Source organism: Pedobacter flavus, from assembly GCF_036324285.1.
GTDB lineage: Bacteria > Bacteroidota > Bacteroidia > Sphingobacteriales > Sphingobacteriaceae > Pedobacter > Pedobacter flavus.
Genome location: NZ_JAZDQU010000001.1, coordinates 540,906 through 656,248, shown reverse-complemented (window position 1 = coordinate 656,248; position 115,343 = coordinate 540,906). Strand labels below are relative to the sequence as shown.

Genomic DNA, 115,343 nt, shown 5'->3' with positions numbered 1-115,343 from the left:
AGAAATTTTTATATATCGCAGCGGTTTCACTTGTTTTAGGTGCTTCTGGCTGTGACAAATTTGGAGAATTTGGTGATACTAACGTGAATCCAGATGCGATTAATACTCCAGTTCCTGCATCATTATTAGCAGGTGGATTAAACTCTGCAAGAGGATACGCTTACCAAATAACTCCGGGATATTATGCTCAGTATTTCTCTGAGACACAATATCCAAGTGCTTCAGTTTATGCTGATGCAAGAGCTGGTTTTGCTGGTACTTATAGCGGTGCTTTGTATGATTTTCAAAATATACAGACTTTAAGTACTTCTACAAATAACCAAAAACAAGTAGCTACTATTGCGCAGCAATATATTATCTGGAATTTAACCGACGTTTTAGGTGATATGCCATATAGCGAAGCAATGAAAGGTGTTGATTTCACTTCTCCTAAATATGATACTCAAGAAGAGATCTATAAAGGTATGTTAGCGAAATTGACTGCTGCTGCTGCTGCTTTTGATAATTCACAAATCATTGGTGATATTATGTATAATGGAAGTGCTGCTAAATGGAGAAAATTAAACAACTCATTAAGAATGTTAATGTCTTTACAGTTGTCTAAAAAATATCCAGGAGCTTCAGATTATGCAGCTACGCAATTTAAAGCTGCTTTAGCTGATGCTGGTGGTAGCATTGAAGTAAACGCTGATAACTGGCAAGTTACTCCTCCAGACAACTACAATAACCCATATTGGTCTCAATATGATGGTCGTAGAGATAATGCAGTTTCAGATACATATGTAAACATGATGTTAAGTTTGAATGACGATCGTTTAAAAGCTCACGCTGGAAACGCTGCGAATCCAAATTCAAACCAGACTTCAACAAAAGGTGTTCCTTATGGAAGAGACAGAGCTTTCGTTACTAACTGGACTGATTTAAACCCTGATTGGGCTTATATTATCAGAGGCGATTTGAGAGAGCAAAGAGATGTTCATTTCTTATTAACAGCTGGTCAAATCTTGTTAGCAAGAGCTGAAGCTGCTCAATTAGGATGGACTACAGAAAGTGCTACTTCTTTATATGCTAGAGGTATCGAGCAATCTTTCTTACAATGGGGTCGTACTTCAGCTGAAGCTACTGCTTATGTAGCTCAAGCAAGTGTAGCTCTAGGTACTGACAACGTTAGAAAAATTGCAACTCAAAGATATTTTGCACATTTCCCTGATGGTTTACGTGCTTGGAATATCTGGAGAAAAACTGGTTTCCCTGTTTTAACTCCTGCTCAAGATTACTTAAGTGCAACAAGAGTTATTCCTCAGAGATATATGTATGAAACAGCTGAATCAACTTCTAATCCTGCTGGTTTAAAAGGTGCTGTTGATAGATTCCCTGATAAAAAGGATAGTCAATTACACAAAGTATGGTGGGCTCAATAAGCTAACCGTATCATAAAAAAAATGCCCCGAGCTAATTCGGGGCATTTTTTTTATACAAGAATTTTTACCTCTTAGTTATATCTATCTATATACTAATTAATTAGTAACGATTTTTTTTCATTAATTATTTTTTTTTTAATTTTTTAAGTATATTAGATTTAATATAAATAAAGATGATATGAAAAAAATTAAATATATCGCGCTGGCAATTATAGGTATTGCGAGTATAGAAATTGCAAATGCACAAGGTAATGCTCCTATGTTAGGCGGTGGAGTTCAAGGGTATGTGCCTAGAATTTCTTTTGATGGAGGTAAAACAATTCGGAATATTGGGGGTGTGCAAAGGGAAGTAGAAGGATCGCCATTTATTAATGAAAAATGGACTAAGGGTATTGTTTATTTTGTGAATGGCCAATCTGGTGAAGCAGAAAAATTAAATTATGATGCTATAGATAAAGTATTGGTAACACAAAGAGATGGACAAGAAATGTTGTATAGTCAGCCAATTAAAGAGTTCATTTTAAAAGACGGAACAAAAGATCGTAAATTTAGAAAAGTGAATGATAATTTCTATGAAGTATTATATGATGGAAATACTAAACTTTTAAAACTACATACCAAAGCGATTATTGAGACTGCATCGTATGGTTCTGCACAACCTATTAATAAAATAGGTGATGAGGCTATTTTCTATGTGGCAGGTCCAAATAATACATTTGAACAAGTAAAGAATGATAAAGCTTTATTAGCTGCAGTTAGCGCTAAACAAGAGGCTGTAAAGAAATATGTTAAAGATTCTTCTTTAAACCTTAAAAAAGAATCTGATATGGTTAAACTTCTAACTTATTTTGACTCACTTTAAGTGTTAAACTGACTAATATAAAATAAGCGCTTGTTATTTTAACAGGCGCTTATTTTTTGTCTATACTATATTTACCAGGTCCAATAATAAATAAACTCAAGCAAACGATTCCTAATTCTATTGCATGTGAAGCACCAGCAAATCCCTCATTTTTGCTTAAATGAACACTTGCAGCAACAACCATTGTAAACATTAAAGAAAGGGCAGAAATCCTCGTAAATAAGCCTAATACTAGTAATAATCCCCCAATAAATTCACTGGCTGCACCTAAAAAGCCCCAAACAACTGGCATTACCGTTATTCCAAATATTTGCATACTTCCGCCTAATCCTTCCCAACCTTCTAATCCGCCAGTAATTTTAGGGTAACCATGTATCATAAAACAGATACCAAGTCCAATCCTAAGTAATAATAAACCTTCGTCTTTTTTGTTGTGTAATGATTTAAATAATGCCATTTTTAAAAATTTTGAATTAAAGATACTTTTTCTTTAGTGATGTTTAGTTTTGCTATACCACCAACTTTTATAGCCATGTTATTTTCTATATGACCTATTGGAAAATCAAAACAAACTGGATAGTTATATTCTTCAACAATTTCTTTTATAATCTCATTGGGGTTTTGTCCGAAATAAATAGATTCTTCTCCAAGTTCGTTAAAACAACCAACAATTAAAGCCTTTAAATTTTTTAATTTTCCAGCTCTTTTTAACATACGCATCATTCTATCTATTGCGTATTCATGTTCTCCCACATCTTCTAAGAACAGAATTTTATCATCAAAATTCATTTCAGATGCCGAGCCTTCTATATTAATTAATAAGGCTAAATTGCCCCCTATAATTTCTCCTTCTACCGATCCAATTTTATTGAACTGGTGTGAGTCGGTATTTATTTCTAACAACTCACCGAATAATATTTTTCGTAAACTTTCTAACGATGCGGGTGTTGCTTCATCAAAAGTCATCGGCATTTGCCCATGAATGGTAGGAATTTGAAAATTAGCGTAGATATGAGAAAGAAGGATGGTAATGTCTGAAAAACCTACAATCCATTTTGGATTGTTCTTAAAATTTGTGAAATCTAGTTCATCAATTATTCTAATCGTTCCATATCCGCCTCTTGCGGCAATTATTGCTTTAATTTCGTTATCGTCTAAATATTGTTGAATATCTCGAGTTCTCAAGACATCGTCGCCCGCAAATTGATGATGACTAGCATTTACTGTTTCGCCTAAAATCACTTTCAATCCCCAGCTTTCTATGACTTTTATGCCGAATTCAATAGATTTTGGCAACTTTTTAGCTGGACAAACTATCGCGATTTTATCGTTTTTTTTTAAATAATCAGGTAACATATACATGCTTAAAAACACTTATCTTTGTCAAACCTAATAAAATTTAAGTTTATGCTTCAATTTTATTGATAATTAACCCAATATTGGTGCTTAAAGTTCAGCGTTTTGAATCCAGAAGAAATAAAAAGATATACCGTAACCGCAGCCTTACCCTATACTAATGGACCGGTTCATATTGGCCATTTGGCCGGAGTTTATTTACCCGCAGATGCTTATGTAAGGTACTTACGCTCGAATAATAAAGATGTGATTTTTATTTGTGGCTCAGATGAAAATGGGGTTCCAATTACTTTGAGAGCAAAAAAAGAAGGCATTACTCCTCAGCAATTGGTAGATAAATACCATAAAATAATTGGTGATTCATTTAGAGATTTTGGGATTTCTTTTGATATATATCACAGAACTTCTTCTGCTACACATCATGAAACAGCTGAAGGTTTTTTTGCTCATCTTTTAGAAAAGGGAGTATTTACTGAGGAAATAACAGAGCAATATTATGATGAATCTGCCAACCAATTTTTGGCAGACAGATATATTACAGGAACTTGTCCGAAATGCGGTAATGAAAATGCTTATGGCGACCAATGTGAAGCTTGTGGCAGTACATTGAATGCAACAGATTTAATAAATCCTAAATCAACTTTTTCCGGAAATAAACCCGTATTAAAGGAAACTAAAAACTGGTTTCTTCCATTGGATAAGTATGAAGCGCAGTTAAAAGAATATATAGAATCGCACAAAGAATGGAAATCTAATGTTTATGGTCAATGTATGAGTTGGCTAAACGCTGGATTACATCCTAGAGCGATGACCAGAGATTTAGATTGGGGAGTAAAAGTTCCAGTAAAAGGTGCAGATGGTAAGGTGCTATATGTTTGGTTTGATGCTCCAATTGGATATATTTCTGCTACTAAGGAGTTGTTTAAATATTCGAATAGTGGAAGTACGCATCCAAAGGCCGAAGAGTATTATATGAATCAGCGAGTTAAAGCTGAAGGAAACTGGGAAACTTATTGGAAAGATAAAGCATCTAAATTGGTTCATTTTATTGGGAAAGATAACATTGTATTTCATTGTATTATTTTCCCAGCGATGTTAAAAGCACATGGTGATTATATTTTGGCTGACAATGTTCCTGCAAATGAGTTTTTGAACCTTGAGGGAGATAAAATATCTACCAGTAAAAACTGGGCTGTTTGGCTAAATGAATATTTGAAAGAATTTCCTGATAAGCAGGATGTTTTACGTTATGTGTTAACAGCAACAGCTCCAGAAACTAAAGACAACGATTTTACTTGGAAAGATTTTCAAGCTAGAAATAATAATGAGTTGGTTGCCATATTAGGTAACTTCGTTAATAGAGTTGTGGTATTAACCCATAAATATTATGGAGGAAAAGTTCCAGCTTTAGGCAATTTAACAGAACAAGATAAAGCCGTGATTGATGAGATGGCATCAGCTCCTGCAAAAATTTCTTCATCAATAGAACAATATCGCTTTAGAGAAGCACTAGGAGAGGTAATGAACTTTGCTAGATTAGGAAATAAATATTTAGCAGAAACTGAACCCTGGAAGTTGATAAAAACAGATGAAGAGCGTGTTAAAACGATACTTCATATCAGCATTCAAATAGTTGCCAATTTAAAGGTGTTAATTGAGCCTTTCTTACCATTCAGTGCGTTAAAACTATCGAGAATGATTAATTATGGTTCACATAATTGGTTAGATGCGGGTAAAATTGATCTTATTCCGAGTGGACATCAATTAAATGATGCTGAGTTATTGTTTATTAAAATTGAAGATGCGGAGATTGATGCTCAAATTGAAAAATTAAATCAGACCAAATTAAATAATATTCAACCCAAAACTGTAGAGCCAGCAAAGGCAAATATCCAATTCGATGAATTTAATGCGATGGATATTAGAGTGGGGACTATTTTAAGTGCAGAAAAGGTAGAAAAGACCAAAAAATTATTGAAATTAAAGGTCGATACCGGAATAGACCAACGTACAGTAGTTTCGGGAATTGCAGAACATTTTGATCCAAGTACTTTAACTGGTCAACAAGTGAGTATTTTGGTGAATCTGGCTCCGAGGGAAATAAAAGGAATTCAATCGGAGGGTATGATTTTGATGGCGGAGGACGAAAACGGAAAATTGGTATTTGTATCCCCTTCTTCTTTAACCAGTCCAGGTTCTATTATTAAATAAAAAATATAAAATGTTTAAAAAGCCACCTTCTGGGTGGTTTTTTTGTGCCTGTATTTTTAGGAACGACATCTTGAAATCTAAATAGGTTTCTTGAAAGTTGTACGATTCTCTCAATTTCTTAAAACTTGCCGATAAACCTTCTGTTTTTTTTAAGAAGACTTTAAAATTAAATTATATGAAAAATAATAATGGTAAAAATGAGGAAATGCCAAATGCAGCACTCCATGAGTTGTTTGTAGAACAATTAAGAGATGTTCTTGGTGCTGAGCGACAATTATTAAAGGGGTTGAAAAAAATGTCGGCAGCAGCCGTTAATCCTGAACTAATAGAAGCATTTAAAAGCCATCATGATCAAACTGAAGGTCAGATAGAAAACCTCAAGCAGGTTTTTGATTCAATTGGGTTAACAGCACGAGGAAAAAAATGCAAAGCTATGCAAGGATTATTAGATGAGGCTGAAGAAATTATAGAGGAATTTGAAGACAACGAAGCTTTGGATGCAGCTTTAATTGGTGCGGCTCAAAAAGTTGAGCATTATGAAATTGCTACTTATGGATGTTTGGTAACCTATGCAAAACTGATGGGTCATACTGAATCAGAAAACTTATTACAAGAAATTTTAGATCAGGAAAAAGAAACCGATATACTGTTAACTGAAATAGCTATGTCTGGTGTAAATGCAGTGGGTTCTTAAGTAGATTGAACCAAGTTAATGAGCCCCAATCATAAAAATGGTTGGGGCTTTTTTTAAATGGTAGCCATTAAAATTTAATTAATGAAGTTTTTAACTTGCTTTTGGAGTAAAAAACATCGTTTTATTTATAAATTTTAATAGACAGCTTAACCGTTTATATATAAATCATAAATTCGATTAATCAACCCAAATACAATTAATTACATTAACTATATTTGTAACATAAATTTTGGTCCCATAGTTCAACGGATAGAATAGAAGTTTCCTAAACTTTAGATGTGAGTTCGATTCTCTCGGTCAAAATCACTCGTCAATGCATTTAAATGTTTCAATTTCAAGGAATTACACCCGTAAAATTTCTTGTTGCTTTTTTAATAAATATAAGTAAAAATGTCAAATAATTGGCGCAATTTGGCGCATCTGTTGGCGCACGATTTCATCACAGCAAACCGTTATCTGCAAAACTGTAATAGCCATTATCAGTTACTATTAAGTGGTCAAAGACTGTAATCTCTAGCAACTTCGCTGCGTTACTTATTTTGGAAGTCAACTTTATATCTTCTTCACTAGGTGTTAATGCTCCCGATGGGTGATTATGTGCAAGAATCAAATTGCATGCGTTAGCTTTCAAAGCGCATACGAAGATCAATCTAGGGTCAACTACTGTCCCTGTAATTCCTCCTACAGATAAATTCACAATCCCTAATACTCTATTACTCCTGTTTAATAAGAGTAGTTTAAATTCTTCATACAATGAGATAGTTTCCAAGTTCCATCCATTTAATAAAACAGAGTAAGCGTCCTGTGATTTACTAATCTTAGGTCGTTCAGAGATTTTAAAGTGTTGTTTGTAGCTTATTTTCACTTCAGCTACTTTGAATAAGTTTTGTTCCATATGATTTTAAATTAATTATGGAACATGAGCAAGCTTTCTAGCCAACTAAATAAAGGAGGAACGGAATAAATGGAAGGTGCGTGGACATAGGAAGCGTTTATGCCGGAAATTCCTTGTAATGTGTTGGAGAGACAAGCTTAACTTGGTTCATTACATTAATGTATTTTTTTTGGATAATTATTTCCTTTTGAATTGTAATAAATCTTATTCTATAGGAATTATTATTTTTCTAAAAAAAAAGTCAAATTCTATTAATTCTACCCCTTTGGCTTCCAAGTTTTTAATGGTTATTTGATTTGTAATTGAAATGATAGAAACATATATTAGAGATTAAAATAATTTAAAATTTTTGGATATGTTAAAAGTGCCTATAAGAATATTATTAGTATTTATTTGTGTTAGCACCTTGGGATGTGACACGAATGATCGGAACAATCAAACAGTAAATGAATTCAAAATGGAATCTGCGGCTGATGGATATCACTTGCTTCATGTTGCTTTTCAAAATGAACCTGAGGCTGAATCGATAAAGAAGTTTGTAGACCCAATTCTCAAGCGTCATGGCCATGATATAGATTTTGACAATATTAACAGGTTAGGCTCAATGATGATTGGCATCAGAAAAAGGAGTGCTGTGGGTGTAACGGAAATGGACGTTTTAAAACATATGTATCAAAATGGTAGCAGTAATAACACATTAATTGAACAAGCTGCGATATCTGCATTTTATTTAGAAAAAACGATGTAATAATAGGAATTGATTTAGCATCTTAAATTCTGAATAAGTATCCTAATAATTGCCTATATAATCTTATTAAGGAAAGGAGTTTAAAATCTGGATATTAATAGAATTTATTAAAATGATATTTGCTGCTCTCGTTTAGTTTATATCTACACAATTAATGGATAATTCACATCTAACCTATGTTATTTTGAAAATTATTTTTACTTGATCGTTTTACCAATAGGTATATATACCCCCTTTAGTAAAATGGGAAAAGATGGAGGTTGGGGAATTTTGTAGGTTATGTTTTAAAAGCTGAAATTTGCTTTATTAGCTTATAAAAAAATATGTGACTACTTTGATTCAAAGCTGCTGTCCAGCTATGCGCTAAGAAATTATCTGCAAGTGGAAAATTATCCGAAATAGCTTCCGCTATTAGTTGCTTCTGACAAGAAAACGTGAGCGTTTATGGCGGAATTTCTCTAAGCGTGTTGGGGAGAAAGGGTAATTTGGAGATATAATTATTTTAAATAGATAGTTTTTAATAGTTCCAATAGAAGAATAAAATTCTCGTAAATTCATCTTAGTATCAGCGTTGACGTGAACAAAACCAATAACATAAAAACTGTTTTAATGCATAGCCGTTTTGTTTTAAAAAGCCTGCCAAAAGAAATAAGCCAAGTAAATGATTTTTATAGCTTGGAAGAACATAAGAGTAAACTCGCTTCCAGTTATACTGCAGATTAAACTTTCTTTGTCACTTTTATCCATTCCTTATCTACCACTCCCAAAGTTTTTAACACCTCTTCTTTATCTAACAAGTTAGGTTGTTTGATATTAATAACTAAACTCATTTCAGGGATGTCTTCGACTATAGTAAATTGTGATCCATGAGGCTGCCATGTAAATTTATGCTTAAATGTAGACTTCTCATATCCTTCTAAATTATTTCCCTTATTCCATTTCCAAGTAAATAATTCTGGATCATATCTTATAGTGTCTAATTCGAATACCACTACTTCGGTTAAATCATCAGACTTTACAAGAACAACAGTTCTAATATTTGCAAATCTCTCTCTTACCGAAGAAACCCTCTCATTCCAAATATTTAATACAGAAGGACCCACAACATTTGGGTCTGCTGATGTATCAATAGTATCCCCATAAGAGTATACAGGGGAGTTTCGTCCAGAAATGAGTCTAACTTTAGTTGCTTTTGATGGTGTTTTGGCTTTAACACTTTTTGCACCCCAAGCGGTATTACCCAGCACCACATCGTCTAACCCGATGTTTGATGGCTTCCATTGAGCTCCAATTGCGATTGCAAACATGGCTTCCCATTCATTGCCTTCTAATATTGGTTTTCCTTTAGAGGCTAAAAGATAAATTAATTCTCTACCTAATTTAACGGCAAATTCAGATGGGAAGTGGTTTAAAGGGAACGGTGGAAAAGTTTTATCCACCGAGCGTAATTTGGGTGATTTATAATTCATCATAAATTAACTTCGTATTCCTGAATAACCTCAGACATATCAACCGATTTAGCGACATATGGAAGAAGTTTTTTGATTACAGCTCTTACCATGTTAACAGGGACTGCATTCCCAGCTTGTTTTTTAGCTTGACTATCGCTTTTTGTAATCTTATATGTTTCGGGAAAGCCTTGCAGTCTAAACATCTCTCTAGGAGTTAATCGTCTTTCTCCGTTAACTAGTAGATAGCTGTGAGAGGCACCCGATCTCAGGGCACATGAATACGGATAAGAACTTATATTGCCAGACTTGTTCTCATGCCATATGGAGATTTTATATGAAGACTGATGTGCTTGCTTTCGCTTTTCTCTAATGTAATCAGAAGCAAAATATTTTTTGTCTACATTTTTTTCTAATATTTCCACAAGGGGTTTGAAAGGCCTTATTGGAGATGGGTAACTAAATAAAATAGGATCTTTATGTCCTACAATTATTATACGTTCACGTTTTTGAGGAAGCCCATAATCAAGGGCATTCAAAACGGAATACTTTGCTGAATAACCTAGATCTTTAAGTGTTTTCATGATAACTTTCAAAGTATTTCCACTATCGTGACCTACAAGTTGTTTAACATTCTCTAATATAAATGATTTTGGTTTTTTAACCTTAATAATATTAGCAATATGAAAAAAAAGTGTCCCTCTCGTGTCTTCAAAGCCTTTCATCTGTCCTATTATACTAAAAGGCTGACATGGGAATCCAGCGAAAAGTATATCATGATCAGGTATATCTTTAGGATCAATAGTAGTGATGTCTCCATATGGGCGTAGTTTGAAGTTATCTTCATAACTGTTTTGACAGTGTATGTCAATATCCGAAGCAAAAACACAATTTGCTTCAAGATTTAAGTCCTCACACGCTTCATTCATTGCTATGTGAAACCCTCCTATTCCACAGAATAAATCAATGAATTTTATATTTTCCATATTTTTTCAAATTTAAAATTAGTTTCTATTTTACAAACATTAAAAAGCAAATAATTTATCTTTCAGAAGGGGGGTAAATATACTAAAATATTTAGTATTTGTCTCGTGTTGTTTTGCATGAATTATTTTATTAAAATAAGATTTTAAATGATTAAATGAAATTTTTTACTCTGGCCGCTGTCTATCAAGTTCACCTTAAATGGAATTTCCATTTGTAAACATCAAATGAACCCTTCCGAGATTCTTAACCTCAACAACTGTCCAATTAATATCATAATATCTTCCTTCTGCTATATGGCATACTTTCACTCTTGCTTCTTTAACAAGCTTTTCAGCATAGCTTCCAAATATGGACATAATTCTAAAAGCGATGCTTTGGAAAAGTGTATTAAATATTACTTTATAATTTTATTTAAAAAATTTACAATTGATCTACAAGATTCGTTGGCTTGAATCTTGGCGGTTTCTAAGTAATCTGTTTGCTTAATACAAACTGTATTACTCATTCCAGATTTCTGGAGTTGACCAACTGTAGCCACAAGGGACTTTTTATAATCGTATTTTACATTGTTTATTTTCTTAATAATACCATTTTCATAACGTTCGACCTTTCCCTTAAACAAATTGGTTTGCTCATGAATGCCTAAAAATTCCTCAGCTTTTGAAAAAATATCATCGTTATCTAGTTTCATTAAAGGTATAAGGATGTCTTCTAACCTCCCTGTTTGTGATCCGATTTCAGTGATGACAAACACTCCGATTTCCAAGTCTCCGATAATTTGCACAGTACCGTTTTCCTTAAAGACATCAACTTTAATATCAGGGAAAAATGACATGAGTTCTTCAGATATCGAATTCAAGCGTTCCTCTACCCCATCGTTATCAGCATCCACCAAATACGCTATAACGTATTTATGATCCTCAGAAAAATCTGCTGCACCATCATCTCCTAGAACAACCACATCATCAATTGACTTTATTATTTTCTCTCTTAAAGCGGCGTTTTGAACGCCCATCAACGGATATAAAAGAATGCAATTTGCTTCGTTTTCATCAATTAATACATCGAAAGGATAGATACGTCTATTTGCCATATCATATGTCATTTCTGATACAGTTAAGTCACTATGATGTTTCGGATTTGTAAGAAATCCGAAAATTGGCCCTGGTAACGCCTTAATTGGCTTCCTAAATTCAGAGTACCCGTTTGTTTTTAAAATCTTATAAAGAAAGGCTGCATCATGAGGACCTTCCAATAGGCAAACAATAACATTCATAGTTAACTATCTTATATCTAGATTTAAATTTTCCACTAAACGCTCTAATCTTTTCCCCTCTACGTGCTTGCAGTTAATTTCCCCATCTCTGTCACTTAATATATAGGCAGTTAAATCTTCATTGTCGCAGGTATTTTCGATAAAAGCATCAATACATTCCTTACTATGTGTGGTCATGAATACCTGTACATTAAAACGTTTGCTAATTGTTTGTACAAACTCAGTAAAATCAATAAGTAAAGATTTGTGAATTCCACTATCGATCTCGTCAATACAAATTATTCCATTTTGACTGTAACCTATTAATAGAGCTATTTCAAAAATTCTCTGTAAACCTTCGCCATATTTAGTTATATCTATAACGTTGTCATGTTTTAATGAGGACACTTGAAATCTACTATCGCCTTCTATGTTGACCATTTCAACTTTCTCGATATTTGGATCTAGGAAAGATCTTATAAAATCCATTATATCTTGGAAATATTTTTCTCGAATTGCTTTTGCATGTGCATTTTTAACCAGTTTCGGATTATGCCTAAATGGACTAGTAAATGTCGCATAGCATAATGAATGACTTTTTGAATAATACAACTCGGGTTCCCTATTTGTATACAGATTAACAATACTGTTAAAGGATTCATCACCTACTTCAGCATCAAATGATATTGATGAAATATAATTCAATTTATCAATGTCCTCATCTTCTGAGACACTTCTAGATATGGATAAACTTGTATTAGCAGAATTAAAATCACCTTGGATTGATATAGGAGTAAAATTTCTGTCAATCCACCTTGAGTGAAAGTCATTATAAAATTTCCCGCGATATTGCTCAACCTCTATAAAACCATTTATATTATTCATCTGGCTTAGGAGGTAAATTGCTTCTATAAAAGAAGTCTTCCCATAATTATTACTACCTACGAAGATATTGATCTTTGATAGTTTTTCAATTGTGATGTTCTCTAGCCGACGATAATTATATATCTCAATTTTGCTAAAATGACTATTTATTTGATCAAAATAGTTTTGAGAAAGTCTCTCCGTGTTTGAAATCAAACTTCGACTGCTTGGCAGTAACTTGTCCAGCTTGTCCCGAAGAGTAGCGATTGTAATAAAATCACGCTCAATCATATACTCACTAAATTGGAAAGCTACTTGCGTCTCTTTTCTAATTATATCAATAGCATTGTGCAATCTAGTCTCTCCAATGGCATCACTAAAAGTAAAACCCGCAGTAATATTACGGCTACGCTCCATGTGGTCTATGGCTTTTTTATCCGTGATAATTTTTGACAGATCTCTTATTTCATGGCTTTTGGTAATTATCGGCTCCTTAATAATTATTTGCTGGTTTTCTTCACCTTCATCGTCAACAAATTCTTCTCTAGAAATCCACGAGAAGAGCTTTTCTTCATTTTCTAAAATAGTAGGTTCTAATTTGTTATCGTCCCAACCCAACCAAGATTTTATTTCCGTTTTTTTGATAATCTCTTCGAAAAGAGAATACATGTTTGGCTCGAATTGATCTCCAAAGTCACTATTTTTATAGCGTTCTATTAACGCTAAGACTCTTATATTTCTTCGTAAATTATGTTTTGAAATTGAAAGGGAATTACAAATATCTTCTTCCTGCATTCCATGGATGTATTTAAGGTCTTTGATCAACTGTGCTTGATTTACTGGTGACCATTTACGTTTTCCACTAATATGGTGCAGTCCCATAGTGATCAAATGTTGTATTGGATTATCACCAGAGATTGAAACTACCTCAATACTTTTGAAAGATTCCAAAGTGAGTTTGCCGACATTATTCCCTTTTTTAAATTCTGAGTAAAGAAATTTTAAAGCAGCTGTCCTTCTATTTCCCTCAATAACTAAGAAATTATCATCTAATGTTTTAACTTGAATTGGATCTAATTTAAGTATACCATTAGCTTTGAAACTCGTAATTAGATCAGAAACATTATCGTTGTTCTTCCCTACTAACAGGTTAAAAGTTTTTTGCTGAATTCTTGGATCGCTAATATCAACTTCGTCAACTTTGTGATATTCCTTACTATCTATAAATCTATAGTTATTTGGATCTAGAAATAATCTATCAATATGTCTTGAAATAACTTTTGTTTCCATGTTGAAATAAAAAATTAAATATAACTAAAATAGATTAAATCAATATTCGACTTACTTTAGTACAACATCAGCTAAAACACAAATAAAGACTTACACATAAATAGACCTATTAAAATACTCTCCTAATCAGAGTTTTCTAAATCTAATGCATTACTACTCCGTAAGACCGACAAAATAAGCTGCTATTAAGCAGGCTCACCATCAGCGAACTGAGTGAAGGTCTCTGAAGGGAGAGTACAAAGTACGACTTCAGAGACATGTTGCAAACACAAGTAACTCTAAGTTTTCAAAATACTCCCCGCGAGGTTGTTTTAGTTACGCAGCCTGAACGATACGCAGGTGAGCAAAATAATCAAGCAACGGTGATTTTATAAAAGCTTACACAACGTGTTTAGCTTATAAAAGATGAGAGTTGCGAATGACGACTGACCTCTCTATCCGCAAATAAAATGACAAAGAGATTTATTCCCAATTATTTCTATCCTCTATTTGGCATAAATATTTGCAAGATTGGGAATGGAGGAATACCGATCTTCCTGATTAATTTTAATCCTAGCTGGAGAAAAAGTAAATTAATGCGAGTCGCGCTAAAAGGATTAAAAATAGAAAAACCCCCACTGTGCTAATCCAATAGTCTAATTTTTTCTTATCCTTGTCAATCCAATTTTTTAGCTCCTCTAAAGTACATACCTCTAAACCCTTTCCATTGTGATTTTCTCCTATTGGAATTGAAGGATTGGGATTGTAGACTAACAAAATTACTGTGGAGGAAAGGGGATAATAAGCTCTTATGTGTTGAGGGAGGCTAGCTGGAACGCCACGCATGGCGATTGGTTCCCCTCCAACTGATATAATTTCGGGATGCGTATTGTCACTTAAAAGATCTTTGAATTTTTTTTGTTTACAGTAACGCTTCAAAATCTTATATATACTGCTGAAACGCACTTTATCTTTTTTAGCATAAAACCAGTTGGTAGGGTAGCCATACGGTTTACTAAGATACTCATAGGCCTTCAATAAATGCTTTCTTCCTGTCAATATATCTATCACTCCTAAATGTTCAAGTGTTTTGTACAAAAAGGTAATTAGCAAAGGAATTAAAAGTGTAAGTAATTCTTTCGCATTCATAAAATTTGAGTTGCTAAAAATAGTAAATTATAGTTTTGACTTTATTCAAACATACAGCTTAATAATTACTTCTTCAATAGATACCATTTGTATTTAATTCAAAAAAAGAGCCAAATCACTGCAGCTCTTTTTCTATGGTGATAGTTAAAGCATCTAGTCGCTGTTCTTCCTCTCTTTCTCTCATGATAAGTATGTATGCGTAGTTTAACAATTCTTCAGTAGGCTCATCAATTGCCATCAATTTCATTGCATTGTCATTGGCCTTTAATGCTTTCGGTGTTTCTATTAAACCTTCTATTGACCACCATCCGTAGATGGAATTTGTATCTTCAGCTTCCTGCTTGATATTATAAACGCAATTGTAGCAACCTAAAATAGGTTGATTAGTGATTTTTGTGGTGAAAACCTTACCGATAATCGTTGTTATCGTGACATAATTGAGCTTATATTCTTCACTTCCACAGATTGGGCAAGGAAGGTCGCGTAAATTTTCTGCAGTTCTATGAACCAATTGTATAAAGTGGTTTCGATCTTCAATAAGATCATCTATTTGAAACCAAAGAGGAAGTTCCCTTTTCAGAACTTCCTCTCGCAACGCTTGTAATCCTTCAGGTGTCAGTTTGAAGACATCGTTCTCCGCAATTCTATGCAGTTGCTCTTCAGACATCTTCGAGTAGTTCTTTCTTAGCTCATCAATATGGGATTTCATGTTGTAGGTTAGTTTAACTGAGTATTGGTATTATAGCATTTTATTAAAATAGATCAATGTTGCCATTCTTACTGGCTAATGAGTACTTTGGCGAAACCTTGGTAGACATATGTATTACCATCCATTTTGATCACTATCAAGAAACGCCCCTGTTTACCTTCTTTAGCTAAATCTATTGTTACTGGCAATTTTCGCTTCAAACCTTTACGATCAATCGAATCCCAAATGTAATATTCCTCAGAGTTACCTGAACTCTTCTCCTGCACCCAATTTAAGCTACCGTCCATCAATATTCTCGTGCCAGAAAAATATGTTAGCTGGGGCTTGCCTTCTCTCATAGAATCAAAAGCAAATGATAAAGTCCCACTTTTACTTTCTTGGATTAGAGTGGGCTTCCCATTAAGTGTAGCAGAGTTAACAGGAAAGTCGAGGATTGCTCCTTGTGAAAATGTACCGATACTAAATAGCATCAGTGCCATCGTCATGATGATTGCTTTCTGCTCCATGAGGTTATGAATAGCAGGTAAATATTGAAAGCAAAAGTAAAGTTTGTTTCATCGATTTCTATTTTTATTGATTAGCAAAATTGCGATACCGATCACAATAATGATCACTGTAGTCACCATTTCAATATTTGTCATTTGATTTTGTTTTTAAAGACCAAGCCTAATACCCATACAATGATTATTATAAATAGTAGGCCTTTGAAGACATTTAGTATCTCGTCCATAATTATTGGCTTACAGTATCATCAATGGTTCCGTCAGCATATCGAATCCTTAGAATTTGAACGAGCGGTGTCTCTTTAGACCCACCTGGGAGTTGAGGGACTCTAAATTTATCGGTTGAAGCGTATCCAGGCTTTAGATTAATAGTTCGGACAACAGTAGTTGATGAGCTTGCCTTAAGTGCACGGCTAACAGATGTATCTTCCCAGCCTGAAAAATCACCAAACTGGAAAACGTATACGACTTGTGCAACTTGCTTTTTAAGCTTGTTTTCAAGCTTAACTGTTACATAGGGATTGAACTGCTCATCGTATGTAAAATTAAAGCTCTTCGCAAGTTTTTGAGCAAAACTGGAAAATCCCATAAAGCAAGAGAAAAAAAGAATAGTTAGAGAGACTTTAAAATAACTCATTGAGTATAATAGATTTGATTAGCTGATGCCCCTCAATCAGCGTTTAAAAACATAACAAGCGCAGGGACAATAACCATTTTCTGTAAAGAGAGGTACCTAGGAGAACCTACACAAACAGATAGGTTACGCCCTGCGCTTATTGCGCAGGGCGTAACTCTAACTATCCTTGTTTGTGTATACGAAAATTTCCTAGGTTTTCTCTCTTACAAGAACTTTAGCTAACGCTTATATTTTAATTAATTTACTTTCTTATAGTTTTGTTTTTTTCGCTAATGTATAGATAAAGATTGGACAAAACAAAGGTGCTGTCAGCACCTTTGTTTTCTAAGCAGATTTTTTGTCTTCAATTATAATGCTTACGTTTTCTATTTCCCCGTCCATTACTCGTTTGTAGTAGTAATTTCTAATCTCAGTAGGAGTACTTGCAATTCGTATTGAATCTTCAATATTTAGGTGAGTTGCATCAGCCATAGAATATTTGAAAATGGCTCGTAGCATTTGAGTGTGTAGTCTGTTTCCAAATTTCTCGATAGCTTCACTGTCATAAGCGACATAGATCACGTATGCGCCAACCTTATTTTTAGATAAAGTGAAGTTCCAGTAAAAGCTTAAGAACTCACTTATAAGGGTTTCACTTCTTCCAATTTTTGCATGGTTTACTAAAACTGTAGTACGATATTTCTGACTGTCAAAAATAGTTAGCATCTCTCTAGCTGTTGTAACTATCTTTTCAAATAGATCTTCAACTGCTTTGTTCTTCTTGTCTTCGATGGTCTGTTCTTTTTTGGGGATTTTCATAATAACTGAATAAAAAGGCCTAAATTTCCATATATGGATGCCTCTGCTATCAAATCATAGACGTCACTTTTAGTTATCTTTTCAATCATTTGTTTTATACGTAGAAATGTTACCTAAAGTAGATTTTATCAGGAAGATAGCGAAATAGCCATTTTGTAACTTCACACAACCAAACCTTTTGATTTATTTCTTGTCCATTATAAAACTTTAACAGATAATCACCTCCTCCTCCTTCACCATTGGTTCTAGCATATTGAAGCTCTAATACTTCCGCTCCATCAAATGATTCATCAGATATTTTTAAAAAGCACTCTCGTGTATTATTACTAATAATATCAAGCATGGTATCTGCTCCTTCAACCATTTCTAATTGAGCTATACTACCTTCCCATTCTGGCAAATCGATAAACCATTCATTTTTTTGGTCTTTATAAAATCTAAAAGTTTCAGTCATAATTTAAAGATAATAATTTAACATATAGGTGTTTACATTTAAATTGAAGCAGTTTCTATTTCATAAAAGTGATATATACATTTGATGTGTGAATAAAAACAGTCTAAATCTATATGAATGTAAGCTTATACATTGGGCGGAAACTACTTAATATTCGGTAGCTTTCTAATCAATGAAGTTGCCACTTGCGATGTATTAACAAGCTCCATAATGCCAGTACATTTTAATAGTACACGTCTGTAAATATCAGATCTAGAATCATAAATATAAATAGACTTTGATCGTGTCCCTTGATCAGTATAGTAGCTTGGCTCACCTACCACTTTTGATTTCAATAAAATTTCTAAATCAGATTGTGAAAGTGAGATTCCACCAAATATTTTATTTAGTATAGAACCTCTTTTGCACAATCTGATGTTATGGAATAAATCGTCCGTTTGAATTTCTCCGTTCGTTTCATAACCCCATACTTTAGACAATGGCGCATGCTCTTCGTAAGGCTGAACACTATAGAATTTCCAATCCTCTGGCTGTTTATAATGATATCGATTGCCATTTGGCATAATAAAACAGCCATTATGTTCCCAACCCCATGCTATGCTGTGAAATTCATTTTGTAGTATGTACGGTTGAGGTTCGACATCCAACTTTGATCGTCTAGGGATGAGATTAAACATTGTAATAATATTTAGAAAATAAGAGAATCACTGACTCTATGACTCTCTTAACTGCGGATAAGTGGTTTTTCCCTATTTTATGCCTCTGGCCTGAGTGATAAATCTTTTCATAAAATATTATTGTGAAAATGAAGAATCTACTGTGCGAATCACTACAAGCTCAAGATTAATATGATTTACAGGAAAATGAACTCATAGATGCGAGGCTCTGAGTATAGAATCACTATAAATGATATTTTAACTCTATATCAACTTTTCAGAAAAGCCAAGAAAATATTTTTACAGTAATCCATAATCCAAGAATAGCCAATACTATTTGTAGAATAATATACCCACAACCAATACCTCCTGCTAAAGCACCTCCTACAGCATCTTCTTTTTTACCAGAATTAACATAACCGATAATTCCTCCAATAATAGCGCAAATTATAATTGCAATTAACCAATTCATTTTTTCCAAATACTATAAGTGATACATCCTAGACAACTGATATTATATACAACTACGAGGCCTAGAGAATAAGGCATATAAATCGCTGCAGATGTAATAAAAACCATTATTGCCCCAATAAACACACTGGAGCTATCAAAAACTAAATAATTAACAAAACAAACTAGACCACACGAGCTTCCTGCAATTACCCACTCCGCAGAGACTATATCTTCAACGGTTGTAGAAGAATCCACTGTTGATAAATAAATATATCTTGAGACCCAATACAGCAGGTAAAAGGAAGGGTAACTTAATATCGTAGCTAAAATTTTCATATTGACTATAAAAACATATTAATAATTATCCCACCAATTCTGCCTGAATAGACATTTTCTCACCTTTCTCGAGATCTCCTCATCTATAAAGAGCTTTCGATACTTGAAACCTTCTCAAATGTTGGCTGAAAATATAAACTATTACACACAATATTTTACGGTTTCCCGTAACGTTATGGAAAAAGGAAAATAAAAGTGCTGTCACCACCTTTATTTTACTATGCAGCTTTCTTATCCTCAATTAGAATGCTTACGTTTTCTGTTTCTCCATCCATTACTCTTTTGTAATAGTAATTTCTGATTTCTGTCGGTTCACTTGCAAGTCTAATTGAATCTTCAATGTTTAAATTGGTAGCATCAGCCATAGAGTATTTGAAAATAGCTCTTAGCATTTGAGTGTGCAATCTGTTTCCAAATTTCTCAATTGCTTCACGGTCATAGGCGACATAGATCACATATGCGCCCACTTTATTTTTACTCAATGTGAAATTCCAATAGAAACTTAAGAATTCAGTAATAAGGGTTTCACTTCTACCCATTTTAGCATGGTTTACTAAAACTGAGGTGCGATACTTTTGGCTATCAAAAATAGTTAGAAAGTCTCTAGCTGTTGTAACTATCTTTTCAAATAGATCTTCAACTGCTTTGTTCTTCTTGTCTTCGATGGTCTGTTCTTTTCTAGTTGTTTTCATAATAATTGATTTTAAATTGTAATTGAACTTTTTTAGCTTTTAAAGAATGAGAAAACTTGGATTTTGGAATGACGAATTATTACGGTCAAAATAGAGTTCCAGTCTGATTCTTTATAAGCTTAGATTTGTAAATGAAAATTGTGAGTACATCCCTGGTAAAACTTTACCAAGGATGTTTGCTTTTAAAGTAGATGAATAAACTTCTCAGGTTGTACCCTCAATACTTCTTTGAAATAAGCATTGTAATCCGCTATATTCATTCTTTGAGAACTGAAAGGATTGATGCAACACTTCTTCATTAGAGTCTTTATTTCGCTTTCAAATGGGCAATTATGGAAGTGGTATTCTATCTTGTAATTACCGAGAATGTCAGCTTCCAAATGGAATAAGAAATGAGGTGTTAACAAGCAATGCATGTCCACCACATTTAATGGATGAGCCTTCAAGTTTAACTCGACAATAACTCTATCAGATTTGTTAGGTAACGTTGAGTACAAGATTTTAACTTTGTTCAATATAACATGGTACATACTTTCCACTACTTTGTTATTTCTTTTTATTGTAGTTGTACCTTTTATCTCTGCTCTTTGATGATTTTTAAATCTTTTGACTTTACTTGCCCATTGATTTTCGTTGACTTGAACCTGATCTGAACGCTTGTTTTGTTCTTCTGAATGCTTTTGATAATCCATTTTTTGAATTTTGAAGGGTTAATAAATCGGAAAACATTTTCATAAAAAAAGACTCCTATATCGCTATAGAAGTCTTGAATTCAGTTGCTTTCAACTCGAGAGCTAGTAGGGGGATTAAGTCAAACTATGGGGGCTTAAAAAACATATACTATTTTTTTTCATCTAGGAACTAATGTTAATGGATTATCAATCCTGTTTAATCAAATTTTGATTTTTGGGAATTTAATACGCTGTAAAGAGCAGATGAGTGCAAAATACACGAAATAATATTAGAACCTTTTCAAACCTTCAATTGATAGTTTTCAACAGATTCAATATGAGTTCCCTCTTGCAAACCCTAACTATACGTTATAATAAGTATTATTAGTTACAGTGTGTGTGGAGGCACTTTTTGTTGCTTTTTTTGTTGCTTTTTTTGGTTAATTTTTAGTATCTTTAAGTAACATCTCAACTTCTTAGAGATGAATCACAGCCTTCTTTTTTCAGAAGTGTAAGGGCTATTTACATGTCAATATTTTATGAATTATGTTAAAGAGCAATTTGTTGCTCTCCCGAGATTGCTAGACTTAAATAAACTTAGGATTAAGCATACAGATACACTTATATATATATCAATAAGATCTTATCAGCATTATTCCGGCGATTGTTTTCCGTCTTACGAAACTATTGCGAATCGGGCTAAATGTTCAAGGAGCTTCGTTTTAGGAGCTATAAAAAGACTGGAGAAAGCGAATTTAATAACTGTTAAAAGGTCTAAAAAAAGAGATTACTCGAATCGATATTCTTTTAGCGACTTTGAGATGTTTGAACGCATCCCCTACCAAATATTTTTTGAGAATTTAACTTTGGAAGAAAAATCAATTCTATTGTTAACTCGTCAATTTTTGAATAGATCAGGAATTGGCTCGACACATTTAAACATTAAAGAAATTGCTAAGCAGTTAGGGTTGTCTTATAAACAATTGTATAATCCCTGGAGAAAATTGATGCACAAAGGTTATATTGAAAAATGTACAGGAAAAACTATTTCTAAATATAAGTTTACAGATAAAATTGATTGGAATTGGTACGCCGCTTTAAAGGCTTTAAAAGTCGAGCAAGCAACCCCATCTAAACTTTTAGTGGGGTAGGGAGTTTTTCAATTATTCCTTAAATAATAAGCTTATATAGCATATAAAATTCCCTACACAATTTGCAACGCTACGACGTCTTCTGAAAGTTTATATTTTGGTCGAGTAAGACGGTAGTAGCTTTTATATCCGTGTATGGGGTGCTTCCTCTTACCATTATTATAAGTACCTTCAAAATATTTTAATATGTGTGTTGCGGAGGCATTTTCAGGCACACAGTATTCAGGATCATCATAGTATTTGTTGTATATCGCATTTAGAGTGTCTTTTATGTAATCTGAGTTTAAACGTGTGTTTAATTTGAATGTAAACAGTATCTCATCAATCATATTAGAGTCTTTGAACTGACGCTCTGAGAGTTTAAGAGCAAAAAAGGTCTTTCTCATCTTGGTTCTCTGATAATGGATTTTTTCAAAGAAGTCAGCTCCATAATTGCAGAAAAGAGCAAATAATATCGGTTCTTTTCCAATCATTAAGTTGAATGCGTGCACATCCTCTTCTTGCATGGGTTCACCAGATAATAACCGCTGTTCAATATCTTCCAGTTTCTTAACGATCATCTGATACTTCTTTTTATTTTTTAAAGTATCAATACTCAGAAGATCTCTATCAGTAAACATATGTGTGACATTTATATGCTCTATTTTAAAATGGCTTGTGGAATTATAAGCTTTAATTAGATTTTCAGCAGTTACGTAATCATTGCTAACAAGTTCTTGGTTGATAAATGCATCTTTAATATAAGTTTCAATTTTGCCATTGCCATTATATATATTCTTCGCAAACTCTTTTCCTATCAGTTCGTCGACAATTCGTTGAACGCTACTATTCATGAAACTAAGTGATGATCTTTTCAGCTTTTCAATAAAAGATAGCGAAAAATCAATATCACGGATGATCTCTTCGTGGCTTTTACTAACCCTACTGCGTAAAAGCGTTGTGATATGCGTAACGGAGGAAATACCTTTTCTGCAACGTCCTTTAATCTGAATAGCCGTTGTATTAGGATTGATAATAGAGTGTTTAATAGACGGCAAATTTGTCAACATTAAGATGTGCGGTTTATCAGATCCGTTGTAAAACATGTCAACTGCATAAAAAAAGCGCGAAGTAAAAAGATTGAATTTGGCGTACTTCTGTTGTTTTACGGAATGTTCAATATTTTCGACGTTTTCATACTTAAAGTAATTTTCATTTAGTTGCTCTGCGCAAAATACTTTGTAATCCTCCTTTACACCATCGAGTCGGGTGATAAAAAGAATAGTTTCTTTACAATTCGTAAAAATAAAAACTGGTTTGTCATCGTTTAAAAGCGAAAGATAATTCCTGATCGAAGTTCTGATATTATCAGTAGTAATGAGTTTGAGGGGGGTCGAATAATCCCAAGTAGGTTTAAATACTAAATGCTTAAACTGTTGCTCTCTTAACCGGGGGTCAGACGGGATAATGGGTGTGGCTGAGATGAATGCTTTTTTGGTAAATTGAAAAAACTCACTAAGTGGAGCTAACAACTTTTCTCTGAATAAACAATCTTCAATAAGTCGATCGCTTTCATCATAAAGAAGGAAATATTTAGACCTGTAGTGTATTTCAATACGATTAAGGACGCTAATTAATCTAATAAAACCTTCTGGAGTAGTCATTATCTTTTTGAAGGCTATAGATTTATCGTTGATGTAATCTTCAATGTTTTTATTGTGGATACCGTTCATCACTATACAAAGGGCTGTTTTATACTTCTCTTTTTTAACCCTTTCAACATCAACAAATGGAACTATGATAATGGAATTTCTATCACTTTCGAGCTCAGAAGTTGTACCACCTATACCACTTCTGACTTTGTCTATAAATGTATTTGAAGGTATTAGCCCATCAAATCCATATTCGAATAAGAGCTCTTTAAAATCAAAATCCCTATGGTTTTCATGTATGTTAATTATAACTTTTTCCATCATGTAACTTATTAAAGGACTTGGTTTCCCAAGCCCTTGTTAATTTCAATTATCCAGTTATATCCTTCGGAAAGGCTACGATGTGCCAATCAGCTTTTAAGCTTTTTTTCATCAAAGAGTTATATTCATAATCGAATACCTCAACTTTTGTTACCTCTATAATTCCTCCTATGAGGCCATTAAAACTAACTTCTTTCGGTCCTGTTGATTGCTTTACGAATAAACCATTCAAGGAGATATTCAATGGATAAAAAATACCTTCAAATGTTTTATCAGTAGGATGCCATAATGCATAAACTCGTAGGTTCATATAGCCTTTATTAACGCTAAAATCTATAACATCCTGAATTTTGTAGAATCCTTCGCAAACTGCATTGAAGTGGTTAAGTTCTTTTACGCGCTCACTGTAAAGCGCCATTAATTCTAGACTATTCTTCATAGTATCTTATTTTTTTGTTTAAATAAAAAGCTTGGCCAAGCCTACAGAGATTCTCTCTGACATTACAAAGGTCAGAATACACTCCATGTGATGAGGAAACCCTGGGATTACAAAAAACAAAAATTTATATTGCCTTATTAATCACCTAGTTACGTTTGTTTTTCGTTTGCTTATTTAAATTTTTTGAATAAATCGAGCGCGGAATTTGGTTGAAGGGGATCAATTGTTTGTATTAACAGCACTTACGAGTGCTAAAAAAAAGAGACTGATCATTTTATCAATGATACAGCCTCTTTTTTATTTCCGCTTTTCTGATTTGACTTTGGAAAGTAAAATCACTACAAATCACATCATTTCCTTTAAAGCCTTAAAAGTCATAGCCATTATAATCGACATCGAGTATATCAAGCTCATAGTTATCTAGTAAATCTGCACCATAATTCAAAAGATCTCTGCCAGATTCTGTTTTTAGCATTGAACTCAAATCGGTAAGTGACACTTTCTTAACTGAAATGAAATCCCAGTTAAGCTCGAAAACTTTAGACTTTGTGTTATAAGCCGCATCGAAGACATGGAATTCCTTTCCCTGTCCTGTTAATGAAGAGTTTAAAAACTTCCGCTGCTCAAAAGTAGATTGAAATCTTAATGACTCCAGTTGTACCAGCACTTTAAATGCTGGATTGTATTCATCGTGAGCATTCAATTTCCAATGTGCTAGTGCAACCAAGGCAGGTTTGTTAAGACAAGAACTTTCGCTTGCTGAAATAATTTTGTAACAACCCTTTCTAGGGCAGTAGGGACTTCTTCCAAGTACAATGTTTGCTTCATACAAGGATTTCATTTTTAAAATATTTTGCATTTTTAATATGGTTCATTTGAGAACCTGTTGCAAAAATGAAACAAGACTAAGTAGTCAGAGGCAATAGAATTTTTAAAATATAAAGAAGCTTTATAGTTTAATACGATAACCCCTTAATATTGTTTTTGAACATTGCATAAATGTAATCTTTAGGATCTGATTCTATCCTTAACCTATCTAAATATCCCATTGTTTCCAAAATATCGAAAAAGAAATTTGCCTGTCTGTCAGTTAAAAATTTCCCCTCGGGAACGGGAATAATCTTGTGCTCATTCAAATATTGTTGAATATACAGGCAAAGTTCCACGTATAATTTCTTAACTCTTACAGTAGGCTTACGAGGTTTTAGTCCGGCAGTTTTCTTTAATCGTTCAATTGAGATTTCTGTCGTAGAATTCCAGCCTTCACCAAATAGGTCAAAAATTATCTTTTCACCAAAAACCCCTAATGGAAAATCTTTATTTTCAATTTTTTCATAGATCGTTTCACACATCCATCGTGCAATTCTAGGATCTTTCACCGCAACACTTCCTGTAATTGGCTTTGCAACAAGTTGAAATAACTGCTTGTGATTTGATGATTTATAAGCTAATAAGAATGAAGCAACTTCTTTAGAGGTCAGGTCGTCATAGTAGTTCTGCCAGTAAACATTGTGTCTGTTTCCGATCTCTTCATTTTTTTTAACGATTAAAAAAACTAGATTTTGGATGTGTTCTGTTAATCGAAGTTTTGTGAATTTTGAGGTCACTAATTTAACTAGCGATTCAAATTGAGAGGGATCTAAATATTCCAAATAAATTGGGATGTACCCCTTTTCTTCCTGAGCTAAAAGTTGAGTTTCTGTTAACTCAACAAAGCGGGTAAGAAACCGGAAATTAGGGGATAATGTTGATTCAACCATAATTTTATAGCTGAAATTAAAAAAAAGATATGAAACCTTGAAATTTTAAAATCGCTATCCTGTATTATTAATTTATTTATAGGTCAGGCATTACACTCCTCAATTCATCATTAGTAGAAACACCTAACCCCCTCAAATACTTTAGAGTAACTATCATATCAGAGTGACCCAGTAATTGCTGCAAAATATGAAGGTCTTTGGTTTTTCGGTAAATATCTAATGCAGCAGTATGTCGAAATGAATATATCGTTTGATTATCCCTGAGCAATTTGTTTTTCTTCATCATTGGTTTGGCTTTATTCCATAACACATTGAAATATCCTGGATTATATGCGTTTGTACTCATTGTAAAGATATTTGCATTACTGTCGTTCGCTCTAGAAATGCGTTCTCTCAGTATATTTTGTATAAAAGCAGGAATTGGAACTATTCTATTTTTCTTACTTTTATTTTCACTTCCAGAAAGTTGTATTTGACTTACATTATTTACAATATTCTTAGATTTTAACAATCTAATCTCATGGTGAGGTCTTAAAAGGCATCCATATGTGAGTAAGCAACATAAATATAAGTTATCAGAATAAGATTCTAGAAAGCTCAAAATATTCTTCAATTCATCTCTAGTGTATGGGACATGAAGAGAAGCTTTTGCTTTAGCAGATTTTGTTGATTTTACTAAATTTTTCGAAGCATATCCTTTACGAACAATCTCGTTAAATAATGTACCTAAGCATCTACGCCTATTTATATAATTTCTTTCACTGCTTTGAAATTGATTTAAAAAAGTTTCAATTGACCTTAAAGACAAGTGGTCGGTAATACCTTTTAGTTCATCTGAAGTGAGATGGTTTATAAACATTTTATGTACAGACTTCAAATTCCTTTTGTATAACACAGTTAAATTTGAATTTAATTTCTCCTCGATTACTTCTTGTAATGCATTCTTAAGACTAGGTATTTTATCTCTAGATGTGGGGTTCCAACCTGCCTTCAGTGCTTTTGTAAATTCATATAGTAAGACATTTAAAAGCCGCTTTTTATCTTTCAGTACATTTGTTTGATTAGGATTTATTGAAATATTAAGTCTATTTCCATTATATTCGCGGTATCGTTTGCCATTGTAGTAGAATTCTATATAGACTCTATCGTTGGCAGATTTAGGTAAATGAATTTTCGGTTGTGTAAACATGAATTGGCGCATTTAGTGGCGCAATTCTTTGAAAAATTTCATAACTGCCTGATGGTCCCATAGTTCAACGGATAGAATAGAAGTTTCCTAAACTTTAGATGTGAGTTCGATTCTCGCTGGGACCACTCTTTTATACCTTCAATTAATTTCTTTAATGGGATTTTAAATCTCAACGAGAATGAGTGAAATTTATATAGTATATGCCATTCAAAGTTTAAGAGATGCTAGGATATATGTTGGATTTTAAAAAAACGTAAATATTAGAGTTAGCCAAGATAACGCTAGGAAAACCCTAACCAACTTTCTAGAGTGTTTTCGATTTTGCCACAAGGAGGCGAGGAATTAATAAATCGTTTTGAGGCGCACATTTGTCGAAATCGTTCCCAAAAATCTTATTATTTGGGCAAATACTTCAATTCTCCCAGTGGAACCAAATTGATTTCAGAGTTTCCTAAATTTTAGACCAGAGTTCTCTACCCGCCATTAGATAGGGATTTTAGTTGATAATTCTTTAAATAGTGCTTTTTCGGTGTTTCTATTTTACGCCTTTTTTAGTCGACTTTCTACCGCTTTCGCTTCTTCTCCTTGTGGGCTAATATTATACATCGTTATGATTAATTCTTCATCACGAAGTGTTATTTCTGTTCTCCAGCCCCAAATTTCTGTGTATTCAGAACTTCCATAACTTCCTAGTGCGCTAAATCCATCGTCCGTAGCAGCACCCACAGAATGCAAAATGCCAGTCCCCATGTGAAAAGAATCTACCCAGCTGCATTCTGCTCTAGAGTTAGACAGGTCGTATCCCCAGTTCATTACTCCTTCCAAGGCTTTATTTTGTAAGCTACTTTGATACGTAAAACGTATAAATTTATTGCCTAAAATGGATTCTATTTCGCCGGAAATGGCGGACTCATCTGCTAATATATCTTTTTCGAACCATGTTTTAGTTGTGCCTATCCATTGCCCAACATAAGATTGAAGTTTTGCATGCGGCCCATTTGATATTGATTCTTCAAATTTTGTCTTTTCCATTGTTCTAAATGTTTTTATGAATATACGAAACATGTTTTTATTTACCTTTGAAACATGTCATCACATCATATTGTTAAAGCAAAACAGGAGCCTGCTTTACTCATACTTTCTTTACAAAAATTTGATTTGGAATATTTAGGGCAGTTATTAGAATGGAGCCCTACAATTTTAGTGTCTGCCAATGTTTATGAAGAAGTGGAGTCATTAGGCATTAAAATTGACGTAGTTTTAGGCTCGATAGAGGCTGCGCAGTGCGATGCAGTGCAATTGGCTATTCAGGCCGACTATCCTTCAACAGGGCTTAGCTATTTGATTAAAGAGGAGTATCCTGCGGTGAATATTATTGCTGATGAACAATTGTCAATACCTTTAAGTTATTACGACGATATAAATATTGTTTGGTTTTGTGGAACTTCTAAGATTTACAAGGTGAAATCTGGCTTTAGTGTTTGGAAAGCGGCAGGGACTCTATTTAAATTAAACGGTGATGTACAAACTACAAATTTAATTCCAACTCCAACGGGTTTGTATGAAGTATCAAAAGATGGCTTTGTTACTTTTAACGGGCCATTAGAATCATTATTTATTGAAGAATTCTTATGATAAGTTTTAGAATAGCAACAGAACCAGATTTAGAAATTGTACGACAAATTGCTTACGAAACCTGGCCGAATACTTATAATGAAGTAATTGGCGAGGCACAAGTGAAATTTATGTTGGATAAAATGTATAATAAAGAGGAGTTGTTAAGTCAGTTGTTAGCAGGTTGTATTTTTATTATTGCCCAAAGAGATGGAAAAGATGTTGGCTTCATGTCTTATGAATTAACTAATCATTCTGATGGTATTTACAAATTGCATAAACTCTATTTATTACCTGAGGCACATGGAGGTGGGTTTGGGAAAATAATGATAAATGTAGTTTTTAAACAAATTAAAAGCCTTGGTGGGAAGAAATTACAGCTGAATGTAAATAAGAAAAATAAAGCTTTGTTTTTTTACGAAAGAATGGGCTTTAAAATAAAAGAAGCCGTTGTCCTTGATATAGGAAACGGCTTCGTAATGGATGACTATGTGATGGAGATTGATCTCCAATCAGCCTAGTTAGTTTTGTAATTTAGGTACTCTAGAAGGGGTATCTATACCTTTAATAATACTGATAGCACTTTTCGCAATGCCTTTTATAGTAGAATAAATATTATCTGTATCTAAGCTGCTATATTCGTCTTTAACTGTATGGTAAAGCTTATCAGCATCTATTTGAACAGTACTAATAGTATGTGCTGGTACGCCTAATGCAGCAAGTGTAGCGTTATCACTTCTGTAAAATAAATTTTGTGAAGGATATGGATCCGGATGGAATTTAAACTCTGTTCCTTCTAAATTTTTCTGTAATATCTGGCCAAAATTAGATTTTTCAAATCCAGTTATATAAGCTGTATTTACTCCAAATTTAGAGTCTTTACCAATCATTTCGATATTAAACATCGCGATGATTTCTTCAGGATTTAATTGTTGTGAAAAATATTTTGAACCATAACCTCCAGATTCTTCTGCTGTAAATCCTACGAAGATTAAAGTACGTTCGTTATTATTTAAAGCTTTATAATATTTTGCCAAAGCAATCATAGCGGTAGTTCCAGAAGCATCATCGTCTGCACCATTAAAAATACTATCTTGCTCAACTGCTTTACCAATACCTAAATGGTCGTAATGTGCGCTGAATAATACATATTCTTTAGGTTTAGATTTTCCAGGAATCATACCAGCAACGTTAAATAAATCGCCCATTTTAGAAGCGGTATTTACCGAGCTTACCTCATAAGAAGTAGCTTCTTTTTCGTCTGTTAGAATAAAAAATGTTCCAACTGGGTTTTCCATATCTTTTTCGAAGAAACTTCCAGAGCGATAAGGGGTAGATTTTAATCTTTTAAAGTCTTCAGTAAATTTTGTTGGAACAAGTACTAATTGTTTTTTACCGCCTCTAGCATACGATCTATATTGATTCATGAAAGGTTTTTCAGGATCAAAAACAACAACCGGACTTCCACTTGCTAAATTAAAATTTACTTTTTCTGCATTTAAGCCTAAGGAAAGAATATGCTCATTTTCAATATTTTTACCATTAAGGGTTACTTTTGCAGAAACGGGTTTTATTTGAACTAAGTTAAATGTTTGTCTAAAGTTTTTTTCTCCCGCCAATGGTTTAAGTCCGATGGTTTTGAACTCATTTTCGATGAATTTTGCCGCTTTATCAATGCCTGGCGTATAGGGTTTACGTCCTTGCATATCATCGCTAGCTAATGTTTTTATTAAATTATCTACATAGGACTTAGGAACAATTTTGTCCATATCCTGCGCAAATCCAACTTGGAAAGTAAAGCAGGCCGCTGCTACTAAAAATATTCTTTTCATTGTTATTGTTTGATTTTTGAATTTAGCCAATTATCTCTAAACGACTTTATTTCTGGGGTTAATGTTCTGTTTGCTTTTTCGAAAGTTATTAATTCTAAAGTTGGATCTTCACTCAAAATTAATGTGGTTTCATAAGGTAAACCTCTTTGAGTAAAGTTAATTTTTAGTTGATCACCTGGTTTAGAAGCATCCATAATTTTGTTTAGGTCTGCTTGTGATTTTATATCTTGATCATTTATTTTTAATAATACATTACCAATATTTAATCCTGCTTTATATGCTGGAGAAGTACTTTGAGTTGCGCCTAAAACAGCTTTTCCGTTTGAAAAATTAATTCTTCCAAATCCCGAAAATGCTTTGCCTGGTCTAGCTTTTTGAAGTATAAATCCTGCTTTTTCTAATAATGATTTATAATCTTCTTTTGCTGTTCCGTGAATATATTTGGTGAAAAAATCTTCTGCAAACTTGGTGTTTTTTGTTAAGTTACCTAAAGTTTTTTGCAAGGCTTCCATAGTAAAAGGAATTTCAGGTTTCCCGTATTCTTTCCATAATGCACGCATATAATCGTCTAAAGTTAGGTTAAAATCTGCGCGTAATCTTAAGTCTAAAGCCAAAGCAACACCAGCGCCATATATATAATATGAAGTAAACATATTGCCTTTATTGGTTTGGTCTACCGCAACTCCCGCATCTGCAAAAACAGCATATTGACTAGACTCAATTGGAGAGTAATTTAATGCGCCTGGCGATAATAGAACCGTATTGAGAATAGATTGGTTGGTTCTAGTTATTTCATCAAGCGTTCTTAAACCTGCTCTTTTTAGTAAAAGTTGACCGTAATATTGAGTAAATCCTTCAGATATCCATAATCCATCGCTCATATTTGCATGGCTAAAATCAAACGGTTCTAAAGTTTTCGGGCGTAATCTTTCTACGTTCCAAGCATGAAAAAACTCGTGCGAGAAGGTGCTTAACATATCCGATTCATTTCCTTCAATTTTATCATCTCTTTCTACAATTACAGTAGAATTTCTATGTTCCATTCCGTCACCAGCATTTTCTGGGTTTACATTTTGCATGAAATAAAAGTTTCCATAATCAAATGTTGGGAGTTCACCAAAAACTGCAATTTGCTCGTCCACCATTTTCTTAAGTAGATTACCGAAATTGTCAACAATAGGTTGTTCGTCTTTAGTATTGGTATGGAATTGGATGGTTTGTTGTTTCCCATCTGGATTAGTAATATTCCATTTCGTAGATTTAAATGCTCCAATATTTACTGGACTATCCATGAAATATTGAAAATCTTTAGCGAAATATTTTCCTTTTCCTAAATCTTGTAATTGTGTTACAACTTTCCAATTAGGTTTATCAGCGTAGTTTAATTGTAATGTACGCGGACGATTATCTAATCCGATTGGATACATAAATGTTGCTGCCATATTCATATGCGCAAAATCTCTGTCAAATGCCGCATAAGTTCCATCAACCCAGTTACCAAATAAGGTATAAGAAATGGTTACCGATTTTCCTGGTGAATTTATTTGATAAACATCTCCTTCAATTTTCGAAATTTTAATTGGATTTCCTTCTGCATTTTTGGCTTTAACATTGTAAACATTTTTTCCAAACTCATGCGTAGCGTATCTTCCTGTAGAAGATCTGGCCATTCTAACATTTAATGATCCAGAAGGAGGATTAGGAATTGTAAACGAAATCTCTGCTTCATGATGCATCGCATTTTTAAAACTAACAGAATAGGCTATTTCATTCTGGGCCTTTGCGCTTACAGTAAATCCAAGAAAAAACAATAGGATTAAAGAAGGAATAATTTTAAATAATCGATTTTTCAAGTTTAAATCTATTTAGGTAAATAATAAGGCGGTAATTTAACCTTTTAGTCTTTAATTATTTAATTGTTTAAAAATTATTACAGGGAAGATTAATCCACTATTTCTTGTTCAGTTTTTTTTCGGATTTTATGATTTTTAACTTTTATATCTTCTTGAATTCGAAAATCATGTGTGTTATCAATCACTGAAATGCCAGCATCTAAATCTTTATCTGATGAATATACAGCAAGTGTCTCTTGGTTTAGAATACTATGATCGTAGGGTCCTTTTTTGCTCATTAGCTTTACAAAAACAGGTAAACACTCGAAAAATATAAATAAGAATCCAATAAATAAGATGGCATTAGAAGTACTACTGTCCTCTTTTCCATCTATACCATATTTCAATTGATTAAGCGCCCAGTTTCTATCTGCAAAACCTGCCACATTCGCTAAACTATCTAATTGTTTACTCGTTAAAATTTTCTCAGACATAAGTCCATCGAAATTTTTTCTATCAGCGAAAAATGAATCACCTCGATTTATTTGAGCGTTTAAAGTGTCTAATTGAACCTTTAATTGTGCAATTTCTTGTTCTTTGCGTTTTGCATATGGTCCATAACCCTGAACTCCGGATGTTTCGTTGGTTTTATTTCCAAAAATTTCGAAGTTTAATTTTTGCTCATCGCTTTTTATTTTAGCGGCTAAAGAATCACGTTGAGTTTTTATGTATTGAAGATTGTTATTTTCTATCTTATACTTATTATCAAAAGCAGCATTTAATGTGTCTATTTTGGCTCTTTGCGCGTTTAAATAACTTAAAGCTAATCGATCTTTAATTTCTTTGTCAAATATTTTAAGTTCTAAAGGTCTTGAGATCACGATACCAATCATTATAGCTAATAAAATTCTTGGTGTAGCTTGTAAAAATTGTTTCGTAGTAGAGCCATTTTTATCGATCGATGAAACAATATATCGATCCATATTAAAGATGGCTAATCCCCAAATTAGGCCAAAGAAAATAGAGAAGAAAATAGCTAAATCATCTCCTTTAAAAACAAAATACATGGCATAACCACCAGAAAGGGCAGCAAAAAGTCCGGTGAAAAATATGGTAGCTCCAATACCTAGATATTTGATTTGTTCGGTAGGTTGGTTCGCCAACGTTTCGCGGTGAACACCAGCACAATACCAGAAAAAATTATTTAATGCGTTCAAAATGTGAAGTTTAAATTTAGATGCAATTTAGACTATTTTATTACAAAGTTTATGTTTCTAAATTTAATTATTGGAAGGTTGAACTAAGTGCTAGGCTCAATTTTAGTGAATTGAAATTATTATCTTTGATAAAATTACAAGCCATGAAAGAAATTACAGTAGAACAACTGAAACAAAAAATGGACAATAATGAGCCATTTCAAATTATTGATGTTAGAGAAGATTTTGAATATGAAATGTCTAATTTAAATGGGGTTAATATTCCGCTTGCAGGAATTCTATTGGAAGCTGAAAAAATATCAAAAGATATTCCTGTAGTAGTTCAATGCAGAAGTGGAAAAAGAAGTGCAATGGCAATTATGCAATTAGAACACCATTTTGGGTTAGAAAATTTATATAATCTACAAGGAGGAATTATGGCTTGGAAAGAAGCATATGATCCAAGTATGCAAGTTTATTAATATGTGGAAGAAAGTTTTATTAAATGTTTTTTATAATGTTGCGGTAATAATCTCAGTAATGGGAATTTATTATGGGATTACCAATAACCAATATCTTTATTGTGTTATTTTTCTCGCAACTGGTGCATTTTTCGTTTATCAAAAAATTAAATTACTTAAGGCCGTAAAAGCGGAAATAAGAAATAAAAAATAAAAAAAAATCCCCTGAAATTATTCAGGGGATTTTTTTATTTAAACTTTAATCCTAAACCACTATCATTAGAAAGTTGCCACTTTCCATCTTTAAAGTCTGGATCTTTAAACGGATTATTTTTTGTTAATGCTGGGCCATCTAAATCTGCCCAATCGCAAAGTGGAGCAAGGGCCATTCCAGCAAGTGTGGCACAAGAGGTTTCGCTCATACATCCAATTAAAACCTTCATTTTAAATTCTTTCGCCTTTTTTATCATTCTATAACCTTCATATAAGCCTGCGCTCTTCATAAGCTTTACGTTTATTCCATGATAAGCACCTTTTATATCGTCTAAGTTTTCAATTCTTTGAACAGCTTCATCTGCTAATATTGGAATCGGACTTCGTTCGGTTAACCATGCATTTCCATCTAAATCCATTTTGTCCATAGGTTGCTCTATAAGTTGAACACCTTTGTTATGTAGCCAATATATTCTGTCGATTGCCATTTTTCTATCATTCCATCCTTGGTTTGCATCAACATATAAAGGCAAATCGCAAGTCTCTCTTATGGTGTTAATGAGTTCTTCATCGTTATCTCTTCCCAGCTTAACTTTTATTACTTTAAACCCTTTTGCGCCTGCTAATTTTTCCCTAATAATTTCTGGTGTATCTATTCCGACAGTATAGGAAGTTACGGGCATGTTTTCGGGGTTCGATCCAAATAGTTTATAGCAAGGGATATCTAAAGTTTTTGCATGAAGATCGTGCAAAGCAATATCAATAGCTGCTTTAGCGGCAGGATTTCCTTTATCTATAGATTCTAAATAAGCATGAACTTCTTTAAAGTCTATAGGAAGTTTAATTTTATTCCAATCTATTTTTTTAAAAAAGCTGGTCGCAGTTTCTGGATTTTCGCCCATATATGGCACCATAGAGCCTTCACCATAACCTTTAAACCCTTCTGCCTCTAATTCTAAAAAAATTATAGGTGTACTGGTTCTAGAAAATTTTGCAATCGAAAATGTATGCTTTAATTCCAGATCAAAAAATTTAAAAGTAGCTTTCATCAATCTTTCTATATTATTAAGGCTTAAAGATGCATAAATTGTTTTCTTAATACCATAAAAAATCATTAATTGATATTTATTCTATTCTCTAGAAGATTACTTTTATTTTTGTGCCAACATGAATAATTCAATTTATAATCCATTTACATCTTTCGACTTTAAGTACAAAAAATGTTTCCTGAGCGGCGAAGCTACCGATTCAAATATTCAGGTAATACCAACTTGGTTATTGGAGATGGCGGGATTTACAGGCGATGAAGCTATAAAAATGCTTGATGAAGGCATACATTCTTATAAAAGTTTAAAAATCCCAGTAAATACAGCGTTAGTAGGCAAAGCGATAGACGTTTTAGATGCAGAAGTAGAGGAGGCATTTAAATTGGGTTATGAAGGCGTATCTAAATTGAACCAAGACATACTTTTTAAATGGCTGGGTAAATTTTTATATGGATTTGTTTATATAGAGATGTATAATGGAATCAAACAAAATGTGTTAAGTGCTGACGGATTAAATATGGGACAAGGATTAATGCATAAGTTTGGGAATCTACATGCCATGTTGCAGGGAATTTATAGGTCTGTGACTTTAGAGAATTTTAAACCTTATTCTATTGAGGTATTAGAACTTAAAGAGCCAGTTTCTTTTAGTTTTAAGGACGAAATTAATACTCTTACATTTTCTTTAAAATTTAAAAATTTTGGAATTATTGCTTGCTTACAGGATAACGGAGTAAATAGTAAATACCATTCAACGCTATTAAGTCACATTAATAAGCAGCCTCTTTTAGAACAGCAGTTTGAAGAGTTGTGTGCTCGATTTTATTATTCGGCCTACCTGTTTAACAGACTTCCAGAATACAGTATTATGGAGTTAAATGGAGAGGTGTTTATTGAGGCTATGCCATTAAAGGGGATGTTAAATAAACCAATATTTGATGAGTGGCAGCATAAAACTTACGGGCAAGTATTAGAAAATTTCTGGAAACCATGGGGACATTTGTTATTAGAAATTAATCAAAATCCAAATGCCCCAATGAGTTATTTTAGTCCTTCTTATTTACCCGAACACTAAACTTACAAAGTGATTTACGATTCCTGGAATTAAAATTACGGTGATTAAAATTCCGCTAATTGCTCCAAATAAATGTGCGTCATGATTTATGTTATCCCTTGATTTTTTGGAAGCATAGTAGCAATAAACCAGATATAAAACCGCAAATAATAAAGCAGGAATAGGTATCGGAAGTGGGAAAAGCATCAATTTAGTAAATGGATCAAAAAGAATGTAGCTAAATAATACGGCGCTAATGGCCCCACTTGCTCCTAAACTATTATACCAAAAATGTTCTTTGTGTTTTAAAACGGATGGAATATCCGCTAATACTAAGCTGGCTAAATAAAGTAACCCAAATTGCCAATGTCCAATCATTGCTTCTAAGCGAAAAGCAAAGAAATAAAAGGTCATCATATTAAAGATTAAATGCATCCAATCGGCATGGATTAATCCACTGGTTATTAAAGTATATGTTTTATGTCCTCTTGCAACACTATAAGGATGCAACATTAATTTCCCGTAAATGCTAGGGTTATTAAAGGCATAAATACTGGTTCCAATAGTTATTAAAAATATAATTGAAGCAACGGGTGTTTGATTTAAAAAATCCATTTTATTTTAAATTAAGAGGCACATTTTTCACCAATCTTCCGATTGGGTATCTGTTAAATGTGGGCTCATAATAATCTGAGTTTTTATAGATAAAATTTAATTGAGCTTGTGCACTTTTTTGCATTTCAGGATCTGCAGCTTTTGCACTTTCAAATTTAGCTTTTAATTCTGGGTCTTTTTTCAATAATTCTGCAGCAGTATCTTCGAAAATATAAGCAGAAAAATGCTCTTTTTGAGACAATACCGAATCAAAGAAGTTCCAATTAAAATATGAGTCAATACCTTGTGGCTCTAATGTTTCCACAATATATCTATTCGTTGGTTGATTAACATATACTACATAATCCCCTTCGAAAAATTTAATTTTCTGAACCACAGTATCCAATTTTACAGCAGAATGATTGTAATGTCCTTCGTATGGTCGCGGAGCAGTTTTATAATCTACAATATAATACATTTCCACCTCAATGGTTGTGTTTTGGGTTAATCTCTGCATTTTAACCCTATTAAGTTTGAATAGCTCAATTACATTTTCCCATGCTTGAGGAATTATATAGGCTATAGGTTTATTTACGCTTGCAACAGGCTCATATTTATCGTAAAAACGTATAGTTCTGGTGAAAGGGTCATTTCTATCATAATATAATCTCGAAAGTCCGCTAACATCACTTGGTTTTTGTTTAGCGTTAAATCCATGGAAAGTTATGGTGTCGAATGTAGAACGATTAAGTTTAAACTCTAATGGGAAATTTACTTGTTTGGCAACATCAGCATCAGCTTTAGCTTTGTTTTCGCCAATTATTTTGGCGTCTCTTTGTGTTATTTCTACATAAGATTCCAATAATTTATAAGTTGCATCTACTCTTTTATCGAACGATTTTAACATATGCGTTTCTGGCATAAAGCTTAATGAATTATGTAGTGCTGCATAGCCTGTAGAATATCTTGGCGATTCCATAAAACCTGAAATACCAGCGTCAGGAGAGTTGCTAATAGAATTTACATAGGGAACCATTTCATAGCCTTTTTTGGCCATTGATTTATATAAATCTGGCACCATTGTTTTGGATATATAAGTAGATAATTCTTTATTAAGTTTATCTTTTTGAGTAGGGATTAAGGTCATCGTGTATTGATAATCCGATCCGTTACTCGTGTGTGTATCTACAAATACCTCCGGTTGCCAGGTATTAAAAATTAGTTGAAAAGCTTTTGAATTTTGAGAATCTGATTTTATAAAATCCCTGTTTAAGTCGTAATTTCTTCCATTTCCTCTAAAACCATATTCAACTGGACCGTTCTGATTTGCTCTAGATGTTGAGGTTCTATTATGACTTCCATCAATATTATATATAGGAATAATGGCGATTACAACATCGCTGGGTAATCTATTCCCTTTTAATAAATCTCTAGCCAACATCATACTGGCATCAATTCCTTCAGGTTCTCCTGGATGAATTCCATTATTAATTAATAAAACTCTTTTATTTGCCTTTTTTACAGCCACAGGGTCTACAATTCCATCTTTAGAAAGAACTAATAAATGAAGCGGCTTGCCGAAATCTGTTTTTCCATAAGTATAAAGTTTACTTTGTTTTGGATAGGATTTGGCTAATGATTCATAATATTTTATAGCTTCAGCATAAGTAGTAGTTGCAACTTTATTGCTGGCTTCATAAGGTGTAATTTGTGCATTTACTTTATTTAGAGAAAATATAGCATAGCTTAAAAGGCAGAATTTTAGTAATAGTTTCATAGTTCTTTTGATAGCTGGTATGATAACAAATTTAATTAATCCCAATACAATTATTTAATTTTGAGAATGAATCTCTTAGAAAACAAAAATGAATCAATTTCTCAACGTTTTATACGATATGTTAAAATTGATACACAATCTGATTCCAATTCCGAAACAGTGCCTTCAACCGAAAAGCAAAAGGATTTGCAACGGGTTTTGGTAGATGAATTATTGAAAATGGGGATAAATGACGCTCATTTAGATGATTTGGGCTATGTTTATGCTACTATTCCATCAACATCGGCTAAAAAAATTCCTGTAATTTGTTTTTGTTCTCATGTTGATACTTCTCCCGATTGTAGTGGTAAAAATGTTAAACCTATTATTCATTATAATTACAATGGGGAGGATTTAATATTGCCAGATGATGAAAATGTTGTTATAAAACTTGAAAATCATCCTGATTTAAAAGCCCAAATAGGAAATGATATAATTACTGCTAGCGGAACAACGTTGCTAGGTGCTGATAATAAAGCTGGTGTTGCGGCCATAATGCAAGCAGCACAGTACTTTATTGAAAACCCAGATTTTGAACACGGAGAAATAAAAATTCTGTTTACCCCTGATGAAGAAATTGGAAGAGGCGTTGATCATGTTGACTTAAAAAAATTAAATGCCGACTTTGGTTATACTATAGATGGAGAAACATTAGGCTCTATTGAAGACGAAACTTTTTCTGCAGATGGTGCTATCTTAGAAATAAATGGCGTTAGTGCACATCCTGGATTTGCGAAAGGAAAAATGATTAGCGCTATAAAAATACTTTCAGAAATTATCGGCTTGTTGCCACCAAACTTGAGTCCAGAACATACCGCTGGAAAAGAAGGGTTTATTCATCCTACAGATATTTCAGGAAATATTGAATTGGCAACTGCTGAATTTATATTAAGAGATTTTGATAATACTAAGCTGCAAAATCATGCTCAATTGCTACAGCAAATAGCAGCACAAGTTGTAAAAAAACATCCAGGAGCCGGCTTTAAACTTTCTATCCATGAACAGTATAGAAACATGAAAGAAGTATTAGAAAAATATCCCTTTGTTACTGATTATGCAATTAAAGCAATAGAAAGATCGGGATTGGTTCCAAAAAAACAATCTATTAGAGGGGGGACAGACGGAACAAGATTGTCTTTTATGGGGTTACCATGTCCTAATATTTTTGCTGGAGAGCATGCATTTCACAGCAAGGAAGAATGGGTTAGTATTCAAGACATGTTAAAATCAGCCGAGGTAATAATTAGAACAGCGGGAATTTGGGCCGAAAATTCAGGAAATTAGATTTGAGGATATAATTCAGCAAGTAACTCGTACGACCTGATTCTATCTTCAAAATCTTCGGTAATGGTAACGGCAATTATCTCATCTGTTTTATAAGCGGCAGCTAATTCGTCTATCTGTTGTTTAATTTGAGCAGGGGTACCAGAAAGCATTCGTTGCCTATTATAATTTATTCTCAATAGATCTGAAGCGTCGTAACGTTCGTTTTTTATGTCGTCGAAATTAATGGGCTCAAATTTTCCACCTTTTTCTAATTGAAGGAAGCGATAATCCATAACCGCCTGTTGTTGGAATATTTTTTCCTCATTTTCGCTGCAAAAAATAAATGCAGCAACATTTACTTGTGGTTGTGGCGTAAATTCTGTTGGCTGATAGCGTTCTCTATACATTTCAACAAACTTGGGTCCGCCAGACGGATTAATAAAATGAGCAAATGACATCCCCATTCCAAAATGAGCGGCAAAAATTCCACTTTGTCCACTCGAACTTAATAACCACATAGGTGGCGCAGAAAGTGCTTGTGGAATGGCAATAATTTTCGACTGGATACTATTAGGGTCGTGCGATTCGTGTAAATAATTTCTTAAATCGTTAATTTGGATTAATAAATCTTGTTCATTAAAACTATTGGATGGATTTAAAATACTTGCGGTTAATCGGTCTGTACCTGGTGCTCTTCCAAGACCTAGATCTATTCTTCCTGGTGCTATAATCTCTAGCATTCTAAAGTTTTCTGCAACCTTTAATGCACTATGATTTGGGAGCATAATTCCGCCAGATCCTAACCTAGTATTTTTTGTAAAACCAGCTAAATGTGCAATTAAAACCTCTGGAGTAGAGCCAGCTAATGTTGAAGTATTATGATGTTCAGAAACCCAAAACCTTGTAAATCCTAATTTATCGCCCAGCTTTGCCAGCTCTACCGTTTCGGCAATGGCTGTATGTGCAGAGACACCCTTTCTTACTGGTGATTGATCTAGTATGCTTAATTTTAAATTGGATTTACTCATAAGAACAAATTTATTCTTTGTTTATCCGAATTAGCGTTAAAATGTTTTATTCTTACTTTAAGATTACTTTAAAGAAACTAAGTATTGATCATTTCCATCTTCATACAATAAATTGAAATGCCAACCGGTTTCTTCCGCTAATTTTTTCAACGTATTCTTATCAATAAAGAGCCATTTAAACCAGTTTCCTTTTTGAAACTTATATTCATAGCAATATTGTACTTCGCCATAGTAATGTGCGATGGGGAGTTCGATTCCTTGATCATATAAATAAGCTATATCAGAACTATCAAATAAAAGTTGTCCGCCTTCATTTAAATAATTCCGAGCTTCCTGTAAGAATTTCTTCAGATTTTTTATAGTCCCAGTAAGTCCAATTCCGTTCATTAAGAACAAAAGCGTATCAAACTTTCCTAAACTCTTATCGGGGAAAATAGTTTCAATTACATTTTTAACGCCTCTTTTTCGCATAATTACACAAGCTTCATGCGAACTATCTAAGGCAGTTACGTTAAGATCTGGTCTTTCTTGAAGAATTAAAGCATGACTTCCTACGCCTGCCCCTACGTCTAAAACCTTTCCTCTACAATTTTGCATAGCAATTAGCTCTAACTCCGGCATATCCTCTATCGATCTAAAAAAAACATCAATAGGCATTGTTTCTGGCTCATCGTAAGTGTTGTGAAGCCAGACCGTCTCCTTAGGGGCACCTTCAAAGAAATCTTTTAATGCAATTCCGTAAATATCCATGTGGCAAAATTAACGATATTGACTTTTATAAAGTGAAACTTTCGCCTAAACTTGGAATAATTACATCTTTAAAACCTTTCTCCTCTAAATTGTTCGCGAAAGCATTTTGAACATCTGGCACTCCGTGTACCAAAAATATTTTTTTTACCAATTTTGGATCTTGATTAGTTAAAAACTGCAGCAAATCGTCACAATCTCCGTGGGCACTCATAGAATGTAGCGATTGAATGTTTGCCTGCACAAAATAGGTGTTTTTAAAAATTTGAACTTCTTTAGCGCCAGACACTAATCTGCCCGCTAAAGAGCGCGGTTCGGCATATCCAACAATAAGAATTGTGTTTTTTTTATTTGTAATTGTGTTTTTTATATGATGCTTTACTCTGCCACTATCGGCCATTCCGGAAGAAGAAATAATAACACAAGGTCTGGCTTCATTATTTAAAGCCTTTGACTCTTCTACATTTTCAATAAACCTTAATCCTTTGAAATTAAAAATATCTTCATCTATCCTCATTATCCCCTTAACGCCATTGTTATAAACATCAGGGTGGTTTTTTAAAATTGCAGTAGCTTTAGCTGATAAAGGACTATCGACATAATAATTTAGATCTGGAAGCTTATTTTTTAGTTCCAAACTATTTAATGCAAACAATAATTCTTGCGTTCTTCCGACACTAAAAGCAGGAATAATTAACTTTCCTTTATTAATAACACAAGTTTCTCTTATTAACTCATACAAACTGTCTTCTACTGGAGCTGTATCTTTATGAAGTTTATCTCCATACGTAGATTCCAGAATTATATAATCTGACTGATTAAAAACTTGTGGATTTTTGAGCAATAAATCTCCATATCGGCCTACATCACCACTAAAACTAATTTTTGTTTCCTTTCCATTTTCAATAATACTTAAGTGAATTGCGGCACTGCCTAAAATATGTCCGGCATCAGTAAAAACAAATGAAATATCCTCGTTGATATGGAAAACTTCATTGTATTCAATTATCTTAAACTTATTGATGGTATTTATTACGTCGTTTTCGGTATAGAGCGGATAATGTAAATCTTCATGCGCTTCTAAATGCCTGTTTAAATATTCGGCATCTTGTTCTTGAATTTTTGCAGAGTCTAATAAAAGAATTCTGGCTAAATCCATAGTTGGAGCGGTAGAAAAAATGGGACCATTAAAACCTTCAGCTACCAGCTTGGGTAATAAGCCGCAATGATCTATGTGCGCGTGCGATAAAATTACATAACTAATAGAAGAGGGGTTGAAACCAAAATCTTGATTTAGTTCTTCTGTTTGGCTACCTAACCCTTGGAAAAGGCCACAATCTAATAAAATATTAGTGCCATTTTCCAAGGTTATTAAATGTTTGCTGCCGGTAACAGTTTGGGCAGCGCCGTGAAAACTTAATTGCATCCAATTAAGTTACACATTTTTTAATTCATTTACTTTATTCTGAATCGTATTACTTGCTGCGGACACCTTTTTCTCCACCAAATTGCTTGTGTCTGAAGCTTTCGATTTAGTTTTAGAAATGAAATCTTTAGTATGATTTACCACATCTGAAGCCCAATCTGAGATTTTGTTTTTTATTTCATTCTCTTTATCTGAGCACATAATTAATGCTATTACAGCGCCTACAGCAGCTCCTGCAAATAGACTTGTTAAAATTTTACCTTGATTTGTCATGATTCTTAATGTTTTTAAAATCAACAAACTAGGGTGAAAAAGGTTTATGAAAATTTGAATTAAGAAATAGAAAAGGACGAATAAAAGCATAGAAAAAAGGGGGTATTTTGGATAGCCCTTGGTGTGGGAGGGAGATTAGTTAGGAATTAATAGATTTTTTTGAATCAACGCTTTGATAATAAAAGAATTCTATTTAACTTTGCATCCCCGAAAGATTCGGGAAAAAGAACAAATTTTTTATAATTAAATAAAAGCAAGTGAATACGTTAAGTTTTAAAACTGTCTCTGCCAATGCAAAAACCGTCAACAAGCAGTGGGTTGTTGTTGATGCGCAAGGAGAGATTTTGGGGCGCTTGTCATCTAAAATCGCAATGATTATTAGAGGTAAGAACAAGCCAGAGTATACCCCACACGTAGACTGCGGAGATAACGTGATTGTTATTAATGCAGACAAGGTTAGACTGACTGGGAACAAATTTTCTGAGAAGGAATATGTTTCATATACTGGATATCCAGGTGGTCAGCGTTTCATTTCTCCAAAGGAATTAATGGCGAAACATCCTGAGCGTGTGATTGAGAAAGCCGTTCGCGGTATGTTACCAAAAACAAAATTGGGTGCAAAGTTGTACAAAAATTTATTTGTATATGCAGGTGAGAATCATCCGCATGAGGCACAAACTCCAAAAACCATTAAACTTTAAGAAATGTCAGTTACAAACACTTCGGGTAGAAGAAAAACAGCTGTTGCTCGTATCTATTTAAAAGATGGTGATGGCGTAATTACCGTAAACGGTAAAGATCATAAAGAATATTTCCCAACACTTCCATTACAATACATTGTTAATCAATCATTAGAGGTTTCTGAGATGGTTGGAAAATATGATGTTCAAGTTAATGTTGCAGGTGGAGGTATTAAAGGACAAGCTGAGGCTGTTCGTTTAGCTATTGCAAAAGCAATTGTTGAATTAGACTCTGAAAAGAAACCAGCATTACGTGCTAAAGGGTTAATGACTCGTGATATGCGTATGGTTGAGCGTAAGAAACCAGGACGTAAGAAAGCTCGTAAGAAATTCCAATTCAGTAAACGTTAATCTAAGGAGACAAAAACAATGGCAAGAACAACATATCAAGACCTATTGGATGCAGGTGTACACTTTGGTCACCTTACCCGTAAATGGAATCCAAAAATGGCTCCTTACATTTTCATGGAGCGTAATGGAATCCACATTATCGATCTTAACAAGACGTTAACAAAAACAGAAGAGGCTGCTTCAGCGATAAAATCAATCGTTAAATCTGGTCGTAAAATTCTTTTTGTTGCGACTAAAAAACAAGCAAAAGAAATCGTTGCTGAGCAAGCAAAAAAAGTAAATATGCCTTTCGTAACTGAACGTTGGTTAGGTGGTATGTTAACTAACTTTGCTACAGTTCGTAAATCGATCAAAAAGATGTCAAACATCGATCGTATGACTAAAGACGGTACTTATGCAATTCTTTCTAAAAAAGAGCGCTTAATGATTCAACGTGAGCGTATTAAATTAGAAAGCCTTTTAGGGGGTATTGCAGATTTAAATCGTTTACCTGCTGCTATTTTCTTAATTGATGTTAAGAAAGAGCATATTGCAGTAGCTGAAGCATTGAAATTAAATATCCCAACATTTGCAATGGTAGATACAAATTCGGATCCTTCGAATATTGATTTCCCAATTCCAGCAAATGATGATGCTACAAAATCAATTTCTTTAATCACTGACGTAATTGTAAAGGCTATCGAAGAAGGTCTTGAAGAACGTAAACGTGAAAAAGATGAAGAAGCTGAAAAAGAAGCAGTAGCTGCTAAAGTAGCTGCTGATGAACCAGAAGTTAAAGAACCAGGTGCTAAAAGAAGCAGAAAATCTGCTCCTGTAGCTGGTGAAGGTTCTTCTGAAGAAGCTTAAATAATTTTTGTAATGGGTCTGAAATGTAACGCACAAGATTTTTTTCTTGAATGTACATTCTGACCCATTATTATTTTAAAACTAAAAAAAACATACAATATCATGTCTACAGTACAAATTACAGCTGCCGATGTAAATAAATTACGTCAGCAAACTGGAGCAGGAATGATGGATTGCAAAAAAGCTTTAATTGAAGCTAATGGAGATTTTGAAGCAGCAGTAGATTATCTACGTAAAAAAGGTGCTAAAGTTGCTGCAAGTCGTCAAGATCGCGACAGCAATGAAGGTGTTATTATCGCTAAAGCTACAGCTGATGGTAAACGCGGTGTAATTATTGAACTTAACTGCGAAACAGATTTCGTAGCTAAAAATGCTGATTTCGTTGCATTAGCAAATAAATTCGCTGATTTAGCAATTGATTCTAATCCAGCTGATTTAGAAGCGTTATTAAACGCTGATTTAGATGGCCAAAAAGTTTCTGAAATTATTGTTGAAAATACAGGTAAAATCGGTGAAAAAATCGGTATTTCTAAATTAGAAACCGTTACTGGTGAGCAAGTTGTTGCTTATATCCATGGTAACTATCGTTTAGGTGTATTAGTTGCTTTAAACCAAGCTGGTGCTGGTGTTGAAGAAGCTGGTAAAGATGTAGCTATGCAAATTGCTGCAATGAACCCAGTTGCGCTTGATAAAGGCGATGTAGATACTAATACTATCGAACGCGAAATGGAAATTGCTAAAGAACAAATCCGCGCAGAAGGTAAACCAGAAGAAATGGTTGAAAAAATCGCTGCTGGAAAATTAAATAAGTTCTATAAAGACAGTACTTTATTAAACCAAGAATTCGTAAAAGATTCTTCTAAAGATGTTCGTAAATTCTTAGACGAAACTTCTAAAGGTTTAACTGTAACTGCATTCAAAAGAATTCAATTGGGCGCTTAGTCTAATTAATTTAATATTTAAAAGCTCCTTCGAAATTATTCGAAGGAGCTTTTTTGTTTCTATATAAAGTATATTCCTAATTTTGTGGGTATGAGAAATACACCACTGGCAATTTTAAATGCAAAAATTTTCGACGGATTTAACTGGATTTATGACAAGATAGTTGTTGTAAATGAAAATGGTGAGGTTGATTTTGTAGATGTTTTGCCTACTAATGTGGATTTTATTGATGCTGATGGAAAACTATTAGTTCCAGCTTTTACTGAATTACAAGTTTATGGAAGTGGCGGTAATTTATTTTCTGCCTACCCAACTTCCGAAACACTCCAACAAATGGAGTCGCATTTAAAAAGTCATGGTACAGCTTCATTTTTAGCCTGTGTGGCAACTAATTCTGATGTGGTGATTTATGATTGTATTAAAGCAGCCAAGGAATTTAGAAAGACAGCTAATGGTTTCTTGGGTTTACATTTAGAAGGCCCATTTTTAAACCCATTAAAACGAGGGGCACATGCAGAAAAGTATATTCGTAAAGCAACTTTAGATGAAATAAAAGCCCTTTTAGATTTTGCCGATGGAACAGTGCGTATGATGACTATTGCCGCAGAGGTGCAAGATGAAGCGGTTATTCAATACCTATTAGATAGTAATGTGATTCTTTCATTGGGACATAGTAATGCCAATTTTAATGAAGCAACTCAAGCTTATAATTTGGGTGTACAAACTACCACTCATCTATTTAATGCGATGTCGCCAATTCACCATCGTGATCCAGGTATTCCTACCGCCTTATTTTCTCATAAAAAGGCGCTGGGAAGTATAATTGCAGACGGAAATCATGTTGATTTCGAAGTGATAAAGTTTGCTTCAGCTTTATTAAAAGAAAGATTATTTTTAATTACAGATACAGTTTCGGCATGTACAATTGGTCCGTACCAACATACCTTGGTAGGCGATAAGTTTGTAACTCAAGATGGCACTCTTTCTGGAGCAAACATCCAATTATTAGATGCTGTAAAAAACTGTGTCGAGAAATGTTCAATAGATTTGGGTCTGGCATTAAAGATGGCATCTAAAATTCCTGCACAATTAATCGGTGAACAAGTACGCTTTGGAACAATACTTCCAGGAAAAGGTGCAAATATGATATTATTAAATGCTAATTTAACTCTAAATCGAGTATTTTATTAAGTATTGATACTTAGCATTCGTATCAACTAAAAAAAAATGATAATTTTGAAGAATTATTATAAAGTTTAGGCTTTGTTCACTATTTCTCAATAAAAATATCAAATGAATTATAAACGCATCCTATTAAAATTAAGCGGAGAGTCCTTAATGGGCGATAAACAATACGGTATAGATAACGAAAGGGTTCGTCAATACGCTGAAGATATTAGAGATGTAGTAGCTAAAGGAATTGAGATTGCAATTGTAATTGGTGGCGGAAATATTTTCAGAGGCTTAAGTGCTGAAAAGTCGGGGATGGATAGAGCACAAGCCGATTACATGGGGATGTTAGCGACCGTAATTAACAGTATGGCCTTACAAGATGCTTTGGAAAAAGTAGGTGTAAAAACCAGATTGATGACAGCGATAAAAATGGAACAAATTTGTGAGCCATTTATTCGTAGAAGAGCCATGAGACACTTAGAAAAAGGAAGAGTAGTTATATTTGGTGCAGGAACAGGAAATCCATATTTTACTACAGATTCTGCAGCTGCTTTAAGAGCAATTGAAATTAAAGCCGATGCTGTAATGAAAGGCACAAGAGTGGATGGAATTTATACGGCAGATCCTGAAAAAGATGCTTCTGCAGTACGTTTTGATGAAATTACATTTAGAGAAGTTTTCGCTAAAAACTTAAATGTAATGGATATGACGGCATTTACATTATGTGAAGAAAATAAACTTCCAATTATTGTATTTGATATGAATAAGCAGGGAAACTTTATGAAACTTGCCTCAGGTGAGAAAATAGGCACCCTTGTTAGAGGATAATTATAAGATTGAAAATATCATCAAATGAACGATTTAATTAAATTACAGCTTGAGGATGCTCAGGCATCGATGAATAAAGCAATTATACATTGCGAATCTGAATTAACTAAAATTCGTGCAGGGAAAGCTTCTGCAGGAATGTTAGACGGCATTATGGTAGAATATTATGGTAACCCAACGCCATTAGCTCAAGTGGCTGGAATTACTACACCAGATGCTAGAACTATTCTTATTCAGCCTTGGGAAAAGCAATTATTAGTACCAATTGAAAGAGCAATTCAGGAAGCTAATATTGGCCTAAATCCACAAAATGATGGTGTTGTAATCCGTTTGGTTGTTCCTCCTTTAACAGAAGAACGTAGAAGAGATTTAGTGAAAAAAGTTAAAGAAGAAGCTGAAAGAGGAAAAATTACAGTAAGAAATATACGTAAGGATGCAAACGAACGCATTAAAAAATTAAAAGCAGAAAGTGTGTCAGACGATGAAATTAAAACGGGTGAAGCTGAAGTTCAGAAAATTACCGATAGCTTTATTATTAAAGTAGATAAATTGGCTGAAGCTAAGGAAAAAGATATTATGACAGTATAGTAAATTTTAATTTACTGACATTCAGATGTTAAAGGGAGTGACTTGATTTCATTCCCTTTTTTTTATTTTTACATTTTCCATAATTATTATGAAAATTCTGCTTCGTTATTTGAAGAATTATAAAGGTTTAATTGCATTGGCATTATTGCTGGCTGCTGTAAATCAAATTTTCTCTTTTCTAGATCCTTATGTTTTTAGATTAATAATAGATAAATATATCACCAATATTGGCAACCACGCTTTCACTACTTCAGAATTTATAAAAGGAGGAGGGACATTAATATTATTAGCGATGGGGGCAGCGATGGTTTCTAGAATAGCTAAGAATTTCCAAGACTATTATGTTAATGTTATTACCCAACGTTTGGGTGCAAAAATTTATAGCGATGGATTGGCTCATTCATTGGAGCTGCCTTATCAGGTTTTTGAAGATCAGCGAAGTGGTGAAACGCTAGGTGTTCTACAAAAAGTTAGGACTGATGTTGAACGATTAGTTCAAATGATGATCAATGTATTGTTTACCAGCTTGGTGGGGATAGTTTTTGTTACGGTTTATGCTATATCGGTTTATTGGGTTATTGCTGTAGTCTATTTTTCGGCGGTTCCATTATTGGGCTTTTTAAGTTCAGTATTAAGTAAAAGAATTAAAAAAATTCAAAAAACAATAGTAGCCGAAACTACGGCATTGGCAGGTTCTACCACAGAATCTTTAAGAAATATTGAGCTGGTAAAGAGTTTAGGTTTAGCAAAGCAAGAAATAGAGAGATTAGGAAATACTACCCAAAAAATATTGGGGTTGGAACTTAGGAAGATAAAATATATTAGAAGCTTAAGTTTTATTCAAGGTACTTTCGTTAATTTTTTAAGAAATGGATTATTGTTCTTAATGATGTATCTCATTTTTGTGGATAAGATAACTGTAGGAGAGTTTTTCTCTTTGTTTATTTATTCATTTTTTATTTTTGGGCCACTTCAGGAGCTTGGAAATATTATTAATGTATATCGCGAAACAGAGATTTCATTAAATAATTTTCAGAAAATATTATCAACACCAAAAGATCCAAAACCTTTAAATCCAATTTCTTTAGATAAAATAACCAACTTAAATTTTAATCATGTTGGATTTAAACATTTATCGGCAAATAATAACGCATTAGAAGATGTAAGTTTTGGCGCTAATCAAGGCGAAACGATTGCCTTTGTAGGGCCTTCAGGAAGCGGTAAGACAACACTTGTAAAGCTTTTGGTTGGATTATATAAACCCAAGGTAGGCGAGATTTTGTACAATGGTGTTTCTAGAGAAGAGATAGACTTAGATGTATTGCGTGAAAAAATTGGCTTTGTTACTCAAGATACTCAGTTGTTTTCTGGAACCATCCGTGAAAATTTATTGTTTGTTCAACCTAATGCTAGCGACGAAGATTGTTTAAAGGTTTTACACCAAGCAGCTTGTCAGAATTTATTAGCCCGCGCAGAGAAAGGTTTAGATACTATAATTGGCGAAGGTGGGGTAAAAGTATCTGGCGGTGAAAAACAGCGATTATCAATTGCCAGAGCATTATTAAGAAGACCAGATATTTTAGTGTTTGATGAAGCAACTTCTTCTTTAGACTCAATAACTGAGGATGAGATTACATCTACAATTAAGGAGGTTAGTGATATAAAAGATCAAATTACTATACTAATTGCCCATAGATTATCTACAATAAAGCATGCCGACCGAATTTTTGTCCTAGAGAAGGGACAAATTATTGAGACAGGGACCCATGAAGAATTAATTGGTAAAAATGGATTGTATTATGCTATGTGGAGACAACAAATAGGAGAACGTTAAAATAGTGTAATAGTAGTTTAATAATTTTAACTATATTGAAACCATGATGCTTATTAATTTGGGCGGTGCCGAAATAGTTTTGGTATTAGCCATTGCTTTTATACCACTTGCGCTAACTTTATATTGTATTTTAGATATTTTTAAAAGTCAATTTAAAGATCAAAACACAAAATTATTATTTCTAATAATAGTTATTCTTGCTCCTTTTCTGGGGAGTTTGGTTTACCTTTTCTTAAGAAAGAAGTTTAAAAAGTAGAGTTTAAATTAAAGGAGTGGTATTATTATTCCTCATATAATCTAATTTATATTGGAACATTTCTGCCATTCGTTCTGCTCTCCATAAAGCGTCTGTGGTTTTTTGCCCAGTAAAATTAGCGGTTAAAGTGTCTTTCCATAATTGTAACCAAATATCAAAATGTTCTTTATGAATAGGAAGTTTTGCATGAGCTAAAAATGGACTTCCACTGTAGGCAATTTCATCTAATAAAATTGTTTGCCAAAAGCGGTACATTTTATCTAAATGTTTTTCCCAATTATTCCCAATCACGTCTTTAAAAATTGGGCCAATAGTTACATCTTCTCTAACTTTAGAATAAAAAGTGTCAACAAGAAATTTGATGTCTTCTAAGTTTTCAATATCTTTCTGTACCATATAATCAAAGTTCGTAATTAAATGATTATAAGCTAATAATAAATGTAAGGTTACAGTAAAAACATTTGATAGGCTTCGTAAAAATCAGGGACATCAATTATTGCAGCTGATGCCGCAATTCCATAAATGCCTGTATGTTTTAGGGCAATTACATCATTATATTTTATGCCGCCTACAGCGATAATTGGTGTTTCTAAATTGTTTTTTTGAATTAATTCTTTCGCGAATTTATAATCGGCTAAACTTATATGTGTATAATTATTTGGCTTTGTAGTTGAATTTGAAAATGGGCCATATCCAATATAATCCGCCCCAGCTAGCGCATGTTTTAATACTTCGTCTGGTGTTTTAGCACTTATCCCTAAAGTGTAATTTTCACCTATAATCTCTCTAATTTCCTTCAAATTTGCATTGAAATCTTCAAGGTGAAACCCTTGGATATCTGCCTTTCCAGCTAAATGTATATGATCGGTTACGATTAAGGTGGCGCCCCATTCATCACATATTTCTGCAATCTCATTTATTTCCCTTAAAACCTCTTCTTGAGGTTTATTCAATTCTCGGTATTGAATCCACTTACCACCCGCTTCACAAGCCAATTGAGCTTGCGAAACGGAAGATAATTTTGGATTATTATTAGTTATAAAATGAAATTTGTCTATATATTTTTTCATTAAAAATTAATATTAAGATTGGTTATAAAATGTCGGCCAGCCTGTGGGAAATAAAAGTTTTCAGTAACTCTTTTACCTCCATAATAATAGCCAAAAGTATAACCATTACTTTCATATTTTTTGTCGAATAAGTTATTAATCAATAATCCCAATTGAATATTTTTAATCCCTAATATGGAAAAGCTATACCCCATTCTAAGGTGATTAACAAAATGACTGTTCAAACTTCTGCTTTCATGCTCAGTATTATCTAAATATTGCTTACCAACATATTTGGATTGAAAACTTAATGCAAGGTTTTTCAATGGAATATAAACTAATTCTGACCCTATTATGGTTGATGGAGAGAACGAGATATTGGTGTTTTTGTAAATTTCTTCTACCTGACCACCATTATCATAATCATCACTATAATCTATATAAGTATTTATTTTATTCTGGCTGATAGCTGCATTGGCAAGAATTTTAAACTTTGAATTTATGGTGTAAGCAACATCAGCTTCTAAACCAATTCTGTAGCTTTTAGGTACATTTTGTCGGAAATACTCTCCTACTTCATTAATTTTTCCTGTAATAATTAATTGGTCTTTATACCACATTCCGTAACCATTTATACCAAAATCTAAATTTTTTGTGTTTGCTCTATAACCTATTTCTAAGTCGGCCATTCCTTCTGGAAGTGGTGTAAATCCATTACTAAAGTTTATGTAATCGTCTCTATTTGGCTCTTTTTTCGCAAAACTAAGCGAAGTATATAAATGCTGATTTGAGTTCAGAATATAATTTAAACCAAATTTTGGATTGAAAAAATTTAAATCATCTTTTACGAAAAGTTGGTTTCTGTTTTTATCTGTTCCAACAACCCGATAGTTTATATTTCTATATTGTAAATCGCCAAAAAGATTAAATTTTTCAGATACATTGAAATTTAATTTACCATATACATTAAAGTCTTTTTTTGTTCCTCTATTATCGTAGTAATGATTATCCAAATTAATTACATTTCCGAAATTAGACTTAATAACCTCGCCAAAATGATCTCCAAGGTATTCATTATAAGCTCCTCCAATTGTCCAGCTTAATTTATCATTCTTAAAACTCAATGAATAAGTTATCCCATAGAAATCATTATCAAGCCATCTTCTTCTAACTAAATCTGATCTTTCTATTGTTGTATTGCCAATTAAAACCGGTGAAATGCCGTAATTACTTAACTTTTGATTTTCTTTAAATTCTTCAAAATATCCTTTTCCATCTGTATAATGTGCGGCCAAGTTTAAGTTATAATTATCGTTTAACTGAACAGCATATAACGCTTGATAATGTTTTTGCCAATAATTATCGTTTTGATCTTCATATAAAAAACTATTATAGGTCCGCGGATTAGCGTTAATGATATTTAATGCATCATTGCCACTTAAACCATTTCTATTTATATAATCGTTTATATCATTCAAATTGCCTCTCAGTTTGGCTTCTGGAATTCCATTCCACGCTTGGTAAGTTTGTTCCTTGCCTCCAAAAACATTAACTCTTAAAACTTCTTTATCTGTTTTAAATGCTCCAGATACAAAGTAGGATTGTAAATCACTCTTACTTCTATCAATAAAGCCATCTGATTTAATTCTCGACAGTCTGCCTTCGAAACTAAAATTCCCAATTAATCCTGTGCCCAGTTTAATCGTGTTTTTTAAAGTACCGAATGAACCAATAGAATTATTTGTTGAAACAAATGGCAAGTCGCTAACAGACGAAGTTAAGATATTTACACTCCCGCCAAAAGAGCCTGCACCATTTGTGGATGTGCCTAAACCTCTCTGGATTTGAATATTATCAATAGAAGAAGCAAAATCGGGCATATTAACCCAAAAAGTACCTTGACTTTCACTATCGTTGTATGGAATTCCATTTATCGTTACATTAACCCTTGTTGGATCGCTACCTCTAATTCTAATGCCTGTATAGCCCACCCCGGCACCAGCATCAGATGTTACCACTACGCCTGGGGTATTTTGAATTAAAAAGGGTAAATCTTGTCCGAAATTTTGATTTTCAATTTCGGATTTAGAGATGTTTTTGAAAGTTGAGACGCCTTGCTTTCCAACTCTGGTAGATTGTACTAAAACCTCTTCAGCGATAAAGGATGTTGGAATAAGTTTAATTTGGATAGATTTGTTAGCTTCTATTTCTACAACATGGGTATTCAACTTATAACCAATATGGCTTAAGGTTAGTGTGTAAATTCCCGGTTTTAAATTGTTGAATTCAAAAATTCCATTTTTGTCAGAAACATTTAATTTGTTGGTTTCTTTAATGCGAATAGTTACATCGGGTAATGGTAAAAGCGTACTGTTGTCAGAAACTGTGCCTGTAATTTTAAGCTGTGCAAATGCCAGACATGGCAAAAAGCAAGCTGCAAGAGCAGCAAAAATAATTTTTTTCAATTTTGTTAATTTTTAGTAAAACCAACTGCAAGAAAGGGTCACTTACAGCCCAGTTAAACTCCATAACTCCAATCCCTACGCCGGCATTATCCGGATCAGGTGCATTTGAGCGTAGAAGGTGGAGACTGTATAACTTTTCGGTTCCAGTTTAATGGAAACTCCGTCCTGATTATCTTCCGGACTTCCCGAATTTCGGACTACTTAACTTTACGGTCTTCTTCTTACTGCTCAAAATGGGTATGTTCTCAGCCTTTATTTATGTTTTTATAAAACAAGGCACCCCTTATGATGGGGTAAATGTAGGGAGAAAAGATGAAAGAAAAAAGATAGAGTATGCGAATGATGAAGGAATCTTTAAACTTAAGAATAATGACAAATAAATTGGTGGCGTTATTTTGGGCTATTTTGTAAGTAAAGGAAGTTTTAAAATGAAGATTTCGTGTAATAAATCATATGAACTCTTCAATTATTTTATTTTTAGCTGTGATTTTTTAAAATTTTAGTTTGTTTTAATTTAATTAGAATTATAATTTAAGATAAAAACTTATAATAAGAAACGCTTTTCTGTTTTCTGAAATTGAAGTTTTATGTAAAAAAATTGCGCCAATCATTTAATTAAATTAAATTTCAAGAAAAATGTTGCGAAATGAAAAAACAATTAACCTTTTACTTGTATTTACGTTAATTTTCTCATTATCTTGTAAAAAAGATAACACTGCACAACTTTCAAAAACTACTTTAGTTACTGAAGTAAAAAACATTTTGAGGCGTTAAATTCTATTAAGACCTTAAATATGACTTCCCAGACTGGAAAAACTATGCCATTGAGATATAACCCAAAGTGGCATTTAGCGACTACAATAGATATTAATGGCAATTCTTCTTTGATTGTTCCAATTGAATCAAATTTGATAAGAGCCGTCGGAGTAGATAGTCAGGTTAAATTAATTGTTGATATTCAAAACGATAATTATATATTCAAAACGCTTACTCTCAACATGAAAAATGATGTCAATTTAAGTGCATCTGATTTGTACAACTTTGCGTTTGTTGAAAAGGATGCGCCTAAAAATGGGTTAGGAATTTCCGAAATAAAAATCTTTAACCACCGTCTTCAACTTGAGAAAATAATTGCAAGTTCAGGAGCAAATGTGTCAATAGTCAGGTTTGACATCGTTTTAAATAAAGATAATTCAACCATTAAAAAATCAAATAAAGATTTTCGTTTTGCTTATATAAAGCCACCCTCTGAGAATTGTTTTGAGATTGATTGGTACCTGCAAGAATGGGAACATGATGAATTTGGGAATCTAGTGTTTTTTGATGAAACATATATGGGTACTGAAACCATCTGTCAAGATTTAAATGGAGGAGGGGGGAGTGGAAGTGTTCCAATTATTAGTGAAGAAAATTTAGCAGATCATTTGCCTTCTAGCGCCTCTATTACCTTGTCAAGTACGGAACAAATAAACTACCCGAATAATAGAAGAGTACTTTATAAATGGACTTTTGCGAAAAGTTTATTCGAGAGCTTTCATTCAATTGAGGAAGGTTTTCATAAAAAGGTAAATGGAATATGGGAATGGCAAAGTCTGGGTCATTCTTCGATGTTGAGAGACGGATACAGTATATTGGTTACGTCCGATATGAGTATTGTGAGTAACAATTTTCACGTAGGAAAGTATGCAGCTGGCGCAACACTTTATTGGCAACACGTCGGTAAGGCATTGTTTCAAAGGGGACCGGTTGTATCAAATACATCGGGTGTTTCAAATAGTGAAGTTTGGGATTCTCGAAATTAAAATATATGAGTTCAAAAACATTGATTATCCCAATAGCAATTATTTGCAGTTTTTTAATCACCTGCAAAATAAAGCAAAGTGATGTTGAAATAGTAAAAGTAAAAAAATCTATTCCCATTCTATTAATCAATGGAGAAGTAAACTATTTCACCGATAGTACCGAAATATATAGATATAAGGATATGGTTTTATACAAGATCCCATATCTTTTTGTATCTAATGAGCAACAACAAGAAGGAGATACAATTTTTATGCGTCCAATTTCAACTGAAATTCGCCATAAAAAATTTGTTTTTACTAAAGGGGAAGAATTTGGACTGATGTATGACTTTCCAGTTGAAAAGAAATCAGTAAGATTAAATGTCGATTCAATTAGTATGGGTGTGACATTTAAACATTTTAAGCTTCATGATTTAGGGATAGACAGTTTAATCGAAATTCAACCATTAGAGTCCAATGTTATCCGAGAAGTCTATAAATCATTGTTACCTCACAATATTTCCGAGCCAGATTCAATGTTTTTATACTATTCTAAAATTCCGAGGAAAGAAGATTTTGAATTTGATGATTCCCTTTTACCGACAAATAAGAGAAATAAAATTTTCAAGGTAGAATTAATTTTTCAAGCGCAACAAAAGCAAATTAATGGAATTCTTAAAGCCATTCCTAGACGTGTTTTAACAATGGAGACCAAAACCTTAAAAAAAATTGACAGAGATGAAATACTTTCTCTCTTTAAGCGATTTGAAATGGACGTTGCAGCTAATAAGATGTAAAATATATTTATTAGGCATGTATAAGTAGGTGATCAATCAAAAATATCTACCCCACTCTTTTAACGTTCTTCTCAAATATTTCACGATTTCAAAAACTCTTCAACTGCTTTTATAGCATTGGCTACTCTAGTTTCTCCCAATCCGCCAACTACCACATAATTTGCATTTAAGGCTTTTAACTCTTTATGCCAAATATCCATAAAGTAATCCCTTTGGTGTGGAAAATCACGTAATGGATCTTCTTCCCAAGGCAAATCTATATCCATGAGCAAATACAAATCGTAGGTGTATTTTGGGAGCGCATCTAATACTACTTTTGGCGTATATCCAAACATCTCGTCACTCCATATTTTAACCGTAAGAAAAGTGGTATCACAAATTATAAAAGGTTGAGTTGCTACCGATAAAATAGACTCTTCTAAAGCTACTTGTCCGTGAAACATATTTACTTCATCTTGTAAGTTACAAGGCTCGGTAAGTGCGGCACAGTAATATCGTGCATATTCTGGCACCCAAAGTGTGTTGAAGTGTTCGGCAAGTATTTTAGACATTGTAGATTTACCAGTGCTTTCTGGACCAACAACTGCAATTTTTTTAACGTTTTTGTTCATGATAAATTTTTCGCCAACTAAAATAACCGCTGAATGCAATAAAAATATAAAGTGCATACATCAGCCCGGTGGCATACAATTCTTTGCTAAAGTAAACATATATGTAGATGATGTCTACAATAATCCAGATTATCCAATTATATAAAATCCTTCTTGCCAACCAAGCCTGAGCAATTAGGCTAGATGCGGTAAGAAATGAGTCTAAAAATGGAAAAGATGCATCGGTATGTTTAAAAAGCAAGGTCCCTAATAGCCAGGTAAATAAAGCGATGGCAATTATAGATACGATTAATTCTAACTGTCTTAAGCCAGTAATAGGTTGCTCAGTTTGACTTTCCTTCCTGCGCGACCAAAAATACCAGCCATATATATTCATGCCTAGAAAATAGATTTGTAATCCAGCGTCAGCATATAACTTAGCGTGAAAAAAAATATAGATATAAATAATTACACTAATACAAGCAATTGGCCAGTTTAAAATATTGTTTTTAGAGGCCAGCCAAACACATAGTAATCCAGTTACCACTCCAAGCCATTCTAAGACTGATGTGGATGAAAAAAATTGACTTAAGCTTTTTTGAATGGCATCTAGTAAATCCATTCCCCAAATGTAGAAAAAGAATTTTATAGAGGTGGTTTCTATTATTATTGTTGAAACCCGGGGAACGATTTTAATACAGATTCAATTGAGCTTTCTGGATCTGGTGGAAAAATTTCGAAAGCTTTGCTAGGTTTTAAGTTTACTATTTTAGGAAGTAGACTGAGGTAGTTAGTTAATTCCCAAAACGTAGGAGGGTAGTATTGTTGCTTTAGATACTTAGATTTGTTGTTGTATTGAATATCTAAAGTTGTGGTTGTACCATGATATACATATTTCTGATTGAGAGTCAATTTGTCAATCTCAGATTTCTTCAAAATATCTATTAACTCTTTTAACTGATTCTTGTTCAGTTTTCCTTTATAGTAAAGAGCAAGCTTGTTGTAGCCGCCATTTTGTTCTTTAAATTTTATGCGTGTATAATCTTTTGCAATCCAAGTCTATTCTAGCGTAACTTGTTGCGAAAACACATAGATGGAGTTGAATATGATAAATAAAAGGATACCAATTGGCTTCATGTTTTTTTGTACGCCATGCCAATCTCAGGACGAATTGATGCTTAATTAAGACACTAAATATTCCTGATAGTTTAGTTTTCATCATCGAAACCCTATAAAATCAGCAAACTATTTTATTTTTTAGCTGTTGTGATAATAGACCTTAGTTTCAATTGGGGTTATAAATAAATGGAAAGTCAGAAATTTTAACATAAGAGGATGGAGAAAGCTTACTAATTAATTAAAGTTATATTTAAAATGTAAGATGATGAAAAACAGAGGAATTAAATTTTTAACTGCAGCTGGTTTGATGGCTGGATTATTAGCATTTACGTCGGTAAAACAGGGTGGAATAAAAGGTTCTGTTTCTCCAGCTGATGGGGCACAAGGCGTAATGGCAATTAAAGGTACAGATACCATAAAAGCGTCGATAAATTCAGGTTCATTTGTATTGGGAGATTTAAAGGCTGGAACTTATACAGTAATGGTAAAGGCTATAACTCCTTATAAAGATGCATTTGTTGAGAATGTTGTAGTAACAGATACTACTGTGGCTGATGTGGGTGAAATTCAACTCACTCAACAGAAAATACGATAAATTAAATTTTAAAATGGGGGATAATTAAATCCCCCATTTTTTTATTGATTTGTTAATGGAGTAGTGTTTAATCCTATAGCTACTCTCATGCTTACATCAACATCTAAAGCTTTGCTAAGTGTATATTCAATTCTAATTCTAACAGAATTGGATTTAATATATGTGTCAATGAATTTAGAATTATCTACATCTAAAACCAATTGACTTCCAATATTAGCGCCAATATCATTCCTAGTAGCAACTAAAATTTCGTTATCACCATTTCCAATAAATAATTTAACAGATTTTAAAACACCTAAATTATGAGAAACTGGGTTAATTGCTGTTAAGGTAGCGCTAACCACTCTAACGTCTTTAACCAATTGAGCACCATTCTTATTGCCTAATATTTGATCGAAACTTGTGGCTAAGCTAGTGGCAGTAAAAGGCGTGTTTACTGACTGGGTGGCTGGTGCAGTAATGGATGCGGTATAAGGTAAATTTGACTTAATTATAGATTGAACGGTTGAGCAAGCTGAGAAGAATATTGGAATTAAGAGGCCTAAAAAAAGAATTTTTTTCATTTTATGATGTTTTTAATAATTATGCAAATATTCATTAAATGTTGATTATAACAAAAAAATCCAGAAGGGAACAACCCCTTCTGGATAATAAACCAAACAAACTATTTATGAAGAATACCCTTGAAGGGTACTTCGAGATTGCGGCTAACTTTGTGAGTCAGCCCGAATCAATCTATTACTCTTATAACAAGTGCTGTTCCAAAATGTTTAAAAAAATGATTCAATTACACTACTATGACTTTATTTGTAAAAAATTGAAAATCATTGATTAAAGTCAATATTAAGCGACCAAAATTTGGCAGAAATATTTATGATTGTTTAAATTCGAATCTAATAAATGACAGGAATGTATTTTAGAAAGTACATCATGATTATTTTTTACATCATAAATGATGATTTATAAAATTAATTGTAATTAGAAATTGAAAAATTCCCATTTAAAAAATCTCCAGATAGACTGATAATACTTTAAAAAAACTAATATTTTATCTCAAATTAAACGCATAATAATGTATCTTTGCATCCCGACAGGTTAGTCGGATATTCACACTCCGGCTTGCTTTTATATCCATATTAACAGAAAAGCATTATGCCAAAAGACACCTCCATTAAATCCGTACTTATTATAGGTTCTGGTCCCATTATTATCGGGCAAGCTTGTGAATTTGATTATTCAGGTTCTCAAGCAGCATTATCTTTAAAAGAGGAAGGGATAGAAGTATCGATCATTAATTCTAATCCGGCAACAATTATGACGGATAAAGTAATTGGAGATCATGTTTACTTATGGCCATTAACTGTAGAGTCGATCGAGAAAATTTTACAAACCAGTAAAATTGACGCTGTATTACCTACTATGGGAGGCCAAACTGCCCTAAACCTATGTAAAGAAGCAGAAGAACGGGGCGTGTGGGAAAAATATGGCGTAAAAGTAATTGGAGTGGATGTTGCAGCGATAGAGAAAACTGAAAATCGTGAAGCTTTCCGTCAATTAATGGTTGATATAGGTGTAGGAGTAGCTCATTCAAAAATTGCCAATTCTTTTTTAGAAGGTAAGGAAGCAGCTCAAGAAATAGGTTATCCATTAGTAATTAGACCATCTTATACTTTAGGTGGTTCTGGTGGTGGTTTTGTACATAAGAAAGAAGAATTTGATCAAGCTTTAAAACGTGGATTAGAAGCTTCGCCAACACATGAAGTATTAGTAGAACAAGCTGTTTTAGGTTGGAAAGAATATGAGTTGGAGTTGTTGAGAGACAGCAATGATAACGTAATTATTATTTGCTCTATTGAGAATTTTGACCCAATGGGTATACATACAGGTGATTCCATTACAGTAGCGCCTGCCATGACATTATCTGATCGTTGTTATCAGGAAATGCGTAACCAAGCCATCAAAATGATGCGCGCGATCGGTAATTTCGCTGGAGGTTGTAACGTTCAGTTTTCTGTTAATCCAGATAACGATGAAATTATTGCTATTGAGATTAACCCTAGGGTTTCTAGATCATCAGCATTAGCTAGTAAAGCAACAGGTTATCCTATTGCAAAAATTGCGGCTAAGTTGGCTATTGGTTATAATTTGGATGAAATAGAAAATCAAATTACCAAAACTACTTCTGCTTATTTTGAGCCTACATTAGACTATGTAATCGTAAAAATTCCTAGATGGAATTTCGATAAGTTTAAAGGCGCTAATAAGGAGTTAGGTTTACAAATGAAGTCGGTAGGTGAAGTAATGGGCATAGGCCGTACTTTTATTGAAGCACTTCAAAAAGCGACTCAAAGTTTAGAGATTGGTAGATCTGGCCTAGGTGCGGATGGTAAGCACAATAGAAGAATAGAAGATATTATGGAAGGCTTGGAGCATGCAAGCTGGAACAGATTATTCTTAATTAAGGATGCTTTCTCAATGGGAGTGCCGTTAGAGTCTATTCGTAAAATAACAAGAATAGATAAATGGTTCCTAGCTCAAATTCAAGAGTTAGTTGCACTGGAAACCGAATTAAAGAGATATTCAATCAATAACATCCCTAAAGATTTCTTTTTAACTTTAAAACAAAAGGGATTTTCTGATGTACAAATAGCCTATGTTTTGGGCAACGTTACTGAAGATGAAGTTTATGATAGAAGAAAAGAACTAGGTATTCGTCGTGTTTATAAGATGGTAGATACTTGTGCTGCGGAATTCCCAGCTCAAACGCCATACTTCTATTCTACTTTTGAAGAAGAACAAAAGAACATTAATTCTGAAGTAGTAACAACTTATGCCAACGAATCTATTGTATCAGATAAGAAAAAAGTAATTGTATTAGGTTCTGGTCCAAATAGAATTGGACAAGGTATAGAATTCGATTATTCTTGCGTACACGGGTTATTAGCAGCTAAAGAGGCAGGATTTGAATCGATTATGGTAAATTGTAACCCTGAAACGGTTTCTACAGACTTTAACATGGCCGATAAGTTATACTTTGAACCTGTTTTCTGGGAGCATGTAAGAGAAATCATTGAGCACGAAAAACCTGAAGGTGTAATTGTTCAGTTAGGAGGTCAAACTGCCCTTAAAATGGCAGAAAAACTGCACGAAAAAGGCATTAAGATTATTGGGACTAGTTTCGATAATATGGATATTGCTGAAGACCGTGGAAGATTCTCTGATTTATTGAAAGAATTAGATATTCCTTATCCTAAATATGGGGTTGCAGAAAATGCTGAAGAAGCAATTGAAGTTGCTAATGAAGTAGGCTACCCAGTTTTGGTACGTCCGAGTTACGTTTTAGGCGGACAAGGGATGAGCATTGTAATTAACGATGAGGATTTAGAAAAAGCGGTTGTAAAGCTTTTAGGCGATCTACCTGGCAATAGAGTACTGATTGACCATTTCCTTGACAGAGCAGAAGAAACGGAGTCTGACTCTATTTGTGACGGTGAGGACGTACATATTATTGGTTTAATGGAGCATATAGAGCCTGCAGGAATCCATAGTGGCGACTCAAGTGCTGTATTGCCACCATTTAGCTTGTCTGACAAGGTAATTAATGATATGGAAACTTATACCAAGAAATTGGCTAAGGCTTTAAATATCCGCGGATTGATGAACATTCAGTTTGCAGTAAAAGACGATAAAGTTTACGTAATTGAAGCTAATCCGCGTGCAAGTAGAACTGTTCCGTTTATCGCAAAAGCTTATGATGTTCCATACATCAATATTGCAGCTAAAGTAATGATGGGCGCAAACAAGTTGAAAGACTTTACGATTGAAAGAAAGTTAAAAGGCTACGCTATCAAAGAACCTGTATTCTCTTTTGAAAAATTCCCAGAAGTTACGAAAGAGTTAGGTCCAGAAATGAAGTCGACCGGTGAGGCAATCCGTTTCATCGCCGATTTAGAAGATCCATACTTCAGACATTTGGTGAAAGAGAAGTCGATGTACTTGAGTAAGTAAGCTGAAGGTAGAAAGTAGAAAGCTGAAAGTCCTGCAGGATATATAAGTCCCCACAAGCATATTTCTGGGGACTTTTTTTGTTTTATATTTTTAGTATTTGTAGACTTACGGTTTTAGTTGTTTGACTTTTTTTGGCGTTTCCCTCGTTCCTCGGGTCGGGCTGTCCGCTGTATCTTTTCTTCATTGCACTCAGAAAAGGATGCCGTTTCTATCCCAAACGCGGTCTAATCTAAAATTATTACTAAAGGTTTGCCAACTCTGTCTATGTACTAAAGACCAACTTCCAGCTACGATCTACCTAGATTTTTAGCATGGATTACAGGATACCGCCTTAGGGATGGTAGCTGCCCGTTCCGCGTAGCGAACTGAATCTGCAAACAGCCTGGGCCGCAGGCAAGGCCCTAAACAGACATGACCTAATTATCTGCTACCTCAATATTTTCTCCATTTTTTTACCCTTAGCCAACTCATCCACTAGTTTATCTAAATAGCGTACTTTTTGGGTAAGCTCATTTTCTATATCTTCTACTCGATAGCCACAGATGGTTCCAGTAATTAAATGTGCATTTGGGTTCAGTTTAGCTCTTTCAAAAAATGTTTGAAAGGTTATTTTTTCTGCAATCAAGACCTCCAAATTTGCATCATCATAACCTGTAAGCCAATTTATTACGGTATTTAACTCTTCTTTAGTCCTCCCTTTTCTCTCTATTTTTTGGAGATACATGGGATAAACGGAAGCAAATGTCATGTTTGCGATACGCTGGTTGTGTTGTTCTAAAGGTTGCATGAGATTACAAGTATTGAATGTTTTCTTCGGGTACCCATCCTACATCATTGGACTTATTGCTTTTTGACCATAGCCAACCGTTTAATTGCTGGCTAACTGTAATTGTGTCCCCTTTCTCTACATCTAACTCCTTGGCACTGTAATCTTCCAGTACTTGGGCAGTTAGTTTGCTTTGGTCTATTTTTAAGATTTGTATAGGCACCCAACCACCGTGGGTCTCATTTTCTGCCCAAATCCAGCCCTTCCATTTCTCTTCTGATTCTTCCTGACCCAGATGTACTGTTTCTCCCTTTTTTAAAACGATGGGATCTTGGTATTGCGATGAATAGTTTGAAATAGCTACAGCTTTAAGCATATTAATAGAATTTGTTAACACTAATTTACTCAAAATTTAAAATCCTTGGTCGACTGAATGTCATTTAATAACAGAGTATTACTCGTGGAAAAAGTCTAATTGATTATTCTGCATTTTGCAATTTTTTTACCTGAAGTAAGGTAATTATCCATAAAATAGTGAAAGGCAAGAAAATTATTGCAAAAATGCTTGCTAGTTCGAACTGCGCAAATAAAAAAATCAATCCCACTACCATAAACCAATTTGGGAATCTTATTATTCTGTTATAGACGAAGGGAAAAATCACGAATAATACAGTTGAAAATGTGTGTAAGTTTAATGCGATGATGCTGGTGTGCTGTGGTGGCTTGCCTAATAAGAAGAGCCTCCAGATACGGGGAGTTTCAAAGAAGGCTAATTCGTATGGCCAAGCCCATTGTCCATTCAATGATATTCCTGAGAATAGCGAAAGGATTGTAATGGTAACTAATAAGCTTGTAGTTTTTATGTTTCGAAATACCATATCTACTTATTCATGTTAATAGAGTTTCGCCATGGTGTACGAGGCCTTCTTAATAGTAAGTATCCTTTCCATCTTAAAAATTACAGTTGTGCAAAAAAAATCCCGATTCATTTTGTGAATCGGGATCATTATGATTTTTAAGCGTGGTTAGTTTAAAATTACTACGCCTTTTGCTTCAAATGCAACTTCTTTTTTAGGTTCAGTGATTTTCGCAATTTCAGCTTCAGATTTATGTGCATCTTCTGCATAATGACGTAAAGTTTCTACCGAAACAATTTGTTTTTTAGCAACGCCGTCTAATAAAATTTCTTTTCCTGCTAAATCAAATGGCATAAAGAAAGCGTAATCTTTGAAAGTTACACGTACAGGCTCTTTACCATCAGGCATTTGTACTGTAATGAAACATCCTTTTTTCTGACAAACTTCAACTACTTTACCTCTTAATTTCATGTCAGCAGACTGTTTGTCGCCTAATAATTGCTCAATTTGAGCAAATGGAGCAGTTTCTCCTGTTACACCGGTTCCAAAAACTTTTTTGTTATCTGCAACTTGTTGTGCGAATGCAAAAACTGTAACAAAACAAAATGCTAGACTTAATAATATCTTTTTCATATCGACTATAGATTTAATCTTGGTTTTATAAAGATACGAATTTCTAATAATTTTAGTTGACTTCAAAATAACCATGTTTGAGGATTGTCAATTTTTTGGTTCCGGGTAGACTGTAGACAGTAGATGGTAGAAAGTATAAAGTAGTAGACAGTAGATTGAAAATAGTTGTTCTTGGAAGCCTAGATATATCTTCTCTATCCAAACAAATGCTGAAATACTTCTTCTATCTTACTTACGCCTACTATTTGTATGTTGAATTTTTTAAGGTTCAAACCTTTATAGTTGTACGCAGATATCATTACCTTTTCAAAACCTAATTTTTCTGCTTCAGAAATGCGTTGCTCTATCCTGTTTACGGCTCTTATTTCTCCAGAAAGCCCAACTTCTGCTGCAAAGCATGTTTTAGAAGAAACCGGTATGTCCTGATGTGAAGAAATAATAGCTACTAAAATAGCAAGGTCTATTGCTGGATCTTCTACTTTTATTCCACCTGCAATATTTAAAAAAACATCTTGAGTACTTAATCTAAATCCACAGCGTTTTTCTAAAACAGCCAACAACATGTTCATTCTTTTGGTGTCGAACCCATTTGCAGAACGCTGAGGTGTACCGTAAGCTGCAGTCGACACCAATGCTTGTGTTTCTATTAACATGGGCCTAGCGCCCTCTAAAGTTGCCGATATAGCAATTCCGCTCAATTCTTCCTCACGCTGTAATAATAATATTTCCGAAGGATTAGAAACTTCTCTTAATCCATCGCCACTCATGGCATATATGCCTAGTTCCGCTGCTGCACCAAATCTGTTTTTTATAGACCTTAAAATACGGTACACATGGTGTCTATCGCCCTCAAATTGAAGCACTGTATCTACCATGTGCTCCAAGATTTTTGGACCAGCTATCATACCATCTTTTGTGATATGGCCGATTAAAAAAACGGGTGTACTGGTTTCTTTCGCATAGCGTAAAAATTCTGCTGTACATTCTCGCACTTGCGATACGCTACCCGGTGTAGATTCTACATGTGCCGACTGCATAGTTTGAATAGAATCTACAATAAGAATATCTGGCTCAAGCGCCTCTATTTGTTTGAAAATATTTTGAGTGAGTGTTTCTGTAAGGATATAACAATCTGGCGAAGGACTAGAAGTAATTCGCTCAGCACGCATTTTAATTTGTTGCTCGCTTTCTTCTCCAGAAACATATAAAACTTTAAGGTTTTTTAGCTGGAGTGCTAGTTGAAGCATAAGGGTTGATTTGCCTATTCCTGGCTCCCCGCCAATTAGCGTTACAGAGCCGTAAACCAAACCACCTCCTAAAACGCGATCAAGTTCTGCATCACCAGTAGCAATGCGGGCCATTTCTGTAGTCTCTATATCTTGAACCTTACTTGGGGTGTGTAGTCGTTGACTACCGTTGCTAGATTTCCATGAAGATTTTAAGGCACCACTTTTCTCAATTACTTCTTCTACAAAAGTATTCCATTGTCCACATGAAGGACATTTACCAAGCCATTTTGCAGATTCGAAACCACAACTTTGACAAAAAAATGCTGATTTTGTTTTAGCCAATTTTTATAAATTATTTAATTGTAAAAGTAGCTAAAATAGCTTTATGATCTGTAGGCCATATACCTTTTGGTAGAACAAATGGATCTTTTGTAAATTCTTTAATCACATTTCCATTTGAAATTGATGTGTTTGGACCCAGAATCGAAATGCTATTTAGACGTATTTTTTTATGTTTTTTGTAAAAAATAAAATCAATCCTATCTCTATCATCGGCCTCTTTTGCCCAAATTAATTTATTTATAGGTACATGTGGATTAAAAGCTGGAAATGTAAACCCTGGATGAGTTAATACATTAGGATAAATTTTTCTATATGCGTCTATCCATCCGTTTTTTTCTAAACTCATTGTATTTTGCCATGGAATAATTAGTCCATTATGGTCATAAAGATCTTTAGTGTTCTTTTTCCAATCTCTATGTGATGGTTCATTTAAATCCATCCCTAAAATTACTATACCTCCATTTTTAGATTCAATCTCTGCATCCTTTATAATTAAATTGATTGCCTCATCGCGTTGGGAGTCAGCATTTATTCTTAAAATTTCGTTTACATCAGCCAACTTTTTACCTAATTTTTTCCAAGTATTGGCATCATATCCTCTTGGAGGATAATTTGCGGCATTTAAATAATCTAGATGTGCAGTATAAGCAATAATTCTATTGTTATTAACCTTAATAACAGCTTTATAGGCTGATCCATGATCATTTTTAAGAGGATAAACTTCCTGATAACTTTCAATTGGAAACTTTGATAAAATCCCTGAATCGTAACTCAAAAATGAATAATAATTAGCACCTTTCTTTTGTAAGGCTAGAATTATCTTTTCATTAAATGGAACGTTCTTATAATTTCTGACTTCACTAAAAGTAATAATATCTGCATTATTTGCTAGTATTTCGTCGACAATAGCTTCGAAGCCACCATTAACTACTGTTCCTTCTTGCCAAATATTAAATTGAAGAAATTTTAATTGAGTGGATTGGGCATTTATCAAATTTAAATTGATAAATAGGAAGAAGAATAAGGAATAAAGATATGGTTTAAGCATAAAAACAATGGTAGTACCTAAGATACTACCATTGTTTTAAAATTAAAGTTTTATTTCTTCATCTTTTGAAGATAGGAAATGGAATTCTGTTAAGTTATAAGAACTCACGGCTCTTACTCTAATACGTTGACCGTATCTAAAGAACCATTTCCATTGTAAAGAAATGAACCCTTTTTTAATGAAAGCTTCAATATAAGGGTGTACGCAAAGCGTAATATTTTTTTCATTCTGTTCTTCAAGGATGTATTTCAAATTATTTTCAATATCATCTATTAACAGAATACTTGCTTTAATTTCGCCGGTTCCTCCACATGTTGGACATTTCTCACTTGTCACAATATTCATTTCTGGACGGACACGCTGGCGTGTTATCTGTACTAATCCAAACTTACTTGGAGGTAAAATGGTATGTTTTGCTCTATCGAGCAACATTAGAGATTTTAGGTAATCGAATAAAATTTTACGATTTGCGGGTTTATGCATATCAATAAAATCGATAACAATAATACCGCCCATGTCTCTTAATCTTAGTTGTCTAGCAATTTCTTTTGCTGCTTCTTGATTAACTTGAAGCGCATTTTCTTCTTGATTTTCCTTACTAGCTGTTCTATTACCACTGTTAACATCAATAACATGTAGCGCTTCGGTATGTTCAACAACTAAATATGCACCACCGGCTAAAGTAACCGTTTTTCCAAATGCATTTTTTATTTGTTTTTCTATTCCGAAATGCTCGAAAATAGGTTCTTTATGTTTGTAAAGTTTTACAATTTTCTCCATTTCTGGTGAAATTTGTTGAACATAAGACTTTACATCTTCATAATACCCATGATCTGTTACGTGTACATTAGTAAAATCGCTATTTAAAATATCACGAATTAATGTAGACGATCTATCCATTTCACCCCAAACTTTTTTGGAAGGTTCTGCATCAGGAAGTTTTTTAGAAAAGTTTTCCCATTTAGCAATACAATCATCAAGATCTTTATGCAATGAGGCAACATCTTTTCCTTCAGAAACGGTTCTGATGATTACTCCAAAATTATTTGGCTTAATACTTTCGATAATTTTCTTCAATCTATTTCTTTCCGTATTACTTCGGATTTTTTTTGAAATAGAAATTACATTTGAAAAGGGAACAAGCACAATATACCTTCCGGCAATTGATAAATCTGCACTTAAGCGCGGTCCTTTTGTAGAGATTGGTTCTTTTGCAATCTGAACAGGAAGGAGCATGTTTTTGCTTAAGATATCAGAGATTTTCCCAGACTTGTTAATGTCTGGATCAAGCTTGAAACTTTCCAATGCTGTAGCGTTACCACCGCCATTTCGTTTGACTTTGGTAAACTTTAATAAAGATTGAACTTGAGGGCCTAAATCAAAATAATGTAGGAACGCATCTTTTTCATAACCAACATCCACAAAAGCAGCATTCAGGCCGGGCATAATTTTTTTAATGCGGCCTAAATAAATATCTCCTACGGCGTAGTTATTATTAACACGCTCTTTATGAAGCTCTACAAGTTGTTTATCCTCTATTAAAGCTATGGTAACCCCAGCAGGTGTGGAATTGAGAATTAATTCTTTAACCAAAAGCTTTAAGATTAAAAGGTCTATTGACCTTTGTACAACACATAATTAAGTAAAAAACAATACAGACCAAGCTAAACCTGGTCTGTATTTTAAGAAAAATTATTTTTTCTTATGTCTGTTTTTTCTTAAGCGTTTTTTGCGCTTATGCGTTGCCATTTTATGTCTTTTTCTTTTTTTACCGCTTGGCATAATTTTAATTTTTTAGTGTTTTAAATTCTATTAATTTTTTAATTCAGCTACCTTCTTGTCTATAAACTTAGACAAAGTAGGGTTTGCCGCAATTCTTTTGCTATTTAAATAAGCTTCTATCGCTTCTTCTTTTCTATTTAAGTTCTCGTAAGCCGTAGCTAAATAGAAATAAGCTTCAGAAGTTTCTTTTAATTTTATAGCCTCTTTAAAGCGCTCAATTGCTCTATCAAATTGGCCAGATTTCACCGAAAATAAACCTAATTGCATAATTGCTTTTAAATTTTTCGGATCTTTTTTAACTACATCAACTAACATGAAAATACCTTCCATTGGTGCGCCCATTCCATTTACAATGGTAGTTCCCATCCCTGTTTTGGCATCTAAGTTAGTAGAGTCAATAGCTAATGCCTTACTAAAGGCAGTGTTTGCTTTAATTAGTAATGCCGGTTTTACAACGCTATCTGATTCATTTTCAAATGCTGCAATTAATCTGTCACCTGAATTAATCCAATCATTAAGTGAGTTCTTTTCGGAAGCCACTATTTCTAAATATAATGCACTTGGAGTTAATTGCTCTACATCATTCCATTTATCAGCTAACTGAGCTGCTAATTCTAATCTTGATTCTCCTTTAGAAGTTTTAAATTTATTTTCAAGCGCTTCAATTTCCTTGCTGTATAATCCTCCAACAATGTTTTTTCCAACTCTTGAAATATCATCTAAATTTAATTCGTCTGCTTCTGGTGTTGTGTTTGCCTCCATTCCAGCAGTTTTGTTTTCTTCAGGCTTTAAGGCCGTAATGTCTCTAGAATATATAAATCCTAGGATAAGAAGAATTACCCCAATAATAATAAACTGCTGTAAACGAATTTTTGACATACCTTAAGCTTCTAATTGAATCTTTTTTGAATTAGTTTTTACTTTATCTACAAATACTTTTGCTGGTTTGAAACTTGGAACATAATGTTCAGGAATTATGATCGCTGTGTTCTTTGAGATATTCCTAGCAGTTTTTTGAGCTCTTTTCTTTACAACAAAACTACCGAAACCTCTTACGTAAACATTCTCGCCTCCAATCATACTTTTTTTAATGACTTTGAAGAATGCCTCTACAGTTTCTTGTACGTCAACTTTTTCTATCCCTGTTTGTGTTGATATTTCTGAAATAATATCTGCCTTGGTCATATCTATTTATTATTATTTGTTAATATTTTTTATAATGTTTTGGGGTTGCAAAAGTATTGTTTTTTAATGAGATAGGAAAATAATATCTACAATTATTTATGAGATTAGATGAAAATGACAGTTCTGTACTTTAATAAAGCAGAAACTCCTATTTTTGTAGCATGCATTTTCAGCAGGAATTAATAAGCTGGTACTCACTAAATAAGAGAGATTTACCATGGAGAAACACAAATAATCCTTATCTTATTTGGCTTTCAGAAATTATTCTTCAACAAACTCGGGTTGCTCAAGGATTACCCTATTATGAACGTTTTGTAGAACAATTCCCTACTTTATCTGATTTAGCTAAAGCTAGCGAAACCGATGTTTTAAAGCTTTGGGAAGGCCTAGGTTATTATTCTAGAGGTAGGAATTTACACGCCACCGCCAAATTTATTTTTGATAATTTGAATGGGGTTTTTCCTTCAGATTACGATAGTTTAATTCGCTTAAAAGGTATTGGTGTTTATACTGCTGCAGCAGTTTCCTCTTTTTCTATCAATGAACGTCAAGCTGTAGTTGATGGAAATGTTTACCGTGTATTGTCTAGATATTTTGGAGTATTTGATCCAATAGACTCTACTTTGGGTAAGAAAATATTTTCTAAGCTGGCTAATGAGCTAATTTCTGAGGTAGATCCAGGATTATTTAACCAATCTATTATGGAGTTTGGTGCCCTGGTTTGTAAGCCTAAAAATCCAGATTGTATGAATTGTCCAGTTAAACTGGGCTGTTTTGCGGTGTTAAATGATAAGATTGCAGAATTACCTCAAAAGTCGAAAAAGCTTGTTAAAAAGGAACGTTTTCTAAACTATTTCTTAGTTCAAAACGATGATAAGGTTTTAGTAAAACAACGCGAAAGTGGAGATATTTGGCAAGGATTATTTGATTTCCCTTTAATTGAATTTGAAACCAAAAGCATTGATTTTACATCATTAGTGCCTAATGTTTTCGACGACAATAAAATTGAAAATTTTAAATTGATAAAGAGCTATAGGCATGTTTTAACTCATCAGTTATTAAATGTTCAATTTTTTAAAGCACCTAATATTAATAGTACCTTTATTGCTGACAATAAATTGATTTGGGTTTCTTTAGAAGAGTTAGTTAATCTTCCAAAACCTAGGGTTGTTCAACAATTTATTAGTGGTTATTTAGAAATTTAAAATATGACAGGCGTAAATAAAGCTATTTTGATTGGAAATTTAGGGAAGGATCCTGAAATAAGATATTTAGAAGGTGGGGTGTCTGTAGCCAGTTTTCCATTGGTTACGTCAGAGTATTTTTTAAGAGAAGGTAAGAAGGTTGAGCAAGTAGAATGGCACAATATAGTGATGTGGCGCAAATTGGCTGAAAATGCGGCTAAATACTTAAAAAAGGGCAGACTTATTTATATAGAAGGTAAGTTGAGAACTCGTTCCTTTGAAGATAAAGAAGGGGTTAAAAGATATATTACCGAGATTGTTGCCGATAGCTTTAATCTTTTAGATAAAAAAATAGAAGGAACAACTGAATAAGCGTTCCTTCTATAAATTTAATATTATTCTACTGTTACTGATTTTGCTAGATTTCTAGGTTGATCTACATTACAACCTCTTAATAATGCAATATGATACGATAATAATTGTAAAGGAATAGTGGCTAATAAAGGTAAAAACGCCTCATTCGCATCTGGAATTTCAATACAATAGTCGGCCATTTTACGTACTTCTGTGTCGCCAGCAGTTACTATGGCAATAACAACTCCTTTTCTAGCTTTCACTTCTTGGATATTGCTAATTACTTTTTCATACGATGAATTTTTAGTAGCGATAAATACTACTGGCATTTCTTCGTCAATTAATGCAATAGGGCCATGTTTCATTTCTGCAGCAGGATATCCCTCAGCATGTATGTATGAAATTTCTTTTAATTTCAATGCTCCTTCTAAAGCTACAGGGAAACCGCTTCCTCTTCCTAAGAATAAGAAGTTTCTAGCATTAAAAAACTTCTCTGATATTTCCTTAATTAAGTTATCAGACTCAAGAACTTTTTCAATTTTAGAAGGGATTTGGTCTAATTCTGTTAACAATTCAACCATTTTTGATTTAGAAATGGTTCCTTTTTGTTGAGCCATGTAGAAGGCCATTAGCGTTAAAACAGTTACTTGAGCTGTAAATGCTTTAGTAGAAGCTACGCCTATTTCGGGGCCAGCATGAGTATAAACACCTGCGTCTGTAATTCTAGGGATTGATGCACCCACTACATTACATACGCCAAATAGAGTTGCACCTTTCTCTTTTGCCATCTCTAAAGCGGCCATGGTATCGGCAGTTTCGCCAGATTGAGAGATTGCAATTACAACATCTTTTTCAGTGATAATAGGGTTTCTATATCTAAATTCAGACGCATATTCAACCTCAACAGGTATGCGTGCGTATTCTTCAATTAAGTATTCACCTACTAACCCAGCATGCCAAGAAGTTCCACAGGCTACAATAATAATGCGGTCAATATTTTTTAATTTTTCCGCATATTCTTTAATTCCACCCAACTGAACTTTTCCTTCTGAAGGATAAATTCTTCCACGCATACAATCGCGAATAGAGCGCGGCTGTTCGTATATTTCCTTTAGCATAAAGTGGTCGTAACCACCTTTTTCTAACATTTCTAATTGTAATTCTAATTCCTGGATATAAGGAGTTTGGATTACATTATCTAAGCGTTTGATAATTAAACTGTCGGTTTTTACCTGAGCAACTTCATTATCATTCAAATAAATTACGTTATTGGTATATTCTATGATAGGTGTAGCATCTGATGCGATAAAGTATTCGCCTTCGCCAACACCAATAACCATTGGGCTACCTTTTCTTGCAGCAATTAATTGATCTGGTTGCTCCGAATCCATGATAACAATCGCATAAGCACCATTAACTTCTTTTAAAGCTAGTCTTACTGCTTCGAATAATTCTACAGATTCGTTTTTATAGATTTCTTCAATTAAATGAATTAGAACTTCTGTATCGGTATCACTTTCAAAAGTATGCCCTCTTCTAATTAACTCTTCTTTTAAAGTAGCATAGTTTTCTATGATGCCGTTATGAATTATAGAAAACCTTTTATTATTAGAAGTATGAGGGTGCGAATTTCTGTCAGATGGGGCACCATGTGTTGCCCATCTGGTATGACCCATACCAATATTTCCATTTAGGTTTTGATCAGCCGCATAATCTTCAAGTACTTGAACTTTTCCGGCTTTTTTATAAATATTTAGATTTTTATTGTCAATTAGTGCAACTCCAGCACTATCGTAACCTCTATATTCTAATCTTTTTAGTCCTTTAATAATAATAGGCCATGCGTTTCTATGACCTATATAACCTACTATTCCACACATATTTTATAAATAAATTTCACTCGAATTTAAATAAATGTTCTGATTAATAAAACAAGTTTAATTTAATTTAGAGTAAAAGATATTTAACTTCATTCTATTGGTAGGATTTAAATATGTTCCATCTGCTTTTTTCGCGCCAGATCCTATAATTGATCTACCTGCAGTGGCAAATGAAGGCACTAAATATTCGAATTCTGAAAGCGGTGTTGCCGCTAAGTAAGTTCCTTTATCTTCTTCCTGACCATTTAAAAGTTGTTGGATATAATTGGTGATTACAAATACGTATTGTTTCTTAGTTGAGTCAAAATAACCTCCAAAGGCAAAATCACCTAATTCCTGACTCATGAATTGATTATAAAAATAGAGTTGATCTTGAATTTGGGTTGGTTTATTTACAATATCTTTCTTGTATAAAGCTATTCTTGGAAGTGGTTTAAATGGAGCTACATCAGTTCCACTTATAATTGGAACCACTAACTCTGCTTTATTTACAATTACGCTTCCCACTGTATTTTTAAACTTGTTTAAGTAAGGGAAAGTGATTTTAGTTTTAACCCCTGCTAAACCTTGAACATAGGTTTCGGCATATTGAGTATTAGGGTTGTTTAGTTGTGTTTCTATTGGCGTACCTGTATAATTTCTAACTATTGATGAAACAACAGATGTAATACCAGCATTTGTAATTGGAAAATTAACTACTGCGGTATCTGTTTCGTTTGCATTTAATTCATTTGGTTTTCTATAATAAACCTCAAGTTTAGAATTTGAACTAATGAAATCAAAAAAGACCATGCCTAACTGACCAACTGAAGTACCTTTATTAAGTTCAATTTTAAATCCATTGAATTTATTTGAAAATAACCTTTGATCAGATAATGTTGTTGGGTTTAAAGACATGATTTTGTTTTTAACAAAATTTTTGTCCAATTGAATTCTAAGTTGTGCCGGAACTTGTTTTAATGTGTCTGGGCCACCCGTTACTATATCGTTAACCTTTAATGGTTTTGTTGGAAAAATACGATCATAAAAAGTTCCTACTATTTGAGCATTGGTTGGGTAAACCTGATCTGCATAATAAGAATCTTTTGTATTAATGCTTTCTGCAAGTTCTCTAACTTCAAATCTATACCTTGATGCAAGCGTATCTGCGTATAGCTCTTTAGAATAACTTAGAACTAAAACAGCTGAATCTAAAATAGCCGAACTGGTAAAAGTAAAATCGTTGGTAACTATATCTGGAATAGTTAAAGCCATAGATATATTAGACTCTACACTTCCAAATATTGGATCTGAAATATAACCAATAGGGTTTCTTTGTAATCGGGTTGCCTGACTACGCGGTTCTTTTTCTGTTCTAGATGCAATAGATAAAGTATCTACTAATGTGCCTTCTATTTTGGAATTTGGATCAATATCTAATCCGATATTATTAGATTCTTTACAAGAGCCTAAAAGAAAAAGACCTATTAACAGGGTCAATAAGTCTTGAGGTTTAAATTTCATAGTATAAAAATAATTACCTTTTAATTACGCAAACGAGATTAACTCATTTTGAGTTACTTCTTCATAAAAACTAAAGAAGTTCTCGAAATCTTCGGTTAAATTATAAGCTAAAGTTGGTTTGTTGGAATTTTTAACATACTTTAACACATCTTCGTGGATGTTTTCGTCTCCAATTACAACAGCATCAGAATGGGCGATTGCGCCACAATCAATACCAATACTATCCGTTTTTTCGAATACTGCAGTGTCCTCCTCGCTCATGCCGTTCATTACTGCTTTTTTAGCGAAATTTTTGTTTAAATTCTCGCTAAATTCACTTTTGTATAAAGAATACACCACTCTTGAATTTTTAAAAGTAGGATCATCTTTATAAATGGTTTTGATATAAGTTGGAACCAATGCTGTCATCCATCCGTGGCAGTGAACAACATCAGGCGACCAACCTAATTTTTTAACCGTTTCTAAGGCACCTTTACAGAAGAAAATAGCTCTTTCGTCATTATCTTCGTAAAACTTACCTTCTTTATCTCTAAACACCTGTTTTCTTTGGAAGTAATCTTCGTTGTCAAGAAAATAAACTTGCATTCTTGCAGACGGGATTGAGGCAACTTTAATAATTAATGGATTATCATTATTATCGATAATGATGTTCATTCCAGATAATCTTATAACCTCATGTAGTCTGTTTCTTCTCTCGTTAATATTGCCAAATCTTGGCATTAGAATTCTAATTTCGAAACCTTTCTCTTGCATAGCCTGAGGTAAGTTTCTAGTTATTTCTGAGATCTTGGTTAATTCGAGGAAAGGCGACATCTCGTGAGTAACAATCAGTAGCTTCGTTTTTGCCATCTCCATATTATTGTGATTTTTATTGATTGACTTGGGGTATATTAATATGCAAAGTTAATGAAAAATTACCATTTTATCAACAACTTATGCAATAGAGCTTTGATAGATGCTCCGAAATAACCAACTTTACACCGAAAAAAAATATCACTATTTTGGAAATATTTACACGGATAGATGCACTCCGTCAATATTTAGATGCACACAAAGAAACAGGCGGTCCAATTTCGTTTGTACCCACTATGGGAGCTCTTCATAAAGGGCACTTATCGTTAATAGAACAGGCAAAACTAAATGGAGGTTTAGTAATCTGCAGTATTTTTGTTAATCCAACTCAATTTACGGATCCTAAAGATCTTGAAAAATACCCTAGGCCATTAGAGCACGATATTAATTTGCTTAACACGGTTGGATGTAATGCTGTTTTTATGCCTTCGGTGGAAGAAATGTATCCATTATGGCCTGAAAAGGAAGAATGGCATATAGATTTAGGCGAAACTGAATTTTTATTAGAAGGCGCTTTTAGAAAGGGACATTATCAAGGCGTAACTCAAATTGTAAAAAAACTTTTTGATGCAGTACAACCTAACTTTGCTTATTTCGGTCAAAAGGATTACCAGCAAATCTTAATGATAGAAAAAATGGTCAGCTTTTTTCAATTAAATATTGAAATTGTAAGTTGTCCGATTATTAGGGAAGAGGATGGTTTGGCTATGAGTTCGAGAAATATACATCTTACAGAACGAGATAGGAAATCTGCTTTAATTTTATTTGCTGCCTTGAATTTTGTTAAAGCCAATTATGGTAAATTGACACCATCTGCTTTAATAAGCGAAGCTTCTAAAATGGTTAACACTGAAATTGGAGTTGAATTGGAATATTTATCTATTGCTGACAGAAAAACTTTAATTCCAGTAAAAGATGATTATAAAGGTAAGGCGGTTGCTTTAATTGCAGCTAAAGTGGGCAATACTAGGCTGATTGATAATGTACTCCTAGATTAATGCTTCAAATTTACAGTTGGTATAGTTTAATACTATTTTTATAACTTTGTGGCATGATCATTCAGGTTTTAAAATCAAAATTACATAGGGTTAAGGTTACACAGGCAGAATTAAATTACGTTGGAAGTATTACTATCGACGAAGATTTAATGGATGCGGCAAATATTATAGCCAATGAGAAAGTTCAAATAGTGAACAATAACAATGGGGCTAGGTTTGAGACCTATGTGATAAAAGGTCCAAGAGGAACAGGTACTATATGTTTAAATGGTGCAACTGCACGATTGGCACAAGTAGGTGATATATTAATTATTATGTCGTACGGATCATTACCAATGGCAGAAGCAAAACTATACGAACCTATTTTAATATTCCCTGATCACAACAATAAATTATTGTAGTTTTTGTATTATTTTGAAGACCAAGCCTAAATCCTTGATTTTGCTAGGTTTAAATAAAATAGAAAATACTAAATTTGGAAATACTTCTTTAATATAAATTTTTATTATGCATTTCGAGCTGTCAGAAGAACAATTGATGATTCAACAAGCTGCAAGGGATTTTGCGCAAAACGAACTAAAACCAGGGGTTATAGAGAGAGATGAGCATCAAAAATTTCCTGCAGAACAAGTAAAAAAATTAGGTGAACTAGGTTTCCTAGGAATGATGGTTGACCCTAAATATAATGGCAGTGGATTAGATGCATTGTCGTATGTTTTAGTAATGGAAGAACTTTCTAAGGTAGATGCTTCAACTTCAGTTGTAGTATCTGTTAACAACTCTTTGGTTTGTTACGGATTAGAGGCTTATGGTACAGAGGCTCAAAAGGAAAAATATTTAAAACCATTAGCTTCAGGCGAATGTATTGGTGCGTTTTGTTTATCGGAGCCAGAAGCAGGATCTGATGCTACATCTCAGCAAACTACTGCAGAAGATAAAGGTGATTATTATCTGTTAAACGGAACTAAAAATTGGATTACCAATGGTTCAAATGCCAAATACTACTTGGTTATTGCACAAACAGATCGCGCTTTAAAACATAGAGGTATAAATGCTTTTATTGTTGAAAAGGGGATGGAAGGATTTACAATAGGTCCGAAAGAAAATAAATTAGGAATTAGAGGGTCTGATACACATTCTTTAATGTTTAATGACGTAAAAGTTCCGAAAGAAAATAGAATTGGTGAAGATGGATTCGGGTTTAAATTTGCAATGAAAACTTTAGAGGGTGGCAGAATTGGAATTGCTGCTCAAGCTTTAGGAATTGCAGCAGGTGCCTACGAATTAGCTTTAGCTTATGCTAAAGAAAGAAAGGCATTTGGTAAACCAATCGCAGAACACCAAGCAATTGCATTTAAATTAGCTGATATGGCAAGTCAGATTGAGGCTGCAAGATTATTAGTTTACAAAGCAGCTTGGTTAAAAGATCAAGGTAAACCTTATTTATTAGAAGGTTCTATGGCGAAGTTGATGGCTAGTAAAGCAGCGATGGACGTTACAGTAGAAGCTGTTCAAATTCATGGTGGTTACGGATTTGTAAAAGAATATCATGTTGAGCGATTAATGCGAGACGCGAAAATTACTCAGATATACGAAGGAACATCTGAAATTCAAAAAATGGTGATTTCAAGAGATATCTTAAAATAAAAAAAAAGTCCGGTAAGAAATTACCGGACTTTTTTATGACCTTACAGCGCCAATAATCATTTTCAAAATAGCTACGACAATAGCAAAAAAGGCTGCGGGAATAAATCCATCAACCTCAAAGCCTTCCATTATATTTGAAACTAAAAGTATCATTAAAACGGTTATGATAAATGAAAATAAGCCTAAAGTGAGGAAATTAATAGGAAAAGTTAATAATCTCAAAATAAACCCAATAGTACCGTTTGCAAGTGCTATTAATATGGCAGCGATTATTGCAGACCCAAAACCATCTACTTTTATGCCAGGAACAAAATAAGCGCCTAATAAAACAATAACTCCCATGAGTAACAAGTCGATTAAAAGTTTTAGCATTTTTTTAAATTTTAAAGTGTGTTGTTTATTTCTTGTAATAGTTACAATATTAACAACATCTTGTAACAATAAAGAGTTTAAAAAAGATTTAATAAAATTTAACAGTGATAGTACAGCTATTGTAATTGATGTAGTCGATAATGCTGTTTATAATTCTCTAATGCAACGAAAAAATGAGGGTGAAACTTTAACCAGTATAATTAGTGTGGTAGAAATAGAAAATGAATCAGATAGTTTATTTTTCGAAAAAGAAATATTAGGAAGTGTGGAATTGAAAAATGAACAATTAATTTTTACACCAAATTCTGAAATGAGAAAGGGCTCCACCTATAATATTACCACCATGCTGGGCTCGGGTTTGGGTGGTACTAAGGCAACTTGGAATCAAGCATTAAACGTAAGAGGCGGAGGAATCCAAGGCACATTAACTCACTAGATAAACTATTTGAAAATTAAAATCTTTTACTTATCTTTGCAAAGTATTCAATGAGTAGAGGGGACCGTGTCCCCTCTTTTTTTTGGAATTTAACAGAGGAATTGATATGGATATCGTGAAAAGGGTTACAGCATTAGCTGAAGAAAAAATTGCTGAACTGGCAAATTTGTTCCTGGTAGAGGTGCGTATGCTTCCCGGTAACAAGTTAATAATTTTAGTAGATGGGGATGACTCGGTTACCATTTCAGATTGCGCAGCTATAAGCAGATACGTAGGATTTCATCTCGAAGAAGAACAAGTAATTGATACTGCTTACAATTTAGAAGTTGGGTCACCAGGTGTTGGGGAGCCTTTAAAATTAAAGCGTCAATACGTAAAAAACATCGGAAGAAAATTAAGTGTTCAGAAGAAAGACGGAAGTAAATTGGAAGGAAATTTGCTTGAAGTAAACGAAGATCATATAGTAATTGCGGCAGAAACTAAGCCCGAAGGAAAATCAAAAAGTAAAAAGACAGTAATCGTTAATACTTCGGTTGCTTTTGAAGATATAACAGAAACAAAAGTGTTAATTTCATTTAAATAAAATGAGCAGCAATATAAACTTAATAGACTCTTTTCAGGAGTTTAAGGATTTTAAAAATATAGACCGTCCAACGGTTATTAGTGTGTTGGAAGAAGTTTTCAGAAGTATGATTCGTAAGAAATACGGTACTGATGAGAATTGTGATGTAATTGTGAATCCAGATAACGGAGATTTGGAGATCTGGCGTACAAGAAGAGTAATGGAGGATGGGTTTTCTGAAGATGATGATCTTGAGATTGAACTAGCTGAAGTTAAACTTTTGGATCCAGACATGGAGGTTGGTGATGATTATATTGAGCAAATTACTTTAGAAAGTTTTGGAAGAAGAGCCATTTTAGCTGCTCGCCAAACTTTAGTTTCTAAGGTGCTTGAATTAGAGAAAGACGAAATATTTAAGAAATATAAAGATAGAGTTGGGGAAATTGTAACGGGTGAAGTTTATCAAGTTTGGAAAAAGGAAACTTTAGTGCTTGATGATGAGGGTAATGAGTTGTTGATGCCTAAAACTGAACAAATTCCTGCTGATTATTTCAAAAAGGGAGATACAGTTCGTGCGGTGATTTTAAAAGTAGATATGGTAAATGCTACGCCTAAAATTATTATCAGCAGAATTGCACCTGAGTTTTTACAACGTTTATTTGAAATTGAAGTTCCTGAGATTTTTGATGGATTAATTACGATCAAGAAAATTGTTAGGGAACCAGGAGAGCGTGCAAAAGTTGCAGTAGAATCTTATGACGATAGAATTGATCCAGTTGGAGCTTGCGTTGGAATGAAAGGATCTAGAATTCACGGTATCGTTAGAGAGTTGAAAAATGAAAATATAGATGTTATTAATTTCACAAATAATATTTCATTATATATTCAACGTGCATTAAGTCCTGCAAAAATTACATCTATTAAATTAAACGATGAAACAAAACATGCGTCTGTATATTTAAAACCAGATCAAGTTTCATTGGCAATTGGTAGAGGCGGACATAATATTAAATTAGCTGGTAAATTAACAGGCTATGAAATAGATGTGTTTAGAGAAGCAGGAGAAGAAGAAGAAGATGTGGATATAGAAGAATTCTCAGATGAAATCGATAACTGGATTATTGATGAGTTAAAAGCAATAGGGCTAGATACAGCAAAAAGTGTTTTAGCATTGAGCGTTGACGAATTAGTAAAGCGTACAGATTTAGAAGAAGAAACCATCCGAGAGGTTATAAATATTTTGCAATCAGAATTTGAGTAATAGTTTTCATTAATTTAAAACATTACTTTTGTATAATAAATAGAAAAAAGAGGAAAATCAATGTCAGACGACAAACCAATAATTTTATTTAAAGCGGCTAAAGAGCTAAATGTCGGAACAGCGACTATAGTGGACTTTTTGAAAAAGAAAGGCTTTGCTGTGGAAAATAAGCCCACTACGAAACTTGATAAAGACATGTATCAATCATTGTTGCAAGAGTTTCAAGGTGATAAAATCGTAAAAGAAGAAGCTAACCAAATAAATATTGGTAAAATTCGTCGCGACGAGTCCGAAGTTTCTGAAAAACCTGCTGAGCCAATTAGAAAGGGTAATGATTTTGAAAATGAAGGTGTTTTAATAAAAAACCTTCACAATTTCCCGGGTTCAAATGAAAAACCAGCTCCTACTTCTGCACCTACTCCACAACCTGTTGTAGAAGAAAAACCTGTGGCAGTAGAAAAGCCAGTTGAGAAACCAGTTGAACCTGTACAGGTAAAACCGGTTGAAAAGCCAGTAGAAAAAGTATCAGTTGAGGAGGTTAAACCTCAAGAAACAATTGATACACCAAGAACGGGTGTTAAGGTTGTGGGTAAAATAGATTTAAGTGATTTCTCAAATAGAGGAAAAGGAAATAAAGCTCAACATCAGGAAGTATCTAAAAAGGTTGAGAAAGTTGAGACTAAAAAGCCAGCTACTCCTGCGCCTGTTGTAGAAAAGGCACCAGCTGCTCCGATAACTCCTCCAAAAGTTGAAAAGCCGGTAGTTAAGGAAGTTAAAAAAGAAGAAGCTCCTGTAGCAAAACCTCAAAACCCAGATGCGGGTAATGAAGTTATTAAAGCAAGAGCAGCTAAACTTTCTGGTCCAAATATTATAGGGAAAATTGTGCTTCCTACTACCCCTGATAGAAGAAACCAACCAGTTGCTTCATCGGGCGATGCAGATGCGAAGCGTAAACGTAAACGTAAAAAGACGCCTACTACTCCAGGCACACCAAACCCTAATAATACAGGAAACAATCCTCAAAGAGGTCCTGGACAAGGGGGTGGTTACCAAGGTAACAAGCCAGATTTTAGAGGCGGAGCAAATAAAGGTAATTTTAGAGGTAAGCCAGGTGCAAATGCTGGTCCAAAAGAAGAACCATCAGAAAAAGATATTCAAGATCAAATTAAAGCAACACTTGCTAGATTAAGTGGTGCCGGTAAATCTGGTAAATTCGCTCAAAGAGCAAAACTTCGTCGCCAAAAAAGAGACGATGTAGCGCTTTCTGCAGAAGAAGCAGCTTTAGAATTAGAATCGCAATCTAAAATATTAAAAGTAACAGAATTTGTTACAGCTAATGAGTTAGCAAATATGATGGATGTACCGGTTACTAAAATTATAGCAACCTGTATGAGCTTAGGAATGTTTGTTTCTATTAACCAACGTTTAGATGCCGAAACTTTAACAATTGTTGCTGATGAATTTGGTTATGAAATTCAATTCGTGAAACCAGATGATGAAGACGATATTGTTGAAGAAGAAGATTCACCAGAAGATTTACAAGATCGTGCACCTGTTGTAACCATCATGGGTCACGTAGATCATGGTAAAACTTCATTGTTAGATTATATTCGTAAAGCAAATGTGGTGGCTGGTGAAGCCGGAGGTATTACTCAGCACATAGGTGCCTATATGGTAACTACAAATTCTGGAAAGAAAGTAACTTTCTTAGATACTCCTGGTCACGAAGCATTTACTGCGATGCGTGCGCGTGGTGCTAAAGCTGCGGATATTGCGATTATTGTAATTGCAGCAGATGATGCCGTGATGCCACAAACTAAGGAGGCTATAAATCATGCTCAAGCAGCAGGTGTACCATTGGTATTTGCTTTCACTAAAATTGATAAGCCAGGTGCTAACTCTGATAAAATTAGAGAACAGCTTTCGGTTATGAATATTTTGGTTGAAGATTGGGGTGGTAAATTCCAGTCACAAGAGATCTCAAGCAAGAGCGGATTAAACGTTGATTTATTATTAGATAAAGTATTACTTGAAGCTGAATTATTAGAGCTTAAAGCAAATCCAAATAAAAGAGCTGTTGGTACAGTTATAGAATCTGCCTTAGACAAAGGACGTGGTATTGTTACTACTGTTTTAGTACAAGGTGGTACATTAAAAATTGGTGATCCTATACTTGCTGGAAGTTATAGCGGTAAAGTTAAGGCATTGTTTAATGAACGCGGTCAAAAAGTAGAATCAGCAGGTCCTTCAGTACCTATTCAAGTATTAGGTATGCAAGGAGCGCCAACGGCTGGAGATCGTTTTAATGCATTAGAAAGCGAAGTTGAAGCTAGAGATATTGCAAATAAACGCTTACAGTTAATGCGTGAGCAAGGTTTACGTACTCAAAAACATATTACTTTAGATGAAATCGGCAGACGTTTAGCAATTGGAAACTTTAAAGAGTTAAACTTAATTGTTAAAGGTGATGTGGATGGTTCTATCGAGGCTTTATCAGATTCATTGTTAAAACTTTCTACTGAAGAAATTCAAATCAATATCATTAGTAAAGGTGTTGGTCAAATTTCTGAAGGCGACGTATTATTAGCATCTGCTTCCGACGCAATTATTATTGGTTTCCAAGTAAGACCTTCAATGGGAGCAAGAAAATTAGCTGAAGCAGAACAAATAGATATTAGACTTTATTCTATTATTTACGACGCTATTAACGAAATTAAAGCGGCAATGGAAGGTATGTTAGCACCTGAATTCCAAGAGAAAATTGTTGCTAACGTTGAAATCAGAGAAACATTTAAAATTACTAAAGTTGGTACTATCGCCGGATGTATGGTATTAGATGGTAAAATCAATAGAAATAGTAAAATTAGAATTGTTAGAGATGGTGTTGTTGTTTATACAGGCGAGTTAGCTTCGTTAAAACGTTATAAAGACGATGTAAAAGAAGTTTCAGCAGGTTATGAATGCGGTTTAAATATTAATAACTTTAATAATATTGAAGTTGGTGATATTGTTGAAGCTTACGAACAAGTTGAAGTTAAACGTAAATTATAATAATCTTATTTATTTATACTTAAAGGCTCCAATTTTATTGGAGCCTTTTTTGTGAAATGCAGAAATTATTATGTTTATAAATGATTTAGAGACTTATTTCAACCTCTTTTTTAAACCATTTGCCATTTTAGAGAAAAACAGAAAAAATTTGTTGGAAACGAGCCAATTAAAAGGAGAGCCTGATAAATAAAATTCTGTAGTGTTGGTTTGTATCCACCTTGCTCTAAAGAATTGATTGTATTTCTTAATTAAACGCTTTTTAATTATATAATATTCCTCATTCTTATTCCCCTTGCTTTTATGCATTAAATTAAACGGGATTACATAGGCAGAAAAGCCATTTAGTTGGGCTTGCAAAGTTAGGTCTGTACCATAGAAATGGAAACCTGATAAATCGTTAGATACTTTTAATAATGCGCTGTTTTTTATAACTAAAAAGTTCTCGTCTAGACTATTTACTTTTAAAGGTAGTTGGCCTTTTTTTGAGAATGTATTAGGTGGATAGGTGATGTGAAATACGATATAGTTTGGTCCAACCGCCCCTGCGTTACCACAAATTGCCCATTTTGGATCGGTCTGGTCTAAGGTTTTTAAACAAGCATTTAATTCATTTATTCCATCTTGATGGAGAATTATATCTTGGTGACAAATTATAATGTATTTTCCTTGGGCTTTACGCAGAAATAAGTTAATTGCTGTAAATGCATCAAAATTATTTTGGTCGGCATTATCAGCATAAAGAAATTCACAATTAGCAGAATTAAACCCTTTTTCAATAAAAGAATTTAGCATTTCATTGTATTCTTCTTTTCGGGTAACGAGGGTGCAAATAGAAAAATCAAAGAGATAAGCTTCGTTTTGAATCGGTCGACTTAATTTCAGTGCATCAATCATTGTTTACTCTTTAAAAGCCTGCATACTTATTAATTTACTATATAATCCGTCTTTTTTTAATAAAGAATTATGGTTTCCAGACTCAACAATCTCCCCATTTTCTATTACTATAATTTTATCAGCATGTTGAATAGTACTTAATCTATGCGCTATGATTATAGAAGTTCGGTTTTTCATTAAATCATTTAAAGCATGCTGAACTAATTTTTCTGACTCTGTATCTAATGCAGAAGTTGCCTCGTCCATTAACAAAATAGGTGGATTAGATAATACAGCTCTTGCAATACATAATCGTTGTTTTTGTCCGCCAGATAATTTGTTCCCTCTGTCGCCAACATAAGTATCATATCCATTTTCTGTTTGGATAATGAAATCATGAGCATTCGCTATTTTGGCAGCATTCATAATCTCTTCTGGAGTGGCATTAGGATTAGAAAAAGCGATGTTATTGTAGATAGTGTCGTTAAACAAGAAAGACTCTTGATTAATAATACCCATTAAAGCGCGTAAAGAGTCTGAATTAGCCTCTTTCAAGTTTAGTCCATCAATTAAAATATCTCCCGAAATGGGGTCATAAAACCTAGGAATAAGATCCATAATTGTACTTTTTCCTCCGCCAGAAGGACCAACTAATGCAACTACTTCGCCTTTATTAACTTCAAAATTTATATGGTTTAAAACTAATTTTTCATTGTATTTGAAGCTAACATTGTTAAAAACAATTTTTTCATTAAAGGTTTTAATCTGTTTAGCGTCGTTTTTTTCTATCAATGTAGGTTTTGTGTCTATTAATTCTAAAACTCTTTCACCTGCAGCAATTCCAGTATGAATTGTAGAGAAAGAATCTGTTAAAGCCTTAGCCGGACGCATAATTTGCGAAAAAATCGCAATATAGCCTATAAAAGCAGGAACAGTTAATGCATCAGCCTCCTTATTAATCATTAAAGTTCCTCCATACCATACAATTATGGCAACCATAACTATACCTAAAAACTCTGATACGGGAGAGGCCAATTGTTGTCGGCGCACAATTTTACGATTGATATTAGAAAAGAAAACATTCTCTTTTTGGAATTTTTCTTTAATTCTAAATGTGGCGTTAAAAGCCTTAATTATTTTAATTCCACTTAATGCCTCATCCAAAAATCCAATCATTTTTGCGAAAGATTCTTGAGCCGTTGTAGCTTGTTTTTTTAAGCGTTTTACAATTTTACTAATCGCAAATGCCGAAATTGGGATTACCAATAATGAAAAGAGTGTTAATTGTGGTGAAATAGAAATTAAAATCACCATGTAAAATATCATAGTTGCTGGTTCTTTAAAAACCACTTGAAGCGTATTGGTAACCGAAAATTGAACTACCTGAACATCTGAAGCTACTTTAGAAATAATATCGCCTTTTCTCTCATTATTGAAATAGCCTACATCTAAGTTCATAACATTATTAAAAACAGATTTTCTTAAGTTTAATAAAGTATGTACCCTCAAATCTTCCATAAACCTTTGAGAAAAGTATCTGAAAAAATTAGAAAGAAATGCAGAAATAGCGATAGTGATACAAACATATAACAGGGTTTCAGATAAACCATACTTGTCTATTGAGAATACCACTAAGTTTTTTAAGTGCTTCGTTACATCATAAGAAGACTCTACTGGTAAAGCTGTTGGCGCCACTTCATTACCATCTGCCAACAAAGTGTCGAATAATGGCGACAATAAAGTTAGGTTTAGGGTAGAAAAGATGATATAAAGTAAAGTGGTAAGGATATAAGGAATAGCAAACTTTTCTAGAGGTTTAGCAAAAGAAAGCAATCTAAAATATGTCTTCATTTAATGATATTTAAGGTAAAGATACGAATATCATAGTTTTGCTTTTTACTCTATTTGAATTTTAAAATGGATTTTTATTTTTTCGCAGTTTAAATAAATCGAATTTTATAGGAAATGGAATCAAAAATATATAATCAATGCTGTTTAAAATAATTGAATAGATGGCAACAAAATCAAGCAAATTCCCTTTATTTGCAAATAATGAAATTAGAGATTAAGAAATTGGTTGAGGGAGTTTCTAGTGGAAATTTCAAAGATATAGCTAGAGCTCTTACAGTTGTAGAGAATAATTTACCCCAGTCTAAAGAATTATTATCTACTGTAAGCGTTAAAAATATTCCTATAATTGGAATTACTGGTCCTCCAGGAGCTGGTAAAAGTACTTTAGTGAACTCAATAACCGAAGAATTGGTTAAAAGAGAAAAGAAAGTTGCCATTTTAGCAGTAGATCCAACCTCCCCTTTTAATTTTGGAGCATTGTTAGGCGACAGAATTCGTATGTCTCGTCATTTTAACAATCCAAATGTTTTTATTCGCTCTATAGCCACAAGAGGTTCATTAGGTGGTTTGGCAGTTAACATTATAGAAATGACAGAACTGCTTAAATCTGCCAAATTCGATTTAATCATTATAGAAACAGTTGGTGTAGGACAGTCGGAAGTAGACATTGCGGGTATTGCAGATTGTAGCATGGTAGTATTGGTACCTGAGGCGGGTGATGAAATTCAAAATATAAAATCAGGTTTGATGGAAATTGCACAAGTATTTGTAGTAAACAAAGCTGATAGAGCTGGGGCCGATACATTTGCAAATAATTTAATAAAACAAATCAAGCAACAGCATCAAGAAATTCCAGTATTTAAGACAATTGCAGATAAATCAATAGGGGTTGAAGATTTAACCAATTATCTACTTCAACTAAAGGAAATAGAAAACCATAGGAAATTTTTATTGATGACAGACAAGGCGTATCAATTAATTTCTCATTTTAGGATGAAAGATGTGGACAAAAAAAAGCTTCATTTAGAAGTAAATGAAGCTATGAAAAATGAAAATTTCAATTTATATAAGTTTGTTGAGAAATGGATTAGCCATTCATAATCTCTTCTATTTCCTCAATTTCAATTGGTGTATTTGCCATAAAATCATGTAATCCATTTTCGGTAATCAATACATCATTTTCTATTCTTACGCCTAAATTTTCCTCCGGAATATATATACCTGGTTCAATGGTCAAAATATTTCCAACGGCATAAGGTGTAAATTTATTGGCAAAATCATGTACATCTATACCTAAATGATGAGAAGTGCCATGCATAAAATATTTTTTATAAGCAGGCCATTCTGGATTTTGGTTTTTTACATCTTCCAAACTTATTAATTTAAGATTGACCAATTGTTCGGTCATTATTTGGCCAACGTGTTCATGATACTCTACAGAACTTATGCCAGGGCGGAGTATTTTTTTAGTTTCTTTGAATACATGTAGTACTGAATTGTAGACATCTTTTTGTCGAGCCGAAAATCTTCCGTTTGCCGGGATAGTCCTAGACAAGTCTGCATTATAATTTCCATATTCTGCGCCAAAATCCATTAGAATTAAATCGCCATCCTTACATGGTCGATTATTTTCTACATAATGCAGAACGGTAGCGTTAAGGCCTGAAGCAATTATAGGCGAATAGGCATGTCCAGTTGCTTTATTTCGAATAAATTCATGAATAATTTCTGCTTCGATTTCATATTCCATTACACCGGGCTTTGTAAATTTAAGCACTCTGTTAAAGGCATTAGAGGTAATATCGCAAGCTGTTTGGGTTAATTCTATTTCATCTTCCGACTTAATTACGCGTAATTCTCTTAGAATTGGGGCGCTTCTAAAATAATTGTGGAATGGATATTTTGATTTTATATCATTTGCAAATCTAATATCTCTATAAGGTACCACATGTGTATACCTGTCGTTCTCATTAGAATTAAAGTAAATATTTTCGGCATAATGAATTATACTTTGTAAAACCGAGTCGAATTCATCTATCCAGCATATTTTTTTTATGCCAGAAGTTTCAAAAGCTTCTTCTTTAGTGTATTTATGTCCCTCCCAAACTTTAATTAAGTCGTTTGTTTTTCTTAAAAATAACACTTCTCTATACACTGGATTCGGACAGTCTGGAAAAAGCAACAGAATTGTCTGTTCTTGGTCAATTCCTGAAAGGTAAAATAAGTCGGCATTTTGTTTAAAATTAAATGCTTGATCTCCACTTCTTGGGAACTCATCATTAGATTGAAAAATGGCTATAGAATTGTTTTTCAGGTGGGTTGTAAAATTATTTCTATTTTTTTCAAACAATTTTGGTTTAATTACCTTATATTTCATAAGAATTAATATTTGTATGTATATTTGTTCAAATATAATTATAATAGCAAAATTTATACATTTTGGAACGGCTTTTGTATGACTGTTTTGAAAATTTAAATATTTGTGTAATTTTGCTTTACAAAAAAATTGTTTTAGTAAAATTGTTTAACCTTAAAAAAGAAAATTATGAATTATTCTACTTTTAGAAAAGGTGTAATTGCTTCTTTAGTAGCAGTCTTAGGAGTTACGACTCTTGCAAGCGCTCAGGAAGCATCTACATCGTCTGCCAAAGTTTTTGGTGGCAGAGGCCAATATAGAACTTGGTCTGTAGGTGTACATGGCGGTGTATTAGCACCTGTTGTGTTAACCGGTGGCGCAAATGACTTCTCAAACTGGGATGTGAATTTAGGTTACGGTGTTTCATTACGTAAACAACTAGGTCATGCATTCGGCTTAGAAGGAAATTTATTCCGTGGTACATTATCTGGAAATAACGAAAAAGCAGGTGGTACCCAATTCGGTCGTACTAACTACGAAACTGAAATCGGTTATTCAGTTGATTTAAGAGGTGTTGTTAATGTAGCAACAGTTGATTTCTTACGTCGTGAGAATTCAGTTAACTTCTTCGTTACTGCTGGTATGGGTTTAATTGCTTTCGCTCCATCTGGTACTTTATCTAATGGTACAACTTTCGACTGGAAAGGTGTTGCAGGATCTAACCGTGATAAAGACTATGTGAAACAAGCTTATATTCCAGTAGGTGCTGGTGTTAAGTTTAAAGTTTCTGATCGCGTTAGCTTTAATTTAGGTTACACTATGAACTTTGTTGATGGTGATAACGTTGATGCAACTTATGCAAGACAACCATCTAACGATAAATTCTCATACACAACTGCTGGATTAGAATTCTCTTTAGGTTCTGCTTCAAAACCGAACTTAGACTGGGTTAACCCATTAGCAATGATGTATGATGAGTTAAAAGATCCTAGCTTACGTCAAGAATTAGAAGCGTTGAAAAACCGTGTTTCTAACATCGAGCGTTCTGTAGAAGATATGAAAAAAGATAGCGATGGCGACGGTGTTGCTGATATGTTCGACAAATGCCCTGGAACTCCAGCTGGTACTAAAGTTGACGGATCAGGATGTCCACTTCCAGCTCCAACTGTAGTTAACAATACTCAAGCAGTAGTTACTTCAGTTTCTGGTTGGGAGCCAATCCAATTCGAATATAATAGCGCTGTTTTAAAAACAGAAGCATATCCAATTTTAGATAAATTATCTTCATTATTGCGTGAAAACAACAGTAAAGTAACTTTAAGCGGATACGCTTCAAGCGAAGGTACTGCTGCATACAATATGAAATTATCTAGAGACAGAGCTAATTCAGTTAAAACTTATTTAGTTAACTCTGGTGTAGGTGCTAGCACTATCACTGTTAAAGCTTTTGGTGAAGCTAATCCAATTGCTTCTAATGATACTGAAGAAGGACGTATTCAAAACCGTCGTGTTCAGTCTTCAAGAAACTAAGATTTAACATTTAATACTTAAAAGCCCTGCATCTAAAAAGATGCAGGGCTTTTTGTTTTTATTCTAATTGTATTTGCTAATTTTGTGTATGCAGAATCCTACTCCAAAAAACAAGAATTTTAATGTGAAAGTTATGTATGTAATAAATATTATAGCCATCTCTGTTTTCGTTGCTGGGATTGTGTATAAATTAATACAATACTTAAACTAATTTAGTTATGATCATAAATACCAACAATGCGCCCGCTCCAATTGGACCTTATAGCCAAGCAGTAAAAGCTGGCGATTTCTTATTTTGTTCTGGTCAAGTGGCTTTTGATCCTTCTACTGGTGAGTTAGTGATGGATAATATTCAGAATGAAACACATCAAGTAATGAAGAATATTAAAGCGATTTTAGATGAGGCAGGATGCGATTTTTCTAAGGTTGTAAAAACAACTATCTTTTTGTCAGATATGAGTTTGTTCGCAGAAGTTAATGAAGTTTATGGTAGTTATTTTACATCTAATTTTCCAGCGAGAGAAACTGTAGCAGTTAAAACACTTCCAAGATCAGTAAATGTTGAAATTTCTGTTACCGTTTACAACCCTTAGTCTTGTTTAAAAATAATTTACGCTACTTTTTAGCCGGGATTATTTCCGTTGCTATTTGGGGCTTTTTCGCTATTCCTTTAAGAAGTCTTCAGGCTTTTAAATCGGAAGAAATTCTATACTATAGGACATTTGTTTCTTTAGCACTAATCTGGGTATGCATTTTAATATTTAGGAAAAAGCAATTTCGAAAGGATATTGAGTTTGTTAAAAACGAATCTAAGAAAAACCAGCGAAAATTGCTTTTACAGATTATTGCATCAAGCGTATTATTGTCTTTAAATTGGTTCACCTTTATTTATGCTGTAAACAATGTAAGCATTACCTCAGGGGCTTTTGCTTATATGGTGTGTCCATTAATTACTGCATTTGCAGCATATATTTTTTTAAAAGAGCAATTAAGTAAAGTGCAATTCATTTCCTTGGTTATAGCACTAATAAGTGTTTGTTTATTATCTAGTGGTTCATTTATTGAAGTAGTTTGGTCAGTAATCATCGCTTCATTATACACTGGCTATTTAATAATTCAAAGAAATATGAAGCATGTAGACAAATTGAATGTGTTGGCTGTACAGTTTATATTTTCAGTCTTACTAATGCTGCCATTTTATTTGTATCAACACGAATCGGTTCCTGAGAGTGGTTTATTTTGGGGTAATATTTTGTTAATATCCATTCTGTTTACCATATTACCTTTATTTTTAAGCTTATATTCTTTAATCGGGCTACCATCGTCAACATTAGCCATAATAATTTATCTAAATCCGATTATAGCATTTATGGTGGCAATCTTTTATTTCAAAGTAAAAATAGATAGTCATCAGATTTATGCATATACTTTACTTCTTTTTTCTGTAATTTTATTCAATTCCAAGTTAATTAAAGAAGTAACCTCTGCAAAAAGAACTGTTTAATCTTGATTGAGAATTTTGTTCCATACCCATTAACCTATTTAAAAGGCGCTGGATCGCGAAAGGCAGATATTCTATCTAAAGAATTGAATATTAAAACCGTTGGCGATTTATTTAAATTATATCCTTTTAGATATATAGATCGTACAAAATTTTATCAAATAAGTGCCCTAAATGAAGACTTACCATTAGTACAAATAATTGGTAAGGTAAACTCCAAACAATTGGTTGGTGAAGGCCCTAAAAAGCGCTTAGTTGTAAAATTTTCTGATAGCACCGGAAGTATGGAGCTCGTTTGGTTCCAAAGTATAAAGTGGATAGACGAAAACATTCAGGTAGGGAAGGTTTATATTGCCTTTGGTAAGCCCAACTTTTTTAATGGAGCTTTCAGTATTGCGCATCCAGAAATTGAATCTTATCCACGCACAGAAGGGTTAATAGGTAATTCTACTTTACAACCTGTTTATAATTCAACAGAAAAGCTAAAAAAGTCTTTTCTAGATAGTAAAGGTATTCAGCGAATAATTGAGCATGCTTTAGAGGTGTATTTGCATCATGTAAAAGAAACTCTACCTTCTTACATTTTACAGAAATATAAACTTCCGCCGCTTAAAACGGCTATCCAAAATATTCATTTTCCTCAAGATTTAAAAGCATTGAAAAATGCTCAAAGAAGGCTCAAATTTGAAGAGTTATTTTTTATACAGCTGGAAATGTTGCACAGCAAGCTGGTTAGACAATTAAAGTATAAAGGAATGGTCTTTTCTAAAGTTGGGGAAAAACTAAATACTTTTTACAATCAACATTTACCATTTCCTCTAACTGGAGCGCAAAAGCGAGTTATAAAAGAGATAAGGTTAGATACCCAGCGAGGGATTCAAATGAATAGGTTGGTGCAGGGAGATGTGGGGAGTGGTAAAACTGTAGTTGCATTGATGTCTATGTTGCTGGCAGTAGATAACGGTTATCAATCATGTATGATGGCACCTACGGAGATTTTGGCTCGACAACATTTTCATTCTATTCAGGAATTGGTTGGAGAAAATCTTATAAAAATTGCCTTATTAACGGGTAGCACAACCAAGAAACAGAGAGAAATATTGCATAAACAACTAGAAGCAGGAGAAATAGATATTTTAGTAGGTACTCATGCTTTAATTGAAGATAAGGTAAAGTTTAATAACCTTGGACTAGTAGTTATAGATGAACAACATAGATTTGGCGTACAGCAGCGTGCTAAATTATGGCAGAAAAATAATATTCCTCCACATGTGTTGGTGATGACTGCAACTCCAATTCCCCGTACATTGGCAATGACTCTATATGGTGACTTGGATGTCTCAATGATAGATGAACTTCCAGCGGGTAGAAAACCTATCAATACACACCATTTTACAGAGGGGCAGCGCTTAAGAATGTTTGGGTTTATAAGGAGGGAAATAGATCTTGGTAGGCAGGTTTATGTGGTTTATCCATTAATAAAGGAAAGTGAAAAATTAGATTTATTAAATTTAGAAGCTGGGATTGAACAGTTAAGATATCAATTTCCCTTGCCTGAGTACCAGATTAGCATCGTACACGGAAAGCTTAGCAATGCCGAAAAGGAATATGAAATGCAGCGGTTTGTGGAAGGTAAAACGCAAATTATGGTGGCAACCACTGTAATTGAGGTGGGCGTAAATGTTCCAAATGCCAGTGTAATGGTGATTGAAAACTCTGAACGATTTGGGCTTTCCCAATTGCATCAATTGAGAGGGAGAGTGGGAAGGGGTGCCGACCAATCCTATTGTATTTTGATGACCGGAAATAAGCTGTCTAATGAAGGAAAGCTTAGGATTGAAACTATGGTAAGAACCAATAATGGATTTGAGATTTCCGAGACAGATTTGCAACTGCGGGGGCCTGGAGATTTGGCGGGTACGCAGCAAAGTGGTGTGTTGAACCTTAAAATTGCAAATCTGACTACAGACCATGCTATTCTAAAAGAAGCGAGGGCTACGGTAGTTCAAATATTTGAGCAAGATCCAATGCTGCAGGCACCAGATCATGTGTTGCTCAAGTATCATTTAGATCAAGAGAATCAAGGAATCCGATTGGATAAAATCTCTTAACTCAGCTAAAATCTAGTCTTCTTCCGACATATTTCCACTCCAAGCACCTCTTCTAATGACAGGGACTTTTAGGTATTTATAAAGATCGTCTAAGTGCGTTAAACTAGCATTGGTTAGGTTGCCTAAGAAAATAATTACCACTTCATTTTCCAAATCTCGCACATAGATGTTTCTAAATCCATGCCACCAACCCGTATGGTAAACCACCTTGTTTTTCCCTTCAAATACTCTCCATCCATAGCCATAGTTAAAGCGACCATGCTCTGGCTTGTTTCTGCCTACGTAAGCAGAATCTAGACTTTTGTCGGTTAGCAGGCGACCATTGCGCAAGTATTTGTCAAACAACAACAAGTCGTGAACCGTAGAATAAATCCCTTTATCGCCTACTGGCCCGTCCAAGAAATTTTGAACCACAGAATAGCGCCAGGTTCTATCGTGCCCAACTACGTCGACAGGGATTTTAGAATAAGCGGTAGTAGAATAAACGTGTGTGTTCTTCATCCCTGCGGGTTTGAAAATTTTGTCCATCGCATATTCTGCAAAAGAAACGCCAGTTACTTTTTCAATGATGGCAGCAAGCACCATATAATTGCTGTTGTTATAATGAAATTTAACATCGGGCTTCATGTAACGAGCTGGTTTGTGTTCTGCAATTAATTGCATTACATCCATGTTGCTCATGGGTTTCTTCTTGTCTTTCCAGATACCATCTGTGAAATAGACATAGTTCATCATTCCGCTTCTATGTGTCAGCAATAATTCAATGTTGATGCCATCGTAAGGGAAATCTGGGAAATACTTTTTTACATCGTCCTTTAAATCCAGCTTTCCTGCCTCCACCAATTGCATGATGGCAGTTCCTGTGAATGGTTTGGTTACAGACGCCAATTCAAATTCAGACTTTATTTTTAAGCTATCGCGATGCAAGTAATCTGCCCAACCAATAGCCGTTTGATACAATATTTTGCCTTTTTTAGCTACCAACATATTGCCGTTAAAGCCATGCCTTTTGTGAAGATTTGTAACAAAATCAGCAATCCATTTGTCGCCTTTCTTAGGGTCGTATGCCAAAAGTAAGCTGTCTGCTTGGTCGTCTTCAGGGACTCTAATTTTTTTATTTTCTTCTATTCGTTTAGCTTTTTCCTCTGGACTTGCGCAAGATGTTATGAAAAGCGTAAAAAGGGAGAAAAGGAGTATGTATGGTCTAAAAAGCATTCAGTGGTCGTGTTTGTTTGTTGGGTTGAAATTAGGAAAATTCAAACCTTTTAACGCAAAAGAGTTTTAAACATTGCGCTAATCCTCTAAACCAACTTGTTTTTTACATTTTCTCTGTTGGGTTTTGAGATAGGGATTTTGCTGTCGTCTGTCAACAACAAAGTGCCACCATCTTCCTTAAGCCAGCTTTTAACAAATGCTGGATTCACCAAATGGCTTTGGTGTGTTCTTATAAACCCATGGGGTTGCAACAAGTCTGCATATTCTTTTAGCGCTTTTGAAATTAAGATACATTCTCCGTTCTGCAAGTAAAAATGGGTATAAGTGTTGTCTGCCTGGCACCTTATAATTTCTCCAATATTCAAGTATCTTATTTCGTGTTGTTGAGGGAGCGCAATTTTGGGGTTGGCTTGATCAAGTTTCTGCAGGTGTTGAATTAGAAATGCCAATTGTTTATTCTGAGTTTCGCGCATTAATTTAGTTTGTGCTTTATCAACTGCGTTCTTCAGTTCTTCAATGTCCACCGGTTTTAAAAGATAGTCTAAGGCGGCAAATTTCACTGCATTAATTCCATAATGATCAAAGGCGGTAACAAATATTACTTCAAAAGTTTTGTGGGGAATAAGTCTAAGCAACTCAAATCCTAGTTCCTTATTTAGTTGAATATCCAAGAAGATGAGGTTGGGCTCTAAATCTTGACGTAGGCGCTGCGCATCTTTTATATTTTGTGCTGTGCCTACAACTTCTACTTGAGGACAGTATCTGGCTAGCAGTGTACTTAAGTTCTCCAAATTTGAAGGCTCGTCATCAACTAGAATGGCTCGTATCATACAGGTAAATATACGGAACTTAAAGCCAATCTTCTAAATAAATTTTCACTAGGGTTCCTGCATCAGAAGCCTTTATTTTTAGGCTAAATGTGTTTTCAGGATAGAGCGCATTTAACAGCTCAATTCTTTTTTTGCTTAGGCTAAGACCTAGTCCTGTACTTTTCTGCTTCATGTCAAATCCTTTTCCATTGTCTTCAATACTTATAACCAGCGCCTCCTTTTCTGCGTAAAACTGGATAGATATTTTTCCCTTTTCCTTACCATTGACACCATGTCTTACTGCATTTTCCACAATGGGTTGCAATAGCATGCTTGGAATTTCTATGTTTTGTTTGTTGAGTGCTTGGTTTACATTTATTTCATATAGAAATGGATTTCTAAGTTGTTCCATTTGTAGGTAGTCGTCCAGAAATTTTGATTCCTCAGCAATGGTAATCAACTCATTTTCATTCAAAGCTTGTCTAGTAATTCTTGCAAATTTTGCTAAATAACTGTTGCTTTCTTCAATGGCATTTTTGTTCATTAAATTTTGAATACTTGAGAGCGCATTGAATATAAAATGTGGGTTTAGTTGTAATCTTACGGTTGATAATTGGGTTTTAATCCATTCTTTTTTCTGCTGTTCTTGTCTAAGCTTTTTGTCATTTTGCAGCCTAGTTTTTTTTAAAACTATATAAATAATTAAACCGGATAGTAAAAGAACTGAAGTGAATAACAATAAAAGTTCTTTCGAGGTAAATTTTTCCACTCCATCTAAGGGTGGCAATACAGTAAATTTAAATGTATAAGCTTTGTCGTTTAGTAGATGGCGTGTGCCGTCGTACTTATTCATTTCTGGGGTAAAAGTAATAGCGTACTCACCTGCTTTTTCCCAAATGGCTTTGTGCAAACTAAAGTTCCCGTTTGTAGTTCCCAACTGTATTGTTTCGTTTTTATTGATGGTGCTTTTTAGCGTTACCGAAAAGTTGTACGCACTACTTAGACGGAGAAATTGTATGGTAGATAGGCTGTCGCCCATTCTAATCTTTATATTATTTAATCCCTCACTTTCAATAAAATTCAATTTTTGGGCGGGGTTTTCTAATTCTTCTTGTAGTGGGTAAGAAATTAGATTTGTCTCATTTTTTGGATAATAACCTAAATAGGTTACAAGATTTGGTTTTTTTGGCTGGTTCCAATCAATAATGGTTAAGTCTTTGTCGTTGTAATTTGAAAGATGTTGTACTTCAATACGGGTATTTCCGGCCTCTTGACTGGAAATTTTACCTAAGTAAGCATATGTAAATTTGCCATCTCTTGTCTTTCTGAACTCTGTCGCTTTTTTCCAAGGAATCAGGGTCTCGGATTCATTTTTCACAATTCTGTATAAATAATTTTCTGCGTTATCGGGTGTGATGTAAGCATCAGCTATCTCAAGTTCTGTTTTTCCGTTGACTATAATTGTTTGAAATTTATGGGATTTAAATAAAGTGGGAGCTGTATCTTTCTTGAATCTTAAGAGCAAAGACTTTCTTTGACTGCTTGAAAGTATTTGGAGGTAAGTAGAAAAGTGATCTTTCTTCATCGACTCCATTTTTTCTGAAACGCGTAAAATTCTCAATTGTTCAGGCGTAGCGTTGCGACGCTCCATCCATGTGCTACCAATGAAGACCATATCTTTTGTGGATGTAGAATCTGTGCCCACAACTTTTTTCTGTGTGTCGGTCTCAGTCTGCCTTGCTGTTGCAGTTAAAGTGGAGAGTATTAAAAATAAGAATAATAGATGTTTCATTTCTTTTGCAATTCGCGGGTTAAAATAGGGATTAATTTTTCTGGATTACTTGGTCTAGGCGCATCACTATTTACGATGTTGCCCTTTTTATCAAGTATGATATATCTAGGAATGGCAAAAGCTTGGTAGGCTTTAGCAAAGCTGTCGTCTGTATCCTCTAATTGCAGCCAATCCATTTGGTCTTTTTCTATGATTTTGATTCTTCTATCTCTGTATTTGGCGTCAAAGGAAGCTATGCTAATTATAGCCAAATCTTTGTTGTCTTTAAATTGATTGTTGATCTTTTTTAAAAAAGGGTTTTCATCTAAACAGGGGCCGCACCAACTTGCCCAAATGTCTATATAGACTACTTTCCCTTTAAAGTCAGACAGATGATGCGTCTTGCCATTTAGATCTTTAAGTGCAAAAGTGGGAGAGGGTTGATTGGCTTGTAGGCGTTCCAATTCGCCTTTCCTTGAATTCAAAAGATTTAAAATCTCTTGTTGTGGCTCAACACTAAGTTTTTGGATATAAGTATAGAGTTCTTGAATATCTTCGAATAGAATGGCGTTTTCAATGCTCCTCTTTAACAGAATTGTTGCTACGTGATCATAAACGGCACCAGAGAAAGTAATGGAGGTAATGTGCAGATTTGGATAAGTTTGATTTAGTAATTTTTCATCTGTTACTACATAATAATTCTTTAAGAAGGCAGGAAATATCTCTAATATCCAAGTGAATAGCGTGCTATTTAAGTTTGTAGCATCATTTAACACGTCAAATATTTTAACATAACCCAACTGTTCAAATTTATCCTCCATTTCCCGCCATTCTAGTTTAGCGGAATTCGCATAATTTTTTTCAAGAAGCGTATAAAAAGCAGAGAATTTCTTATCTTTTTTTAATCCGTCATAAAAATATTCTTTGTAAGGATCTTTGTTTGCATCGTTGAAAATACTGTCAATTTTGCTAGTATTGGAAAAATAACGATTGGTCATGGAACCTAGGCCTCCAGAATAGCTAAGCGTTTTTTTATACGTTTCTTTGTCGCTTGCATCTACCGTAATACTTAGGTCATAACCTGGAGCCATAAAAAGTTGAATTTGAACCACCTTTCTGTTGGTGATGCTCATTCTATGAGGTGTTTTTATGTTTTTGTTTTCGTAAGTAAAAGAGCCATCTTCCTGTAGGGGAATACTGTCTACCAATCCGTCTTTATTGCCTTGGTATAGTAGTTCAACATGTTTTTCTTTAATATTGGCTATTCTCCCAGAAATTTTAATTTGGGCTTGCGCTATTTGTGCAAATGAAGTGAGCAAAAGGAAGATCAATGTCTTTTTCATTTTCTATAATTTGATTTTCCAAAACTGCAATCAATTTGTTTTGATGAGAAGTAGCAACTAGTTTCTGTGCCCTATCAATTAGTATTGTTCAGCTCCTTAACAGAATTTCTACCTTTTATTGACATCAAAGGTTTATACAAAGAACAGAAATGAGTAAGTTTGTACAATAAATTGAATACCATGAGCTTTAGAATAGAACACGATACAATGGGGGAAGTAAAGGTCCCTGCAGATAAATATTGGGGAGCGCAAACTGAGCGTTCTAGAAACAATTTTAAAATTGGTCCGGAGGCATCTATGCCTAAAGAAATTATACATGCGTTTGGATATTTGAAAAAAGCTGCAGCATTAGCGAATACAGAATTAGGTGTATTATCTGCAGAAAAAGCTTCAATGATCGCTCAAGCTTGTGACGAAATCACGTCGGGGATGTTAGACGATCAATTTCCATTGGTTATTTGGCAAACTGGATCTGGTACGCAAAGCAATATGAATGCTAATGAAGTAATTGCTTACCGTGCACATGTTTTAAACGGCGGACAGTTGAGCGATGAAGTAAAAGTTTTGCATCCAAACGATGATGTTAATAAATCGCAATCTTCAAATGATACGTATCCAACAGCAATGCATATTGCTGCTTATAAATTAACAGTTGAGAATACTATCCCTGGATTAGAAAAGTTAAGAAATACATTACATAAAAAAGCGCAAGAATTTAACCATATCGTTAAAACGGGTCGTACCCATTTTATGGATGCCACTCCATTAACAGTAGGACAAGAGTTTTCTGGATATGTACAACAAATAGACAATAGTATTAGAGCTATTAAAAATGCCTTAGAAATGGTATCTGAATTGGCTTTAGGTGGTACTGCAGTTGGTACTGGTTTAAATACGCCTAACGGATACGATGTATTGGTAGCAAAAAAAATTGCAGAATTAACAGGCTTGCCGTTTGTAACTGCGCCAAATAAATTTGAAGCTTTGGCAGCCCACGATGCCATGGTAGAGCTATCTGCTGCTTTTAAGAGAGCAGCCGTATCATTAATGAAAATTGCGAACGACATTCGTATGTTAAGTTCGGGCCCAAGATGTGGAATTGGAGAATTAATCATTCCAGATAATGAGCCTGGGTCTTCAATTATGCCTGGTAAGGTTAATCCAACTCAACCAGAAGCGTTAACAATGGTATGTGCGCAAGTAATGGGTAACGATGTGGCTGTAACCATTGGTGGTGCAACAGGACATTTCGAGTTAAACGTATTTAAACCATTAATTGCTGCAAACGTATTGCAATCTGCGAGATTAATAGGCGATGCATGTGTTTCGTTTAATGATAAATGCGCTGAAGGTATTTTAGCAAACGAGCCAGAGATAAAGAAACATTTGCAAAATTCGTTGATGCTGGTAACCGCTTTAAATCCACATGTGGGTTATGAAAATGCTGCGAAAATTGCAAAAAAGGCACATAAAGAAAATACAACATTAAAAGAAGCTGCGGTAAGTTTGGGTCTGTTAACAGAAGCTCAATTTGACGAGTGGGTTAGACCTGAGGATATGGTAGGTAGTTTAAAATAATGAGAAATCTCTTATTTATATTTTTCCTATTTCTTTCAATCGTAGTGGGTTGTAAAAGGCTTCCAGACATACAGGGTGAAGGATATCCGCAAGTGCAAGGTGTTTGGATTCAAGATGCGATAGACACAGATTTGAAAAATTATACCTTGCATAAATTTAAATTTAGCTGCGATTCATTCTACCTCGAATTATTGGTAAAAAACCAGATCAATCATTTTAATGATACCTGTGCCACAAATGGAGATAGGAAAGAGTATGCTAAAGGAATTTATGCGTTAAAAGGAGATAGTTTATTTCTTAAAGGAACCTATACAAAGGAAAATTATAAACAGAAAATTTCTGGATGCTACAACATTGGTAGTTACAGGCATAATTTTCTTTTATTAAAATCGGAGGAAGGAAAAATGAGTATGCGTGATTTGTCAAACAATTTAGAAGCAAATTTTACGCAGACAGAAAAATCGACATGCACTCCAAAACCATTATAAAATTAAAATCATGAAAAAATACTTATTAGCTGGAATTTTTAGTTTGTTTTTATATCTGCCTTCTCAAGTTTATGCTTGGGGATTAACCGGACATAGAGTTGTTGGTGAAGTGGCAGATAAACATCTTTCAGTAAAAGCTAGATTAGCGATAAAGAAAATTTTAGGTTATGAAAGTATTGCTATGGCAAGTAATTGGGCGGATTTTGTGAAATCCGATTCTGCTTACAAGCACATTGATAGCTGGCATTATGTAAACTTACCTGAGGGGTTAGATAAAGCAGGAGTTCATAAGTTTTTAGACGATGATACAACGCCTAATATTTATAATAAAACCAATGAAATGATTGCTACTTTGAAGAGTTCTAAAAGTAGCGCTTCAGAAAAACTAATGGCTTTAAGATTGCTTATTCATTTTGTTGGCGATTTACATCAGCCTATGCATACAGCTAGAAAAGCTGATTTAGGTGGGAATAGATTTTATGTAACTTGGTTTAATGATAAAACCAATTTACATAGTGTATGGGATAGTAAACTTGTAGATTTCCAGGGATTAAGTTATACTGAATATGCTAATGCGGTGAATAATGCTTCTCCTATTGATTTGGTAAATATTAAGAAAAGTAATTTAAAGGATGCTATTTACGATTCATACTTAGCATGTAATACAATTTATGCTAAGACGGCAGTAAATAGTAATTTAAGCTATCAATATAATTATCAATTTTTAGGGTTGTTAAACACTCAGTTAAGAAATGGCGGAATAAGATTAGCTGCTATTTTGAATTCCATTTATGGATAATCAATCAACAAATCTTTTTATGGTGTTGGTAGGCTGTAAGCCTTCAGGTAGATTTACAGAACAACACGATATATTTTTTGGCGCAGGAAAAAAGTTGGTTGATTTAAAAAGTGATTTAATAGATTTTTGGCCAGAAGTTCAAGGTGATCTTCATGTTGATGCTTGGCGATGTGTGCGATTTGTAGATAACTATGAAGTTAAATTAGAGACTTTTCCACAAGTTGAAAGACCCGTTAACTTATATTTTATAAATCTAGGGGGTTATAAACCTGGGTATTTTGGTGAACCACATTTTATGATGCTGGTTGCAGCAAATAATAAGGCAGAAGCTATTAAAAGAGCAAAAGAAACCGAGTTTTATACATCTATGGGTTTCCCAGGAGCTGTTTCTCATATTGATGATAAATATGCATTAGATGTAGATGATATTTATGAATTAGAAGAAGTTTTGAACCCAAATTTTAAAAGCAGATTCTATATTCATTTAAATGAGGTGCAAAATCCATTAATTGATGAAATAAATTTAGGCTATTTGCCTTTGAAGAAATTATCTTAGGTTTTATAAAAAGAACTTAAGATAATTTTTAGACTTCGTTTTCGTGATTAAAAGATCTCATTCCTTTTTAAACCCGTAAATAATAAGCAATTTATAGTATGTTGATTTGTAATTGTTTATATGATTTTTTCGTTATATTTGTTTTTAATGAGTAACAAACTATTTTTATTGTTTTTCCTTTTTTTGGCACCTAGTTTGGCTTTTTCTAAAGGATTTCTGCATGCTTATGATGACAATCAATATATTTTGGTTAAGCATTTAGGTATTGCAAATCCAGATGAAATTTTTGCTAATAATTTTTTAATGGAGGCAGAAAAATCAGAAAAAATGGGGAGGCTTAATGACGCATTAACGCTTTATGGAAAGGCGGCTTATGAGTATAGCAATGCCAAGTTAAATAGTATGTATGCATCTACATTAATTAAAATGAGCATTGTTCACAGGGCTTTAAAAAATTATAAAGTAGCTGAAGATATAGTAATGAATCTTGTTTTAAAGACTTATGCAAAGTTGGGCAGTAAAACAGGTGAAATGAAAACTTACCAGGAGTTGGGAAAAATTTATTTAGAAGAAGGTAGGTTTACTGAGTCTTTATGGTTTTTCACTCAACAAGGTATTTTAGCACTAGAGACTTCAAATAAAATAGCTTATATAGAGAGCGTAATTGATATTGCTCGTTTAAAAATTAAAAAACGCGATTTCTTATTAGCGAATGCTGATTTAAATAGAGCTGAAATATTGGCAAAAAATGCCAATACAAATGAGTTTCATGCTCAAATTACCACAGTTAGGAACGATTTAAAGGATAAAAGTCGTTAAGATTTTCATAAGAATATCAAATTCTCGTATTTCTGTAATTTTTCTAACTGTATTGGGTCCAATATAGTACAGATTAAAAGTTAGATTATAACTTTATTGTATCAATTCAGGTAATTTGGTAAATTGGTACCAAATTGGCAGTAGGTTAAGTAAGGATGAATTTTAAAAAAATTAAAGAAATGTTAAGAGGCGCATTATTTATAGGATTAACTGCGGTTATGATCGCTTGTCAGGCGTCTGCGGGGCCTAAGGAACAGAAAATTGTTCCAGGGATGGTTAACATTATGCCAGAACCACAGCAAGGCTTAATAGCGAGAGAGCTGGTTAAGATGATTGAGCGATATAATTTCAAAGAAGTTAAGATAAACGATTCAATATCTTCGGTAATATTAGATAACTATATTAAGAAACTAGACGGTTCAAGAAATTATTTTTTGGCCTCTGACATTAAGGAATTTGAGGCTTACAGGTATACACTGGATGATGATTTAAGAAATGGGGATTTAGGTTCTACATTTCATATTTTCAATATCTATTTAAAGAGATATAATGATTTTATAGATTTTTCTTTAAAACAAGTGAGCCAACCATTTTCATTTAAATCAAATGAATCTTATACCTACGATAGAGAAAAGATGCCGTGGATTTCTTCGCAAACTGGCTTGAATGAACAATGGAAGAAAAGAGTTAAATACGACTTAGTAAATTTAAAAATAGCGGGAACTACACCAGAAAAAAGTGTAGAAACCATTAGAAAAAGATATGAGAATGTTAAATCTCAAAACTCGAAGATTAACAGTCAAGATGTTTTTCAAATTATAATGGATGCCTTTACTAACTCAATAGATCCACATACCAATTATTATAACCCTCGAAATGCTGAGGCTTATAACGAAGAAATGGCTAGAACATTTGATGGAATTGGAGCAAGTTTAAAGTTAGAAAATGAGATTTTATCAGTAGAAAGAATTTTACCTGGCGGACCTGCATTTAAATCCAAGCAATTACATGCTGGAGATAGAATTATAGCTATTGCACAAGGTGATGGAGAGTTTGAAGATATAATTGGATGGAGAATTGATAACAGTGTTTCTAAAATAAAAGGGCCACGAGGAACAAAGGTTAGATTGAAAATTATTCCTGCAGGTATGGAAATGACAGCTAAGCCTGTGATAGTGGAATTTATTAGAGAACAAATAGTTCGAGAAGATGAATCTGCTCAAAAGGAAATCCAAAATATAAATTTTGAAGGTCGAAATTTTAAAATGGGTGTAATTACCGTTCCTGGTTTTTATGCTGATTTTAAAGCTATGCAGGCTGGAGATAAAAATTATAAGAGTACAACCAGGGATGTAAAACTAATTCTAGACACTTTAAAAAATATCGATAAAGTAGATGGAATTTTGATGGACTTTAGAGCTAATGGAGGAGGATCTCTTTTAGAGGCTATAGAGTTAACTGGTTTGTTTATTGATAAAGGACCTGTTGTACAGGTAAAAGAACTTGGAGGAAACGTATCAGTAAGTAATGATCCTTCTCCTGGTGCGGCTTGGAATGGACCGTTAGGGATAATGGTGGATAGATTGAGTGCATCTGCAACTGAAATTTTTGCTGGCGCTATTCAAGATTATGGACGTGGAATTATTATGGGTACCCAAACCTATGGAAAGGGAACTGTACAGTCTGTAATTGACTTAAACAGAATAGTAAAGCCTAATATTTTAGAGCAAATTGCTGCAGCAATTATTAAAAAGGACACTGAAAATAAAAAAGAAGGTGTTACTGTTAGACCATCAAATTTAGAGATTCCAGAAATGGGTCAAATAAATTTAACCATGGGTAAGTTTTATAGAATAAGCGGTGGAAGCACACAGCACAAAGGTGTTGTTCCAGATATTAGTTTCCCATCTATTTATCCAGTTGATAAAATTGGAGAAGATACAGAGCCTGCTGCATTACCTTATGACTATGTTGCAAAATCTAATTATTCTAAATTACCATTGTCTATTGATAACATTAAAGATCAACTTCTTAAAAATCATCAAGACAGGATGGTTAAATCTTTAGAGTTTAAATATTTGTTAGAAGATATCCAGGAATTAAATCGTAGAAGTTCTGAGGTGTCAGTTTCTTTAAATGAAGATAAATTAAAAGCTGAGCGTGATTTATTGGAAGCAAAGAACTTAAAAAGAGCAAATGAAATTAGAGCAGTTAAAGGATTGCCATTATTAAAAAAGGGCGATAAAATAACTAAAGAAACTACAAAGGATTTTCTAAAAGATGAAAGTTTAAGAATTATAGCGGATTATATCGTTTTAAATAATCAAGTAGCTTTAAGAAATTAAACTATTTTAATTTAATATATCCAACTTTAGAGAAATCTAATTGGTGCCCTTTAAAATCGGCATCAGTTAGATTTTTTATTTTATAAAAGGCATTGTTTAAACTATCTATTGTTAGTCCTTCTGATTTAGATTGTGCTGTAGAAATTACTTTTGCTGACATAAAATCACCTTTTTCATTGATATAAATATTTAATATAGGTGCTATGCCACTTGGTCCGCTAATATTAAATTTACCATAGGTACAAAAATTACCAAGACTATAAGCAATGAACTTATTCTTGTAAACTTCCACCGCTCTAGTTACATGTGGCCCATGTCCTAAAACCAAATCTGCTCCAGCATCTATAACTGCATGAGAAAAAGCGTAAACGTTGCCTCTATTTTCGTTAATATAAATTTCGGGAGCTCTAGTAACGTGTTCGAAATCGGTACCTTCTCCCCCTCCATGAAATGACACCAAAACAATGTGATTTTCTTTTTTTAGAGAATCTACCAAACGCTTAGCTTCATTTAAATTGTGAATTGACAGTGTATTGGCATTTGGCGCAAATGCTAGAAATGCAAATTTTTTATTTTTTATGGTAAACGATTTATAGGGTTTATTTATCAATCCGGCATAATGAATATTCAAAGAATCCAGCACCTTAGTTGTTCTTTTTCTGCCTAAACTTTTAAAATCATTAATATGATTATTTGCTATACTTAAAACATTAAAACCTGCATTTTTAATTATTTTTCCATAATGTTCAGGCATTCTAAATGCATAGCAATTTTTTGAGATAGAATCATTGCATTTAGGAGGAGTGTCATCATTTAAAAATGTACCTTCTAAATTTCCGAAAACAATATCTCCTTTTAAATAATTTTGAACTGCCTTAAAAGAGTTTATTCCATCATTAGGAGGTAAATGAAGGGGAGAGGGATAAGTAGAGCCAATCATAATATCGCCAACAGCTGTAATTAGAATTGAATCTTGGTTATTTTCTATTTGATCAAAATTAACCGCTTGCAATTTTTGTTTTGGAGAATTGCATCCACTAAAAATTAGACAGAGGATTAAATATTTAAGGTAATTCATGGTAAAAAAAATCCCCACATCTACTAAGATGAGGGGATATGAGTTTTGAACTTTTAAATTTTTTATTCTTCCATTAAATCTTTTTTAGCCTTATCTAAAATTTGACCGCCTTTATAGAAATAGCGAGAATAGTAAGGATCGTTAAGGTTGTCTATAACCACTCCTCTAGTTTGAGAAGCGTGTGCAAACTTGTTTTCGCCTAAATAAAGACCTATATGGTTTATGTTTTTACTTTTTATTTTAAAGAATACTAAATCACCTTCTTTAAGATCTGTTTTAGCTAAAGGATTAACCATACTAAAAATCTGTCTAGAATTACGGGCAATAGTAGTATTAAATACTTTTTGGTAAATAGCTTTTGTAAAAGCAGAACAATCTATTCCTTTTTGGGTATTTCCTGCATATTTATAAGGAGTACCTATCCATTCATAAATAAATTTGTAAAGCTTAACGTTAGAAGTTGCATCTAATGCTACGCCCATTACTTGGGAAAAATACTGTGATGCTAAGTTATCTGGATCTTCTAATTTTGATGCTCCTTTGGTTGTTTGCGCGAAACTAGTAGTATAACCAAAAGATAATACTAAGGAGAAAAACAAAAACTTTTTAATCATGTTATACTGTTAAGTTTGGGTTTGTTTAAATACTTACACTTAAACGTACACCGCTTTGGCTTATTGTTTGGGACACAAATATATTATATAAGACTTTACCTTCCAAATTTTTCCTGTTTTTAAATGAAAGTAAACGTTTTAGCGTCAACTTAGTGTTCATTTTACATTAAAAACTTCTATATGTTATAATAAAAAATTAGATTTGCTTTCCAAAATAACATATACCCAATAATGAGTGCAGTTGAAATAAATAAGGATACCTATTTGAAATGGTTTGAATCCATGTTGCTAATGCGCAAGTTCGAAGAGAAAACAGGACAGCTATACGGGCAACAAAAAATTCGTGGATTTTGTCATCTTTACATAGGACAGGAAGCAGTAGTTGCTGGTGCAATTTCTGCAATGAGACCAAGTGATTCAATGATTACTGCTTATAGAGATCATGCTCATGCATTAGCTTTAGGTGTTAGTGCTAATTCTATTATGGCAGAAATGTATGGTAAAATTACAGGATGCAGTAAAGGAAAAGGTGGTTCAATGCACTTATTTAGCAAAGAGCATAATTTTTATGGTGGTCATGGTATAGTAGGCGGACAGATTCCTTTAGGTGCTGGTATTGCGTTTGCTGAGAAGTACAAAGGAACAGACAATGTAAACATTTGCTATATGGGCGATGGTGCTGTTCGTCAGGGGGCCTTAAATGAGGCTTTTAACATGGCTATGTTATGGAAATTGCCTGTTGTTTTTGTTTGTGAGAACAATGGTTATGCAATGGGGACGTCTGTTGAAAGAACCACCAATATGACCGATATATATAAAATTGGTTTAGGTTTTGATATGCCATGTGCTCCTGTTGATGGGATGGATCCGGTAGCGGTTCATACAGCTATGGATGAAGCAATTCAACGTGCAAGAAGAGGAGAAGGGCCTACTTTCTTAGAAATGCGTACGTATAGATACCGCGGTCATTCTATGTCAGACCCAGCAAAATACAGAACTAAGGAAGAATTAGAAGATTATAAAGCTAAAGATCCTATTGAATTAGTTAGAGAAACGATCTTGAGAGAGAAGTACGCTGATGAAAAGTGGATTTCAGAAATTGAAGAAAAAGTAAAAGGAATTGTAGATGAATCTGTGAGGTTTGCAGAGGAATCTCCTTGGCCGGAAGCTTCAGAGCTTTTCAAAGATGTATATGTTCAGGAAAACTATCCTTATCAAGATTAATTAAGAAATTCAAAATACAAGTATGGCGGATATAGTTAGAATGCCCAAAATGAGCGATACCATGACAGAAGGAGTTATGGCAAAGTGGCATAAAAAAGTTGGCGATAAGGTAAAAAGCGGTGATGTAATGGCTGAGGTAGAAACCGATAAAGCTACAATGGACTTAGAATCGTATTGGGATGGTACTTTATTATACATAGGTGTTGAAGAAGGTAAGGCAGTTCCTGTTGATGCTATCATCGCCGTAATTGGTAAAGAAGGTGAGGATTATAAAGCTGCTTTAGAAGCAGAGGGAGGAAAGTCCGAAAGTCCGAAAGCTTCAGAAATTCAAGAGTCTGAAAAGTCTGAAAGTCCGAAAGCTGAAGGTTTAAGCGAAGCTGATTTAGAGAAAATGGGAGTTACTGTAATCAGGATGCCACTTTTGAGTGATACTATGACAGAAGGCGTAATTGCTGAATGGCATAAAAAAGTAGGTGATAAAGTGAAAGATGATGATATTCTTGCTGATGTAGAAACCGATAAGGCAACTATGGAAGTTATGGGATACGCAACTGGTACTTTACTTCATATTGGCGTAGAAAAAGGAAAAGCGGCTAAAGTAAATGGTATTATTGCCATTGTTGGTCCAGAAGGAACAGATGTTTCTGCAATAGTAGCGCAAGGCGATGCAGCTCCAGCAGCTAAGAAAGAAGAGGCGGCAGCTCCTGCAAAAGAAACTTCTGCAAATGCTGCACCAGTGGAAGCTAAGTCGGACAGCGATAGCCGTGTTAAAGCATCACCATTGGCAAAAAGAATAGCGAAAGAAAAAGGTATTGATTTAAGCCAAGTTACAGGTAGTGCTGAAGGCGGTAGAATCATTAAAAAAGATATAGAAAATTATACACCAGCTGTTAAGTCTGCAAGTCAGGAAGTTGGGAAGACTGATAGTCAGGTGGCAAATACACCTTCTATTCCTCAATTTATTGGCGAAGAGAAATTCACAGAGAAGCCAGTTACGCAAATGCGTAAAACTATTGCGAAACGCTTATCTGAAAGCTTATTTACTGCTCCACATTTCTACTTAACTATGAGTATAGATATGGATGGAGCGATTGCTGCGAGAGCTAAAATCAATGAATTTGCTACTAGCAAAATTTCATTTAATGATTTAGTTTTAAAAGCTGTTGCTATAGCATTGAAACAACATCCTGCAGTAAATTCATCGTGGTTGGGCGATAAAATCAGATACAACGAGCATGTAAACATTGGTGTTGCAGTAGCTGTTGAAGATGGTTTGTTAGTACCTGTTGTACGTTTTGCAGATGGTAAATCCTTATCGCACATCTCTGCTGAGGTTAAGGACTTTGCTCAACGCGCAAAAGCTAAAAAATTACAACCTGCAGATTGGGAAGGTAGTACTTTTACCATTTCTAACTTAGGTATGTTTGGAATTGAAGAATTTACAGCTATTATTAACCCACCAGATGCGTGCATATTGGCAGTTGGCGGTATCTCTCAAGTGCCTGTTGTTAAAAACGGCGCTGTAGTTCCAGGAAACGTTATGAAAGTGACCTTAAGCTGTGACCACCGAGTGGTAGATGGCGCCACAGGTGCAGCTTTCTTACAAACGCTGAAAGCATTACTAGAAGAGCCGGTAAGATTGTTGGCTTAAGCGATATATACTAAAATAAAGTAAACCCTTCTTGTGAAAACGAGGAGGGTTTTTTTGTGATGATGAAGTCGAAAGGTAATTTATCCTCTTAGGGTTTCTCTTATATTATATAATTTGTTCCTGCTAATAATGTTTGCTTTATTATTGAAGTGCATGAGGCGTACGCTTTCCCTATATTCGTTTTTTCTTGAGAGCAGATATAATTAATTAATTCAGAGATCACGTAATGCCGTTTTCAGCTTTATTTTAAATTTTAAAGACAAGTATTTAAATTATTATTTATTTAGTTATAAAATAATTAACTTTTTTGAAATGTTTTTTAAAACTTTAATCGTAATTAGCTTAATATCAATAAGAAATAAACAACAGAACGTGGAGAATCTATTGTCAGAAAGTGAAAAACAGAATATAGTTAAAACTCTACAGGATAAGATTTTAAATATTAAGTGTCCTATGTGTAACAATAATAATTTTATTATAGCAGATGGTTACTTCAATCATCCCATGCAGTCCGGTTTTCAAGCAGGAATAGTTCTTGGGGGCCTTCAATCCCTACTATAGCTATAGTGTGTGATAAATGTGGTTTTACAAGTCAGCATGCATTGGGCGCGTTGGGCTTAATACCTAAAAATGGAGATAAATGAGTAGCTAAGGAAATATAAATTTTGATGAAGATTTAACTAGTCAGATGACGGTGCATAAAAATCTTACGCAAGAGATAATTGTTACTAACACTGATAAAGTAAAGCTTATATTGAACAAGCATCATAAGATAGTTAAAAGAAAAATTGACTGGATCAATCCAGTTGGTATTTTTATTTCATTATTGTTAACTATATTGACGGTCAAGTTTGAAGAAGCTAAATTTGGAATTGAACCTCAAAATTGGCATGCGATATTTCTAGTTTCCTGCATAGTATCTTTTGTTTGGAGTTTTATAAGGATTGTTAATGCAATTAGATATTATAATAAGGGAACTGTAAATGAATGTATCGAAAAGCTAAAAATTAATAATAAGACATAGTAAGAGTATTAAAGGTCAAGTTTCGATATGTAACGTCAATAGCTTCGAATAGAATGTTTATTCCTCTTAAAATGTCTTAGATTTTTTTAGTGACAATTAATGGAAATGCTAAATTAAATTTACATCGGTGAGTCTTCTACTCTCAATTTAAATTGTGTAATATTCACCTTTTTCAGGAATATACACCGTTCTTCCTTCAGTTTCTAAGGCAGCTGCTAATGCCTGCTGACTTTCTATATCACCATGTACTAAAAAAACTTTTTTAAGCGAAGAGGGCTGTCCATTGATTACCTCCATTAAACCTTTATGGTCGGCGTGACCACTCAATAAATCCGTTTGTTTAATGCTTGCAAAAACAGATAATTCTCTATCGCGCATGTGCACAATAGAATCGCCTCGCAACAATCTATGTCCTAGTGTTCCTTTAGCACAATAACCTATAAAGAGGATAGTGCAATAATAATTCTGAATATTGTAAAACAAATGATCTTGAATACGTCCACCTTCTAGCATACCTGCTGATGAAATAATAATGCAGGGTTCTAGATAATTGGCTACTTCCCTGCTTTCCTGCATGTTTTGAATATATTCTAAGTTATCGAATGTAAATTCATCGCCTCTGGCTCTATAAAATTCTCTTGAATCTTCGCTCAGCAATTCAGGGTATTTTCTATATACAGTAGTGGCATTGTTAGCTAGCGGACTATCTACAAAAACCTTCACTGGTGGCACCAAGCCCGATGTAAATAATTTATTTAAGGTAAACACTAGTGATTGGGTGCGACCAATACTAAAGGCAGGAATAATTAGTCGGCCCGGACTTTTTACGCAAGTATCAGTAATTACTTCAGTTAATTTTTGCTCTAAAGTTTGTTGGTTAGAATGAAATCTGCCGCCATAAGTAGATTCGCTCACCAAATAATCTAAAGGCGGAAGTGGCTCTGGATCTTGTAAAACAGGATAATTTTTTCTACCCACATCGCCCGTGAAACCTATGGTTTTTTTAATCCCTTGATCGTCGATAGTAAGTACTACTGCTGCGGCACCTAGGATGTGTCCGACCGGAATAAATTCCAATTCTATGGAGCCATTTATTTTAAACTTTCTATGGAAACTTATGGTTACAAATCGCTCCATTGTTTCCACTACATGTTTCTGCAGGTATAAAGGAGGGGTAGTTGGCTTGCCACGTCTTTTCCCATTTTTACGCCCGTTGTGTTTACTTAAGAATATATTTACAGAATCTGTAAGCAATAAATTAGTTAAATCTGCTGTTGGTGGAGTAGATAATATTTGTCCCTCATAACCCAATCTAACCAGCGTTGGCAGATTGCCAGAATGATCTATGTGCGCATGAGTAAGAATTACTAAATCTATATGCTGAGGGTCAAAAGGGAAATTTTCATTGTCTTTGTTTGTAGACTCCTTTTCATAATCTAGTCCGCAATCAATTAATATTTTAAAACCATTTACATCCAATAAATGCATGCTTCCAGTAACCTGTTGCGCAGCTCCCCAAAACGTTAACTCCATATTTTCAAAAATAGTTATTTCATCGACTTAAGCGATAAATAATATGTAATTTTGCTATACATTTTATCAATATGCAAGAGCCTTTTGACTTAAGAATTAACGGAATTGACTATGCCGTTTTCCCAGAAAATGATGGAATTTATGCGATTTACAAAGATGGTAAAGAGCATGTTCAGATTCAAAAAGACACTGGATCCATTTGGATTAAATTTGATCCGCAGACTGAAGTGCCAGTATTTGAGATAGATCCAGAAGTGGATGCGCTTGGGGCAGCTATTGACGCGTACTTGGGTGAGGAAGAGTAGACAGGAGTTAGTAGACAGGTGTTAGTAGACAGTAGACAGTCTTTAGTTTTTAGTGGAGTCGGGAAGTCGGGAAGTCCGAATGTCCGGGAGACCGGGATTCGGGGAAAC

114 protein-coding genes, 1 tRNA gene and 1 pseudogene (1 of these 116 only partly in view) are annotated in these 115,343 nt (G+C 33.8%); 52 read left to right on the top strand and 64 right to left on the bottom strand.

From position 1 onward, the window contains the following. Together VRU49_RS03040 and VRU49_RS03035 are read left to right on the top strand one after the other, a co-directional pair. Positions 1 to 1,421: the 3' portion of a SusD/RagB family nutrient-binding outer membrane lipoprotein gene (locus VRU49_RS03040; protein ID WP_330145305.1), read on the top strand. Its footprint begins 7 nt before the window's first position; only the last 1,421 of its 1,428 coding nucleotides appear in the window; its start codon lies beyond the left edge, outside the window; its stop codon occupies positions 1,419 to 1,421. Positions 1,422 to 1,599: 178 nt separating this feature from the next. Beyond that, complete coding sequence (locus VRU49_RS03035) at positions 1,600 to 2,283, top strand: hypothetical protein (protein WP_330145304.1); 684 nt, start codon at positions 1,600 to 1,602, stop codon at positions 2,281 to 2,283. A gap of 49 nt (positions 2,284 to 2,332) precedes the next feature. Here VRU49_RS03035 and VRU49_RS03030 read toward each other — a convergent pair whose 3' ends face one another. Beyond that, positions 2,333 to 2,740: a DoxX family protein gene (locus tag VRU49_RS03030; protein WP_330145303.1), complete on the bottom strand. Its 408-nt coding sequence runs from the start codon at positions 2,738 to 2,740 to the stop codon at positions 2,333 to 2,335. A 2-nt stretch (positions 2,741 to 2,742) separates the two neighbouring features. After that, on the bottom strand, positions 2,743 to 3,645 hold the full coding sequence (locus VRU49_RS03025) for a S66 peptidase family protein (protein WP_330145302.1): 903 nt from the start codon (positions 3,643 to 3,645) through the stop codon (positions 2,743 to 2,745). 99 nt (positions 3,646 to 3,744) lie between these two features. Here VRU49_RS03025 and metG point away from each other — a divergent pair, with 99 nt between their 5' ends. Both metG and VRU49_RS03015 read left to right on the top strand, forming a co-directional pair. Continuing rightward, positions 3,745 to 5,850, top strand: coding sequence for a methionine--tRNA ligase (gene metG, locus VRU49_RS03020; RefSeq protein WP_330145301.1), 2,106 nt, complete (start codon positions 3,745 to 3,747; stop codon positions 5,848 to 5,850). Positions 5,851 to 6,025: 175 nt separating this feature from the next. Further along, complete coding sequence (locus VRU49_RS03015) at positions 6,026 to 6,544, top strand: YciE/YciF ferroxidase family protein (RefSeq protein ID WP_330145300.1); 519 nt, start codon at positions 6,026 to 6,028, stop codon at positions 6,542 to 6,544. Positions 6,545 to 6,983: 439 nt separating this feature from the next. Here VRU49_RS03015 and VRU49_RS03010 read toward each other — a convergent pair whose 3' ends face one another. Beyond that, on the bottom strand, positions 6,984 to 7,439 hold the full coding sequence (locus VRU49_RS03010; RefSeq protein WP_330145299.1) for a JAB domain-containing protein: 456 nt from the start codon (positions 7,437 to 7,439) through the stop codon (positions 6,984 to 6,986). A 406-nt stretch (positions 7,440 to 7,845) separates the two neighbouring features. Between VRU49_RS03010 and VRU49_RS03005 the strand changes: the two genes are divergently transcribed. Next, positions 7,846 to 8,187 (top strand): hypothetical protein, encoded by a 342-nt coding sequence (locus tag VRU49_RS03005; RefSeq protein WP_330145298.1) that lies wholly within the window; start codon positions 7,846 to 7,848, stop codon positions 8,185 to 8,187. Between the two features lie 719 nt (positions 8,188 to 8,906). On the opposite strand, the gene VRU49_RS03000 is transcribed toward VRU49_RS03005, so the two are convergent. The 15 genes from VRU49_RS03000 to VRU49_RS02930 all read right to left on the bottom strand — a co-directional run bounded on the left by VRU49_RS03000 (position 8,907) and on the right by VRU49_RS02930 (position 21,089). Continuing rightward, positions 8,907 to 9,659 (bottom strand): hypothetical protein, encoded by a 753-nt coding sequence (locus VRU49_RS03000; protein WP_330145297.1) that lies wholly within the window; start codon positions 9,657 to 9,659, stop codon positions 8,907 to 8,909. After that, positions 9,656 to 10,621, bottom strand: coding sequence for a DNA (cytosine-5-)-methyltransferase (gene dcm / locus VRU49_RS02995; RefSeq protein WP_330145296.1), 966 nt, complete (start codon positions 10,619 to 10,621; stop codon positions 9,656 to 9,658). The genes VRU49_RS03000 and dcm overlap by 4 nt, the downstream gene beginning before the upstream one ends. Positions 10,622 to 10,816: 195 nt before the next feature. Continuing rightward, on the bottom strand, positions 10,817 to 10,978 hold the full coding sequence (locus VRU49_RS02990; RefSeq protein WP_330145295.1) for a hypothetical protein: 162 nt from the start codon (positions 10,976 to 10,978) through the stop codon (positions 10,817 to 10,819). Between the two features lie 38 nt (positions 10,979 to 11,016). Beyond that, positions 11,017 to 11,898, bottom strand: a complete 882-nt coding sequence (locus tag VRU49_RS02985) for a DUF3226 domain-containing protein (protein WP_330145294.1) — start codon at positions 11,896 to 11,898, stop codon at positions 11,017 to 11,019. A gap of 6 nt (positions 11,899 to 11,904) precedes the next feature. Then, entirely contained in the window at positions 11,905 to 14,031 is a 2,127-nt protein-coding gene (locus VRU49_RS02980; RefSeq protein ID WP_330145293.1) for an AAA family ATPase, read from the bottom strand. Between the two features lie 552 nt (positions 14,032 to 14,583). Next, positions 14,584 to 15,159 (bottom strand): hypothetical protein, encoded by a 576-nt coding sequence (locus VRU49_RS02975; protein ID WP_330145292.1) that lies wholly within the window; start codon positions 15,157 to 15,159, stop codon positions 14,584 to 14,586. A 115-nt stretch (positions 15,160 to 15,274) separates the two neighbouring features. Then, the gene (locus VRU49_RS02970; protein WP_330145291.1) at positions 15,275 to 15,826 is read right to left on the bottom strand and encodes a hypothetical protein; all 552 of its coding nucleotides are present in this window, start codon (positions 15,824 to 15,826) and stop codon (positions 15,275 to 15,277) included. Between the two features lie 110 nt (positions 15,827 to 15,936). Beyond that, positions 15,937 to 16,374: a hypothetical protein gene (locus tag VRU49_RS02965; protein ID WP_330145290.1), complete on the bottom strand. Its 438-nt coding sequence runs from the start codon at positions 16,372 to 16,374 to the stop codon at positions 15,937 to 15,939. A gap of 226 nt (positions 16,375 to 16,600) precedes the next feature. Further along, complete coding sequence (locus VRU49_RS02960; protein ID WP_330145289.1) at positions 16,601 to 17,008, bottom strand: hypothetical protein; 408 nt, start codon at positions 17,006 to 17,008, stop codon at positions 16,601 to 16,603. Positions 17,009 to 17,332: 324 nt separating this feature from the next. Then, positions 17,333 to 17,713, bottom strand: coding sequence for a hypothetical protein (locus VRU49_RS02955; protein ID WP_330145288.1), 381 nt, complete (start codon positions 17,711 to 17,713; stop codon positions 17,333 to 17,335). Between the two features lie 202 nt (positions 17,714 to 17,915). Further along, complete coding sequence (locus VRU49_RS02950; RefSeq protein WP_330145287.1) at positions 17,916 to 18,260, bottom strand: DUF6717 family protein; 345 nt, start codon at positions 18,258 to 18,260, stop codon at positions 17,916 to 17,918. 143 nt (positions 18,261 to 18,403) lie between these two features. Next, on the bottom strand, positions 18,404 to 18,937 hold the full coding sequence (locus VRU49_RS02945) for a hypothetical protein (RefSeq protein ID WP_330145286.1): 534 nt from the start codon (positions 18,935 to 18,937) through the stop codon (positions 18,404 to 18,406). Between the two features lie 256 nt (positions 18,938 to 19,193). Continuing rightward, positions 19,194 to 19,388, bottom strand: coding sequence for a hypothetical protein (locus tag VRU49_RS02940; protein ID WP_330145285.1), 195 nt, complete (start codon positions 19,386 to 19,388; stop codon positions 19,194 to 19,196). Positions 19,389 to 19,923: 535 nt separating this feature from the next. After that, the gene (locus VRU49_RS02935; protein ID WP_330145284.1) at positions 19,924 to 20,397 is read right to left on the bottom strand and encodes a hypothetical protein; all 474 of its coding nucleotides are present in this window, start codon (positions 20,395 to 20,397) and stop codon (positions 19,924 to 19,926) included. 182 nt (positions 20,398 to 20,579) lie between these two features. After that, positions 20,580 to 21,089 (bottom strand): hypothetical protein, encoded by a 510-nt coding sequence (locus tag VRU49_RS02930; protein ID WP_330145283.1) that lies wholly within the window; start codon positions 21,087 to 21,089, stop codon positions 20,580 to 20,582. 518 nt (positions 21,090 to 21,607) lie between these two features. Between VRU49_RS02930 and VRU49_RS11475 the strand changes: the two are divergent. Beyond that, positions 21,608 to 21,817: pseudogene (locus tag VRU49_RS11475) on the top strand (helix-turn-helix domain-containing protein); the annotation flags it as partial. A 72-nt stretch (positions 21,818 to 21,889) separates the two neighbouring features. Next, positions 21,890 to 22,219 carry a LexA family transcriptional regulator gene (locus tag VRU49_RS02925; RefSeq protein ID WP_330145282.1) on the top strand — a complete coding sequence of 110 codons (330 nt, stop codon included), beginning with the start codon at positions 21,890 to 21,892 and terminating at the stop codon, positions 22,217 to 22,219. Between the two features lie 53 nt (positions 22,220 to 22,272). Here the strand turns inward: VRU49_RS02925 and VRU49_RS02920 are convergent, their stop codons facing one another. From VRU49_RS02920 to VRU49_RS02900, 5 genes are all read right to left on the bottom strand, one after another. Further along, a complete protein-coding gene (locus VRU49_RS02920) occupies positions 22,273 to 24,174 on the bottom strand; it encodes a hypothetical protein (protein ID WP_330145281.1) in 1,902 nt (633 codons plus the stop codon). A gap of 46 nt (positions 24,175 to 24,220) precedes the next feature. Beyond that, entirely contained in the window at positions 24,221 to 24,610 is a 390-nt protein-coding gene (locus VRU49_RS02915) for a hypothetical protein (RefSeq protein WP_330145280.1), read from the bottom strand. A 367-nt stretch (positions 24,611 to 24,977) separates the two neighbouring features. Beyond that, a complete protein-coding gene (locus VRU49_RS02910) occupies positions 24,978 to 25,469 on the bottom strand; it encodes a hypothetical protein (protein ID WP_330145279.1) in 492 nt (163 codons plus the stop codon). 97 nt (positions 25,470 to 25,566) lie between these two features. After that, positions 25,567 to 26,370 (bottom strand): hypothetical protein, encoded by an 804-nt coding sequence (locus tag VRU49_RS02905; RefSeq protein WP_330145278.1) that lies wholly within the window; start codon positions 26,368 to 26,370, stop codon positions 25,567 to 25,569. A 76-nt stretch (positions 26,371 to 26,446) separates the two neighbouring features. Next, the gene (locus VRU49_RS02900) at positions 26,447 to 27,559 is read right to left on the bottom strand and encodes a tyrosine-type recombinase/integrase (RefSeq protein WP_330145277.1); all 1,113 of its coding nucleotides are present in this window, start codon (positions 27,557 to 27,559) and stop codon (positions 26,447 to 26,449) included. A gap of 53 nt (positions 27,560 to 27,612) precedes the next feature. On the opposite strand from VRU49_RS02900, the gene VRU49_RS02895 reads away from it, so the two are divergent. Continuing rightward, a tRNA-Arg gene (locus VRU49_RS02895) sits at positions 27,613 to 27,684 on the top strand. 415 nt (positions 27,685 to 28,099) lie between these two features. Here VRU49_RS02895 and VRU49_RS02890 read toward each other — a convergent pair. Next, positions 28,100 to 28,591: a DUF1579 family protein gene (locus VRU49_RS02890; protein ID WP_330145276.1), complete on the bottom strand. Its 492-nt coding sequence runs from the start codon at positions 28,589 to 28,591 to the stop codon at positions 28,100 to 28,102. Between the two features lie 54 nt (positions 28,592 to 28,645). Here VRU49_RS02890 and VRU49_RS02885 point away from each other — a divergent pair, with 54 nt between their 5' ends. Further along, the gene (locus VRU49_RS02885) at positions 28,646 to 29,194 is read left to right on the top strand and encodes a thiamine pyrophosphokinase (protein ID WP_330145275.1); all 549 of its coding nucleotides are present in this window, start codon (positions 28,646 to 28,648) and stop codon (positions 29,192 to 29,194) included. Beyond that, the gene (locus VRU49_RS02880; protein ID WP_330145274.1) at positions 29,191 to 29,694 is read left to right on the top strand and encodes a GNAT family N-acetyltransferase; all 504 of its coding nucleotides are present in this window, start codon (positions 29,191 to 29,193) and stop codon (positions 29,692 to 29,694) included. Before VRU49_RS02885 ends, VRU49_RS02880 begins: the two co-directional genes overlap by 4 nt. On the opposite strand, the gene VRU49_RS02875 is transcribed toward VRU49_RS02880, so the two are convergent. From VRU49_RS02875 to VRU49_RS02865, 3 genes are all read right to left on the bottom strand, one after another. Further along, the gene (locus VRU49_RS02875; RefSeq protein WP_330145273.1) at positions 29,695 to 31,005 is read right to left on the bottom strand and encodes a M20/M25/M40 family metallo-hydrolase; all 1,311 of its coding nucleotides are present in this window, start codon (positions 31,003 to 31,005) and stop codon (positions 29,695 to 29,697) included. 2 nt (positions 31,006 to 31,007) lie between these two features. Beyond that, on the bottom strand, positions 31,008 to 32,858 hold the full coding sequence (locus tag VRU49_RS02870) for a M61 family metallopeptidase (RefSeq protein ID WP_330145272.1): 1,851 nt from the start codon (positions 32,856 to 32,858) through the stop codon (positions 31,008 to 31,010). A gap of 89 nt (positions 32,859 to 32,947) precedes the next feature. After that, complete coding sequence (locus VRU49_RS02865) at positions 32,948 to 34,054, bottom strand: DUF4407 domain-containing protein (RefSeq protein ID WP_330145271.1); 1,107 nt, start codon at positions 34,052 to 34,054, stop codon at positions 32,948 to 32,950. Between the two features lie 143 nt (positions 34,055 to 34,197). Here VRU49_RS02865 and VRU49_RS02860 point away from each other — a divergent pair, with 143 nt between their 5' ends. Together VRU49_RS02860 and VRU49_RS11470 are read left to right on the top strand one after the other, a co-directional pair. Then, positions 34,198 to 34,515: a rhodanese-like domain-containing protein gene (locus VRU49_RS02860; protein ID WP_330145270.1), complete on the top strand. Its 318-nt coding sequence runs from the start codon at positions 34,198 to 34,200 to the stop codon at positions 34,513 to 34,515. Then, on the top strand, positions 34,490 to 34,708 hold the full coding sequence (locus VRU49_RS11470) for a DUF6358 family protein (RefSeq protein ID WP_431311592.1): 219 nt from the start codon (positions 34,490 to 34,492) through the stop codon (positions 34,706 to 34,708). The genes VRU49_RS02860 and VRU49_RS11470 overlap by 26 nt, the downstream gene beginning before the upstream one ends. Before the next feature lie 34 nt (positions 34,709 to 34,742). Here VRU49_RS11470 and VRU49_RS02855 read toward each other — a convergent pair whose 3' ends face one another. After that, entirely contained in the window at positions 34,743 to 35,756 is a 1,014-nt protein-coding gene (locus VRU49_RS02855) for a dipeptide epimerase (protein WP_330145269.1), read from the bottom strand. A 118-nt stretch (positions 35,757 to 35,874) separates the two neighbouring features. Between VRU49_RS02855 and VRU49_RS02850 the strand changes: the two genes are divergently transcribed. Beyond that, complete coding sequence (locus VRU49_RS02850; protein WP_330145268.1) at positions 35,875 to 36,828, top strand: hypothetical protein; 954 nt, start codon at positions 35,875 to 35,877, stop codon at positions 36,826 to 36,828. Here VRU49_RS02850 and VRU49_RS02845 read toward each other — a convergent pair. Together VRU49_RS02845 and VRU49_RS02840 are read right to left on the bottom strand one after the other, a co-directional pair. After that, positions 36,814 to 37,422, bottom strand: coding sequence for a rhomboid family intramembrane serine protease (locus VRU49_RS02845; protein WP_330145267.1), 609 nt, complete (start codon positions 37,420 to 37,422; stop codon positions 36,814 to 36,816). The two genes, VRU49_RS02850 and VRU49_RS02845, sit on opposite strands and share 15 nt — an antisense overlap. A gap of 1 nt (position 37,423) precedes the next feature. Next, complete coding sequence (locus tag VRU49_RS02840; RefSeq protein ID WP_330145266.1) at positions 37,424 to 39,178, bottom strand: M14 family metallopeptidase; 1,755 nt, start codon at positions 39,176 to 39,178, stop codon at positions 37,424 to 37,426. 66 nt (positions 39,179 to 39,244) lie between these two features. Here VRU49_RS02840 and pepT point away from each other — a divergent pair, with 66 nt between their 5' ends. Then, entirely contained in the window at positions 39,245 to 40,501 is a 1,257-nt protein-coding gene (pepT, locus tag VRU49_RS02835; protein WP_330145265.1) for a peptidase T, read from the top strand. On the opposite strand, the gene VRU49_RS02830 is transcribed toward pepT, so the two are convergent. The 4 genes from VRU49_RS02830 to VRU49_RS02815 all read right to left on the bottom strand — a co-directional run bounded on the left by VRU49_RS02830 (position 40,498) and on the right by VRU49_RS02815 (position 43,957). Continuing rightward, a complete protein-coding gene (locus tag VRU49_RS02830; protein ID WP_330145264.1) occupies positions 40,498 to 41,511 on the bottom strand; it encodes an LLM class flavin-dependent oxidoreductase in 1,014 nt (337 codons plus the stop codon). The two genes, pepT and VRU49_RS02830, sit on opposite strands and share 4 nt — an antisense overlap. A 63-nt stretch (positions 41,512 to 41,574) precedes the next feature. Next, positions 41,575 to 42,261 carry a class I SAM-dependent methyltransferase gene (locus tag VRU49_RS02825; protein WP_330145263.1) on the bottom strand — a complete coding sequence of 229 codons (687 nt, stop codon included), beginning with the start codon at positions 42,259 to 42,261 and terminating at the stop codon, positions 41,575 to 41,577. A gap of 25 nt (positions 42,262 to 42,286) precedes the next feature. Beyond that, the gene (locus VRU49_RS02820) at positions 42,287 to 43,684 is read right to left on the bottom strand and encodes an MBL fold metallo-hydrolase (RefSeq protein ID WP_330145262.1); all 1,398 of its coding nucleotides are present in this window, start codon (positions 43,682 to 43,684) and stop codon (positions 42,287 to 42,289) included. A 9-nt stretch (positions 43,685 to 43,693) separates the two neighbouring features. Further along, positions 43,694 to 43,957 (bottom strand): YtxH domain-containing protein, encoded by a 264-nt coding sequence (locus tag VRU49_RS02815; protein WP_330145261.1) that lies wholly within the window; start codon positions 43,955 to 43,957, stop codon positions 43,694 to 43,696. 257 nt (positions 43,958 to 44,214) lie between these two features. Here VRU49_RS02815 and rplM point away from each other — a divergent pair, with 257 nt between their 5' ends. The 9 genes from rplM (at position 44,215) to VRU49_RS11465 (ending at position 51,515) form a co-directional block, all read left to right on the top strand. Beyond that, entirely contained in the window at positions 44,215 to 44,658 is a 444-nt protein-coding gene (rplM, locus tag VRU49_RS02810; RefSeq protein ID WP_330145260.1) for a 50S ribosomal protein L13, read from the top strand. 3 nt (positions 44,659 to 44,661) lie between these two features. Continuing rightward, entirely contained in the window at positions 44,662 to 45,048 is a 387-nt protein-coding gene (gene rpsI, locus VRU49_RS02805; protein ID WP_330145259.1) for a 30S ribosomal protein S9, read from the top strand. Positions 45,049 to 45,066: 18 nt separating this feature from the next. Continuing rightward, complete coding sequence (rpsB, locus tag VRU49_RS02800) at positions 45,067 to 45,894, top strand: 30S ribosomal protein S2 (RefSeq protein WP_330145258.1); 828 nt, start codon at positions 45,067 to 45,069, stop codon at positions 45,892 to 45,894. A 102-nt stretch (positions 45,895 to 45,996) separates the two neighbouring features. Further along, positions 45,997 to 46,836 (top strand): translation elongation factor Ts, encoded by an 840-nt coding sequence (gene tsf, locus VRU49_RS02795; protein ID WP_330145257.1) that lies wholly within the window; start codon positions 45,997 to 45,999, stop codon positions 46,834 to 46,836. Positions 46,837 to 46,926: 90 nt separating this feature from the next. Beyond that, entirely contained in the window at positions 46,927 to 48,027 is a 1,101-nt protein-coding gene (nagA, locus tag VRU49_RS02790; protein WP_330145256.1) for an N-acetylglucosamine-6-phosphate deacetylase, read from the top strand. Positions 48,028 to 48,129: 102 nt separating this feature from the next. Beyond that, positions 48,130 to 48,837 carry a UMP kinase gene (gene pyrH, locus VRU49_RS02785; protein WP_330145255.1) on the top strand — a complete coding sequence of 236 codons (708 nt, stop codon included), beginning with the start codon at positions 48,130 to 48,132 and terminating at the stop codon, positions 48,835 to 48,837. Between the two features lie 24 nt (positions 48,838 to 48,861). Continuing rightward, entirely contained in the window at positions 48,862 to 49,425 is a 564-nt protein-coding gene (gene frr, locus VRU49_RS02780) for a ribosome recycling factor (RefSeq protein WP_330145254.1), read from the top strand. Between the two features lie 88 nt (positions 49,426 to 49,513). Next, the gene (locus VRU49_RS02775; RefSeq protein WP_330145253.1) at positions 49,514 to 51,259 is read left to right on the top strand and encodes an ABC transporter ATP-binding protein; all 1,746 of its coding nucleotides are present in this window, start codon (positions 49,514 to 49,516) and stop codon (positions 51,257 to 51,259) included. Positions 51,260 to 51,302: 43 nt separating this feature from the next. Beyond that, complete coding sequence (locus VRU49_RS11465; RefSeq protein ID WP_431311591.1) at positions 51,303 to 51,515, top strand: PLDc N-terminal domain-containing protein; 213 nt, start codon at positions 51,303 to 51,305, stop codon at positions 51,513 to 51,515. A 3-nt stretch (positions 51,516 to 51,518) separates the two neighbouring features. Here VRU49_RS11465 and VRU49_RS02770 read toward each other — a convergent pair whose 3' ends face one another. The 3 genes from VRU49_RS02770 to VRU49_RS02760 are packed head-to-tail and all read right to left on the bottom strand — an operon-like array spanning position 51,519 to position 55,029. Further along, the gene (locus tag VRU49_RS02770; protein ID WP_330145252.1) at positions 51,519 to 51,911 is read right to left on the bottom strand and encodes a group III truncated hemoglobin; all 393 of its coding nucleotides are present in this window, start codon (positions 51,909 to 51,911) and stop codon (positions 51,519 to 51,521) included. Positions 51,912 to 51,961: 50 nt separating this feature from the next. Beyond that, complete coding sequence (locus tag VRU49_RS02765) at positions 51,962 to 52,585, bottom strand: thiamine phosphate synthase (protein ID WP_330145251.1); 624 nt, start codon at positions 52,583 to 52,585, stop codon at positions 51,962 to 51,964. Then, positions 52,585 to 55,029 (bottom strand): TonB-dependent receptor, encoded by a 2,445-nt coding sequence (locus VRU49_RS02760; RefSeq protein WP_330145250.1) that lies wholly within the window; start codon positions 55,027 to 55,029, stop codon positions 52,585 to 52,587. Before VRU49_RS02760 ends, VRU49_RS02765 begins: the two co-directional genes overlap by 1 nt. A gap of 233 nt (positions 55,030 to 55,262) precedes the next feature. Here VRU49_RS02760 and VRU49_RS02755 point away from each other — a divergent pair, with 233 nt between their 5' ends. From VRU49_RS02755 to VRU49_RS02745, 3 genes are all read left to right on the top strand, one after another. Beyond that, positions 55,263 to 55,409, top strand: coding sequence for a hypothetical protein (locus VRU49_RS02755; RefSeq protein WP_330145249.1), 147 nt, complete (start codon positions 55,263 to 55,265; stop codon positions 55,407 to 55,409). 414 nt (positions 55,410 to 55,823) lie between these two features. Next, on the top strand, positions 55,824 to 56,831 hold the full coding sequence (locus VRU49_RS02750; protein ID WP_330145248.1) for a hypothetical protein: 1,008 nt from the start codon (positions 55,824 to 55,826) through the stop codon (positions 56,829 to 56,831). Between the two features lie 5 nt (positions 56,832 to 56,836). After that, positions 56,837 to 57,607, top strand: coding sequence for a hypothetical protein (locus tag VRU49_RS02745; RefSeq protein ID WP_330145247.1), 771 nt, complete (start codon positions 56,837 to 56,839; stop codon positions 57,605 to 57,607). Positions 57,608 to 57,687: 80 nt separating this feature from the next. Here the strand turns inward: VRU49_RS02745 and VRU49_RS02740 are convergent, their stop codons facing one another. Genes VRU49_RS02740 through VRU49_RS02730 form a run of 3 tightly spaced genes read right to left on the bottom strand, consistent with a single transcriptional unit; the run spans position 57,688 to position 59,109 of the window. After that, positions 57,688 to 58,218, bottom strand: coding sequence for an ATP-binding protein (locus VRU49_RS02740; protein WP_330145246.1), 531 nt, complete (start codon positions 58,216 to 58,218; stop codon positions 57,688 to 57,690). Beyond that, positions 58,202 to 58,819, bottom strand: coding sequence for a nicotinamide riboside transporter PnuC (pnuC, locus tag VRU49_RS02735; RefSeq protein ID WP_330145245.1), 618 nt, complete (start codon positions 58,817 to 58,819; stop codon positions 58,202 to 58,204). Before pnuC ends, VRU49_RS02740 begins: the two co-directional genes overlap by 17 nt. Positions 58,820 to 58,863: 44 nt before the next feature. Continuing rightward, a complete protein-coding gene (locus VRU49_RS02730) occupies positions 58,864 to 59,109 on the bottom strand; it encodes a hypothetical protein (protein ID WP_330145244.1) in 246 nt (81 codons plus the stop codon). Positions 59,110 to 59,578: 469 nt separating this feature from the next. On the opposite strand from VRU49_RS02730, the gene VRU49_RS02725 reads away from it, so the two are divergent. Continuing rightward, entirely contained in the window at positions 59,579 to 59,911 is a 333-nt protein-coding gene (locus VRU49_RS02725; RefSeq protein ID WP_330145243.1) for a carboxypeptidase regulatory-like domain-containing protein, read from the top strand. Between the two features lie 41 nt (positions 59,912 to 59,952). Here the strand turns inward: VRU49_RS02725 and VRU49_RS02720 are convergent, their stop codons facing one another. Then, the gene (locus tag VRU49_RS02720) at positions 59,953 to 60,474 is read right to left on the bottom strand and encodes a hypothetical protein (RefSeq protein WP_330145242.1); all 522 of its coding nucleotides are present in this window, start codon (positions 60,472 to 60,474) and stop codon (positions 59,953 to 59,955) included. Positions 60,475 to 61,063: 589 nt separating this feature from the next. On the opposite strand from VRU49_RS02720, the gene carB reads away from it, so the two are divergent. Then, entirely contained in the window at positions 61,064 to 63,919 is a 2,856-nt protein-coding gene (carB, locus tag VRU49_RS02715) for a carbamoyl-phosphate synthase large subunit (RefSeq protein ID WP_330145241.1), read from the top strand. A gap of 427 nt (positions 63,920 to 64,346) precedes the next feature. Here the strand turns inward: carB and VRU49_RS02710 are convergent, their stop codons facing one another. The 9 genes from VRU49_RS02710 to VRU49_RS02670 all read right to left on the bottom strand — a co-directional run bounded on the left by VRU49_RS02710 (position 64,347) and on the right by VRU49_RS02670 (position 71,761). Then, entirely contained in the window at positions 64,347 to 64,706 is a 360-nt protein-coding gene (locus tag VRU49_RS02710; protein ID WP_330145240.1) for a DUF2200 domain-containing protein, read from the bottom strand. Positions 64,707 to 64,710: 4 nt separating this feature from the next. Then, positions 64,711 to 65,094 (bottom strand): SH3 domain-containing protein, encoded by a 384-nt coding sequence (locus tag VRU49_RS02705; RefSeq protein WP_330145239.1) that lies wholly within the window; start codon positions 65,092 to 65,094, stop codon positions 64,711 to 64,713. Positions 65,095 to 65,164: 70 nt separating this feature from the next. Next, on the bottom strand, positions 65,165 to 65,563 hold the full coding sequence (locus VRU49_RS02700; protein ID WP_330145238.1) for a hypothetical protein: 399 nt from the start codon (positions 65,561 to 65,563) through the stop codon (positions 65,165 to 65,167). 147 nt (positions 65,564 to 65,710) lie between these two features. Beyond that, positions 65,711 to 66,175: a DUF4920 domain-containing protein gene (locus VRU49_RS02695; RefSeq protein ID WP_330145237.1), complete on the bottom strand. Its 465-nt coding sequence runs from the start codon at positions 66,173 to 66,175 to the stop codon at positions 65,711 to 65,713. A 194-nt stretch (positions 66,176 to 66,369) separates the two neighbouring features. After that, positions 66,370 to 67,746 carry a DNA repair protein RadA gene (radA, locus tag VRU49_RS02690; RefSeq protein WP_330145236.1) on the bottom strand — a complete coding sequence of 459 codons (1,377 nt, stop codon included), beginning with the start codon at positions 67,744 to 67,746 and terminating at the stop codon, positions 66,370 to 66,372. Positions 67,747 to 67,756: 10 nt separating this feature from the next. Further along, positions 67,757 to 68,794, bottom strand: a complete 1,038-nt coding sequence (locus tag VRU49_RS02685) for an endonuclease/exonuclease/phosphatase family protein (RefSeq protein WP_330145235.1) — start codon at positions 68,792 to 68,794, stop codon at positions 67,757 to 67,759. A 42-nt stretch (positions 68,795 to 68,836) separates the two neighbouring features. Continuing rightward, positions 68,837 to 70,387, bottom strand: a complete 1,551-nt coding sequence (locus VRU49_RS02680) for an Rne/Rng family ribonuclease (protein ID WP_330145234.1) — start codon at positions 70,385 to 70,387, stop codon at positions 68,837 to 68,839. Between the two features lie 219 nt (positions 70,388 to 70,606). After that, positions 70,607 to 71,455: a tetratricopeptide repeat protein gene (locus tag VRU49_RS02675; RefSeq protein WP_330145233.1), complete on the bottom strand. Its 849-nt coding sequence runs from the start codon at positions 71,453 to 71,455 to the stop codon at positions 70,607 to 70,609. A gap of 3 nt (positions 71,456 to 71,458) precedes the next feature. After that, complete coding sequence (locus VRU49_RS02670; protein WP_330145232.1) at positions 71,459 to 71,761, bottom strand: HU family DNA-binding protein; 303 nt, start codon at positions 71,759 to 71,761, stop codon at positions 71,459 to 71,461. Positions 71,762 to 71,922: 161 nt separating this feature from the next. Here VRU49_RS02670 and mutY point away from each other — a divergent pair, with 161 nt between their 5' ends. Together mutY and VRU49_RS02660 are read left to right on the top strand one after the other, a co-directional pair. Beyond that, positions 71,923 to 72,966: an A/G-specific adenine glycosylase gene (gene mutY / locus VRU49_RS02665; protein ID WP_330145231.1), complete on the top strand. Its 1,044-nt coding sequence runs from the start codon at positions 71,923 to 71,925 to the stop codon at positions 72,964 to 72,966. A gap of 3 nt (positions 72,967 to 72,969) precedes the next feature. Then, positions 72,970 to 73,317, top strand: coding sequence for a single-stranded DNA-binding protein (locus VRU49_RS02660; RefSeq protein WP_330145230.1), 348 nt, complete (start codon positions 72,970 to 72,972; stop codon positions 73,315 to 73,317). 23 nt (positions 73,318 to 73,340) lie between these two features. Here the strand turns inward: VRU49_RS02660 and glmS are convergent, their stop codons facing one another. From glmS to VRU49_RS02645, 3 genes are read right to left on the bottom strand one after another with little or no spacing between them, the layout of a single operon-like run. Then, positions 73,341 to 75,179, bottom strand: a complete 1,839-nt coding sequence (gene glmS / locus VRU49_RS02655; protein ID WP_330145229.1) for a glutamine--fructose-6-phosphate transaminase (isomerizing) — start codon at positions 75,177 to 75,179, stop codon at positions 73,341 to 73,343. 57 nt (positions 75,180 to 75,236) lie between these two features. Further along, the gene (locus VRU49_RS02650) at positions 75,237 to 76,682 is read right to left on the bottom strand and encodes a DUF4270 domain-containing protein (RefSeq protein ID WP_330145228.1); all 1,446 of its coding nucleotides are present in this window, start codon (positions 76,680 to 76,682) and stop codon (positions 75,237 to 75,239) included. A gap of 24 nt (positions 76,683 to 76,706) precedes the next feature. Continuing rightward, positions 76,707 to 77,531, bottom strand: coding sequence for a glycogen/starch synthase (locus tag VRU49_RS02645; protein WP_330145227.1), 825 nt, complete (start codon positions 77,529 to 77,531; stop codon positions 76,707 to 76,709). A gap of 152 nt (positions 77,532 to 77,683) precedes the next feature. On the opposite strand from VRU49_RS02645, the gene panC reads away from it, so the two are divergent. The 3 genes from panC (at position 77,684) to VRU49_RS02630 (ending at position 80,179) form a co-directional block, all read left to right on the top strand. Beyond that, positions 77,684 to 78,532, top strand: coding sequence for a pantoate--beta-alanine ligase (gene panC, locus VRU49_RS02640; protein ID WP_330145226.1), 849 nt, complete (start codon positions 77,684 to 77,686; stop codon positions 78,530 to 78,532). Positions 78,533 to 78,585: 53 nt separating this feature from the next. After that, the gene (panD, locus tag VRU49_RS02635; RefSeq protein WP_330145225.1) at positions 78,586 to 78,933 is read left to right on the top strand and encodes an aspartate 1-decarboxylase; all 348 of its coding nucleotides are present in this window, start codon (positions 78,586 to 78,588) and stop codon (positions 78,931 to 78,933) included. A 106-nt stretch (positions 78,934 to 79,039) separates the two neighbouring features. Further along, positions 79,040 to 80,179: an acyl-CoA dehydrogenase gene (locus VRU49_RS02630; protein WP_330145224.1), complete on the top strand. Its 1,140-nt coding sequence runs from the start codon at positions 79,040 to 79,042 to the stop codon at positions 80,177 to 80,179. Positions 80,180 to 80,212: 33 nt separating this feature from the next. Here VRU49_RS02630 and VRU49_RS02625 read toward each other — a convergent pair whose 3' ends face one another. Continuing rightward, positions 80,213 to 80,551, bottom strand: coding sequence for a phage holin family protein (locus tag VRU49_RS02625; protein WP_330145223.1), 339 nt, complete (start codon positions 80,549 to 80,551; stop codon positions 80,213 to 80,215). Between the two features lie 16 nt (positions 80,552 to 80,567). Here VRU49_RS02625 and VRU49_RS02620 point away from each other — a divergent pair, with 16 nt between their 5' ends. From VRU49_RS02620 to infB, 4 genes are all read left to right on the top strand, one after another. After that, positions 80,568 to 80,987, top strand: a complete 420-nt coding sequence (locus VRU49_RS02620; protein WP_330145222.1) for a hypothetical protein — start codon at positions 80,568 to 80,570, stop codon at positions 80,985 to 80,987. Between the two features lie 106 nt (positions 80,988 to 81,093). After that, positions 81,094 to 81,570: a ribosome assembly cofactor RimP gene (rimP, locus tag VRU49_RS02615; protein WP_330145221.1), complete on the top strand. Its 477-nt coding sequence runs from the start codon at positions 81,094 to 81,096 to the stop codon at positions 81,568 to 81,570. Position 81,571: 1 nt separating this feature from the next. Continuing rightward, positions 81,572 to 82,810 (top strand): transcription termination factor NusA, encoded by a 1,239-nt coding sequence (nusA, locus tag VRU49_RS02610; protein WP_330145220.1) that lies wholly within the window; start codon positions 81,572 to 81,574, stop codon positions 82,808 to 82,810. A gap of 60 nt (positions 82,811 to 82,870) precedes the next feature. Beyond that, positions 82,871 to 85,861, top strand: coding sequence for a translation initiation factor IF-2 (infB, locus tag VRU49_RS02605; protein ID WP_330145219.1), 2,991 nt, complete (start codon positions 82,871 to 82,873; stop codon positions 85,859 to 85,861). A 93-nt stretch (positions 85,862 to 85,954) separates the two neighbouring features. Here the strand turns inward: infB and VRU49_RS02600 are convergent, their stop codons facing one another. Both VRU49_RS02600 and VRU49_RS02595 read right to left on the bottom strand, forming a co-directional pair. Next, complete coding sequence (locus VRU49_RS02600; protein ID WP_330145218.1) at positions 85,955 to 86,755, bottom strand: hypothetical protein; 801 nt, start codon at positions 86,753 to 86,755, stop codon at positions 85,955 to 85,957. 3 nt (positions 86,756 to 86,758) lie between these two features. Next, a complete protein-coding gene (locus tag VRU49_RS02595) occupies positions 86,759 to 88,585 on the bottom strand; it encodes an ABC transporter ATP-binding protein (protein WP_330145217.1) in 1,827 nt (608 codons plus the stop codon). A gap of 201 nt (positions 88,586 to 88,786) precedes the next feature. On the opposite strand from VRU49_RS02595, the gene meaB reads away from it, so the two are divergent. Next, on the top strand, positions 88,787 to 89,686 hold the full coding sequence (gene meaB / locus VRU49_RS02590) for a methylmalonyl Co-A mutase-associated GTPase MeaB (RefSeq protein WP_330145216.1): 900 nt from the start codon (positions 88,787 to 88,789) through the stop codon (positions 89,684 to 89,686). On the opposite strand, the gene VRU49_RS02585 is transcribed toward meaB, so the two are convergent. After that, on the bottom strand, positions 89,673 to 90,962 hold the full coding sequence (locus VRU49_RS02585) for an aminopeptidase P family protein (RefSeq protein ID WP_330145215.1): 1,290 nt from the start codon (positions 90,960 to 90,962) through the stop codon (positions 89,673 to 89,675). The two genes, meaB and VRU49_RS02585, sit on opposite strands and share 14 nt — an antisense overlap. Positions 90,963 to 91,130: 168 nt before the next feature. Here VRU49_RS02585 and VRU49_RS02580 point away from each other — a divergent pair, with 168 nt between their 5' ends. From VRU49_RS02580 to recG, 5 genes are all read left to right on the top strand, one after another. Further along, positions 91,131 to 92,471, top strand: a complete 1,341-nt coding sequence (locus VRU49_RS02580; RefSeq protein ID WP_330145214.1) for an OmpA family protein — start codon at positions 91,131 to 91,133, stop codon at positions 92,469 to 92,471. An 88-nt stretch (positions 92,472 to 92,559) separates the two neighbouring features. Next, on the top strand, positions 92,560 to 92,682 hold the full coding sequence (locus VRU49_RS02575; protein WP_330145213.1) for a DUF6728 family protein: 123 nt from the start codon (positions 92,560 to 92,562) through the stop codon (positions 92,680 to 92,682). Positions 92,683 to 92,689: 7 nt separating this feature from the next. Then, entirely contained in the window at positions 92,690 to 93,064 is a 375-nt protein-coding gene (locus VRU49_RS02570) for a RidA family protein (RefSeq protein ID WP_330145212.1), read from the top strand. Between the two features lie 2 nt (positions 93,065 to 93,066). After that, a complete protein-coding gene (locus VRU49_RS02565) occupies positions 93,067 to 93,975 on the top strand; it encodes an EamA family transporter (RefSeq protein ID WP_330145211.1) in 909 nt (302 codons plus the stop codon). 2 nt (positions 93,976 to 93,977) lie between these two features. After that, positions 93,978 to 96,083, top strand: coding sequence for an ATP-dependent DNA helicase RecG (gene recG, locus VRU49_RS02560; RefSeq protein WP_330145210.1), 2,106 nt, complete (start codon positions 93,978 to 93,980; stop codon positions 96,081 to 96,083). Between the two features lie 12 nt (positions 96,084 to 96,095). Here recG and VRU49_RS02555 read toward each other — a convergent pair whose 3' ends face one another. From VRU49_RS02555 to VRU49_RS02540, 4 genes are all read right to left on the bottom strand, one after another. Next, positions 96,096 to 97,298, bottom strand: coding sequence for a serine hydrolase domain-containing protein (locus VRU49_RS02555; RefSeq protein ID WP_330145209.1), 1,203 nt, complete (start codon positions 97,296 to 97,298; stop codon positions 96,096 to 96,098). 86 nt (positions 97,299 to 97,384) lie between these two features. Further along, positions 97,385 to 98,128 carry a LytR/AlgR family response regulator transcription factor gene (locus VRU49_RS02550; RefSeq protein WP_330145208.1) on the bottom strand — a complete coding sequence of 248 codons (744 nt, stop codon included), beginning with the start codon at positions 98,126 to 98,128 and terminating at the stop codon, positions 97,385 to 97,387. A 19-nt stretch (positions 98,129 to 98,147) separates the two neighbouring features. Further along, on the bottom strand, positions 98,148 to 99,899 hold the full coding sequence (locus tag VRU49_RS02545; RefSeq protein WP_330145207.1) for a sensor histidine kinase: 1,752 nt from the start codon (positions 99,897 to 99,899) through the stop codon (positions 98,148 to 98,150). Continuing rightward, positions 99,896 to 101,221 carry a TlpA family protein disulfide reductase gene (locus VRU49_RS02540; protein ID WP_330145206.1) on the bottom strand — a complete coding sequence of 442 codons (1,326 nt, stop codon included), beginning with the start codon at positions 101,219 to 101,221 and terminating at the stop codon, positions 99,896 to 99,898. Before VRU49_RS02540 ends, VRU49_RS02545 begins: the two co-directional genes overlap by 4 nt. Before the next feature lie 180 nt (positions 101,222 to 101,401). On the opposite strand from VRU49_RS02540, the gene fumC reads away from it, so the two are divergent. From fumC to VRU49_RS02510, 6 genes are all read left to right on the top strand, one after another. Next, positions 101,402 to 102,799: a class II fumarate hydratase gene (gene fumC, locus VRU49_RS02535; protein ID WP_330145205.1), complete on the top strand. Its 1,398-nt coding sequence runs from the start codon at positions 101,402 to 101,404 to the stop codon at positions 102,797 to 102,799. Further along, positions 102,799 to 103,287 (top strand): fumarate hydratase, encoded by a 489-nt coding sequence (locus VRU49_RS02530; RefSeq protein ID WP_330145204.1) that lies wholly within the window; start codon positions 102,799 to 102,801, stop codon positions 103,285 to 103,287. Before fumC ends, VRU49_RS02530 begins: the two co-directional genes overlap by 1 nt. A 10-nt stretch (positions 103,288 to 103,297) precedes the next feature. Continuing rightward, positions 103,298 to 104,086 (top strand): S1/P1 nuclease, encoded by a 789-nt coding sequence (locus VRU49_RS02525; RefSeq protein WP_330145203.1) that lies wholly within the window; start codon positions 103,298 to 103,300, stop codon positions 104,084 to 104,086. Then, positions 104,079 to 104,642: a DUF1543 domain-containing protein gene (locus tag VRU49_RS02520; RefSeq protein ID WP_330145202.1), complete on the top strand. Its 564-nt coding sequence runs from the start codon at positions 104,079 to 104,081 to the stop codon at positions 104,640 to 104,642. Before VRU49_RS02525 ends, VRU49_RS02520 begins: the two co-directional genes overlap by 8 nt. Positions 104,643 to 104,789: 147 nt before the next feature. After that, positions 104,790 to 105,461, top strand: a complete 672-nt coding sequence (locus VRU49_RS02515) for a hypothetical protein (protein WP_330145201.1) — start codon at positions 104,790 to 104,792, stop codon at positions 105,459 to 105,461. A gap of 155 nt (positions 105,462 to 105,616) precedes the next feature. Beyond that, on the top strand, positions 105,617 to 107,806 hold the full coding sequence (locus tag VRU49_RS02510) for a carboxy terminal-processing peptidase (RefSeq protein WP_330145200.1): 2,190 nt from the start codon (positions 105,617 to 105,619) through the stop codon (positions 107,804 to 107,806). A gap of 1 nt (position 107,807) precedes the next feature. On the opposite strand, the gene VRU49_RS02505 is transcribed toward VRU49_RS02510, so the two are convergent. Together VRU49_RS02505 and VRU49_RS02500 are read right to left on the bottom strand one after the other, a co-directional pair. Continuing rightward, on the bottom strand, positions 107,808 to 108,884 hold the full coding sequence (locus VRU49_RS02505) for a CapA family protein (protein ID WP_330145199.1): 1,077 nt from the start codon (positions 108,882 to 108,884) through the stop codon (positions 107,808 to 107,810). A 62-nt stretch (positions 108,885 to 108,946) separates the two neighbouring features. Beyond that, on the bottom strand, positions 108,947 to 109,498 hold the full coding sequence (locus tag VRU49_RS02500; protein ID WP_330145198.1) for a C40 family peptidase: 552 nt from the start codon (positions 109,496 to 109,498) through the stop codon (positions 108,947 to 108,949). A 231-nt stretch (positions 109,499 to 109,729) separates the two neighbouring features. Here VRU49_RS02500 and pdhA point away from each other — a divergent pair, with 231 nt between their 5' ends. Together pdhA and VRU49_RS02490 are read left to right on the top strand one after the other, a co-directional pair. Further along, complete coding sequence (pdhA, locus tag VRU49_RS02495) at positions 109,730 to 110,722, top strand: pyruvate dehydrogenase (acetyl-transferring) E1 component subunit alpha (RefSeq protein ID WP_330145197.1); 993 nt, start codon at positions 109,730 to 109,732, stop codon at positions 110,720 to 110,722. Between the two features lie 22 nt (positions 110,723 to 110,744). After that, complete coding sequence (locus tag VRU49_RS02490) at positions 110,745 to 112,373, top strand: dihydrolipoyl dehydrogenase family protein (protein ID WP_330145196.1); 1,629 nt, start codon at positions 110,745 to 110,747, stop codon at positions 112,371 to 112,373. 1,171 nt (positions 112,374 to 113,544) lie between these two features. On the opposite strand, the gene VRU49_RS02485 is transcribed toward VRU49_RS02490, so the two are convergent. Then, on the bottom strand, positions 113,545 to 114,930 hold the full coding sequence (locus tag VRU49_RS02485; RefSeq protein ID WP_330145195.1) for an MBL fold metallo-hydrolase: 1,386 nt from the start codon (positions 114,928 to 114,930) through the stop codon (positions 113,545 to 113,547). Between the two features lie 71 nt (positions 114,931 to 115,001). Between VRU49_RS02485 and VRU49_RS02480 the strand changes: the two genes are divergently transcribed. After that, positions 115,002 to 115,235, top strand: coding sequence for a hypothetical protein (locus VRU49_RS02480; protein ID WP_330145194.1), 234 nt, complete (start codon positions 115,002 to 115,004; stop codon positions 115,233 to 115,235). The last annotated feature ends 108 nt before the right edge of the window (positions 115,236 to 115,343 follow it).

What these genes read in the sequence shown, in the direction of transcription:
- VRU49_RS02540 (WP_330145206.1), bottom strand. Translation starts at nt 101,221, where the DNA reads ATGAAAAAGACATTGATCTTCCTTTTGCTCACTTCATTTGCACAAATA.
- VRU49_RS02530 (WP_330145204.1), top strand. Translation starts at nt 102,799, where the DNA reads ATGAGAAATCTCTTATTTATATTTTTCCTATTTCTTTCAATCGTAGTG.
- VRU49_RS02920 (WP_330145281.1), bottom strand. Translation starts at nt 24,174, where the DNA reads ATGATGGAAAAAGTTATAATTAACATACATGAAAACCATAGGGATTTT.
- meaB (WP_330145216.1), top strand. Translation starts at nt 88,787, where the DNA reads ATGAAATTAGAGATTAAGAAATTGGTTGAGGGAGTTTCTAGTGGAAAT.
- VRU49_RS02520 (WP_330145202.1), top strand. Translation starts at nt 104,079, where the DNA reads ATGGATAATCAATCAACAAATCTTTTTATGGTGTTGGTAGGCTGTAAG.
- VRU49_RS02925 (WP_330145282.1), top strand. Translation starts at nt 21,890, where the DNA reads ATGTTTGAACGCATCCCCTACCAAATATTTTTTGAGAATTTAACTTTG.
- VRU49_RS02595 (WP_330145217.1), bottom strand. Translation starts at nt 88,585, where the DNA reads ATGAAGACATATTTTAGATTGCTTTCTTTTGCTAAACCTCTAGAAAAG.
- VRU49_RS02555 (WP_330145209.1), bottom strand. Translation starts at nt 97,298, where the DNA reads ATGCTTTTTAGACCATACATACTCCTTTTCTCCCTTTTTACGCTTTTC.
- VRU49_RS02830 (WP_330145264.1), bottom strand. Translation starts at nt 41,511, where the DNA reads ATGAGTAAATCCAATTTAAAATTAAGCATACTAGATCAATCACCAGTA.
- VRU49_RS02905 (WP_330145278.1), bottom strand. Translation starts at nt 26,370, where the DNA reads ATGGTTGAATCAACATTATCCCCTAATTTCCGGTTTCTTACCCGCTTT.
- VRU49_RS02980 (WP_330145293.1), bottom strand. Translation starts at nt 14,031, where the DNA reads ATGGAAACAAAAGTTATTTCAAGACATATTGATAGATTATTTCTAGAT.
- VRU49_RS02985 (WP_330145294.1), bottom strand. Translation starts at nt 11,898, where the DNA reads ATGAATGTTATTGTTTGCCTATTGGAAGGTCCTCATGATGCAGCCTTT.
- VRU49_RS02570 (WP_330145212.1), top strand. Translation starts at nt 92,690, where the DNA reads ATGATCATAAATACCAACAATGCGCCCGCTCCAATTGGACCTTATAGC.
- mutY (WP_330145231.1), top strand. Translation starts at nt 71,923, where the DNA reads ATGCATTTTCAGCAGGAATTAATAAGCTGGTACTCACTAAATAAGAGA.
- VRU49_RS02945 (WP_330145286.1), bottom strand. Translation starts at nt 18,937, where the DNA reads ATGTTTAATCTCATCCCTAGACGATCAAAGTTGGATGTCGAACCTCAA.
- VRU49_RS02755 (WP_330145249.1), top strand. Translation starts at nt 55,263, where the DNA reads ATGGGTATGTTCTCAGCCTTTATTTATGTTTTTATAAAACAAGGCACC.
- VRU49_RS02575 (WP_330145213.1), top strand. Translation starts at nt 92,560, where the DNA reads ATGCAGAATCCTACTCCAAAAAACAAGAATTTTAATGTGAAAGTTATG.
- VRU49_RS02725 (WP_330145243.1), top strand. Translation starts at nt 59,579, where the DNA reads ATGATGAAAAACAGAGGAATTAAATTTTTAACTGCAGCTGGTTTGATG.
- VRU49_RS02490 (WP_330145196.1), top strand. Translation starts at nt 110,745, where the DNA reads ATGGCGGATATAGTTAGAATGCCCAAAATGAGCGATACCATGACAGAA.
- VRU49_RS02845 (WP_330145267.1), bottom strand. Translation starts at nt 37,422, where the DNA reads ATGGATTTTTTAAATCAAACACCCGTTGCTTCAATTATATTTTTAATA.
- VRU49_RS02855 (WP_330145269.1), bottom strand. Translation starts at nt 35,756, where the DNA reads ATGAAAGCTACTTTTAAATTTTTTGATCTGGAATTAAAGCATACATTT.
- VRU49_RS03000 (WP_330145297.1), bottom strand. Translation starts at nt 9,659, where the DNA reads ATGATGAATTATAAATCACCCAAATTACGCTCGGTGGATAAAACTTTT.
- VRU49_RS02695 (WP_330145237.1), bottom strand. Translation starts at nt 66,175, where the DNA reads ATGAAAAAGATATTATTAAGTCTAGCATTTTGTTTTGTTACAGTTTTT.
- VRU49_RS02820 (WP_330145262.1), bottom strand. Translation starts at nt 43,684, where the DNA reads ATGCAATTAAGTTTTCACGGCGCTGCCCAAACTGTTACCGGCAGCAAA.
- glmS (WP_330145229.1), bottom strand. Translation starts at nt 75,179, where the DNA reads ATGTGTGGAATAGTAGGTTATATAGGTCATAGAAACGCATGGCCTATT.
- VRU49_RS02965 (WP_330145290.1), bottom strand. Translation starts at nt 16,374, where the DNA reads ATGGAGCAGAAAGCAATCATCATGACGATGGCACTGATGCTATTTAGT.
- VRU49_RS02950 (WP_330145287.1), bottom strand. Translation starts at nt 18,260, where the DNA reads ATGACTGAAACTTTTAGATTTTATAAAGACCAAAAAAATGAATGGTTT.
- VRU49_RS02685 (WP_330145235.1), bottom strand. Translation starts at nt 68,794, where the DNA reads ATGCTTAAACCATATCTTTATTCCTTATTCTTCTTCCTATTTATCAAT.
- rpsB (WP_330145258.1), top strand. Translation starts at nt 45,067, where the DNA reads ATGGCAAGAACAACATATCAAGACCTATTGGATGCAGGTGTACACTTT.
- VRU49_RS02545 (WP_330145207.1), bottom strand. Translation starts at nt 99,899, where the DNA reads ATGAAACATCTATTATTCTTATTTTTAATACTCTCCACTTTAACTGCA.
- VRU49_RS02860 (WP_330145270.1), top strand. Translation starts at nt 34,198, where the DNA reads ATGAAAGAAATTACAGTAGAACAACTGAAACAAAAAATGGACAATAAT.
- VRU49_RS02675 (WP_330145233.1), bottom strand. Translation starts at nt 71,455, where the DNA reads ATGTCAAAAATTCGTTTACAGCAGTTTATTATTATTGGGGTAATTCTT.
- VRU49_RS02740 (WP_330145246.1), bottom strand. Translation starts at nt 58,218, where the DNA reads ATGAACAAAAACGTTAAAAAAATTGCAGTTGTTGGTCCAGAAAGCACT.
- VRU49_RS02585 (WP_330145215.1), bottom strand. Translation starts at nt 90,962, where the DNA reads ATGAAATATAAGGTAATTAAACCAAAATTGTTTGAAAAAAATAGAAAT.
- frr (WP_330145254.1), top strand. Translation starts at nt 48,862, where the DNA reads ATGAACGATTTAATTAAATTACAGCTTGAGGATGCTCAGGCATCGATG.
- VRU49_RS02915 (WP_330145280.1), bottom strand. Translation starts at nt 24,610, where the DNA reads ATGAAGAATAGTCTAGAATTAATGGCGCTTTACAGTGAGCGCGTAAAA.
- VRU49_RS03015 (WP_330145300.1), top strand. Translation starts at nt 6,026, where the DNA reads ATGAAAAATAATAATGGTAAAAATGAGGAAATGCCAAATGCAGCACTC.
- pnuC (WP_330145245.1), bottom strand. Translation starts at nt 58,819, where the DNA reads ATGGATTTACTAGATGCCATTCAAAAAAGCTTAAGTCAATTTTTTTCA.
- nagA (WP_330145256.1), top strand. Translation starts at nt 46,927, where the DNA reads ATGAGAAATACACCACTGGCAATTTTAAATGCAAAAATTTTCGACGGA.
- VRU49_RS02505 (WP_330145199.1), bottom strand. Translation starts at nt 108,884, where the DNA reads ATGAATTACCTTAAATATTTAATCCTCTGTCTAATTTTTAGTGGATGC.
- VRU49_RS02815 (WP_330145261.1), bottom strand. Translation starts at nt 43,957, where the DNA reads ATGACAAATCAAGGTAAAATTTTAACAAGTCTATTTGCAGGAGCTGCT.
- VRU49_RS02745 (WP_330145247.1), top strand. Translation starts at nt 56,837, where the DNA reads ATGAGTTCAAAAACATTGATTATCCCAATAGCAATTATTTGCAGTTTT.
- VRU49_RS02480 (WP_330145194.1), top strand. Translation starts at nt 115,002, where the DNA reads ATGCAAGAGCCTTTTGACTTAAGAATTAACGGAATTGACTATGCCGTT.
- VRU49_RS02890 (WP_330145276.1), bottom strand. Translation starts at nt 28,591, where the DNA reads ATGGAAAAGACAAAATTTGAAGAATCAATATCAAATGGGCCGCATGCA.
- VRU49_RS02770 (WP_330145252.1), bottom strand. Translation starts at nt 51,911, where the DNA reads ATGGTACAGAAAGATATTGAAAACTTAGAAGACATCAAATTTCTTGTT.
- VRU49_RS02525 (WP_330145203.1), top strand. Translation starts at nt 103,298, where the DNA reads ATGAAAAAATACTTATTAGCTGGAATTTTTAGTTTGTTTTTATATCTG.
- VRU49_RS02500 (WP_330145198.1), bottom strand. Translation starts at nt 109,498, where the DNA reads ATGATTAAAAAGTTTTTGTTTTTCTCCTTAGTATTATCTTTTGGTTAT.
- VRU49_RS02930 (WP_330145283.1), bottom strand. Translation starts at nt 21,089, where the DNA reads ATGGATTATCAAAAGCATTCAGAAGAACAAAACAAGCGTTCAGATCAG.
- VRU49_RS02645 (WP_330145227.1), bottom strand. Translation starts at nt 77,531, where the DNA reads ATGGCAAAAACGAAGCTACTGATTGTTACTCACGAGATGTCGCCTTTC.
- VRU49_RS02910 (WP_330145279.1), bottom strand. Translation starts at nt 25,469, where the DNA reads ATGCAAAATATTTTAAAAATGAAATCCTTGTATGAAGCAAACATTGTA.
- nusA (WP_330145220.1), top strand. Translation starts at nt 81,572, where the DNA reads ATGAGCAGCAATATAAACTTAATAGACTCTTTTCAGGAGTTTAAGGAT.
- panD (WP_330145225.1), top strand. Translation starts at nt 78,586, where the DNA reads ATGATCATTCAGGTTTTAAAATCAAAATTACATAGGGTTAAGGTTACA.
- VRU49_RS02880 (WP_330145274.1), top strand. Translation starts at nt 29,191, where the DNA reads ATGATAAGTTTTAGAATAGCAACAGAACCAGATTTAGAAATTGTACGA.
- VRU49_RS02975 (WP_330145292.1), bottom strand. Translation starts at nt 15,159, where the DNA reads ATGAATGCGAAAGAATTACTTACACTTTTAATTCCTTTGCTAATTACC.
- pyrH (WP_330145255.1), top strand. Translation starts at nt 48,130, where the DNA reads ATGAATTATAAACGCATCCTATTAAAATTAAGCGGAGAGTCCTTAATG.
- VRU49_RS02850 (WP_330145268.1), top strand. Translation starts at nt 35,875, where the DNA reads ATGAATAATTCAATTTATAATCCATTTACATCTTTCGACTTTAAGTAC.
- VRU49_RS02990 (WP_330145295.1), bottom strand. Translation starts at nt 10,978, where the DNA reads ATGTCCATATTTGGAAGCTATGCTGAAAAGCTTGTTAAAGAAGCAAGA.
- VRU49_RS02485 (WP_330145195.1), bottom strand. Translation starts at nt 114,930, where the DNA reads ATGGAGTTAACGTTTTGGGGAGCTGCGCAACAGGTTACTGGAAGCATG.
- VRU49_RS02885 (WP_330145275.1), top strand. Translation starts at nt 28,646, where the DNA reads ATGTCATCACATCATATTGTTAAAGCAAAACAGGAGCCTGCTTTACTC.
- infB (WP_330145219.1), top strand. Translation starts at nt 82,871, where the DNA reads ATGTCAGACGACAAACCAATAATTTTATTTAAAGCGGCTAAAGAGCTA.
- VRU49_RS02935 (WP_330145284.1), bottom strand. Translation starts at nt 20,397, where the DNA reads ATGAAAACAACTAGAAAAGAACAGACCATCGAAGACAAGAAGAACAAA.
- VRU49_RS02580 (WP_330145214.1), top strand. Translation starts at nt 91,131, where the DNA reads ATGAATTATTCTACTTTTAGAAAAGGTGTAATTGCTTCTTTAGTAGCA.
- VRU49_RS02940 (WP_330145285.1), bottom strand. Translation starts at nt 19,388, where the DNA reads ATGAATTGGTTAATTGCAATTATAATTTGCGCTATTATTGGAGGAATT.
- VRU49_RS02955 (WP_330145288.1), bottom strand. Translation starts at nt 17,713, where the DNA reads ATGCTAACTATTTTTGACAGTCAGAAATATCGTACTACAGTTTTAGTA.
- VRU49_RS03025 (WP_330145302.1), bottom strand. Translation starts at nt 3,645, where the DNA reads ATGTATATGTTACCTGATTATTTAAAAAAAAACGATAAAATCGCGATA.
- VRU49_RS02510 (WP_330145200.1), top strand. Translation starts at nt 105,617, where the DNA reads ATGAATTTTAAAAAAATTAAAGAAATGTTAAGAGGCGCATTATTTATA.
- VRU49_RS11470 (WP_431311592.1), top strand. Translation starts at nt 34,490, where the DNA reads ATGATCCAAGTATGCAAGTTTATTAATATGTGGAAGAAAGTTTTATTA.
- VRU49_RS02765 (WP_330145251.1), bottom strand. Translation starts at nt 52,585, where the DNA reads ATGAAAAAATATATAGACAAATTTCATTTTATAACTAATAATAATCCA.
- pepT (WP_330145265.1), top strand. Translation starts at nt 39,245, where the DNA reads ATGAATCTCTTAGAAAACAAAAATGAATCAATTTCTCAACGTTTTATA.
- pdhA (WP_330145197.1), top strand. Translation starts at nt 109,730, where the DNA reads ATGAGTGCAGTTGAAATAAATAAGGATACCTATTTGAAATGGTTTGAA.
- VRU49_RS02515 (WP_330145201.1), top strand. Translation starts at nt 104,790, where the DNA reads ATGAGTAACAAACTATTTTTATTGTTTTTCCTTTTTTTGGCACCTAGT.
- rpsI (WP_330145259.1), top strand. Translation starts at nt 44,662, where the DNA reads ATGTCAGTTACAAACACTTCGGGTAGAAGAAAAACAGCTGTTGCTCGT.
- fumC (WP_330145205.1), top strand. Translation starts at nt 101,402, where the DNA reads ATGAGCTTTAGAATAGAACACGATACAATGGGGGAAGTAAAGGTCCCT.
- VRU49_RS11465 (WP_431311591.1), top strand. Translation starts at nt 51,303, where the DNA reads ATGATGCTTATTAATTTGGGCGGTGCCGAAATAGTTTTGGTATTAGCC.
- VRU49_RS02970 (WP_330145291.1), bottom strand. Translation starts at nt 15,826, where the DNA reads ATGTCTGAAGAGCAACTGCATAGAATTGCGGAGAACGATGTCTTCAAA.
- VRU49_RS02825 (WP_330145263.1), bottom strand. Translation starts at nt 42,261, where the DNA reads ATGGATATTTACGGAATTGCATTAAAAGATTTCTTTGAAGGTGCCCCT.
- tsf (WP_330145257.1), top strand. Translation starts at nt 45,997, where the DNA reads ATGTCTACAGTACAAATTACAGCTGCCGATGTAAATAAATTACGTCAG.
- VRU49_RS03035 (WP_330145304.1), top strand. Translation starts at nt 1,600, where the DNA reads ATGAAAAAAATTAAATATATCGCGCTGGCAATTATAGGTATTGCGAGT.
- VRU49_RS02670 (WP_330145232.1), bottom strand. Translation starts at nt 71,761, where the DNA reads ATGACCAAGGCAGATATTATTTCAGAAATATCAACACAAACAGGGATA.
- VRU49_RS02625 (WP_330145223.1), bottom strand. Translation starts at nt 80,551, where the DNA reads ATGCTAAAACTTTTAATCGACTTGTTACTCATGGGAGTTATTGTTTTA.
- VRU49_RS03030 (WP_330145303.1), bottom strand. Translation starts at nt 2,740, where the DNA reads ATGGCATTATTTAAATCATTACACAACAAAAAAGACGAAGGTTTATTA.
- VRU49_RS02660 (WP_330145230.1), top strand. Translation starts at nt 72,970, where the DNA reads ATGACAGGCGTAAATAAAGCTATTTTGATTGGAAATTTAGGGAAGGAT.
- VRU49_RS02550 (WP_330145208.1), bottom strand. Translation starts at nt 98,128, where the DNA reads ATGATACGAGCCATTCTAGTTGATGACGAGCCTTCAAATTTGGAGAAC.
- VRU49_RS02710 (WP_330145240.1), bottom strand. Translation starts at nt 64,706, where the DNA reads ATGCAACCTTTAGAACAACACAACCAGCGTATCGCAAACATGACATTT.
- dcm (WP_330145296.1), bottom strand. Translation starts at nt 10,621, where the DNA reads ATGGAAAATATAAAATTCATTGATTTATTCTGTGGAATAGGAGGGTTT.
- VRU49_RS03010 (WP_330145299.1), bottom strand. Translation starts at nt 7,439, where the DNA reads ATGGAACAAAACTTATTCAAAGTAGCTGAAGTGAAAATAAGCTACAAA.
- VRU49_RS02630 (WP_330145224.1), top strand. Translation starts at nt 79,040, where the DNA reads ATGCATTTCGAGCTGTCAGAAGAACAATTGATGATTCAACAAGCTGCA.
- VRU49_RS02750 (WP_330145248.1), top strand. Translation starts at nt 55,824, where the DNA reads ATGACTTCCCAGACTGGAAAAACTATGCCATTGAGATATAACCCAAAG.
- VRU49_RS02720 (WP_330145242.1), bottom strand. Translation starts at nt 60,474, where the DNA reads ATGAAAAAAATTCTTTTTTTAGGCCTCTTAATTCCAATATTCTTCTCA.
- VRU49_RS02840 (WP_330145266.1), bottom strand. Translation starts at nt 39,178, where the DNA reads ATGAAACTATTACTAAAATTCTGCCTTTTAAGCTATGCTATATTTTCT.
- rimP (WP_330145221.1), top strand. Translation starts at nt 81,094, where the DNA reads ATGGATATCGTGAAAAGGGTTACAGCATTAGCTGAAGAAAAAATTGCT.
- VRU49_RS02775 (WP_330145253.1), top strand. Translation starts at nt 49,514, where the DNA reads ATGAAAATTCTGCTTCGTTATTTGAAGAATTATAAAGGTTTAATTGCA.
- VRU49_RS02900 (WP_330145277.1), bottom strand. Translation starts at nt 27,559, where the DNA reads ATGTTTACACAACCGAAAATTCATTTACCTAAATCTGCCAACGATAGA.
- VRU49_RS02600 (WP_330145218.1), bottom strand. Translation starts at nt 86,755, where the DNA reads ATGATTGATGCACTGAAATTAAGTCGACCGATTCAAAACGAAGCTTAT.
- carB (WP_330145241.1), top strand. Translation starts at nt 61,064, where the DNA reads ATGCCAAAAGACACCTCCATTAAATCCGTACTTATTATAGGTTCTGGT.
- VRU49_RS02700 (WP_330145238.1), bottom strand. Translation starts at nt 65,563, where the DNA reads ATGGTATTTCGAAACATAAAAACTACAAGCTTATTAGTTACCATTACA.
- VRU49_RS02960 (WP_330145289.1), bottom strand. Translation starts at nt 17,008, where the DNA reads ATGAGTTATTTTAAAGTCTCTCTAACTATTCTTTTTTTCTCTTGCTTT.
- VRU49_RS02875 (WP_330145273.1), bottom strand. Translation starts at nt 31,005, where the DNA reads ATGAAAAGAATATTTTTAGTAGCAGCGGCCTGCTTTACTTTCCAAGTT.
- VRU49_RS02650 (WP_330145228.1), bottom strand. Translation starts at nt 76,682, where the DNA reads ATGAAATTTAAACCTCAAGACTTATTGACCCTGTTAATAGGTCTTTTT.